Annotated in this window: 98 protein-coding genes, 1 tRNA gene and 2 pseudogenes (2 of these 101 running past the window's edge); 60 read left to right on the top strand and 41 right to left on the bottom strand. The window is 58.1% G+C overall.

The window, feature by feature from the left end:
- Window positions 1-168 carry the start of a DUF2946 family protein gene (locus tag QPJ95_RS03860; RefSeq protein WP_270919075.1) on the bottom strand. Its footprint begins 303 nt before the window's first position, so only the first 168 of its 471 coding nucleotides appear in the window; the start codon lies at window positions 166-168; the stop codon falls past the left edge of the window.
- A 593-nt stretch (window positions 169-761) separates the two neighbouring features.
- Between QPJ95_RS03860 and phnD the strand changes: the two genes are divergently transcribed.
- The 5 genes from phnD to gph all read left to right on the top strand — a co-directional run bounded on the left by phnD (window position 762) and on the right by gph (window position 4967).
- A complete protein-coding gene (gene phnD, locus QPJ95_RS03855; protein WP_270919076.1) occupies window positions 762-1733 on the top strand; it encodes a phosphate/phosphite/phosphonate ABC transporter substrate-binding protein in 972 nt (323 codons plus the stop codon).
- Window positions 1734-1806: 73 nt separating this feature from the next.
- Window positions 1807-2607, top strand: a complete 801-nt coding sequence (gene phnC, locus QPJ95_RS03850) for a phosphonate ABC transporter ATP-binding protein (protein ID WP_270919077.1) — start codon at window positions 1807-1809, stop codon at window positions 2605-2607.
- A complete protein-coding gene (gene phnE / locus QPJ95_RS03845) occupies window positions 2604-3416 on the top strand; it encodes a phosphonate ABC transporter, permease protein PhnE (RefSeq protein ID WP_270919078.1) in 813 nt (270 codons plus the stop codon). The genes phnC and phnE (QPJ95_RS03845) overlap by 4 nt, the downstream gene beginning before the upstream one ends.
- A complete protein-coding gene (gene phnE / locus QPJ95_RS03840; protein ID WP_270919079.1) occupies window positions 3416-4231 on the top strand; it encodes a phosphonate ABC transporter, permease protein PhnE in 816 nt (271 codons plus the stop codon). The genes phnE (QPJ95_RS03845) and phnE (QPJ95_RS03840) overlap by 1 nt, the downstream gene beginning before the upstream one ends.
- 82 nt (window positions 4232-4313) lie before the next feature.
- A complete protein-coding gene (gph, locus tag QPJ95_RS03835) occupies window positions 4314-4967 on the top strand; it encodes a phosphoglycolate phosphatase (protein WP_270919080.1) in 654 nt (217 codons plus the stop codon).
- A 58-nt stretch (window positions 4968-5025) separates the two neighbouring features.
- On the opposite strand, the gene QPJ95_RS03830 is transcribed toward gph, so the two are convergent.
- The 10 genes from QPJ95_RS03830 to QPJ95_RS03785 all read right to left on the bottom strand — a co-directional run bounded on the left by QPJ95_RS03830 (window position 5026) and on the right by QPJ95_RS03785 (window position 16875).
- Window positions 5026-5673, bottom strand: a complete 648-nt coding sequence (locus tag QPJ95_RS03830; protein ID WP_270919081.1) for a bifunctional 4-hydroxy-2-oxoglutarate aldolase/2-dehydro-3-deoxy-phosphogluconate aldolase — start codon at window positions 5671-5673, stop codon at window positions 5026-5028.
- A gap of 3 nt (window positions 5674-5676) precedes the next feature.
- Window positions 5677-7485, bottom strand: coding sequence for a phosphogluconate dehydratase (edd, locus tag QPJ95_RS03825; protein ID WP_270919082.1), 1809 nt, complete (start codon window positions 7483-7485; stop codon window positions 5677-5679).
- Between the two features lie 34 nt (window positions 7486-7519).
- Complete coding sequence (zwf, locus tag QPJ95_RS03820; RefSeq protein ID WP_270919083.1) at window positions 7520-8971, bottom strand: glucose-6-phosphate dehydrogenase; 1452 nt, start codon at window positions 8969-8971, stop codon at window positions 7520-7522.
- A 27-nt stretch (window positions 8972-8998) separates the two neighbouring features.
- Window positions 8999-10624: a glucose-6-phosphate isomerase gene (gene pgi / locus QPJ95_RS03815; RefSeq protein WP_270919084.1), complete on the bottom strand. Its 1626-nt coding sequence runs from the start codon at window positions 10622-10624 to the stop codon at window positions 8999-9001.
- Window positions 10625-10832: 208 nt separating this feature from the next.
- Window positions 10833-11828 (bottom strand): ABC transporter ATP-binding protein, encoded by a 996-nt coding sequence (locus tag QPJ95_RS03810; RefSeq protein ID WP_270919085.1) that lies wholly within the window; start codon window positions 11826-11828, stop codon window positions 10833-10835.
- A gap of 2 nt (window positions 11829-11830) precedes the next feature.
- The gene (locus tag QPJ95_RS03805) at window positions 11831-12859 is read right to left on the bottom strand and encodes a Gfo/Idh/MocA family protein (protein ID WP_270919086.1); all 1029 of its coding nucleotides are present in this window, start codon (window positions 12857-12859) and stop codon (window positions 11831-11833) included.
- Window positions 12856-13695, bottom strand: a complete 840-nt coding sequence (locus QPJ95_RS03800) for a carbohydrate ABC transporter permease (RefSeq protein ID WP_270919087.1) — start codon at window positions 13693-13695, stop codon at window positions 12856-12858. The genes QPJ95_RS03805 and QPJ95_RS03800 overlap by 4 nt, the downstream gene beginning before the upstream one ends.
- An 11-nt stretch (window positions 13696-13706) precedes the next feature.
- Window positions 13707-14621: a carbohydrate ABC transporter permease gene (locus QPJ95_RS03795; protein WP_270919088.1), complete on the bottom strand. Its 915-nt coding sequence runs from the start codon at window positions 14619-14621 to the stop codon at window positions 13707-13709.
- Window positions 14622-14687: 66 nt separating this feature from the next.
- A complete protein-coding gene (locus tag QPJ95_RS03790) occupies window positions 14688-15938 on the bottom strand; it encodes an ABC transporter substrate-binding protein (protein WP_270919089.1) in 1251 nt (416 codons plus the stop codon).
- 43 nt (window positions 15939-15981) lie between these two features.
- Window positions 15982-16875: an N-acetylmuramic acid 6-phosphate etherase gene (locus QPJ95_RS03785; protein WP_270919090.1), complete on the bottom strand. Its 894-nt coding sequence runs from the start codon at window positions 16873-16875 to the stop codon at window positions 15982-15984.
- A gap of 183 nt (window positions 16876-17058) precedes the next feature.
- Here QPJ95_RS03785 and QPJ95_RS03780 point away from each other — a divergent pair, with 183 nt between their 5' ends.
- From QPJ95_RS03780 to QPJ95_RS03750, 7 genes are all read left to right on the top strand, one after another.
- Window positions 17059-17949 carry a BadF/BadG/BcrA/BcrD ATPase family protein gene (locus tag QPJ95_RS03780; protein WP_270919091.1) on the top strand — a complete coding sequence of 297 codons (891 nt, stop codon included), beginning with the start codon at window positions 17059-17061 and terminating at the stop codon, window positions 17947-17949.
- Complete coding sequence (locus tag QPJ95_RS03775) at window positions 17946-18704, top strand: GntR family transcriptional regulator (protein WP_270919092.1); 759 nt, start codon at window positions 17946-17948, stop codon at window positions 18702-18704. Before QPJ95_RS03780 ends, QPJ95_RS03775 begins: the two co-directional genes overlap by 4 nt.
- Window positions 18705-18715: 11 nt before the next feature.
- Window positions 18716-19744, top strand: coding sequence for an SIS domain-containing protein (locus QPJ95_RS03770; RefSeq protein WP_270919093.1), 1029 nt, complete (start codon window positions 18716-18718; stop codon window positions 19742-19744).
- A complete protein-coding gene (gene nagA, locus QPJ95_RS03765) occupies window positions 19741-20892 on the top strand; it encodes an N-acetylglucosamine-6-phosphate deacetylase (protein ID WP_270919094.1) in 1152 nt (383 codons plus the stop codon). The genes QPJ95_RS03770 and nagA overlap by 4 nt, the downstream gene beginning before the upstream one ends.
- Before the next feature lie 293 nt (window positions 20893-21185).
- The gene (locus QPJ95_RS03760) at window positions 21186-21890 is read left to right on the top strand and encodes an ABC transporter permease (RefSeq protein ID WP_270919095.1); all 705 of its coding nucleotides are present in this window, start codon (window positions 21186-21188) and stop codon (window positions 21888-21890) included.
- The gene (locus QPJ95_RS03755; protein WP_270919096.1) at window positions 21890-22600 is read left to right on the top strand and encodes an ATP-binding cassette domain-containing protein; all 711 of its coding nucleotides are present in this window, start codon (window positions 21890-21892) and stop codon (window positions 22598-22600) included. The genes QPJ95_RS03760 and QPJ95_RS03755 overlap by 1 nt, the downstream gene beginning before the upstream one ends.
- Window positions 22597-23403, top strand: a complete 807-nt coding sequence (locus tag QPJ95_RS03750) for a substrate-binding domain-containing protein (RefSeq protein ID WP_270919097.1) — start codon at window positions 22597-22599, stop codon at window positions 23401-23403. The genes QPJ95_RS03755 and QPJ95_RS03750 overlap by 4 nt, the downstream gene beginning before the upstream one ends.
- Before the next feature lie 77 nt (window positions 23404-23480).
- On the opposite strand, the gene QPJ95_RS03745 is transcribed toward QPJ95_RS03750, so the two are convergent.
- The 4 genes from QPJ95_RS03745 to QPJ95_RS03730 form a co-directional block, all read right to left on the bottom strand.
- Window positions 23481-23960 carry a DUF6505 family protein gene (locus tag QPJ95_RS03745; protein WP_270919098.1) on the bottom strand — a complete coding sequence of 160 codons (480 nt, stop codon included), beginning with the start codon at window positions 23958-23960 and terminating at the stop codon, window positions 23481-23483.
- On the bottom strand, window positions 23960-24664 hold the full coding sequence (locus QPJ95_RS03740) for a biotin/lipoate--protein ligase family protein (protein WP_270919099.1): 705 nt from the start codon (window positions 24662-24664) through the stop codon (window positions 23960-23962). Before QPJ95_RS03740 ends, QPJ95_RS03745 begins: the two co-directional genes overlap by 1 nt.
- The gene (locus QPJ95_RS03735; protein ID WP_270919100.1) at window positions 24661-25728 is read right to left on the bottom strand and encodes an Mrp/NBP35 family ATP-binding protein; all 1068 of its coding nucleotides are present in this window, start codon (window positions 25726-25728) and stop codon (window positions 24661-24663) included. The genes QPJ95_RS03740 and QPJ95_RS03735 overlap by 4 nt, the downstream gene beginning before the upstream one ends.
- 198 nt (window positions 25729-25926) lie before the next feature.
- Entirely contained in the window at window positions 25927-27873 is a 1947-nt protein-coding gene (locus tag QPJ95_RS03730) for a 4Fe-4S binding protein (protein ID WP_270919101.1), read from the bottom strand.
- Between the two features lie 375 nt (window positions 27874-28248).
- Between QPJ95_RS03730 and QPJ95_RS03725 the strand changes: the two genes are divergently transcribed.
- From QPJ95_RS03725 to QPJ95_RS03685, 9 genes are all read left to right on the top strand, one after another.
- A complete protein-coding gene (locus tag QPJ95_RS03725) occupies window positions 28249-28788 on the top strand; it encodes a DUF3305 domain-containing protein (protein ID WP_270919145.1) in 540 nt (179 codons plus the stop codon).
- Entirely contained in the window at window positions 28785-29426 is a 642-nt protein-coding gene (locus tag QPJ95_RS03720; RefSeq protein WP_270919102.1) for a DUF3306 domain-containing protein, read from the top strand. Before QPJ95_RS03725 ends, QPJ95_RS03720 begins: the two co-directional genes overlap by 4 nt.
- Window positions 29427-29440: 14 nt before the next feature.
- Entirely contained in the window at window positions 29441-30049 is a 609-nt protein-coding gene (locus QPJ95_RS03715; RefSeq protein ID WP_270919103.1) for a TorD/DmsD family molecular chaperone, read from the top strand.
- A 52-nt stretch (window positions 30050-30101) separates the two neighbouring features.
- The gene (locus QPJ95_RS03710) at window positions 30102-30293 is read left to right on the top strand and encodes a twin-arginine translocation signal domain-containing protein (RefSeq protein ID WP_270919104.1); all 192 of its coding nucleotides are present in this window, start codon (window positions 30102-30104) and stop codon (window positions 30291-30293) included.
- Window positions 30294-30403: 110 nt separating this feature from the next.
- Window positions 30404-33298, top strand: coding sequence for a formate dehydrogenase subunit alpha (locus QPJ95_RS03705; RefSeq protein WP_270919105.1), 2895 nt, complete (start codon window positions 30404-30406; stop codon window positions 33296-33298).
- A gap of 12 nt (window positions 33299-33310) precedes the next feature.
- A complete protein-coding gene (gene fdh3B, locus QPJ95_RS03700; protein WP_270919106.1) occupies window positions 33311-33904 on the top strand; it encodes a formate dehydrogenase FDH3 subunit beta in 594 nt (197 codons plus the stop codon).
- Window positions 33905-34031: 127 nt separating this feature from the next.
- Window positions 34032-35207, top strand: a complete 1176-nt coding sequence (locus QPJ95_RS03695) for a formate dehydrogenase subunit gamma (RefSeq protein ID WP_270919146.1) — start codon at window positions 34032-34034, stop codon at window positions 35205-35207.
- 113 nt (window positions 35208-35320) lie between these two features.
- A complete protein-coding gene (locus tag QPJ95_RS03690) occupies window positions 35321-35455 on the top strand; it encodes a hypothetical protein (RefSeq protein WP_286018240.1) in 135 nt (44 codons plus the stop codon).
- The gene (locus QPJ95_RS03685) at window positions 35452-36804 is read left to right on the top strand and encodes a sigma-54-dependent transcriptional regulator (protein WP_270919107.1); all 1353 of its coding nucleotides are present in this window, start codon (window positions 35452-35454) and stop codon (window positions 36802-36804) included. Before QPJ95_RS03690 ends, QPJ95_RS03685 begins: the two co-directional genes overlap by 4 nt.
- Window positions 36805-36922: 118 nt before the next feature.
- Here QPJ95_RS03685 and QPJ95_RS03680 read toward each other — a convergent pair whose 3' ends face one another.
- The 9 genes from QPJ95_RS03680 to QPJ95_RS03640 all read right to left on the bottom strand — a co-directional run bounded on the left by QPJ95_RS03680 (window position 36923) and on the right by QPJ95_RS03640 (window position 48401).
- Window positions 36923-38830, bottom strand: coding sequence for a sensor histidine kinase (locus QPJ95_RS03680; RefSeq protein WP_270919108.1), 1908 nt, complete (start codon window positions 38828-38830; stop codon window positions 36923-36925).
- Between the two features lie 302 nt (window positions 38831-39132).
- Window positions 39133-40161: a type I glyceraldehyde-3-phosphate dehydrogenase gene (gap, locus tag QPJ95_RS03675; RefSeq protein ID WP_270919109.1), complete on the bottom strand. Its 1029-nt coding sequence runs from the start codon at window positions 40159-40161 to the stop codon at window positions 39133-39135.
- Window positions 40162-40373: 212 nt separating this feature from the next.
- Window positions 40374-41519: an iron-containing alcohol dehydrogenase gene (locus QPJ95_RS03670; RefSeq protein WP_270919110.1), complete on the bottom strand. Its 1146-nt coding sequence runs from the start codon at window positions 41517-41519 to the stop codon at window positions 40374-40376.
- Entirely contained in the window at window positions 41519-42901 is a 1383-nt protein-coding gene (locus QPJ95_RS03665; protein WP_270919111.1) for an aldehyde dehydrogenase family protein, read from the bottom strand. The genes QPJ95_RS03670 and QPJ95_RS03665 overlap by 1 nt, the downstream gene beginning before the upstream one ends.
- 115 nt (window positions 42902-43016) lie before the next feature.
- Window positions 43017-44378, bottom strand: a complete 1362-nt coding sequence (locus QPJ95_RS03660) for a glutamine synthetase family protein (RefSeq protein ID WP_270919112.1) — start codon at window positions 44376-44378, stop codon at window positions 43017-43019.
- A 60-nt stretch (window positions 44379-44438) separates the two neighbouring features.
- Window positions 44439-45473 carry a TRAP transporter substrate-binding protein gene (locus QPJ95_RS03655; RefSeq protein ID WP_270919113.1) on the bottom strand — a complete coding sequence of 345 codons (1035 nt, stop codon included), beginning with the start codon at window positions 45471-45473 and terminating at the stop codon, window positions 44439-44441.
- 51 nt (window positions 45474-45524) lie between these two features.
- The gene (locus QPJ95_RS03650) at window positions 45525-47027 is read right to left on the bottom strand and encodes a TRAP transporter large permease (RefSeq protein WP_270919114.1); all 1503 of its coding nucleotides are present in this window, start codon (window positions 47025-47027) and stop codon (window positions 45525-45527) included.
- Window positions 47027-47623, bottom strand: coding sequence for a TRAP transporter small permease subunit (locus QPJ95_RS03645; protein ID WP_270919115.1), 597 nt, complete (start codon window positions 47621-47623; stop codon window positions 47027-47029). Before QPJ95_RS03645 ends, QPJ95_RS03650 begins: the two co-directional genes overlap by 1 nt.
- The gene (locus tag QPJ95_RS03640; protein WP_270919116.1) at window positions 47616-48401 is read right to left on the bottom strand and encodes an N-formylglutamate amidohydrolase; all 786 of its coding nucleotides are present in this window, start codon (window positions 48399-48401) and stop codon (window positions 47616-47618) included. Before QPJ95_RS03640 ends, QPJ95_RS03645 begins: the two co-directional genes overlap by 8 nt.
- A 148-nt stretch (window positions 48402-48549) precedes the next feature.
- Between QPJ95_RS03640 and QPJ95_RS03635 the strand changes: the two genes are divergently transcribed.
- The 5 genes from QPJ95_RS03635 to QPJ95_RS03615 all read left to right on the top strand — a co-directional run bounded on the left by QPJ95_RS03635 (window position 48550) and on the right by QPJ95_RS03615 (window position 54700).
- The gene (locus tag QPJ95_RS03635) at window positions 48550-49422 is read left to right on the top strand and encodes a MurR/RpiR family transcriptional regulator (RefSeq protein WP_270919117.1); all 873 of its coding nucleotides are present in this window, start codon (window positions 48550-48552) and stop codon (window positions 49420-49422) included.
- A gap of 207 nt (window positions 49423-49629) precedes the next feature.
- Window positions 49630-51084, top strand: coding sequence for a xylulokinase (xylB, locus tag QPJ95_RS03630; RefSeq protein ID WP_270919147.1), 1455 nt, complete (start codon window positions 49630-49632; stop codon window positions 51082-51084).
- A complete protein-coding gene (gene xylA / locus QPJ95_RS03625) occupies window positions 51081-52391 on the top strand; it encodes a xylose isomerase (RefSeq protein WP_270919118.1) in 1311 nt (436 codons plus the stop codon). Before xylB ends, xylA begins: the two co-directional genes overlap by 4 nt.
- Before the next feature lie 8 nt (window positions 52392-52399).
- Window positions 52400-53401, top strand: coding sequence for an aldose epimerase family protein (locus QPJ95_RS03620; protein ID WP_270919119.1), 1002 nt, complete (start codon window positions 52400-52402; stop codon window positions 53399-53401).
- A 3-nt stretch (window positions 53402-53404) separates the two neighbouring features.
- The gene (locus tag QPJ95_RS03615) at window positions 53405-54700 is read left to right on the top strand and encodes a cytochrome-c peroxidase (protein WP_270919120.1); all 1296 of its coding nucleotides are present in this window, start codon (window positions 53405-53407) and stop codon (window positions 54698-54700) included.
- On the opposite strand, the gene QPJ95_RS03610 is transcribed toward QPJ95_RS03615, so the two are convergent.
- Both QPJ95_RS03610 and QPJ95_RS03605 read right to left on the bottom strand, forming a co-directional pair.
- Complete coding sequence (locus tag QPJ95_RS03610) at window positions 54694-56208, bottom strand: CRTAC1 family protein (RefSeq protein ID WP_390923135.1); 1515 nt, start codon at window positions 56206-56208, stop codon at window positions 54694-54696. The two genes, QPJ95_RS03615 and QPJ95_RS03610, sit on opposite strands and share 7 nt — an antisense overlap.
- Window positions 56198-57415, bottom strand: coding sequence for an ROK family protein (locus QPJ95_RS03605; protein WP_270919121.1), 1218 nt, complete (start codon window positions 57413-57415; stop codon window positions 56198-56200). Before QPJ95_RS03605 ends, QPJ95_RS03610 begins: the two co-directional genes overlap by 11 nt.
- A 168-nt stretch (window positions 57416-57583) precedes the next feature.
- Between QPJ95_RS03605 and xylF the strand changes: the two genes are divergently transcribed.
- The 3 genes from xylF to QPJ95_RS03590 all read left to right on the top strand — a co-directional run bounded on the left by xylF (window position 57584) and on the right by QPJ95_RS03590 (window position 60791).
- Window positions 57584-58612, top strand: coding sequence for a D-xylose ABC transporter substrate-binding protein (gene xylF / locus QPJ95_RS03600; protein ID WP_270919122.1), 1029 nt, complete (start codon window positions 57584-57586; stop codon window positions 58610-58612).
- A gap of 80 nt (window positions 58613-58692) precedes the next feature.
- Window positions 58693-59994 (top strand): sugar ABC transporter permease, encoded by a 1302-nt coding sequence (locus tag QPJ95_RS03595; RefSeq protein ID WP_270919123.1) that lies wholly within the window; start codon window positions 58693-58695, stop codon window positions 59992-59994.
- Window positions 59991-60791: an ATP-binding cassette domain-containing protein gene (locus QPJ95_RS03590; protein ID WP_270919124.1), complete on the top strand. Its 801-nt coding sequence runs from the start codon at window positions 59991-59993 to the stop codon at window positions 60789-60791. The genes QPJ95_RS03595 and QPJ95_RS03590 overlap by 4 nt, the downstream gene beginning before the upstream one ends.
- A gap of 51 nt (window positions 60792-60842) precedes the next feature.
- Here the strand turns inward: QPJ95_RS03590 and QPJ95_RS03585 are convergent, their stop codons facing one another.
- The gene (locus QPJ95_RS03585; RefSeq protein ID WP_270919125.1) at window positions 60843-61853 is read right to left on the bottom strand and encodes an aldo/keto reductase; all 1011 of its coding nucleotides are present in this window, start codon (window positions 61851-61853) and stop codon (window positions 60843-60845) included.
- Window positions 61850-62653, bottom strand: a complete 804-nt coding sequence (locus QPJ95_RS03580) for an IclR family transcriptional regulator (protein ID WP_270919126.1) — start codon at window positions 62651-62653, stop codon at window positions 61850-61852. The genes QPJ95_RS03585 and QPJ95_RS03580 overlap by 4 nt, the downstream gene beginning before the upstream one ends.
- A 149-nt stretch (window positions 62654-62802) precedes the next feature.
- On the opposite strand from QPJ95_RS03580, the gene QPJ95_RS03575 reads away from it, so the two are divergent.
- From QPJ95_RS03575 to QPJ95_RS03510, 14 genes are all read left to right on the top strand, one after another.
- Entirely contained in the window at window positions 62803-64125 is a 1323-nt protein-coding gene (locus QPJ95_RS03575) for an extracellular solute-binding protein (protein ID WP_270919127.1), read from the top strand.
- 73 nt (window positions 64126-64198) lie between these two features.
- Window positions 64199-65092 carry a carbohydrate ABC transporter permease gene (locus QPJ95_RS03570; RefSeq protein WP_270919128.1) on the top strand — a complete coding sequence of 298 codons (894 nt, stop codon included), beginning with the start codon at window positions 64199-64201 and terminating at the stop codon, window positions 65090-65092.
- A 5-nt stretch (window positions 65093-65097) separates the two neighbouring features.
- Window positions 65098-65961: a carbohydrate ABC transporter permease gene (locus QPJ95_RS03565; RefSeq protein WP_270919129.1), complete on the top strand. Its 864-nt coding sequence runs from the start codon at window positions 65098-65100 to the stop codon at window positions 65959-65961.
- Between the two features lie 4 nt (window positions 65962-65965).
- On the top strand, window positions 65966-67060 hold the full coding sequence (locus QPJ95_RS03560) for an ABC transporter ATP-binding protein (protein ID WP_270919130.1): 1095 nt from the start codon (window positions 65966-65968) through the stop codon (window positions 67058-67060).
- 3 nt (window positions 67061-67063) lie between these two features.
- The gene (locus tag QPJ95_RS03555; RefSeq protein ID WP_270919131.1) at window positions 67064-68176 is read left to right on the top strand and encodes a mandelate racemase/muconate lactonizing enzyme family protein; all 1113 of its coding nucleotides are present in this window, start codon (window positions 67064-67066) and stop codon (window positions 68174-68176) included.
- Window positions 68176-68505, top strand: a complete 330-nt coding sequence (locus tag QPJ95_RS03550) for an L-rhamnose mutarotase (RefSeq protein WP_270919132.1) — start codon at window positions 68176-68178, stop codon at window positions 68503-68505. Before QPJ95_RS03555 ends, QPJ95_RS03550 begins: the two co-directional genes overlap by 1 nt.
- Before the next feature lie 4 nt (window positions 68506-68509).
- Window positions 68510-69259, top strand: coding sequence for an SDR family oxidoreductase (locus QPJ95_RS03545; protein WP_270919133.1), 750 nt, complete (start codon window positions 68510-68512; stop codon window positions 69257-69259).
- A gap of 19 nt (window positions 69260-69278) precedes the next feature.
- Window positions 69279-70124: a fumarylacetoacetate hydrolase family protein gene (locus tag QPJ95_RS03540; protein WP_270919134.1), complete on the top strand. Its 846-nt coding sequence runs from the start codon at window positions 69279-69281 to the stop codon at window positions 70122-70124.
- On the top strand, window positions 70121-71410 hold the full coding sequence (locus QPJ95_RS03535) for an L-fuconate dehydratase (RefSeq protein WP_270919135.1): 1290 nt from the start codon (window positions 70121-70123) through the stop codon (window positions 71408-71410). The genes QPJ95_RS03540 and QPJ95_RS03535 overlap by 4 nt, the downstream gene beginning before the upstream one ends.
- 258 nt (window positions 71411-71668) lie before the next feature.
- A tRNA-Ser gene (locus tag QPJ95_RS03530) sits at window positions 71669-71756 on the top strand.
- A 365-nt stretch (window positions 71757-72121) separates the two neighbouring features.
- Window positions 72122-72397, top strand: a complete 276-nt coding sequence (locus QPJ95_RS03525) for a hypothetical protein (RefSeq protein ID WP_270919136.1) — start codon at window positions 72122-72124, stop codon at window positions 72395-72397.
- Between the two features lie 573 nt (window positions 72398-72970).
- Window positions 72971-74800, top strand: a complete 1830-nt coding sequence (locus QPJ95_RS03520) for a hypothetical protein (protein WP_270919137.1) — start codon at window positions 72971-72973, stop codon at window positions 74798-74800.
- 7 nt (window positions 74801-74807) lie between these two features.
- The gene (locus tag QPJ95_RS03515; RefSeq protein ID WP_270919138.1) at window positions 74808-76313 is read left to right on the top strand and encodes a hypothetical protein; all 1506 of its coding nucleotides are present in this window, start codon (window positions 74808-74810) and stop codon (window positions 76311-76313) included.
- Between the two features lie 11 nt (window positions 76314-76324).
- Window positions 76325-81955: a hypothetical protein gene (locus tag QPJ95_RS03510; RefSeq protein ID WP_270919139.1), complete on the top strand. Its 5631-nt coding sequence runs from the start codon at window positions 76325-76327 to the stop codon at window positions 81953-81955.
- 140 nt (window positions 81956-82095) lie between these two features.
- On the opposite strand, the gene QPJ95_RS03505 is transcribed toward QPJ95_RS03510, so the two are convergent.
- On the bottom strand, window positions 82096-83568 hold the full coding sequence (locus tag QPJ95_RS03505; protein ID WP_270919140.1) for a DNA cytosine methyltransferase: 1473 nt from the start codon (window positions 83566-83568) through the stop codon (window positions 82096-82098).
- 1224 nt (window positions 83569-84792) lie between these two features.
- Between QPJ95_RS03505 and QPJ95_RS03500 the strand changes: the two are divergent.
- Window positions 84793-85703 (top strand): annotated as a pseudogene (locus QPJ95_RS03500) (IS3 family transposase); the annotation flags it as partial.
- Window positions 85704-85758: 55 nt separating this feature from the next.
- Here the strand turns inward: QPJ95_RS03500 and QPJ95_RS03495 are convergent.
- Window positions 85759-86691: an IS5 family transposase gene (locus tag QPJ95_RS03495; RefSeq protein ID WP_286018156.1), complete on the bottom strand. Its 933-nt coding sequence runs from the start codon at window positions 86689-86691 to the stop codon at window positions 85759-85761.
- Between the two features lie 48 nt (window positions 86692-86739).
- On the opposite strand from QPJ95_RS03495, the gene QPJ95_RS03490 reads away from it, so the two are divergent.
- Window positions 86740-87258 (top strand): sugar transferase, encoded by a 519-nt coding sequence (locus tag QPJ95_RS03490; RefSeq protein WP_313851686.1) that lies wholly within the window; start codon window positions 86740-86742, stop codon window positions 87256-87258.
- A 93-nt stretch (window positions 87259-87351) separates the two neighbouring features.
- Here the strand turns inward: QPJ95_RS03490 and QPJ95_RS03485 are convergent, their stop codons facing one another.
- From QPJ95_RS03485 to QPJ95_RS03470, 5 genes are all read right to left on the bottom strand, one after another.
- Complete coding sequence (locus tag QPJ95_RS03485) at window positions 87352-87621, bottom strand: hypothetical protein (protein WP_270920609.1); 270 nt, start codon at window positions 87619-87621, stop codon at window positions 87352-87354.
- Window positions 87622-87718: 97 nt separating this feature from the next.
- A complete protein-coding gene (locus QPJ95_RS03480; protein WP_270920610.1) occupies window positions 87719-89431 on the bottom strand; it encodes a phage head spike fiber domain-containing protein in 1713 nt (570 codons plus the stop codon).
- Window positions 89431-89700 (bottom strand): spike base protein, RCAP_Rcc01079 family, encoded by a 270-nt coding sequence (locus QPJ95_RS03475; protein ID WP_270920611.1) that lies wholly within the window; start codon window positions 89698-89700, stop codon window positions 89431-89433. Before QPJ95_RS03475 ends, QPJ95_RS03480 begins: the two co-directional genes overlap by 1 nt.
- Window positions 89701-90382: 682 nt before the next feature.
- Complete coding sequence (locus QPJ95_RS24145) at window positions 90383-90493, bottom strand: hypothetical protein (protein ID WP_390923768.1); 111 nt, start codon at window positions 90491-90493, stop codon at window positions 90383-90385.
- A gap of 365 nt (window positions 90494-90858) precedes the next feature.
- Entirely contained in the window at window positions 90859-91749 is an 891-nt protein-coding gene (locus tag QPJ95_RS03470; protein WP_286018239.1) for a hydrogen peroxide-inducible genes activator, read from the bottom strand.
- 192 nt (window positions 91750-91941) lie between these two features.
- Between QPJ95_RS03470 and katG the strand changes: the two genes are divergently transcribed.
- Window positions 91942-94116, top strand: coding sequence for a catalase/peroxidase HPI (katG, locus tag QPJ95_RS03465; RefSeq protein ID WP_270920612.1), 2175 nt, complete (start codon window positions 91942-91944; stop codon window positions 94114-94116).
- 150 nt (window positions 94117-94266) lie between these two features.
- A pseudogene (locus tag QPJ95_RS24140) lies at window positions 94267-94365 on the top strand (IS6 family transposase); the annotation flags it as partial.
- Window positions 94366-94374: 9 nt separating this feature from the next.
- On the opposite strand, the gene QPJ95_RS03460 reads toward QPJ95_RS24140, so the two are convergent.
- The 3 genes from QPJ95_RS03460 to QPJ95_RS03450 form a co-directional block, all read right to left on the bottom strand.
- Entirely contained in the window at window positions 94375-95646 is a 1272-nt protein-coding gene (locus tag QPJ95_RS03460; RefSeq protein WP_270920613.1) for an O-antigen ligase family protein, read from the bottom strand.
- Window positions 95643-96935 carry a GumC domain-containing protein gene (locus QPJ95_RS03455; protein WP_270920614.1) on the bottom strand — a complete coding sequence of 431 codons (1293 nt, stop codon included), beginning with the start codon at window positions 96933-96935 and terminating at the stop codon, window positions 95643-95645. Before QPJ95_RS03455 ends, QPJ95_RS03460 begins: the two co-directional genes overlap by 4 nt.
- A gap of 312 nt (window positions 96936-97247) precedes the next feature.
- Entirely contained in the window at window positions 97248-97862 is a 615-nt protein-coding gene (locus QPJ95_RS03450; RefSeq protein ID WP_270920615.1) for a response regulator transcription factor, read from the bottom strand.
- A gap of 237 nt (window positions 97863-98099) precedes the next feature.
- On the opposite strand from QPJ95_RS03450, the gene QPJ95_RS03445 reads away from it, so the two are divergent.
- The 3 genes from QPJ95_RS03445 to QPJ95_RS03435 all read left to right on the top strand — a co-directional run bounded on the left by QPJ95_RS03445 (window position 98100) and on the right by QPJ95_RS03435 (window position 102762).
- Window positions 98100-99491: a sugar transferase gene (locus QPJ95_RS03445; protein WP_270920616.1), complete on the top strand. Its 1392-nt coding sequence runs from the start codon at window positions 98100-98102 to the stop codon at window positions 99489-99491.
- Between the two features lie 154 nt (window positions 99492-99645).
- Complete coding sequence (locus QPJ95_RS03440) at window positions 99646-100164, top strand: molybdopterin-dependent oxidoreductase (RefSeq protein WP_270920617.1); 519 nt, start codon at window positions 99646-99648, stop codon at window positions 100162-100164.
- 39 nt (window positions 100165-100203) lie between these two features.
- The gene (locus tag QPJ95_RS03435) at window positions 100204-102762 is read left to right on the top strand and encodes an ATP-binding protein (protein WP_286018238.1); all 2559 of its coding nucleotides are present in this window, start codon (window positions 100204-100206) and stop codon (window positions 102760-102762) included.
- A gap of 4 nt (window positions 102763-102766) precedes the next feature.
- Here the strand turns inward: QPJ95_RS03435 and QPJ95_RS03430 are convergent, their stop codons facing one another.
- Window positions 102767-103966 (bottom strand): polysaccharide biosynthesis/export family protein, encoded by a 1200-nt coding sequence (locus tag QPJ95_RS03430; protein WP_270920619.1) that lies wholly within the window; start codon window positions 103964-103966, stop codon window positions 102767-102769.
- 213 nt (window positions 103967-104179) lie between these two features.
- Between QPJ95_RS03430 and QPJ95_RS03425 the strand changes: the two genes are divergently transcribed.
- The 5 genes from QPJ95_RS03425 (at window position 104180) to QPJ95_RS03405 (ending at window position 108818) form a co-directional block, all read left to right on the top strand.
- Window positions 104180-105415 (top strand): oligosaccharide flippase family protein, encoded by a 1236-nt coding sequence (locus QPJ95_RS03425; protein ID WP_270920620.1) that lies wholly within the window; start codon window positions 104180-104182, stop codon window positions 105413-105415.
- Between the two features lie 3 nt (window positions 105416-105418).
- Complete coding sequence (locus QPJ95_RS03420) at window positions 105419-106336, top strand: glycosyltransferase family 2 protein (RefSeq protein ID WP_270920621.1); 918 nt, start codon at window positions 105419-105421, stop codon at window positions 106334-106336.
- Window positions 106337-106353: 17 nt separating this feature from the next.
- Complete coding sequence (locus QPJ95_RS03415) at window positions 106354-107325, top strand: glycosyltransferase family 2 protein (RefSeq protein WP_270920622.1); 972 nt, start codon at window positions 106354-106356, stop codon at window positions 107323-107325.
- A gap of 42 nt (window positions 107326-107367) precedes the next feature.
- Entirely contained in the window at window positions 107368-108357 is a 990-nt protein-coding gene (locus QPJ95_RS03410; RefSeq protein ID WP_270920623.1) for a glycosyltransferase family 4 protein, read from the top strand.
- Between the two features lie 239 nt (window positions 108358-108596).
- Window positions 108597-108818 (top strand): hypothetical protein, encoded by a 222-nt coding sequence (locus QPJ95_RS03405; protein WP_270920624.1) that lies wholly within the window; start codon window positions 108597-108599, stop codon window positions 108816-108818.
- A 91-nt stretch (window positions 108819-108909) separates the two neighbouring features.
- Here the strand turns inward: QPJ95_RS03405 and QPJ95_RS03400 are convergent, their stop codons facing one another.
- Complete coding sequence (locus QPJ95_RS03400) at window positions 108910-109833, bottom strand: nucleoside hydrolase (protein WP_270920625.1); 924 nt, start codon at window positions 109831-109833, stop codon at window positions 108910-108912.
- Between the two features lie 15 nt (window positions 109834-109848).
- Complete coding sequence (gene ychF, locus QPJ95_RS03395; protein WP_270920626.1) at window positions 109849-110946, bottom strand: redox-regulated ATPase YchF; 1098 nt, start codon at window positions 110944-110946, stop codon at window positions 109849-109851.
- A gap of 175 nt (window positions 110947-111121) precedes the next feature.
- Between ychF and trpA the strand changes: the two genes are divergently transcribed.
- The 5 genes from trpA to QPJ95_RS03370 form a co-directional block, all read left to right on the top strand.
- Entirely contained in the window at window positions 111122-111913 is a 792-nt protein-coding gene (gene trpA, locus QPJ95_RS03390; protein WP_270920627.1) for a tryptophan synthase subunit alpha, read from the top strand.
- Window positions 111914-112108: 195 nt separating this feature from the next.
- Window positions 112109-113275 carry an alpha-hydroxy acid oxidase gene (locus tag QPJ95_RS03385; RefSeq protein WP_270920628.1) on the top strand — a complete coding sequence of 389 codons (1167 nt, stop codon included), beginning with the start codon at window positions 112109-112111 and terminating at the stop codon, window positions 113273-113275.
- Between the two features lie 203 nt (window positions 113276-113478).
- Complete coding sequence (locus QPJ95_RS03380; protein ID WP_270920629.1) at window positions 113479-114108, top strand: 50S ribosomal protein L25/general stress protein Ctc; 630 nt, start codon at window positions 113479-113481, stop codon at window positions 114106-114108.
- A 121-nt stretch (window positions 114109-114229) separates the two neighbouring features.
- A complete protein-coding gene (gene pth, locus QPJ95_RS03375; RefSeq protein WP_270920630.1) occupies window positions 114230-114916 on the top strand; it encodes an aminoacyl-tRNA hydrolase in 687 nt (228 codons plus the stop codon).
- A gap of 73 nt (window positions 114917-114989) precedes the next feature.
- Window positions 114990-115343: the 5' end (the start) of a serine hydrolase domain-containing protein gene (locus QPJ95_RS03370; protein WP_270920631.1), read on the top strand. The gene runs 810 nt beyond the window's last position; only the first 354 of its 1164 coding nucleotides appear in the window; its start codon is at window positions 114990-114992; the stop codon falls past the right edge of the window.

Below are 115343 nucleotides of genomic sequence, written 5' to 3'. Positions count from 1 at the left end.
CCCGTCTTCGCCGCAGATCACCATCCACTCGCCCGAGTTTTCCGAGTGGGCGGTAATTGGGGCCAGCATTTGCAGCGCCAGCGCACAGATACCAATCAGCGCCCGCAGCCAGGTCAGGCCTGCGGAGCGTAGTGCCGTATCATGAAAGGAGCAGCCAAAGGGAGACATTGTGGAGCCAGGGTTGTTTGTTATCGCCGTCATAACGTTTGAATGACTGGGCGTTCTTTGATCTGGCTCAACTTTTGAAGATAACCGTGTCTCCTAAGGGTCTTGTGTCACCAAGTCCTGCAAGATGCGTGCGGTATTTTTGTCAGATAGCAGATCAATCCAAGACGTCAGGTTTCATTCAGTCAGCGCGCCGGCCTTTGTTATTTGTTTAACGTCTCCATTTGTGTGAAAAGGGCATGGTCGATTTTTCGATAATATCTTTCAGTTCGCTGTCGAAATAAAACATGCTCCACAACATAGAACTCTGTTGAGAATAACCGAATTTTTTTGCGATAGCAGCGAGGGTTCTGTTGGAAGGGCGCCGATGGGATGGCAGTCGCAACCGAGATCCAGGCGATCAGAGTTAAGGCCGCACAACCCGATCGCTACAAAAATACTTGCGAAACGGCGTCAAATGCAGAATCGGCCGCCCACAACTTTCCACAAATCCACACGGATGCTGCCGGGGCAGTGTCACGAAGGCGCGAAAAGTACTTGATGCACGGGTTTTTGCCGCTAGGATTTATCCAATTAAAAACAAAAGGGAGAAGGAAATGTTGGAATTTTCGAAAGTGGTGTCAACCGCTGCATTTATTGCAGGTCTGACCCTTGCTGGCGCGGCTGCTGCGGATTGTGAACGCGGGTCTCTGGATGATCGATTCTGCGACATCGATGGCGATCTGATCGCGGATATCCCAACCGATGCCAGTGAACTGGTTGACCCGGATACATTGATTTTCACCTACACCCCGGTCGAAGACCCTGCGGTCTATGTGTCGGTCTGGGCTGAGTTCATGGACCATCTGGCCGCAAAGACCGGCAAGAAGGTTCAGTTTTTCCCAGTGCAGTCCAATGCCGCCCAGATTGAGGCGATGCGCTCGGGGCGTTTGCACATTGCTGGCTTTAACACCGGTTCAAACCCGCTGGCAGTGAACTGTGCGGGCTTCCGTCCTTTCACCATCATGGCCTCGCTGGACGGTCATTTTGGCTATGAGATGGAAATCCTGACCTATCCGGGTTCGGGCATTGAAAAGGTCGAGGACATCAAAGGGGGGCAGCTGGCCTTTACCTCGCCGACCTCTAACTCGGGTTTCAAGGCCCCCAGCGCCATCCTCAAGGGTGATTATGACATGATCCCGGACCGGGATTTTGAGCCGGTATATTCGGGCAAGCACGACAACTCGATCATGGGCGTGGCCAATCAGGACTATATGGCGGCCTCAATCGCCAATTCGGTGTTGCACCGGATGATCAGCCGCGGCGAGTTGAAGGCGGAAGATGTGGTTTCGATCTACAAATCGCAGACATTCCCGACCACCGGCTTTGGCACCGCGCACAACCTGACACCCGAATTGCAGGCGGCGATTCAAGATGCCTTCTTTAGCTTCGAGTGGGACGGCACCGCGTTGCAGGAAGAGTTCGAGAAATCCAATGAGGGTCAGTTCCTGCATATGAACTATAAAGAGTTCTGGGATGTGATCCGCAAGATCGATACTGCCAATGGCGTCAGCTATTCTTGCAGCTAAAGTATTCGAAAACTGATATTGGCGCGTCCCGACCCATCGGGGCGCCCTCCTTTTTGCCTAGGGTGAGGCCCAGATGCTGCGTCTAGATAAACTAACTAAAATCTACAAAACCGGTGACAAGGCGTTGAATGCCGTCGATCTGGAAGTGCCCAAGGGCCAGGTGCTGGCACTGATTGGCCCATCCGGGGCCGGAAAATCGACCCTGATCCGCTGTATCAACCGATTGGTCGAACCGACCTCGGGCACGGTGCGGCTGGGCGATGTCGAACTCACCGGGCTGGGGCTTGGCGGATTGCGCAAGGAACGCCGCCGCATGGGGATGATCTTTCAGGAATACGCGCTGGTTGAACGGCTGACAGTGATGGAAAACGTACTGTCCGGCCGACTGGGCTATGTCGGGTTCTGGCGCAGTTTCCTGCGCAAATTTCCGCAAAGCGATGTGGACGAGGCCTTTCGTCTGCTGGACCGGGTTGGACTGGTCGACATGGCCGACAAGCGGGCTGATGAGCTGTCAGGCGGCCAGCGCCAGCGGGTTGGCATCTGCCGCGCGCTGATCCAAAATCCCTCGGTGCTGCTGGTGGATGAACCCACGGCCTCGCTGGATCCAAAAACCTCGCGCCAGATCATGCGGTTGATTGTCGAGCTTTGCGAGGAACGTGAATTGGCGGCCATTGTGAACATTCACGACGTGGCGCTGGCGCAGATGTTCGTGTCGCGGATTGTGGGGCTGAAGCTGGGCACCATGGTGTTTGATGGGTCGCCAACAGATCTGACCGAAGAAGTGCTGACGCGGATTTATGGCGACGAAGACTGGTCCGAGACCATTCAGAACGTCGACGAAGATGAAGATGAAGAAGTGGATGCCGCACAATGAGCGCAGCACTGGATGAGCGGCTGGGAAAGCCGTGGAAAAAACCACCCCTTATCAGCTCGCCTGCGCTGCGCTGGACGCTGCTCATCGGGACGGTGATCTATTTGATTCTGGCGATGAATTCGATCGAAGTGAACTGGTCGCGGGTCTATCGCGGGCTGGACCGGGGCTGGCAATTTGTCGTCGCCTTTGCCAACCCGGATTTCACCTCGCGGGCTGCTGAAATCAAGGATGGCATGATCGAAAGCGCGGTGATGGCGCTGACCTCCACCGTGGTTGGCATCGCCATTTCCATCCCCATTGGTCTGGGCGCGGCGCGCAATATCTCGATCCTGCCGGTCTATCTGGTCTGTCGCTCAATTGTCGCGGTGTCCCGCGCGCTGAACGAGATCGTGGTGGCGATCCTGCTGGTGGCAATCTTTGGCTTTGGACCGCTGGCGGGTTTCCTGACCCTTAGCTTTGCCACCATCGGTTTTCTGTCGAAACTGCTGGCCGAAGAAATTGAGGACATGGACAAGGTGCAGGCCGAGGCGGTGCGCGCCACCGGTGCCTCTTGGTTGCAGCGTTATATCTATGGCATCCACCCTCAGGTCGTGCCGCGGCTGATTGGATTGTCGATCTATCGGCTGGATATCAATTTCCGCGAAAGTGCTGTGCTGGGGATTGTCGGTGCCGGTGGTATCGGCGCCACCCTGAACACGGCGTTTGACCGCTACGAATTTGACACCGCAGCGGCAATCCTGCTGGTGATCATCGCCGTTGTCATGGTGCTCGAGTACCTGTCCGGCATTATCCGCGCGAGGGTTCAGTAATGGCTATTTCTACAATTGATGGCCAGAAGGTCTGGCAACGCCGTGATCGCAATACCCAGCTGAGAACCTGGGCGCTCTGGTTGGTCGGCACTGCCATTTTCATGTGGTGCTGGCAGCAGATATCGGCGGCCACCACCTGGCCGTTTTTCTGGGATGCGCCGCGCATTGCTGCCGATATCGGTGGCCGCGCCCTACCGCCGCGCTGGTCTTATATGGACAAGCTGTGGGCGCCGCTGTGGGATACCTTGAATATCGCTACTCTGGGCACGGTGATGGCGCTGATGATGGCGGTGCCGGTGGCGTTCATGGCGGCGCGCAACACCACCCCGTCGGCACTGTTTGTGCGTCCCATCGCGCTGCTGATCATTGTCTCTAGCCGGTCCATCAACTCGCTGATCTGGGCGCTGTTGCTGGTCAAGATCCTGGGCCCCGGGGTGTTCGCTGGATTGATTGCCATTTCGATCCGCTCGATCGGCTTTTGTGCAAAACTGCTGTACGAGGCGATAGAGGAGATCGACGAAGCCCAGGTTGAGGCGATCACCGCAACCGGCGCCAGTCGCTGGCAGGTGATGGCCTATGGCATCGTGCCGCAGATCATGCCCGCCTTTGCTGGCATTGCGGTGTTTCGCTGGGACATCAACCTGCGTGAATCCACGGTTCTGGGGCTGGTCGGGGCTGGCGGTATTGGCTTGCAGTTGCAGGGCTCTCTCAACACCCTGGCCTGGCCGCAGGTCAGTCTGATCCTGCTGGTGATCCTGCTGGCGGTGGTGGTCAGCGAATGGGTCTCGGCCAAGGTCCGTGGCGCGATTATCTGACGCATCACCTTTTTAGGCTTGCGGTTCCGGCCCCGGCATAATTGTCTGGGGCCGGACGTGAGATGATTGAGGAGGGTGCCTGATGGCGCGAATAGTATTTGACCTTGACGGAACGCTGATCGACAGCGCTCCAGATATTCATGGCATTGCCAACAAGGTGCTAGAGCAAGAGCGCTGCGAGGGTATCTCCCTTGCGCAGACACATGATTTTATCGGTAACGGTGCGGCGGTGTTTGTGAGCAAAATGCGCGCGGCGCGTGGCATTGGCGACAGTGAGCAGGCGCGTTTATACACCGACTTTGTAGCCCGCTATGACGATGCGGTTACGCTGACATTGCCCTATTCTGGGGTATTGGCGGCGCTGGACAAGCTGAAGGCCAGCGGTCACCGTTTGGGAATTTGCACTAATAAGCCGATCAGCCCCTGTCGCGCGGTACTGGCGCACCTAAAAATGGACCATTACTTTGATACCATGTGGGGCGGGGACAGCCTAGCGGTGCACAAACCGGACCCGGCGCCTTTACACGCCGCCTTTGCCGCGCTGGGCGACGGGCCGCAGTTATATGTCGGTGATAGCGATGTGGACGCCGAGACCGGTCAGCGGGCCGGGGTGCCGTTCTTGCTGTATACCGAGGGTTATCGAAAATTCCCGGTCGAACAGATGCCGCATACCGTAGCATTTAGCGACTTTGCCGAGCTGCCGAGGCTTGTTCACGAATTGCTTGTCGCAGCCTGAGCCGTAAAAACCCTTGAGCAGATAGATTGTCCGCTCAAGGGTTTTTTATGGGGTTTGATCAGCGCGTCAACTGGCTGGCGGCGCGGGCCAGTTCTTCGATCTTGCCCCATTCGCCATTGTTCATCAGATCGCGCGGCGCAACCCAGCTGCCACCGGCGCAGATCACGTTGGACAAGGACAGGTAGGTGGTGACATTGGACGGGCTGATGCCACCGGTTGGGCAGAACGAGATCTGCGGTAGTGGGGCGCCGATGGCCTTTAGCGCAGGAGCCCCGCCTGAGGCCTCGGCAGGGAAGAATTTCAGCATGTCATAGCCACGTTCCAGCAGGTGCATGGCCTCGCTTGCGGTGGCGACACCGGGCAGTATCGGCAAGCCGATATCTTCGCAGGCATCCAGCAGGGTGTCGGTGGCCCCGGGGGAGACACCGAATTTCGCACCGGCCTCAACTGCGGCGGCGACGTCTTCCGGGGTGATCAAGGTGCCAGCCCCAACAACGCCGCCCTCGACCTTTGCCATCTCGCGGATCACATCCAAGGCGGCAGGGGTGCGCAGGGTGACTTCTAATGCGGGCAGGCCACCGCGCACCAGGGCTTCGGCCAGGGGGCGGGCATGGGCAATGTCATGCACCACCAGCACCGGAATGATAGGCGCCATCTGGCAGATTTCGCGGTTGCGCGCACTGGCGGCTTGGGGGGAAATGGACATGCTTTAAACTCCAAATACACTGGCGCCAGTGTCGGCTGATCCGACGGCCTGGCGGAAAGGGGAAAACAGCTCGCGTCCCATGCCAAAGCCATTGGCTGACAGGTCGGCAGTGGCGGGTTCGCGGTCGGTGACCCCGGCGGTCATGATGTCGAGCGTTCCGGCTATTGCATCAACACGCAGGATATCACCGTCCTGAATATAGGCGATCGGGCCGCCGTCCAGCGCCTCGGGAACCACATGGATGGCGGCGGGGATTTTACCGCTGGCGCCAGACATGCGGCCATCGGTGACCAGCGCCACCTTATGCCCGCGACCCTGCAGGATCGACAGCATTGGCGTCAGGCTGTGCAGCTCGGGCATGCCATTGGCCTTGGGGCCTTGGAAGCGGATCACGATAATGACATCGCTGGTGAATTCACCTGCCTTGAAGGCGTCTTTGGCTTCATTCTGATCGTGGAAGACACGGACGGGGGCTTCGACGATACGGTGTTCCTCGGCGACGGCCGAGACCTTCATCACGCCAGTGCCCAGCGAACCCGTCAGGCGGCTTAGCCCGCCAGTTGGCTGGAAGGGATTAGAGGCTGGACGCACAATTTTTTCGTTCAGGCTTTTGTCGGTGCCTTTGCGCCAGGTCAGGCCCTCGTCGCTGAGGAAGGGTTCGGTGGTATAGTTGTGCAGCCCGTCACCGGCGACGGTTTTGGTGTCCGGGTGCAGCAGGCCAGCCGAGAGCATCTCACCAATCATATAGCCCAGACCACCCGCCGCGTGAAAATGGTTCACGTCCGCCAGACCATTTGGATATACGCGGGCCAGCAGCGGCACCACCTCGGAGAGGTCAGAAAAGTCCTGCCAGTCCAGAATAATGCCACCCGCACGGGCCATGGCGATCAGGTGGATCAGCAGATTGGTCGAGCCGCCAGTGGCCATCAGACCGGCAATGCCATTGGCAAAGGCCTTTTCGTCCAGAATATCGCAGACCGGAGTGTAGTCATTGCCCAGGGCGCTCAGGGACAGCGCCCGACAGCCGCCTTCTTTGGTCAGCGCATCGCGCAACGGGGTGTTTGGATTGATAAAGCTGGAGCCGGGCAGGTGCAGCCCCATGAACTCCATCAGCATCTGATTGGTGTTGGCGGTGCCGTAGAAGGTACAGGTGCCTGGCCCGTGATAGGCGGCCATTTCGGCCTTTAGCAGTTCTTCGCGGCTAACTTCGCCCAGGGCAAATTTCTGCCGGATCTTGGCCTTGTCGTCATTGGCCAAGCCGCTGGTCATCGGACCCGCAGGCAGGAACACGGCGGGCAGGTGGCCAAACACCTGGGCGCCGATCACCAGACCCGGTACGATCTTATCACAGACCCCGAGAAAAACCGCCGCGTCAAAGGTGTTGTGGCTGAGCGCAATCGCTGTGGCCATCGCAATGGCATCCCGCGAAAACAGGCTCAGCTCCATGCCGGCCTCCCCCTGAGTGACGCCATCACACATGGCAGGAACTCCGCCGGCAACCTGCGCGGTGCCGCCAACCTCGCGCACTGCATCGCGGACCAGCTGCGGGTAGGTTTCAAACGGTTGATGGGCTGACAGCATATCGTTGTAGGCGGTGACAATGCCAAGGTGACCCGCCGATGCCTCGGCCAGGGCGGCCTGATCTGGCCCCGCGGCGGCATAGGCATGTGCCTGTCCGCTACAGGTCAAATGGGCCCGCGCCGGGCCTTTGCGTTGCGCCGCGCGCATCCGCTCCAGATAGGCCTGTCGGCTGGGGGCGCTGCGGCTGATGATGCGTTTGGTTACCGAGGCCAGGGTGGTATTCAGGGTCATTTGGTGCCGCTTTTCTGTTGGGTGCCTTGGGTCGTCATTTGCCGATACTGCGCCAGCTGCGTGCGTCGCGATGAAGCAGCCGCAGAGAATCTTCGGGGCCTGAGCTGCCAATGTCATAAGGGTGCGGAGCATGGCGGCTGCCGTCCCAGCCTGCGATGATGGGATCGGCCCAGGCCCAGGCGGCCTCGACTTCGTCACCGCGCATGAACAGGGTCTGGTTGCCGCGGATCACATCCATGATCAGCCGTTCATAGGCATCCTGTGGACGTTCATCATGGGGCAGGCTGTCGGCAAAGGTCATGTCCAGCGCCGCCTGGGTCAGGCGCATGCCGCCGGGGCCGGGATCCTTGATGGTGGTATGCAGGGTAATGCCTTCGTCAGGCTGCAACCGGATCACCAGCACATTGCCCTTGGCCGGTTCGCTACCCTGAAAGATATTATGCGGAGGATCCCGGAAGAACACGGCGATTTCCGACGCGCGCTCGCGCAGGCATTTGCCGGTGCGCAGATAGAACGGGGTGCCCGCCCAACGCCAGTTGGCAACCTGCACTTTCATCGCAATAAAGCTTTCGGTCTCGCTGTCCGGATTTCCCGCATGATCACGGTAGCTGCCCTGACCATCATGGCCACGGTATTGGCCGCGGGCGATGTCCGAGTTCTCCACCGGCTCCAGCGCCTCGATCACCTTGACCTTTTCGTTGCGCACCGCGTCTGGAGTGAATTTTCCCGGAGGCTCCATTGCGGTCAGGCACAGTAACTGCATCAGGTGGTTCTGCACCATATCGCGCATCGCGCCCGAGCGGTCATAGTATTCGCCGCGCCCCTCAACCCCGATGGTTTCAGCGACGGTGATCTGCACATGATCAATGTGGGAGGAGTTCCACAGCGGCTCAAACAGCGAATTGGCAAAGCGCAGCGCCATCAGGTTCTGCACGGTTTCCTTGCCTAAGTAGTGGTCGATCCGGTAAATCTGGCTTTCCTCAAAATTGGCCCGCAGCGCCTTGTTCAACGCCTGAGCGCTGGCCAGATCGTGACCAAAGGGTTTTTCCACCACAATGCGGCTGTCATCGGTTGCAATGCCGGTGCTGCGCAGGCGGCTTGCAATGTCGCCAAAAAGCCCGGGCGCCACCGACAGATAGAAGGCACGCACCACATCAGGGCGCATGTGTCTGGCCAGTTCATCCCAGCCGCGATCACCTTTGGCATCAATGGCAACATAGTCCAGCAGCGTGACAAAGGCGGCGATGTCTTTGTCGTTGACCTCGTCCTGCTGGCCGAACTCGCGAACCGCCGATGCCACTTTTTCGCGAAAACTGTCCACGTCCATATCACTGCGCGAGGCGCCGATAATGCGCGAGTTGTCGCAGAGCTGGCCCAGTTGGAACCGATGGAACAGACTGGGCAGGATTTTGCGGCGGGCAAGATCGCCGGTCGCTCCAAAAAGCACCAGATCAAAGGATTGGACGGGTATGACTCGGGAAACCATTGTTATCTCTGCCGTATATAGCTGGGGTTAGGTTTGTGTGGCGGGGCGGGGCGTCAGTTTCGACAGCAATCCGCAGGTCGAGCCGTCTTTGCTGTCGGCGGGCGCACCTTCGACCATTGGCAGCAGCGCGACAGCGAGCTCTTTGCCCAGTTCGACGCCCCATTGATCAAATGGGTTAAGCCCCCAGATCATGCCTTCGGTGAACACGCGGTGCTCATACAGGGCGATGATCTGGCCCAGCACAAACGGGGTCAGTTTGGGGTAGGCGATGGTGACCGACGGGCGGTTGCCGGGAAAGCTGAGATGCGCCGCCATGCGCTGCTGTTCGGCGCCATCAAGGCCACGTTTGGCGGCGACGTCGCGGGCCTCGGCCAAGGATCGTCCCCGCATCAGTGCCTCGGATTGGGCCAGGCAGTTGGCCTTTAGCAGGTTGTGGTGATGCTGCAGTTCAGGTTCATGCGCTTCGGCGGCAATCAGGAACTCGGCCGGGACAACCGCGGTGCCCTGATGCAGCAGCTGGTAAAACGCATGCTGGCCATTGGTGCCGGGCTCGCCCCAGACCACCGGCCCCGAGGCGCGGGGCAGGGGGCTGCCGTCCTGTGCGACCCGCTTGCCGTTGCTCTCCATATCCAGCTGTTGCAGATAGGCGGGCAGGCGTTGCAGGTGCTGATCATAGGGCAGGATGGCCCGGCTGCCATAGCCACAGATGTTATTGTGCCAAATACCGACAAGCCCCAGCAGAACCGGTAAGTTCTGGTGCAGCGGGGCGTTTTGGAAATGGCTGTCCATGGCATCGGCGCCGCGCAGGAACGCTTGGAAATTCTCGGTGCCAATGGCCAGCAGGATGGGCAGGCCAACTGGCCCCCACAGGGAATAGCGCCCGCCAACCCAGTTCTCAAAGCCAAACACCCGTTCAGGGGCAATCCCCAGCGCGGCGGTCTTATCCTGCGCGGTTGACACCGCCGCCAGATGATCCGGTGCCTTGTCGCCCAAGGCTGCCTGCAACCAGACCAGCGCCGTTTCGGCATTGGTCATGGTCTCAATGGTAGTGAAGGTCTTGGAGGCAATGATCACCAGAGTCCGCTGTGGATCCAACCCGGCAAGGGTGTCGTGGATATGGGCGCCATCAATGTTAGAGACAAAATGGCAGCGCGGCCCATCGTGATAGGGCGCCAAAGCCAGCGTCGCCATCGCCGGACCAAGATCAGAACCGCCAATGCCGATGTTGATGACATCGGTGAAACGCCCGCCATCTACCGCCGCGAAGTCTCCGCTGCGAACGGCTTCGGCAAAATGCTGCATCTGCTGCCGGATGGCGCGGATTTCCGGCAACACATCGGCTCCGTCAACTTGAATTGGGGTGTCTGCCTGCGCCCGCAGCGCAGTGTGCAGCACCGCACGGCCCTCGGTGCTGTTGATCGCATCTCCGCGGAACATCGCGGCGATCTTGGCGTCCAGACCCTCGGCTTGGGCAAGGCGAACCAAAAGGTCCATCGCCATTGCATCCAAGCTGGTCTTGGAGAAATCGAGCAGCAACCCGTCCGTCTCAGCCGAATAGCTGTCAAAGCGGCTGGTGTCTTTGAATAGCGACAGTATCGGAGTATCCGCCGTTTGGCTGCGATGGGTTTCCAGTTGCTGCCAAATATCGCTCATAGTTTTACCCTTTATGCTGCTCGGCAGACCGCTTGAGGCCGATTAGGCCCATCAAGTTAGCGCTAACGCACCCGTTAGCGTCATGCTAATGGACCCATTGCTATCCAGAGTAAACAGTTTGATGCTGTTTCATTAAACAGAGGGTGGAAATGCAGGTTATTTGCGCAAAAAATGCCGTTTTGTGGTCAATCAGACCCCGGTTGCGGCATTATACACGCTGCCCCTCGGAATCAAAAGTCAGACACTTCGAATCATCGACGTCGATGGTAACCTGATCGCCGATTGCAATATCGTATTGCCCAAATTGCCGCGAGGTGAACGACAAGCCGTCGCCCAGATCGATCAGAATATTGGTGTCTCCGCCCAGTTTTTCCACGTGAGCCACGGTGCCCGGAAGGCGGCCATCTTTGGTGATCCTTGCATATTCGGGGCGAATGCCGATCTGGGTGCCGGTGGTGCCGCCCAACTGTTCGGCCGGAACAAAGTTCATCGAGGGCGAGCCGATGAACTCCGCGACAAAGCGGTTGGCTGGGTTGTTGTAGATCTCCATCGGCGAGCCGACCTGTTCCACCTTTCCGTCCCGCAGCACCACGATCTTGTCGGCCAATGTCATCGCCTCGACCTGATCATGGGTGACGTAGATCATGCAGGTGCCAAGCTGGCGGTGCAGCCGGGCGATCTCTAGCCGGGTGTTCATGCGCAGGGCGGCATCCAGGTTCGACAGGGGTTCGTCGAACAGGAACAGATCCGGCTCGCGCACCACCGCCCGGCCAATAGCGACCCGCTGACGCTGACCGCCCGACAGTTCCGAGGGGCGCCGGTCCAGGTAGTCGCCCATCGACAGCATCCGGCTGGCCTCAGCGACCCGCTCGGCAATCCTGTCTTTGGGCATACGCGCCTGTTTCAGCGCCAGCGCCATGTTGTCGCGAACCGTCAGATGCGGGTAGAGCGCATAAGACTGGAACACCATGGCGATGCCACGTTTGGCGGGGGGCACGTCGTTGACCAGGTTGCCACTGATCTCGACTTCGCCCGAACTGGCTTCCTCCAGCCCGGAAATCACCCGCAACAGGGTCGATTTCCCGCAGCCCGAGGGGCCAACAAAGACCACAAATTCGCCTTCCTCAACTGTCAGGTTGATGTCTTTCAGCACCTCGACCTGGCCAAAGGACTTGCAGACATTGCTAAGTTTGAGAGCGGTCATGATCAGGATCCAGTCAGGTCAACGGGGCGGCCGGAGCGAATGCTCTGGTCGGCAGCCAAACAGATTTGCAGCGACGACACCGCGTCGCTCATATGGCGGGTCAGATCGATGTCCTCGACAATGGCGCGCAGCACATAGGCCTGCTCGGCGTCGCAGAGCTGCTGGTGGCCCGGCTCATCCGGCAGCTCGATCAGCTGATCTCCCGCAGGCCGATGCACCAGCAGCGCCCCAACGGCGGTGTGACCGTCCACATCATCAGACCCGGCTTTGTCTTTTTCGGTGATAGACACCGAGCCATTGGGCGAGATCACGTCTTTTACAAAGAACGCGGTTTCCGACATCATCGGTCCCCAGCCGGCCTCGTACCAGGCCAGTGAGCCATCGTCGAACACCACCTGAAACTGGCCATAGTTATACATGTCCTCGGCGATCTCGTCCGACAGGCGCACCCCCATACCGTTGACCCGCAGCGGTTTGGCATCGGTGATCTGGCACATCACATCGACGTAATGCACGCCGCAATCGACGATCGGAGAGGTGGTCTGCATCAGCGCCTTGTGGGTCTCCCAGGTGGCGCCGCTGGATTGCTGGTTCAGGTTCATCCGAAACACAAAAGGCCCGCCCAGGCCACGCGCCTCTTCGATCAACCGCATCCACGACGGATGGTGGCGCAGGATATATCCAACCACCAGTTTGCGGTTCAGTTCAGTGGCCTTGGCGGTCACCCGCTGGGCATCGCTGAGCGTGGTGGCCAAAGGTTTTTCGACAAAAACATCCGCACCGGCCTGCATCGCCGCGATGGCGTAATCTGCGTGGCTGTCGGAATATGTGGCGATCACCACAAGGTCAGGTTTGACCTCGGCCAACGCGGTCTGGAAATCGCTGAACAGCGGATAGCCCTGTAGATCGGGGTGGCTGATCACGCCGGACCGATTGACCAGTCCGACAATCTGCGCCTCGGGGTGATGGTGGTGGGCCAGTGCATGGGAGAGCCCCATATTGCCAAGGCCAGCGATTAAAACACGGATCATTTCACAGCTCCTGATGTGATGCCCCGGATCAGCTGGCGTGAGAAGATCACATAGAGGATCATCACCGGCAGGATCGCCATCGACAGCGCCGACAGCACCGCGTTCCAGTCGGTGACAAACTGGCCAATGAACACCTGGCTGCCCAGGGTCAGGGTCTTGGTTTCCTCGGCCGGGGCCAGGATCAGCGGGAACCACAGATCATTCCAGATCGGGATCATGTTGAACACCGCCACTGTTGCCATCGCCGGGCGCACCAGCGGCAATACCAGCCTGAAAAAGATGGTGTACTCCGACAATCCGTCAATGCGGCCGGCGTTTTTCAGGTCATCCGAGACCTGGCGCATGAACTCGGACAGGATAAACACCGCCAGCGGCAGCCCCTGCGCGGTATAGACCAGGATCAGCGCCCACAGCGTGTTTACCAGCCCGCTGGCGACCATCATTTCAAGAATGGCGACGGTGCCGATGCGGATCGGGATCATGATCCCCAGCGCCAGATACAGCCCCAGCAGCAAATTGCCCTTGAACCGATACTCGGCCAGCGCAAAGGCGGCCATGGCGCCAAACAGCAGCACAAAGAACAGAGTGGCGACAGTGACGATCATCGAGTTCTGGAAGTAGAGGAAGAAATCCCCCTGCTTCATCACCGTCTGATAGCCGATCAGGGTAAAGGTATCGCCATCGGGCAGCGCCAATGGGTCGCGAAAAATAGCTTTGCGGGTCTTGAAGCTGTTGATCAGGATCACAAATACCGGGAACAGCGCAATGGCGGTATAGGTCAGCAGCGCGACATGCACGGCAATGCTGTTGAACGGGTTGGCGCGGGCGTTGGACATCCATGGCCTCCTTAAAACTGATAGCGGCGTAGCCGGGTCTGGATACCAAACAGGTAGATGCAGACGCCGATCAGGATGATGCCAAACATGCCGCTGGCGATGGCCGATCCCATATGCGGATCCCCCAGTTGCAGCTGGAAGCCAAAGAAGGTGCGATACATGAAGGTACCCAGAATATCGGTCGAGAAGGCCGGCCCTGCCAGCGCGCCCTGGGTGGTGTAGATCAGATCAAAGGCGTTGAAGTTGCCGACAAAGGTCAGGATCGAGATAATGCCGATCGACGGCAGGATCAGCGGCAGTTTGATCTTCCAGAAGGCCGAGAACCCGGTGATACCATCGACTTCGCCGGCCTCCAGCACCTCTTCGGGGATCGACAGCAGGGCGGCATAGATCAGCATCATCGGGATGCCGACAAATTGCCAGACCGAGATCAGCGCCAGGGTGGTCAGCGCGTATTCTTCTTTGCCCAGATAGGGCGCAAAAAGCCACTTCAGCCCCACTGCTTTCAGCATGTCCGGGGTGATGCCCCAGATCGGTGACAGGATCAGTTTCCAGGCAAAGCCGACGATCACAAAGGACAGGATGGTGGGCACAAAAATGGCGGTGCGATAGATCGCGGCAAAGCGCAGGCGCGGATGGCTGAGGATGGCGGCAAGGGCAATGCCAATCGGGTTCTGCACGATCATATGGACGAAGAAGAACCACATATTGTTGCCCAGGGCATTCCAGAACTGCCCCGACCAATGGGGATTGCCAAACAGGGTGCGGAAGTTATCCAGCCCGACAAAGTGGCGCACCTGATCGACCTCGGTGTACAGCGCTAGCCGCAATGTATTGAACAGCGGGAAGATCATGATGGCAGTATAGACCAGCACGGCAGGCGCCAAGAATACAACGATGTGCCATTTGATGCCTGTTTTCTTCATGCCAGCCTCTTCCTATTGAATGTTCCGGGCCAACAGAGGGCCCGGAACTTTGATACGTGAGTGGTGTTACTTCTGTGGCGCGTACCAGCTGGCCAGGCCGTCCTGCAGCTCCATGCCAAGATCGCTGGCTGATTTGCTGCCTTTGATAGCCGCCACGGATGCGCCCCAGGTCTCGTTTTCCAGATTCGGAGTGCCGCGTGACAGAACCTGATAGGTTGAGCGGATGGTGGATTCACATTCGCCGCGCCAGCTGACGAATTCCTGTGCCAGCGGATCTTCCATCGCCACATCGTGGTTGGACAGCGAGAAGAAGCCCGGCAGCGCGTTGGCGTAGATCGAGGCAAACTCGGATGTGCCCATCCAGTTGAGGAAGGTCTTGGCGGCCTCGGCATTGGGGGATGCAGCATTCATGCCCAGTGCAATGTCGGTGTGATCCGAGATGTAGCAGGTGTCACCGGCGTTCATCACTGGCGGCTTGAAGGCCCCCATGGCAAAATCGGCCTGGGCGTTAAAACCGGTGATCTCCCAGCTGCCGGCCGGATAGATCGCGGCGCGACCCAGGGTAAAGATGTTCTGGCTGTCAGGGTAGGTCTGTGCCTCATAGCCGTCGCCCAGATACTCACCCCATTTGGCCAGCGCCTCATAGGGGGCAACCCACTGCGGATCGGTCAGCTTTTGATCGCCAGCGATCAGCGCCAGACGGCCTTCTTCGCCCTTCCAGTAGTTGGGGCCAATGTTGTTATAACCCATAGTGGCGGCTTCCCACTGGTCATTGGTGCCCATCGCCATCGGGATATAGTTGCCGTCGGCCTTGATGGTCTCAAGTGCGGCAAAGAACTCGGCTTCGGTTTCCGGAACCTCAAGGCCCAACTCGGCAAAGGCATCTTTGTTGTAGATAAAGCCGTGGATCACCGAGGCCATCGGCATACAGAATGAGGCGGCGGCGTCGTCGGTCTGCCAGGCTGATTTGGCAACGTCCGAGAAGTTCGACATGCCGTCTAGGTCCGAGAGGTCGGCAAGGTGGCCGGCGTCATACAGCGCCAGTGAGGCATCAAAGGGGCGACAGGTGATCAGATCGCCGGCGCTGCCCGCATCCAGTTTTGAGTTCAGCACAGCGTTATATTCCGCCGGGGCCGAGGGGGTGAATTTGACTTTGATATCAGGGTTGGCGGCTTCAAAGGCAGGAATGATCTTGTCCTGCCAAAGGATCAGGTCGTCATTGCGCCAGCTCTCAATCGTTAGCGTGACTTCGGCAGCAGCAGCGCCACCCAAAATGGTCGAGCCCAGAAGTGCCAGGCTGAGTAGTTTCCGGTTCATGTCTTTCTCCCTTAATAATCGTTTTTTGGCTTTATGGCCATTTTTATAGGTGCCGCATGGCGGCACGCAGGTCTCCGTTGCTCTGCTCAATGAGTTTATTTGCGTGTTGAATGGATGTGGCTCCGGCTGCCAGCAGAACGGCGGCTTTGGCCGCACCATCTGCTTGCTGCAAACAGTCTCGCGCAGTGGCGTCAGAAACGCCGGTAATGCGGGTAACAATTCCAACTGCGCGCGCGCGCAGTTTTTCGTTGTCGGCCACCAGATTGACCATCATGCCATCGAACACATGGCCCAGGCGGATGCCGGTCAGGGTCGATATCATATTCAGGGCGACCTTTTGGGCCGTGGCTGCCCCCAGTCGGGTCGAGCCGGCAATCAACTCCGGCGGAGTGTCCAGGTGAATGGCGACATCGGCCAGCGCAAACAACGGCGCGTCGGCGTTGTTGGCGATGGATATAATGGCCGCGCCGCGATCGCGCGCTGCTTGCGCAAAGCGCAGAGGGTAGGCGGTGGAACCGCTGGCGGAAATGGCAATGACCACGTCCTGCGCCCGCACGGTCTCGGCGGCAACCCGTGCGGCGGCGGCATCATCTTCGGTGTATCCCGGCATGTCGCCATTCATCGGCACGCCGCCAGCCATATGGATCATGATGCGATCAGCCTTCAGGCCAAAGGTGCCGGGAATTTCAGCGCCATCGGCCAATCCCATCAGGGCGGATGAGCCGGCCGCGACATAGTGGATGCGGCCCCCCTTGCGAATGGATCTGACCAGCAGTTCGCTGGCAGAGGCGAGCGCGGGGAGGGCGCTGGTCATGGCGCCAAGTGCCGCCTGCTGGGCGCGCAGCAGCTGCGATAGAATTTCAGCGTCCGCACGCAGGTCCAGCCCGGCAGCGTCACCGTGCAGTGTCTCTGTTTGCGGCGATGCTGTCGCAGCCATGTGATTCTCCCTCCCAGGTTGGGTTTAGTAAATACCTATGCAATACCTTTTGTCCACCATTTATTCGGCGGCATCGGTTTCTGGCTTGGTTTGGGTGATATTTGGCTTGGTTTCGACGATAATCGGAAAATTGGCTTTGGTGCGGCTCTTTTATTTCGCTCAAAGGTATTGTATAGGTATTTTATGAGCGATTCACTGCATAGGCCCTATATTGCCATTGATGGCGGCGGCACCTCGTGCCGGTTTGCGCTGAATGCGCCGGGGGGAATGGTGACTGTCCGGCGCGGCAGTGCCAATGTTTTCTCCGCACCTGATGCGGCGATAGAGACGTTGACCTCCGGGCTTGCTGAGCTGGCCGCGCAGGCTGGTCTCAATATGGCACAACTGGCTGACATCCCGCTTTATGCGGGGCTGGCCGGGGTGACGGATGCGGGTTCGGCGCGATTGGTGGCTGACAAGTTACCCTGTCGCCATGTTCAGATCGAAGATGATCGCCGGGCTGCGGTGGTCGGTGCTTTGGGTCTGCGGTCCGGCTGTTTGATCGGGATTGGCACCGGCTCTTTCTTGGCGCGTCAATGCGGCGAGACCGTTGCCTTTGTCGGCGGCTATGGCGCTGTGCTGGGGGATCAGGCTTCGGCCGGTTGGCTGGGCAAAGAGCTGTTGCTCCGGGCGCTGCTGGTGCTGGACGGGGTGGAGGGTAGCAGCGATCTGGTTGAGGCTTGTCTGGGTGAATTCCAGCATGATGCGGCCCAGATCGTGCGGTTTACAGTTGCGGCCCAGCCCGCCGACTATGGCGTTTATGCGCCGCAGGTGGTGCGGGCGGCAAAGTCCGGTGATGCCGCCGGGCGTATCCTGATGGCCGCCGGGGCGGATTATATCTGCAAGGCGCTGGTGGCGCTGGGCCGTCAGCCGGGGGAGTGCCTGTGTGCGATCGGTGGCGTTGCTGCGCATTACGTTGATTTCCTGCCGCCGGAAATTTCATCCGGCATGATGGCCCCTCAGGGCGAGGCGCTGGATGGTGCGTTGGAATTGGCGCGTCGCTTTGCGATGCAGATCTGGCAGGAACAGATATGACCGCTGATGACCTCTTTAAACCCGGAGAGTGGCTGGATGACGTGACTGGCCCTCGTTATGTGCGGCTGCGCTCAAGGATCGAGGCGGCCATTCAGGATGGGTTATTACCCAAAGGCGCGCCCCTGCCGGCCGAGCGTGAGATCGCAAGCCTGACCGGTTTGTCGCGCGTCACGGTGCGTCGCGCGATGCAGGATCTGGTGGATCGCGGCATCGTTGTTCAGCGCCAGGGCTCTGGCAGTTTTGTCTCAGACGCGCCGCCAAAGGTTGAACAATCCCTGTCCCTGCTGACCTCCTTTACCGAGGACATGGTGCGGCGCGGCTTGAGTTCCTCCAGTGAGTGGTTGGGGCGTGGAATTCATATGCCATCGCCCGAAGAGGAAATGGTGCTGGCCCTGTCGCCGGGTGAATCGGTTGCCAGGGTGGAGCGACTACGCCGGGCTGATAACCGGCCTATGGCGATCGAGAGGGCCTCGTTGCCGGTGGATATCCTGCCCAATCCGCTGCAGGTGGAAACCTCTTTGTATAAGGTGCTGGAGGCCAGCGGCAACCGTCCGGTGCGCGCCCTGCAACGGATTTCGGCGATAAATCTGGGGGGCGAGGATGCCAAGTTGTTGGGGGTAGAACCCGGCGCGGCCGGCCTGCGCATCGCGCGCACCTCGTATCTGCCCAACCGCCGGGTGGTCGAGTTCACCCGCTCTATCTATCGCGGCGATGCTTATGATTTTGTGGCTGAGTTGCGGCTGGCCGACCAATAGGACCTGACAGTATGACCCAGAACACCAAAATGCGCCGCGAAATTGATGAAATCCCAGAGGCCGTAGACCGGCTGCTCACCCTGGGCGCAGCGGATATCGCTCGGGTTGCTGCTGTGGCCAGGGAGCTGGACCCGGCGTTTCTCACGACCGTTGCACGCGGATCCTCGGACCATGTATGCACCTATGTGAAATATGCGTCGGAACTGTTGCTGGGGGTGCCGGTTGCTTCGGTCGGGCCGTCGGTTGCCTCGGTCTATGACGCTCGCCTCAACCTGAACCGCGGCCTTAGTCTGGCGGTGTCGCAGTCGGGGCAGAGCCCGGATATTGTGGCCATGACGCGCAGCGCCGGGCGCGATGGTGCCCTGACTGTTGCACTGACCAATGATGCGACCTCGCCGCTGGCCAGGCTCAGCGCCCAGTCCATTGATATCCAGGCCGGACCCGAGCTGAGTGTTGCCGCCACCAAGACATTTGTGACCTCGGCGGTTGCCGGGCTGTGGTTGCTGGCCGAATGGAAACAAGACGCAGAACTGCTGGCGGCGATCCGGGCGCTGCCAGGGCAGTTGGCCTCTGCCGCAAGGATCAACTGGCCCGAGGTGCGGGACGCCATCGGCGGGCAGCAATCGCTGTTCACTTTGGGACGGGGACCTGTTGTTGCGGTGTCCAACGAAGCGGCGTTGAAGTTCAAGGAGACCTGCCAGTTGCACGCGGAAAGCTATTCTTCGGCTGAGGTGCTGCACGGGCCGGTGTCGATCGTTGGGCCAGGGTTTCCGGTGCTGGGGTTTGCTGCGGGGGACGGCGCCGAAAGCGCGCTTGCAGAGGTCGCCGATCAAATTGCCAGTAAGGGCGCGCGGGTTTTTGCCACCACCGCCAAGGTGCAGGGCGCCACCTGCATTGACCATATCCGCAGTGATCATGGGCTGACCGACCCGCTGCCGCTGATCGTTTCGTTTTACTCGATGGTCGAGGCCTTAGCCACATCGCGCGGGGTCGATCCCGATGCGCCACGGCATCTGAAGAAAGTGACGGAAACGGTATGAAGAAGCAGCTGACCGCACTGAAGGGAGCATCGATACTGGAGGGCGGGCAGTTCTGCCGGGATAAAGTGCTGCTACTGCGCGGGGCGCGGCTGGAGGGCATCGTCTCGGATCAGCAGGTGCCCCCCGAGGCCGTTGAAATTGATCTGGCTGGCGGCTATCTGGTGCCCGGATTTGTCGATCTTCAGGTCAATGGTGGCGGCGGGGTGATGCTGAACGATACCCAGGATTTGGCTACTCTGCGGACAATTGCGCAGGCCCATGCCGCAATCGGCGCCACCTCTATTCTGCCAACCCTGATCACCGATACTCCCGGACATGTGCAAGCTGCCATCAGGGCGGTCGAGGCGGCGCTGGCCGCCGACGTACCGGGGATTCTGGGCCTGCATCTGGAGGGGCCGCATTTGTCCAAGGCCCGTAAGGGCGCCCATGATGCAGCCTTGATCCGCCCGATGAGCGATACCGATTTGGAGCTGTTGTTGCAGGCCGCGTCGCGGCTGCCTGTCTTGAAGATTACCGTTGCCCCTGAAACCGTCACCAATGCCCAGATTGCGACCCTGAGCGGTGCCGGTGTTCTGGTGTCGCTGGGGCATACAGAGGCAGATTTTGACACCTGCGCGGCCGCGGCCAAGGCCGGCGCCCGCTGTGTCACTCATCTGTTCAACGCCCAAAGCCAGATCACTGGACGCGAGCCCGGTACCGTTGGTGCGGCGCTTGCCTTGGGTGGGTTATCTGCCGGTCTGATTGCCGATGGGATCCATGTGCATCCTGCCAGTATGTCTCTGGCGTTACAGGCAAAATGCGGACCGGGGCAGATTTTTCTGGTCAGCGATGCTATGGCCACTGCCGGGTCGGAGATCGAGAGTTTCAGCCTGAACGGGCGCCAGATACACCGCAGCGGCAACCGGCTGAGCCTTGCTGATGGCACTCTGGCCGGGGCCCATCTGGAGCTGGCAAGTGCTGTGGGCAATCTAGTTGAAATGTGCGGGCTCTCTTTGGAGCAGGCTCTGGCTATGGCCGGTGAGGTTCCCGCTGCGCTGATTGGAGCGGCACATCTGGGCTCTCTGGCCGCGGGGCGGCAGGCAGATGTGCTGCACTTGAACGCGGCACTGCAGATCCAAACGGTTTGGCAGCGCGGCTGCCCGGTCTGATTTGTGCGGCTCTGCCATCGTGGGGAGGGCAAGCAGGTGGTTTTAGCGCTACACTGACCGCCAGTGATTGCCATTCTTCGGGGAAATTGAGCAAAACTCAGAGACAGCCGTACCCGCCCGGTACAATGTGACCCGCCATCTCAGCAGGGGGTGTTTTTGAGGGCCAATCTGACCTTTTGGGCAGGGTTGGTCGTTTTTGCCTATTGCTAGGTCTGATGCTGTGATTTGGATCTGGCAACACCCGTGTTACACTGCCGAAAACCGTGACCCCTGCCAGGAGAAATCTATATTCGATGTCTGACTTGTGGGGAGGATTGACACAGGCCTTTTGGCTGCTGGCGACGATGGATGCTGATCTGGTCGAGATCAGCCTGCGGTCGCTACGGGTGACTTTGACGGCGCTGCTGGTGGCCTCTGTACTTGCGCTGCCGTTTGCGGCCTTTCTGGTGGTGCGCCGGTTTCGCCTGCGCCGCATGACCATTGCTGTGCTGAATGCGCTGATGGGATTGCCGCCGGTGGTGGTTGGGCTTGTGGTCTATGTGTTTCTGTCCCGGTCCGGGCCATTTGGGGTGTTTGGGCTGCTGTTCACGCCAACCGCAATGATTATTGCCCAAGTGATCATCATTGTGCCGCTGATTGCCTCGATCGCGCATCAATCCCTGCGGGAATTGTGGGGCGATTACCACGACCTGCTGATCTCTTTGAATACCACCCAGTTTCAGCGCATTCAGGCGTTGCTCTGGGATGGTCGACGGGCGCTGTTGACGGCGGCGCTGGCGGGGTTCGGTCGCGCCATTGGCGAGGTCGGGGCGATTATGATCGTTGGCGGCAATATCGACCATGCAACCCGTGTGCTGACGACGGCGATTGCCTTGGAGACCGGTAAGGGTGATTTTGCGCTGGCTCTGGCGCTGGGCTTTGTGCTGATTGCCCTGGCGGTCGCAGTGAATCTGATGATCCACCGGCTTAGCCACACCGAGAGCGAGGGGCGCTGGTGATGCAGATGTTCCCGCTGAAAGCAAAGCAGGCGGTGGTGCGGCGTCAGGGCAAGGTGCTGGCCGGGCCGATTGACCTGACCTTGCAAGGCCAGGGGGTGACCATTGTCATTGGTCCCAACGGGGCCGGGAAAACCTCGCTGCTGAAGATGCTGCATGGGATCGTCCGCTTGAACGGCGGCAGCCTGAACTGGGCCTGCCCGACGGTGGAGGCGCGCAAACACCAGGGGTTTGTGTTTCAGGCGCCAGTGATGATGCGGCGCTCGGTGCTAGAGAATATTGCCTATCCTCTGCGCCTGATTGGCGTTGCAAAAGCTGAGGCCCGACTGCGGGCGCAGGACTGGGCCGGGCAGGTCGGTCTGGGCCATGCGCTGAAACAGCAGGCCACAATACTGTCCGGCGGCGAGCGGCAAAAGCTGGCATTGGCGCGGGCCTTGATCCGCGATCCGCAGGTGCTGTTCCTGGACGAGCCCTGCGCCTCTCTGGATGGCCGCGCCACCCGTGAGATCGAAGAAATCCTGACCCGGGCTGCGGCCAATGGCACCCGGCTGATCATGTCGACCCATAACATGGGACAGGCACAGAGACTGGCCGATGAGGTCATATTTGTGCTGCATGGCAAAATACATGAATTTTCACCGGCAGAGGTGTTTTTTGCCAGACCCGCGACCCAACAGGGCCGGGCGTTTCTGAGGGGGGATATTGTCGAATGAAACGGACGTTGATGGGCGCGGTTGCGGCGCTCACATTGGCCACCGCATCGCTGGCTGAAGAGATGAAACTGGCGGTGACCACCTCGTTCCACAACTCGGGGCTGTCGGAGGTATTGCTGCCGGCCATTCAGGCCGATCTTGGCCTCGATGTGCAGCTGCTGGTGGTGGGCACTGGCCAGGCGCTAAGATTGGGCGAGGCCGGTGATGTGGACGCCATTCTGGTCCACTCAAAGGCTGCAGAAGAAAAATTTCTGGCAGGCGGCAACGGCACCCACCGACGTGAAATCATGTATAATGATTTTGTCTTTGTCGGCCCCGGCGGCGATGCTGCGGGCATTGGAACGGCTGGTGATGCCGCCGAAGCCCTGCAAAAGATATCAGCGGCTGAGGCGGTGTTTGTCAGCCGTGGCGACGACAGTGGCACCCATAAAAAGGAGCTGAGCCTTTGGGCCTCAGCGGCGCTGGATGTGGAGGAATTTGGCGCGTGGTATACCTCTGTTGGGGCGGGAATGGGAGCGGCGCTGAACACCGCCTCGGGGCTGAATGGCTATATCCTGGCAGATCGGGCCAGTTGGCTGAATTTTGGCAATAAAGCAGATCTGCAGCTGTTGTTTGCAGGCGATCCGGTTTTGTTCAACCAGTATAGCTATATCCCGGTGAACCCAGCCAAACATCCCCATGTGAAGAGCGCCCTGGCGGCGGCCTTGGAGATCTGGCTGGTGTCCGATCGCGCCAGGGTGCTTATTGATACCTATCAGATCAAGGGTGAGACACTGTTTGTGTTCAATGGCGCCCAGAAATAGGCCTTTGGATCTGGTGGAGCCGGGGAGCTGCCGGGGCGCTGCCCCGGACCCCGAGGTATTTCAGACAAGAAGAAGGTTCAGCCCGCGATGTCGCCGTGGATCGCGAACTGGTCCAGCCCGGCCTGCTGTGGCTCGATCACCCGAAACGCCTCTTTGACACCGGCAGCGGTGAGCTGGCGCGACACCGTGAGCAGTGTGTTCGGCGCATGGGTGGCGCAGAGGTCGCGCATTTGCAGCAGTTCCTCGGTGGCAAACGGGCGCGCGGCCTCAAGGTTGGGGGCGCCGTAGAAGTTTACAAAATGCTGCGCCAGCATATCGGTCAGCCGGTCGAATTCCTCCGGTTCAATCCGGGTGACCGCGACAAAGGTAACCCGGCCTGCGGTTTCCAAGCCAATCCAGCCATTGGCAAAGGCCTGGCGCGGCTTGCCGATCAGGTCGGACTCGCCCCAGTTGGAGAATTCAAAGCCACCCGAGATGCACCATTCGCCGGTGCGGGCCTGGCTGGCAAAGACACGTTGGTCGCTGTCGTCGAGATGGATGGCACGGGCGAGCTGCATCAGGGGGTCTCCAGCAGAGAGGTCAGGGGGATCAGGTGGGTGGTGTCGCCAGCCCGCAGCAGCATGCCGAAGTCTTCGTCGATACCAAGGAATGTTCCGGACAGGCCGACCTGCACAGTGTCTTCGCCGGTGCCCCAGGCAAGGCCGCGCCATGCGGCGTGCAGGGCCTGGCGGTCACCGTTTTCCCAGCGGGTGATCCAGTGCAGGCTGTGGCGGGCCCAGCTTTCCAGCAGCGCCGGGGCTTTGACCTCGGCGCAGCCTTCGCCGTAGAGCGCGGTGTTATCCGGTGTGTCGCCGCCGTCCTGGGAGCTGGGCCAGAGCGGCAATTGCAGGCCAATCACCAGCCAATCGGGGATGGTGTCGGCATCGGTGCTGCTGGCGGCGCAGCGCAGGGCGCCGCAGCGGGCGCCATTGATGCGCATTTGCCCCTGCCACTCCAGATGCACCGCCACTTCGGGCGGCGCCAGCGCCCCGAGTGCGTTCTGGAAGCCGACACCGCAGGTGGGCAACATCGCCATGGCCTGACGTAGGGGCACCTCGGGGGCAAAGACCAGCGCCGCAGCCAGGCTGTCGGCGGCCAGGTTGTAGGTCATCAAACCGCTGTCACAGCCCAGAATTGCCTTTTTGCAGGCGGTGTCGAACGGGTCTTCCTGACCCTTGACCGGATGGCCGGACAGCAAGGGAGGCAAGGTGACCTGGATCATGCGGCGCCCCGGTCAACCAATGTCCGGGCGATGGCGTGAAACACCTGTGCCTGAGGGCTGTCGGGTTTGGCGACCACAATCGGCGCGCCGCTGTCCGAGGCCAGCCGCACATCCAGGTGAAGCGGCACTTCGGCCAGCAGGGGAACGTTCAGTTTGGCGGCCTCAGCGGCGACGCCTCCATGGCCAAAAATATGCTCCTCATGGCCGCAGTTGGAGCAAATGTGAGTGGACATGTTTTCGATCATGCCAAGGATCGGCACGTGCAGCTGATTGAACATGTCGATGCCTTTGCGGGCGTCGATCAGGGCGATGTCCTGCGGCGTTGACACAATGATTGCACCGTCGACTTCGGCCTTTTGCGCCAGTGTCATCTGCACGTCACCGGTCCCCGGCGGCAGATCGACGATGAGCACGTCCAAAGCCCCCCACTGCACCTGCATCATCATCTGCTGCAGCGCCCCCATCAGCATCGGGCCGCGCCAGACCACGGCCTGACCCTCGTTGGTCATAAGGCCCATCGACATCATGGTGACGCCGTGGTTTCGCATTGGCAGAATGGTCTTGCCATCCGGGCTGGCCGGGCGCCCCGAGATACCCAGCATGCGAGGCTGGGACGGGCCGTAGACATCCGCATCCAGCAACCCGACGCGGCGGCCCTGAGCCGCCAGAGCACAGGCCAGGTTGGCCGAGACGGTGGATTTGCCAACGCCGCCCTTGCCCGAAGCCACCGCGATGATGCGATCGACGCCGGGGATTTTCTGCGGCCCCTGCGGCTGGGCTGGTTTGCCTGGTTTCAGGTCCGGCGGCGGCGCCTTGGCGGCATGCCCGGTCAGCAGCGCCGAGACCTTGTCGACCCCTGCAAGCGCCGACACCACTTTTTCGGCGCCGTCGCGTACCGGGCCGTAGGCCTCGGCCTGGGCGGGGTCAATTTCGAGGACAAAGCGCACCTCGGCGCCCTCTACGGTCAGAGCGCGCATGATGCCAGCGCCAACGATGTCTTCACCGCTGATCGGGTCAGAGATGGTTTTCAACGCGGCGAGGACGGTTTCACGGGTGAGAGACACGTTGGCCTTGCTCCTATGGGTAGGGGGGTGTTTGACGAACTGGCCTTGGTTTTTTTGCCATTTCGCATCACCCGTCTGATTTGATAATGTATGTCTGCCTGAGTTTTGTCCCGATTGCACGGCCAGATGACAGGCCAGATGACAGGCCAGTGCGGTGGGCAGTCCGGGCTGGAATGATTTGCGGACCCCCTGGCAGCATCAGTGATCGCGACGCTTGCTGAGATAGTCATCCGTGGTCCGTACCCGCGGTCGATCAGCGCCTCTGAAGGGCGCATTTTCCTGGTGGTGCTGAGCGTTGACACGGCATTTGTCGCACATCCGGATCATCCGGGCTGCCTCTGACCCTTGGAACATGGCGTGCTTGTCGGCCAGCATACCGACAATTTTGTCGACGGTTGATTTGACCCCGAACAAAGCGCCGCATTCGACGCAGGCGCAGGGTTCTTCCTCGTGCAATACCACCTGTGACAGGGCGCTGTCGGCCAGATTCAGGCGTGGTTCATAGGTGATCGCGTCCTCGGGGCAGATATTGGCGCAGAGGCCGCATTGCAGGCAGGCGTCCTCTTGAAAGCGCAATTGCGGCAGGTCTGGATTGTCCCCCAGAGCCCCTGACGGGCACAGCGATACGCAGGACAGGCACAGGGTGCAGGCGCTGGTATCGACCAGCACCGCACCGTAAGGGGCCTCTGCGGGCAGTGGCAGCACTGCGGTGCCGGGGGTCAAGGCCTTGGCGGCTTGCCGGGTGATTTGGCGGCGGTTGCCCAGTGGGCGCACCACGTCAGCAAGGGCGGTGGGAACCGCTGCGCCAAACAGTGTCTCGCTCAGCGCGTCCGGGTCGAAATGGTCCAGCAGCGCCGATTTTTCGCCACTGATCGCATTGGCCAGCGCCACTTCGCGCTCCAGTACATCCTGTTCAATGCCGGGTGCCAGCAGGATATCCACCCAGGCAAATCCGGCGGCAAGCGCGGCCAGAATTTCGGCATGGCCAAAACGGTTCAGGGCCTCAAGTTCCAGCGGTATGACATTGGCGGGCAAGCCGGTGCCATAGCGCGCCGCATAGCGGATCATCTCACCGCCATGGCCATTCACCACCAAGAGACGTGGCGCGATGCCACCCGCGCCAAGAAATGCGGTTGCCAGAGTTTGAATGCGGCGCATCAGGCTGTCGGTGGGGGGCGCGTCATAGGTTAGTGCGCCAGAGGGGCACAGGGTCGCGCAGGAGCCGCAGCCGGCACAGATCATCGGGTCGATGCTGACATGATCCCCACTGGCGCTGATGGCGCCGGTGGGGCAGATATCCAGACACTTGCGACAGCCTGTCTGGTCAGCGCGGGAGTGGGCACACAGGAGAGGCTGGTTGCGAACATATAGCGGCTTCTCAAATGTTCCGACTAGCTGTGCGGCTTGCAGCAGCGCATCGGCGACCGAAGGCGCATGCCGGGGGTCGCCGCGCAGATAGCCGATCCGTTTTTCCGGCGCCGGGAAAAGGGAGGCTTCGCCGCTCAGGTCCAGAATGATATCGCAGTTTGACTGGCCGCCATCTCGCGGCGTGCTCCAGCCCCACTGTCGGCCCCCAGGGGTCAACTGCTGAAAGGCGTCAATGGTCACATCGAATTGCCCCAACGCCCCCGAGGCGCGTTTCAGGCGACCCCGCACAGCCTCAAAGGCCCGCGTCATTGGTGGCCTGGCTGTCTCGTTGAGTAGCACGGTAACGGCCAATACATCCTGCAGCTTTTCCGCCGCCGCCAGCGCGATCTCAGCAGGCCCCAGGATCAGGCAGACCCCTTCCGAGATCACGTCGATACTTTTGGCGGCGGCGACAGGCAGACCGGCCTCGGCGGTCAATGCGGACATTTTGGGTAGTGTATCGCCGGTATCGGCGGTCCATCCGGCCCGGTCCCGCAGGTCCAGGCAAACAGGTGCAGGGGCGCCAATTTCAGCCGCTAGTTGCTCAAAAAGGCTTTGCTCCTGAGCACAGCAAATTATTGCCTCTCCATCTGCGATTGCCCCGGCCGCAGCCTCAATTTCACCGGTGCAAAGGGCGCTGTGCAGCTTTGGGCAAGGGATCCCAGTGGCCCGCGAAAGAGCCGTGGTGTCGATCTGTTGAGACCCTGAACAATCACATATAATCAGTTGCTTACCCATATTGTCCTCGCTTGTAAACAGGCTGGTGAAAGAGGCGGTTTCACCCCTGTCCGGGCCTCAAGCTAGCCACGATTCGCGGGTCTCGTAAACCTGTTTTACGGCGGCGACTGGGGCTAGAGAGCTCTGAAACATCGAGGGTGATTCGGGGTTTCGGGCAAATTTCAATTTGTTGAGCGATTTAGTCGAATTAGACAAAACGACCGGACCGTTACGTGATCGTTAGATGGACACCCCAATTTGTCCCGATCGAACAAATTCCTGCAAAACCCGCATTTCCAGCTTTGGAAACAGGAACCTATCGTTGCAACCTGACTGGGTAATTCAGATCAACGGGGCCATCGACGCGTGATCCACAACCCAGACAAATTCGATGTTATGCCGATGGGCGTCGTCCTGCGACGGGCGCCGGGGGTGACCCCATGGGCAAAATACGCGTGGAAAGCGATTGCTGTTCTGCCCGGTGCCGCCGAGGCGCGTTGGCTGTTGCTGCGCCACGAGGCCGGGGTCAGTGACTTTCACGCCGCAACCCTGCCGCTGGAACTGCACGGCGCCGATGCTGAGGCCTATCTGCATGGGCTCAGCACCAGTCCCCCCTGTGTCTATGTGGTGTTGCGCGACAGTGAGATGACGCCACATCCGCTAGAGGTGACGCTGGTCACCGCCTCGCCCTATGAAGCGCAGGATTATGCCGACAGCAGCGAAGAGATTGTCGAGAAAGTGCCAATGCCTGATGGGCTGATCGCCTGGGTGCGGGACTTTGCTCAGAAACACTATCACGCCGAGCGGTTCAAGAAACGGCGCCGTGACAAGACTGATATTGGCGCGACCGAGGACGGGATCGGCGACGCGCGGATTGTCCAGCTGGCGGATGTCTACCGCTCGCCCGCGCTGACCAAGAAAGAGCGGCTGCAATGAGCGGCGGTGATTTCTGGGCCCGCCGCAAGGCCGGTGTCGAGGCCGAGGTTGTCGCAGATGCCCGCGCCGAGGATGTGGCGTTGGCCGAGCAGCGCGCCGCTGAACTGGGTGATAAAAGCGACGCCGAGCTTTTGGCGGAGTTGCAGCTGCCCGACCCGGACAGCCTGGGTGAGGGCGATGATTTCACCGTGTTCCTGACCGAGACAATTCCGGCCCGCATCCGCACCCGCGCGCTGCGCCGACTGTGGCTGAGCAACCCGGTGCTGGCCAATGTCGATGGGCTGGTCGACTACGGCGAAGACTTTACCGACGCCGCTTGCGCGGTTGAGAACATTCAGACCGCCTATCAGGTTGGCAAAGGCATGACGGCTCATGTCGACGAGATGGCCCGCCAAGCTGCCGAAGAGGCCGAGGCGCAGGAGGCGCAGGAGGCTGACAAAGCGGCAGCCGAGGCCGTCGAGGACAGCGTTACAGAGCAGCCAGAACCAGCCGCCGAAGCTCTCACCGCCGAAGTGACCGCAGCACCTTCGCAACCCGAGGCCGCTGAAATACCCGCCTATATGGCGCCCCCGATCTCGGCCCCGCCCCCGCCCCGGCGGATGCGTTTCACCTTTGACGAGGGGGCGGCCAAGACATGACACAGGAGACGTCGATGACAGCCATGACCGCGCAGGTTCACGTGAGCGAGGAAGACCGCTTGCGGGCGGATCTCTATAATTTCCTGGGTCTGTTGCTGGCGGCGCCGCCGGATCAGATACTGCTGGAGCAAACCGCAGGGTTGTCAGGTGACAATGGCGAGCTGGGTATAGCGATCAATGCCTTAGCCAAACTGGCAAGCCTGTCCAAACCGGGCACGGTCGAGAGCGAGTTCAACAGGTTGTTCATCGGCTTGGGACGCGGTGAATTGCTGCCCTATGCCAGCTATTATCTGACCGGTTTCCTGAATGAAAAGCCGCTGGCGTCACTGCGTCGTGACATGGCGGCACGTGGCATGACCCGCGCCCAGAACGTCTATGAGCCCGAGGACAACATCGCCTCGCTGATGGAAATGATGGGCGCGCTAATTATCGGCCGCTTTGGCGACCCCGCCAGCCTGGGCGACCAGAAAACCTTCTTCAACAAACATATCGGCTCTTGGGCCGGTCACTTCTTTTCCGATCTGGAGGCGGCCAATAACTCGGTTCTCTATGCCGCCGTGGGGGCGGTTGGCCGGGTGTTCATGGCGATCGAGGCCGAAGGAAACAGGATGAGCGCAGAGTGATCTGCACAGCCGGACGGGGCCACCGTCCACAACCCGTGGGGAGGAAACTCACATGACCCGGAAGACCGAGGAGGCCAGCAGCCGCCGCGACTTTCTAAAACTGGCCGCAACAACGGCACCGCTGGCTGCGGTTGCTGTCGCAACGAGCGGGGGCGAGGCGCAGGCCGCAGAGCCCGACCTGTCATCGACCAAGATGCAGGATACGGCGCATACCCGCGCTTACCTTGACAGCCTGCGGTTCTAAACACCGCGCGCCACGATCCACTGCAGGCAACTGGTTGCGAGACGCCCGACCGCCTGCTGATTTTCAGTAACCCAGCTAGCCCGAATTAACGGGCCGCAAGGGAGGTTATAATGCTTAGGAAAAAGACCAACGGGGTTGCGAGACGCCCCCAGCGGACAAGTATCCTCTCCAAGGTCGCGGACACGTCCGTTGACCGTCGCGCGTTTCTGCGCAGTTCTGGTCTGGCCATTGGTGGGTTGACGGCGATCAGCGCCACCGGCGGATCGGTGACCCAGGCCAATGCGCAATCTGCTGCAGCCAATGCGGTTGAAACCGTGAAATCGATCTGCACCCATTGTTCGGTTGGCTGCACGGTGATTGCCGAAGTTCAAAACGGTGTCTGGATCGGGCAAGAGCCCGGCTGGGACAGCCCGTTCAACCTGGGCGCCCATTGCGCCAAAGGCGCTGCGGTGCGCGAACATGCGCACGGCGAACGCCGCCTGAAGTACCCGATGAAAAAAGAGGGTGGCGAGTGGAAGCGTATCAGCTGGGAGCAGGCGATCAACGAGATCGGCGACGGCATGATGCAGATCCGCAAAGAGAGCGGACCGGACAGTGTCTACTGGCTCGGCTCGGCCAAGCACAGTAATGAGCAGGCCTATCTGTTCCGCAAGTTCGCGGCCTATTGGGGCACCAATAACGTCGATCATCAGGCACGGATCTGTCACTCGACCACCGTTGCTGGCGTTGCCAATACATGGGGCTATGGCGCCATGACCAACAGCTATAACGACATCCATAACTCTAGGGCGATTTTCATCATTGGCGGCAATCCAGCCGAGGCACATCCGGTCTCGCTGCTGCATATCCTGAAGGCCAAAGAGGAGAACAACGCGCCACTGATCGTTTGTGATCCGCGGTTCACACGCACAGCGGCCCATGCCGACGAATATGTGCGTCTGCGTCCGGGCACCGATGTAGCGCTGGTCTGGGGTCTTCTCTACCATATCTTTGAGAATTCCTGGGAAGACAAAGAGTTCATCCGCACCCGTGTCTGGGGCATGGACCAGATCAGAGACGAAGTGCGCAAGTGGACCCCGGAAGAGGTCGAACGCGTCACCGGAGTTCCCGGCACCCAGCTGCGCCGGGTGGCCCGCACATTGGCCAACAACCGTCCCGGCACCGTGATCTGGTGTATGGGCGGCACCCAGCACACCACCGGCAACAACAACACCCGTGCCTATTGTATCCTGCAACTGGCGCTGGGCAACATGGGCACCAGCGGTGGCGGTACCAACATCTTCCGCGGCCACGACAACGTGCAGGGTGCCACCGATCTTGGCGTGTTGAGCCATACTTTGCCGGGTTACTACGGGTTGTCGAAAGGGGCCTGGGCGCATTGGGCCCGTGTTTGGGATGAAGATCCCGAATGGCTGGCCAATCAGTTCGACATGCTGAAGGGCGCAGATGGCAAGGACAAGTCGCTGCAGAACCTGACCGGCATTCCGGTCAGTCGCTGGATCGACGGGGTGCTGGAGGACAAGGACAACATCGACCAGCCCAACAAAGTGCGGGCGATGGTGCTTTGGGGCCACGCGCCAAACTCGCAGACCCGTGGGCCGGAAATGAAGACCGCGATGGAGAAGCTGGACATGCTGGTGGTGATCGACCCGTATCCCACCGTCTCGGCTGTTTTGCATGACCGGACCGATGGCTGTTATTTGCTGCCGGCCTGTACCCAGTTTGAGACCCGAGGCTCTGTGACCGCATCAAACCGCTCATTCCAGTGGCGTGACAAGGTTGTTGATCCGCTGTTTGAAAGCAAACCTGATCACGAGATCATGGGGATGTTTGCGAATAAATTTGGCTGGGCTGATCGCTTCTTCCGCAATATCGAAATGGAAGACGAAAACACGCCAAACGTCGAAAGCATCACCCGTGAGTTCAACAAGGGTCTGTGGACCATCGGCTATACTGGGCAAAGCCCAGAGCGGATGAAGCTGCATATGGCCAACCAGCACACCTTTGACCGCACCACATTGCGGGCGATTGGTGGGCCGGCCGATGGGGACTATTACGGTCTGCCCTGGCCCTGTTGGGGCACTCCCGAGATGGGCCATCCCGGCACGCCCAACCTCTATGACATGTCCAAGCCGGTCTCTGAGGGGGGTCTTACCTTCCGCGCCCGTTTTGGGGTGGAACGGGATGGCGACAACCTGCTGGCCGAGGGTGTCTATTCGGTGAACTCGGAAATCCAGGACGGCTATCCGGAATTCACCATGCAGATGCTGATGGATCTGGGTTGGGATGGCGATCTGACCGCCGAGGAACGGGCGTCGATTGACGCGGTTGCCGGTCCCAAAACCAACTGGAAAACCGACCTGTCGGGCGGTATTCAGCGGGTGGCAATCAAGCATGAGTGCGCGCCTTTTGGCAACGCCAAAGCCCGGGCGGTTGTATGGACCTTTCCCGATCCGGTGCCGGTTCACCGCGAACCGCTATACACCAACCGGCGCGATCTGGTCGAAGACTATCCAACATATGAGGACCGTAAGTTTTATCGGCTGCCAACCATGTATGCTTCGATCCAGAAGAAAGACGTATCCAAGGACTTCCCGCTCATTCTCACCTCTGGCCGGCTGGTCGAATATGAGGGCGGCGGTGAAGAGAGCCGCTCCAATCCCTGGCTGGCCGAGTTGCAGCAGGACATGTTTGTCGAGATCAACACCCGGGATGCCAATAATCTGGGGGTGCGCGACGGTGCGCAGGTCTGGCTGGAAAGCCCCGAGGGCGGCAAGGTCAAGGTGATGGCGATGGTGACGGAGCGGGTCGGCGAGGGCGTCGCCTTTATGCCGTTTCACTTTGGTGGGCATTTTCAAGGCAAGGATCTGCGGGACAAGTATCCCGACGGGGCTGCGCCTTACGTGTTGGGCGAAAGCTCAAACACCGCCCAGACCTATGGCTATGACAGCGTCACCCAAATGCAGGAGACAAAATGTACTCTCTGCAAAATCAGTGCAGCATAAGGAGAAAGAAAGATGGCAAGAGCGAAGTTCCTCTGCGACGCCGAACGCTGCATTGAATGCAACGCCTGTGTCACCGCCTGTAAGAACGAGCATGAAGTGCCCTGGGGCATCAACCGCCGCCGTGTTGTGACCATCAATGATGGCAAGCCAGGCGAGCGGTCGATCTCGGTCGCCTGTATGCATTGTTCCGACGCACCCTGTATGGCGGTCTGCCCGGTGGATTGTTTCTACCAGACCGAGGATGGCGTGGTCCTGCACTCTAAGGATCTGTGCATTGGCTGTGGCTACTGTTTCTACGCCTGCCCCTTTGGCGCGCCGCAGTATCCGCAGGCGGGCAATTTCGGCAGCCGTGGCAAAATGGACAAGTGCACCTTCTGCGCCGGTGGTCCGGAAGAGAACCATTCGGCCGCCGAGTTCGCCAAATACGGCCGCAACCGGATCGCCGAAGGCAAGCTGCCGATCTGCGCCGAGATGTGCTCGACCAAGGCCCTGTTGGCCGGCGACGGCGATACCGTCTCTGCGGTCTACCGCGAGCGCATCGTCGCCCGTGGCTTTGGGGCCGGTGCCTGGGGTTGGGGCACTGCCTATCGGCAAAAGGGCGAGTAGGCGAGGATAGTAACACCGGCGGCTGTGGCGGCCGCCGGTGGCACACTAACCGGAATTTTTAAAATTCCGTCCCGTTTTCTGTTTCAGAAAACGGATGCTTTTCAATCTACAGAATGTCGAGGACCAGATGCGCGTTCTTCTTTGGCTTATGGTTTGTCTGATCATGGGTTTGCCGGTTGCGGCACAAACCACACCTGAACGCATTGCCACTGGCGGTGCCCAAACTCTTGCGGATATCATGGCCCGCCAGAACGGCGAAGCTGTCGATGACAGTTTCCGGCGTGACAATACCGGCGACCCTGACCAAGCCGCCGCTTTGGATCAACAATTGGGCACTCGGGGAGGGGTTTCAGATCCTGAATTCTGGCGCGGCCTGCGCTATGGCTCGGCTGATGTGCGGGTCTCGGCTGGCGGTGAGGTCGCCACGGTTCTGGTGCAGGATGGCGGCCTGCGTTGGCTGGCGTTTCGGGCCGGGCCGCTGCGCCAATATGGCGGCTGGTTGCTGCTGGGCACAATGGCCCTATTGCTGGTGTTCTATCTGCTGCGCGGCACGATTGCCATTGAAGGGGAAAAGACCGGCCGCATGGTGATGCGTTTCAAGGCCTTTGAGCGTTTTGGCCACTGGTTGCTGGGCGGTGCGTTCATTCTGCTGGGGATCACCGGATTGACCAGCTTGTTTGGCCGGGTCTTGATCATACCCTATTTGGGCAAAGAGGTGAATTCAACGCTGCTGGAACTGGGGAAATGGCTGCACAACACTGTTGCCTGGGCCTTTATTGTCGGCTTGGTGATCATTTTTGTGATGTGGGTGGCGCATAACCTGCCTGATCGCACGGATCTGGTCTGGATCCGCCAGGCCGGAGGCATTGTCGGCAGCAAGCACCCGCCGGCCAAAAAATTCAACGCCGGTCAAAAGGTGATCTTCTGGTCGGTTATCCTGTTGGGCGCCTTGATCTCGCTCACCGGTGTGTCGCTGCTGTTCCCCTATGAATTACCTTTGTTTGCCAAGAGTTTTGCATTTGCCAACGATATTGGTCTGGCCGGGCTGTTGCGGCTTGGCGAGCTGTCGGAAACGATGGCACCGCAAGAAGAGATGCAGCTGGCGCAAATGTGGCACGCCATCCTGGCCTTTTTGCTGATGGCGATTGTCATTGCGCATATCTACATTGGCTCGGTTGGTATGGAGGGCGCCTATGACGCCATGGGCAGCGGCGAAGTGGATGAGGCCTGGGCGAAACAGCACCACAGTCTTTGGCTGGAAGAGATCCAGCAGGGGCAAAACGGGCCGCCGAAGCCAGAGTGATCTGCTGGGGCTGATTGGCTGTTCGTCTAACACCGCCAGATCTGTTACCGTCACCTCGCTGAGCGCCGGTGATCGAATTATTTATTATTGTCCCAAGTCGGAGAACCGTTACGATGAAATCCATGTTGACCGGGGTTGCGGCCATCCAGCTGACTGGCACGGCGGCCAACCAGCTGTTGCAGCAGGCAGGATTTACCTCAGCTGATATGCGATCAGGCCCAGTCGTTCGGCTGAATGAGACGACATGATGAAAAATTCTGCGGCGCGCGATGAATATGGAGAGAACCTGGCGGCGGCTTCGATCCTGGTGATCGACGATGAACCCGGAATGCGCAATTTTCTGACCAAGATCCTGATGCCGCGTTGCAAGCGGGTGGAGCAGGCGGCCTCGGCGATTGAGGCCAGTGCTATTCTGGATCAGGCCCATTTTGATTTGATTATCCTGGACAATATCATGCCGGGTAAAACCGGGTTGGAATGGGTGCAGGAACAGCGCCGTGTGGGGTTGTTTGCCGATACCATCCTGGTCACCGCCTATGCGGATCTGGAAACCGCTATTCAGGCGCTGCGTCTTGGCGTTGCCGATTTTGTGCTAAAACCATTTCGCGCCAACCAGATACTCAATTCGGTGGCGCGGGCGCTGGATCGAAAATACCTGCGGCGTGAAAATTATCTGTTAAAACACGAGCTCTCTGCCGAAGGAACCGCGGCGCGCGGTCGGTTGCTGGGTAAATCGGCGGCGATTTGCCAGGCCCGTGAAATGCTGACGCGGCTGGCGCCCTTGCCGACGCCGGTGCTGTTCACTGGCGCCAGCGGTACCGGCAAGGAAATTGCCGCCCGTACTTTGCATTCGCTGTCCGAGCGCGCCGCCATGCCGTTTGTTGCGGTGAATTGTGCGGCCATTGCGCCAGACCGGATAGCGCATGAGTTGTTTGGCTTGGTGGATGAGCAGGACCGGCGCAAAGACGGGCTGTTTTTGCATGCGGACGGCGGCACGTTGTTCCTGGATGAAGTCGCTCAGATGCCCGATCAAGTGCAGGCGGCGTTATTGCGGGTGCTGGAGGATCAACGGATCCGTCCAGTGGGGGCCGAAAGGGAAATTCCATTGAACTTGCGGTTTCTGTTTGCCACCAATGCCGACCTGCAACAGGCAGTGGCGGCGGGCCGGTTTCGGGCTGATTTATACCACCGGATCAATGTGGTGGAGATCGCTATGCCACCGCTGCGCGAGAGGGTTGAGGATATTGTCGAACTGGCCGCGCTGTTCATGGAGCAGTTTTCCACTCGCCTGGGCATGCCGGCGCTGGAGTTGAACGAAGAGACGCTGTTGAAATTCAGTCGCTATGACTGGCCCGGCAATGTGCGCGAGTTGCGCAACCTGATTGAACGCTCGGTGATACTGGGCGAAATTCCGGAAGAGTTTTCCGGCACTGGGGCGATCACTGGCACCGCAGCAATAGAAACCCTGGATTTGGTGACCCAACGCCATATCATGCATGTTCTGGATGCCTGTGAGGGGAATCGGGCCGAGGCGGCGCGTCGGCTTGGGGTGTCGCGTAAGACGGTGGATCGCAAATGTGCTTCCTGGGGGTTTTGATCCGCGCGAGGTCAGGTTGAGGGGCGCTGCCCCTCTTGCCCGTTCGGGCAATTCACCCTGGGATATTTTTGGCCAGATGAAGTCTGGATCATCAGGGTGGCTGTTCGGTTTTTGAGACTCAGGCGGCCTCGGTGGTGGCAGCCGCTGGCAACCAGATGCTGAATTCAGCGCCGGTCTGACTTCCATTGCGCACCGAGATCAAGCCGCCAGCCCGCTGGATAAGGGTTTGGCTGATTGAAAGTCCCAAACCGGTGCCCTCGCCGCGTTTGGTGGTGTAAAAGGGGTTGAACACGGCGGCGATGTCCTGGTCGGCGATACCGGGGCCGCTATCTGAGACAGTGAGCAGGACTCCGGGCTGGCCATCCCGGGGCTCGGGGGTCAGTCTCAGCCCCAGTTTGCCGGCGTTCTTCATGGCCTGGGCGGCATTCATCACCAGATTTATGACGACCTGCTGCAACTCGCCCGGATTGATGGTGACTGGCGGCGTGTGCTGGAAGTCACGGCAAATGGTCACGTTCTGTTTTGACAGGACGTGATCAACCAAAACCAGGCAATCCTCGACCAGGGGGGCAATGTCGACGCTTTCCTCAAACGTGCCAAATTCGGCTGGACGGGCAAATTGCAAAAGCTTGCCGACGATGGCATCGATCCGCAGCACCTGATTGTCGATCAGTTCCAATTCGGTTTCAATCTCGGTGATGTGATCGGCAAGGGTCATGCGGATCACGTCGACATTGCCTTGGATAACCGCCACCGGGTTGTTGATTTCATGCGCCACCCCGGCGGTAATTTCACCAATTGAAGCCAGTTTTTCGCTCATCGCCAGTTGCTTGAAGGTTTCTTCGAGCTTGCTGTTGGCAGTGCGCAATTCGGCGGTGCGGGTGTCGACACGGGCGTTCAACTCGCCGGCCCAATCCCGCAGGGCCTGATCGCGGTCCTGTATCTGGTCCAGCAGAGCATCCAGGTGCGCCGCCATCTGGCCGATTTCATCGTGGCTGCCGACGGTACCGTTGCGGGCCGCCAAGTCACCGCGCTCGACCCGCTTCATGGTCCGGGTCATCTGTTCCAGTGGCGAAAAGATACCCTTGGCCAGCCATAGAAACAGCGGCGCGGAAATCACCAGAACACCGATGAACACCGCCACAATGGTCCAATAGGCCGCCCGTTTGGCCGCTTGATAGGGGGCCTCGAGAAAACCGACATAGAGCATCCCAACATGGCGTCCGAAGCTGTCGGTCAGGGGCAGGTAGCCTGATATGTACCAGTCATTGACCACAAAGGCGCGGTCCAGCCAGGTTTTCCCCTGGGTCAATACCCGGTGGCGCACGGAGGCAGAAACACGGGTGCCAAGCGCGCGCACGTCTTCGAACAGGCGTACGTTGGTCGATATTCGGGTGTCGTCCAGAAACAGGGTGGCCGTTCCCTGCCGGTTTTCTCCGGCACTGTCGCTGAGGTAGACAAGCGCATTGATGGTATCGATGAAATCGAGGTTGCGGTTCAGCAGGATGCCGCCCACCAGCACGCCTTCCTGGCCCAGCACAGTGACCGGAGCGGCGGAATGCACGACCATGCCGCGATCTTCGGCGGCGCGGGATGTCGGCACTGCGGCCTCGGTTTCGATCAACCCAATGCGGGCCCGTTGCTGAAGTTCGGGGGACCGCGCCGCCAAGTCCCGGGCTGAGAAAATATCGATTTGTGAGTTTAGGGTGCCGGCCGCGGCGGCGGCAATCACCGGCCAGTTAGAGGTTGGGACTGACAGGTCCTCACGGGGGAGAAAATACAGAAAATCAAGTTGCAGTGCGATGCGGCGCTGGTTCAGAAAACGCTGCTTTTCACGGTTGGGGGCGCGCAGCACTTCGCCGAACAGGCGCGATTCCGCGACGCTGCGAATGTCGGTGCCGGTGCTTGTCAAAATGCGCCCGAGATATTGTTGTGCAATGCGCAGGTCACTGTCGACATTGGCAATCAGCATGTCGTCATAGTCGGCATTCCAACGGGTCATGGCCAGCACCAGCAGCAGCGGCATCAATACGCTGAGTGGCAATAGGGCAAGGAGCAGAAGGCGGAGCCGGACGGATCTCAAAATGGTTTCCCATGGTTCACGGGCCTGTGCCAATAGCACGCCCCATCTTGAGGATCACTGTGGCACTGCTGCTGGCGGCAGGCAAGGTCGTGGCGCTTGCGGCGCTGCCAGCGACCCCATTTAAGACAGCAAGCATTGGATTGGGCCAATCCCGAAACCCCCAAAACAAAACCACCCGCGAGCCAAGGCAAACGGGTGGTTTGAAGAGGAGGAGGCGCCAGAGCCTGGCTCTCGCGCTTTTGTGCCTAGCTGACCAGCGACAGCCGCTCGGCCCGCATCAGCTGGCCAATTTTACGACCGGTATCGACCATACGGTTGGAGAAGCCCCACTCGTTGTCGTACCAAGAGACAACCCGAACCAGGCCGCCTTCGGTGACTTTTGTCTGCGCTGCTGCAAAGCAGGAGGAATGTGGGTCATGGTTGAAGTCGATCGATACCATCGGATCTTCCTCATAGGACAGAATCCCCGCCAGATCACCGGCGGCTGCGGTGCGGATCGCCTGGTTGATGGCCTCGACTGTGGCGGGGCGCTCGGGAACAAAGCTGAGATCCACCAGCGATACATTGGGGGTCGGAACACGGATCGCAGAGCCTTCCAGGCGGCCCTTTAGATGTGGCAGAACTTCGGCGATGGCGGCCGCTGCGCCGGTGGAGGTCGGGATCATCGACACCGATGCGGCGCGGGCCCGGTACAGGTCCTTGTGGCTGGTGTCATGGGTTGGCTGATCGCCTGTAAAGGCGTGGATCGTCGTCATGTAGCCGGTTTTGATGCCAAACGCAGTGTCCAGAACCTTGGCCATCGGCGCCAGGCAATTAGTGGTGCAAGAGGCGTTGGACACGATGATGTCTTCAGCGGTCAGCTCGTGGTGGTTGACGCCATATACCACGGTGCGGTCGATGTCTTTGCCAGGCGCTGAAATCAACACCCGCTTGGAGCCATTCTTCAGGTGTTTTCCTGCCGATTCGCCGGTGGTGAACAATCCGGTGCATTCATAGGCAACGTCGACCTCTTGCCATGGCAGCTCTTCCGGGTTGCGAATGGCGGTCAGTTTAATGCTGTGACGGCCGACCGTCAGCTGGCCGCCGGACAGGGTGATCGGGGTCCGCAACCGGCCATGAACACTGTCGTATTTCAGCAGATGCACAAGGGTTTCCGGCGGCGACAGATCATTGATGGCCACCACTTCGATGTCGCTGGTGTCATTCTCGATCAGCGCGCGCAAAACACCACGGCCGATGCGGCCAAATCCATTGATCGCGATTTTAAGAGGCATAGGGTCAACTCCGCAGGGATTCAGATTTTGGCGCTGGTAGGTCGATATCGTCAGCGTTTGCCGTATCGTTATCGCTAACAGTGACGGAAATCAACCCCAATCGCGACACTCTGCGGGCTCAGTAATCGGCACAGTACAAAACGACCACCGCACAAAAAAGCCGCCCTTGCCAGTTGGCAAAAGGGCGGCTTTGGCTTCTGTTGGGTCGGCGTTTAAAGAGCGGCTTTGAACAGGGCCGTCAGGTTTTCTTCGGTCAGCTCAATCGGGTTGCCGCCGCAACTTGGATCAATGATCGCGCCCTTGACCAGCTCAGGAATGCTGGCCTCGGTGACCCCCAGTTCCGACAGTTTGCGCGGAATGCCCATGCTGTCGTTCAGCTCATCCACATAGGCGCAAAATCCATCAAAGCCGCCGTCGATGCCAAGATAGGCCGCCACCTTGCCAAAGCGGTCGGCGATGGCGCTGGCGTTGAATTTCAAAACCTCAGGCATACAGACCGCGTTGGTGGTGCCGTGGTGGGTGTTGAAATGCGCCCCAATCGGGTGGCTCATGGCGTGAATGGCGCCCAGCCCCTTTTGGAACCCGGTGGCGCCCATTGTGGCCGCTGACATCAGCTGCGCACGGGCCTGGATATCACTGCCATCGCTGTAGGCGCGTGGCAGGTAGTCCTTGACCAGGCGCATGCCTTCCAGCGCGATGCCCTGCGACATCGGGTGGTAATGCGGGCTAGAGAACGCCTCGACGCAATGGGCAAAGGCATCCAGACCGGTACCCGCCGTGATGAACTTGGGCATACCCACGGTCAGCTCAGGGTCACAGATCACCACTGCCGGCAGCACCTTGGGGTGAAATATGATCTTCTTGGCGTGGGTAACGCTGTCGGTGATGACGCTGGCGCGGCCAACTTCCGATCCGGTGCCGGCGGTGGTTGGCACCGCGATGATCGGTGCGATCACATCCGCATCAGCGCGGGTCCACCAGTCGCCAATATCCTCAAAATCCCATAGCGGACGGGTCTGGCCCGCCATAAAGGCCACCATCTTGCCCAGATCCAAGCCCGAGCCACCGCCAAAGGCGATCACACCGTCATAGCCACCCGCATTATAGGCGGCGACCCCGGCTTCCAGGTTCTTCTCATTTGGGTTCGGGTCTACGTCGCTGAACAGGCCCCGGCCCAGGCCCGCAGCCTCCATGATATCCAGCGTGGCGCTGGTGATCGGCAGCGCGGCCAGGCCCTTGTCGGTGACCAGCAGCGGCTTTGTGATGCCAGCCGAGGCACAGGCTTCGGGCAGTTCTTTGATCCGGCCAGCGCCGAACTTGATTGCGGTCGGGTAGGACCAGTTTCCAACAAGGCTCATCAGCTTGTTACCTTCTTCAGATGGTAGGATTTGGGGCGGGTCAGGTTATGATACCCGATTACCGAAAGGCCGCCACCGCGGCCAGTGTCTTTGCAGCCGGTCCAGCACAGGCCCGGATCCAGGTAGTCGGCGCGGTTCATGAACACGGTGCCGGTCTCGATCAAATCACCAACACGCTGGGCGCGCTCAACGTCTTTGGTCCACAGGGACGCGGTCAGGCCAAAATTACTGTCGTTCATCAGCGCAATGGCTTCTTCGTCGGAGGATACCTTCATTATGCCAACCACCGGGCCAAAGCTCTCGTCCTGCATCACCCGCATCTCGTGGGTCACATTGGTCAGGATCTGCGGTGTCAGATAGGCGCCCCCATCATCCGCCGCCATGGTCTCAATATGGGCCACCGCGCCTGCGGCAACAGCCTCCGAGATCTGCTCGCGCACCTCTTGCGCAAAGCGCACATTGGCCATCGGCCCAATGGTGGTGTCGCGATCCAGTGGGTTGCCTAAGGTGTAGCCATTGACGATGCCCACGGCTTTTTCCAGAAAGGCATCATAGTGGCTTTCATGCACATAAATGCGCTCGATGCCGCAACAGCACTGGCCCGAGTTGAACATGGCACCGTCAATCAGCGTCTCAACGGCGGCCTCCAGATCGGCGTCCTCCATCACATAGCCGGGATCTTTGCCGCCCAGTTCGGTGCCGACGCCGGTGAAGGTGCCTGCCGCTGCGCGCTCCATCGCCTTGCCGCCGCCAACAGAGCCGGTGAAGTTGACAAAGTTGAACGCCTTGCCGGCAATCAGCGCCGAGGTGGTGTCGTGATCCAGGAACACATTCTGGAACACATCTTCGGGCACGCCTGCCGCGTGGAACGCCGCCGCCATACGCTCACCCACCAGCAGGGTCTGGGTCGCGTGTTTTAGCACAACAGTGTTTCCGGCAATCAGGGCCGGCGCCACCGTGTTGATGGCGGTCATATAGGGATAGTTCCACGGCGCCACCACCAGTACAACGCCATGCGGAATATGCTTGATATAACGCTTGAATGTCGCGTCTTCGCTGACCTTGATATCCGCCAAGGCCTCCACAGCGATCTCCGCCATGTGGCTGGCACGTTCATTGAAGCCGCCAAACTCACCGCCAAACCGCACCGGGCGCCCCATCATATGGGCCAGTTCCGGCACAATCTCATCGTTCATCGCGCCAACCGCGGCGACGCCTGCCATCACCAGGCTGATACGCTCAGCCAATGGCCGCGCCGCCCAATCCGCCTGCGCCGCTCGGGCGCGGGCCGCCGCGTCAAACGCCGCCTCGTTTGAGAGCACATCGCGCTCCGCATATACCGACCCATCGATCGGCGAGATACATTTCAATGTCTGGCCCATGCCATCTACTCCAGGTTCACAAGGCGCCCAGGCCCCCTGCTTCTTCTTGTTTTAAATACCTCCGCCGGAGGCTCCTATCCGCGCCGCCAATACAAACGGCGCGGTTCTGGACGGCTCAGGCGCGTTCAAACCCGCGCGCCACCTCATAATCGGTGACGACGCGTTCGAATTCTTCGATTTCCCACTCGGCAGCGCGGGCGTAGTGCAGCACAACATCCTCCCCCAATGCGGCCTTCAGCATTTCCGAGCCCTGCAGTGCAACCCGTGCATCGCGCAGGTTCGACGGGATCATGCCGGTATCGCCCTGATAGACATCGCCGGTGCTCGGGGCCTGCAACTGCAGCTTCTCCTCGATACCAGCAATGCCGGCGGCCAGCTGTACAGCACAGGCCAGATAGGGGTTCAGGTCCGAGCCGCCAACGCGGCATTCCACCCGGATACCCTTGGTGCCCGCTCCACAGAGACGATAGCCGGCGGTGCGGTTGTCCACCGACCAGATGATCCGGGTCGGCGCAAAGGTGCCCTTCATGAAGCGTTTGTAGCTGTTGATATAGGGCGCCAGAAAATAGGTATAGTCGGGGGCGTATTTCAGCATCCCAGCCAGATAGTGCTTCATCAGCTGGGACATGCCCAACGCGTCACTCTCATCATAAAAGGCGGGTTTGCCATCCTGCCACAACGACTGGTGCACATGGCTCGACGAGCCGGATTTGTGCTGATCCCATTTTGGCATGAAGGTGACCGCGTGACCCTGCTGCCAGGCAATCTCCTTGGTGGCGTGTTTGGCGATGGTGTGAAAATCGGCGGTGTTCAGCGCCGCATCATATTTGATGTTCAGCTCTTCCTGACCCGCCGCGGCCTCACCCTTGGTGCATTCCACCGGAATTCCGGCGTTCCACAGGTGATTGCGCAGCGGCCGCATCACGTGCTCTTCGCGGGTGGTTTGCAGGATGTTGTAATCTTCGTTGTAGCCAGAGATCGGCGCCAGATCGCGGAACTGACCCTTACGGATCTCATCAAAGCTCTTCTCGAACAGGAAAAACTCCAGTTCGGTGGCCATGATCGCATCCAGTCCCAGTGCCTCCAGCCGCTTCAGCTGCTTTTTCAGCACCGCGCGGGGGGAATGGGGGATATCTTGGTGGGTGTTGTGGTCGAGCACATCGCAGAGCACCATCACCGTTCCTTCCAGCCACGGCATTGGCCGCAGGGTGGTCAGGTCGGGTTTCATCACATAGTCACCATATCCCGACTCCCAGCTGGTCGAGGCATAGCCATCCGGTGTGGCCATCTCCAGATCGGTGGCCAGAAGATAGTTACAGCAATGGGTCTCTTCCCAGGCGCCGTTCAAGAAATGTTGGGCATGAAAGCGTTTGCCCATCAGGCGGCCCTGCATGTCGACAAGACAGACCAGAACAGTATCCACGTCGCCGGACGCGACTTGGGCCTTCAGATCATCAAAACTAAGAACACCAGACATCGGCATTATTCCTGTTGTATCAAGGGAGCCCCGGCACTGATGCGCCGGGGCATTGTCATATTAGCCGTAACGGTAAGGACGGCCAGCCGCCTGCATGTCGGCATTGTACTTCTTGAAGATCTCGACAACCTTGGCCTTGGTGGGGCTTTCGTCGGCAATCTCATCCCAGAACTTGACCGCTGCGTCTTCGACGGTTTTCCACTCTTCGTCAGGAATGGTGGTCAGCTCCATCTTGGGGCCATTGACCCGCAGCGAGGCTTCGCCACCCCAGTACCACCACTGACGATAGTAATGCGACTGGTCACAGCAAGCGCGGAACAGGGTCTGCATGTCTTCTGGCAGCTCGTTCCAACGATCCATGTTGGTAAAGAACGACCCGGCCCATGCGCCCGAGATGTTGTTGGTCAGGAAGTAGTTGGTCACGTCAGCCCAACCAACAGTGTAGTCCTCGGTGATGCCCGACCATGCGATGCCGTCCAGCTCGCCTGTTTGAACCGCAACTTCGATATCTTCCCATGGCAGTGTCACTGGAACAACGCCGAACTGGCTCAGGAAACGTCCAGCAGTTGGGAAGGTAAAGACCCGCTTGCCCTTCAGGTCAGCTAGGCTGCGGATTGGGTCTTTGGTGGCAAAGTGGCAGGGATCCCAGGCCCCGGCCGAGATGTGCTTGACGCCCACCTTGGAGTATTCTTCGTCCCAGATCTCGTTCAACCCGTACTGGTTGAACAGCACCGGCACGTCGAGCGAGTAGCGCGAACCAAACGGGAAGTAGCCGCCAAACACGGTAACTTCGGTCGGCGAGGCCATCGAGTCATCGTCGGACTGAACAGCGTCGATTGTGCCGCGCTGCATGGCGCGGAACAGCTCGCCGGTTGGCACCAGCTGGTCGGCATAGAACAGTTCGATCTGCATGCGGTCGCCTGCGATCTTGTTGAACATGTCGATGGCAGGCTTGATCACGTGCTCACCAAGAGCAGCACCTGCATAGGTCTGCATCCGCCATTTGATGGTGGATTGCGCCAGCGCCGGTGTCGCCAATGGCGCGGCGATTGCGCCAGCACCAGCAGCGGCAATAAACTTACGTCTTGTGGTCATGTTGTCTCTCCTATTTGAAATTCCGGCCCCCTGACGGGGCTCTTCTTGTGATTATTTTCCGTAAACATAGTCGGGCAGCCACAGGGCGATCTGTGGGAAGATCATCACCAGTGATAAGGCCAGAACCATAATCAGGGCAAAGGGGATGATCGAAATATAGATGTCGCGCAGGCTGATTTCCGGCGGTGCCATGGCGCGCATCAGAAACAGGTTATAGCCAAACGGCGGCGTCATATAGGCGATCTGGGTGGTGATGGTGTAAAGGACGCCATACCAGATCAGGTCGAACCCAAGTTCGCCCACCAATGGCACATAGAGCGGCGCCACGATCACCAGCATGGCAGTGTCATCCAGGAAAGTCCCCATCAGCAGGAAACTCACCTGCATCAGGATCAGGATCATCCAAGGCGACAGGCCCAGCTGGCTGGTGAACAGGTCCTTGATCGCATTGACCGCGCCGAGCCCGTCAAAGATGGCGCCAAAGCCAAGTGCAGCCAGGATGATCCACATGAACATGCAGGAAATCCCCAGCGTCGAGCGCAGGGTCGTCTCAAACACGTCGCGGTTCATCCGGCCCTTGAGAACTGCGGCGATAAAGGCAGCCATGGCGCCAATTGCCGAGCTTTCCACCAGCGAGGTCCAGCCGTTGATGAAGGGCACCATCATCGCGGCAAAGATTGCCAGCGGCAACACGCCCGAGAACAGCAGCCGGTGCTTTTCCTTCATGAAGATGTCGCTAAAGACCCTCGGGTCATGGCGCAGGATAAACGCGGCAGCCGAGGCGGTAAGGGCAATTGTTGCCGAGGTCTTTGGTCCGGACAGCCCGGCCATCATCAGCAGCGGCAGCAGCACCAGAGTTCCCAGCACGATATAATTCAGCCGCAGGGGGTGTTCTGAGATCTGCTCGTATTCTGCCAGATCTTCGGGTGACATCGCCGGGCCAAGATCAGGCTGCAGGCGGGCGCGGACATAGATGTAGACGATGAACATCACCGCCATCATCAACCCCGGCAGCACCCCGGCCAGCCACAGCTGGCTCACCGGCTGGCGGGCGATCATCGCATAGAGCACCAGCACCACCGACGGCGGCACCAGAATGCCCAGTGACGAGCCCGCCTGCACCACGCCGGTGACCAGGATTTTGTCATAGCCACGGCGCAACAGCTCGGGCAGGGCGATGGTGGCGCCAATGGCCATACCCGCCACCGACAACCCGTTCATCGCCGAGACCAGCACCATCAAGCCAATGGTGCCGATGGCCAGGCCGCCTTTGACCGGGCCCATCCAGACGTGGAACATCTTGTATAGATCGTCGGCGATTTTGGATTCCGACAGCACATAGCCCATGAAGATGAACATCGGCAGCGTCAGCATCGGATACCATTTCATCAGCTTCATCGCCGCTGCAAAGGGAATGTCGGAACCACCAACACCCCAGAGCGCCATGCCCGCGGCAGCGCCAATAAAGCCGATGGCGCCAAACACCCGCTGGCCGGTCATCAGCATCAGCATCATGCCGCTGAACATCAAGATAGCAATCATTTCATAAGACATCAGAGGTCTACTCCGCGAAGACGTCCGATATCCCGGAACAGTTCTGCAAGGCTTTGTGCCAGCATCAGAATGACGCCAAAACACAACATGGATTTCACCGGCCACAGATAGGGTCGCCAGGCGGTTGGGCTGCGTTCCATATGGCCGATTTTCTCAGCGACACCCGACATTCCGTCGGTGAACAGCGTGAGGAACAGATCCCAGAAGAACGAGAACGGCTCGACCCCGAAATAGCCCAGTGAATAGGCGGTGGAGCCCACCGCGCCAAACAGCAGCACCCCGAGGTAGAAGATCAGGAAAAACACCGTGAAGGCATCAATCCAGGCTTTGGTTTTGGTCGACCAGCCGCCATAGAACAGGTCCATGCGCACGTTTGACCCCATCTGGATCGAATAGGGCCCGCCCAGGATATAATAGGCAACCATCACAAACTGCGCCATCTCAAGCGTCCAGATCGAGGGATAGAAAAAGGTCTTGGAAATGGAGGACCAAAGCAGCACCCCGATCAACACAAAGATCAGATACATGGCAAACCGACCAATGAAGCGGTTCATGGCATCCACACCCCGGATATATCCGGTTATTATTCTAGGCATTGTCGCCCCCTTGTTGCACCAATGCGGCGAGAGCGGGCCGGATCAGGGTCAAAAGTTCCTCGGCCATCGCGGTTTCTTGTTGCGGCGTGCGCAGCAGATCATTGCGAACCTCGATCATCACGTTGGCCAACCCGTGGGCGATACCGTGCAGCTTCAGCGAATGGGTGACACCATCCTGTGGACCGTAGGGCTGATTGCGCTCGACCCGCCGGTGCGGCAGCGACGGCGCATGGGCCAGCATGGCATCAGCCATCGCCGTGTCATCATCGTGCAGAATGCCGATTTCGACGGCGCGGGGCTGGCCGTAGTAGACGGGTGTGAAGCTGTGGATGGTGATCAGTACGGTGTCCAGGCCAGCATCCTGGCGGGCTTTGATCACCTCACTGACGGCGTCACAGAAGGGGCGATAGACCGCGTCAACCCGTTGGAGCCGCTGGTCATCGGTCAGATCGCGATTGCCGGGAATTTCGATCAGCTCTGATTTCACCGGCATCGCCGAGGCCACCTCGGGGGGGCGATTGCAGTCGTAGACCAGTCGCGACACCTGGCTTGCCACCATCGGTGCATTCAGCACCTGGCTGAGATGCAGCGCAATGGCCCGCGCGCCCGGGTCCCAGGCGGCGTGACTTTTCTGGTCGCCAGCCGCAAGTCCCAGGTCGCCAAACTGCGCCGGGAAATGATTGCTGGCGTGCTCGCAGAGAATCAGCGCAGGCCCGGATCCCTCCGGGTTGCTGACCTCTACGGCCTGTGTACGAGCGTTGGAATCGCTCCGTGACATTCACGTTCTCCCCATTTTGGAAAAATCTTTTCATGAGGATTGAGTTGTGTCAATATCTTTTCAGTCGGCAGAAGCACTTGGTGTATCGGTTTGATCAAGATACAGGGTAGGTGCTTAAATTGCGGGCAAATGGAAAAGGACCGAGAGCTTGAGTAAACCAGCGGCCACCGTTCGAGAGCTGATCCGTGAGCAGTATTCCTCGCTGACGCAATCAGAGCGTAAGTTCGCGAATTCATTGCTGGAAAACTATCCGTCGGCGGGGCTTGCCTCGATCACCATCGTCGCTGCCAATGCAGGGGTTTCGACGCCGACGGTGGCGCGGATGGTGCAAAAGCTGGGGTTCAAGGGCTATCCTCAGTTCCATCAGGCATTGTTGAAAGAGCTGCAGGCTCAGGTCTCGGGGCCAACCCAGAGGCGCGCCAATTGGGTTACCGAGGCCCCCGAAGGCCATCTTCTGAACAGATTTTCCCAAGCGGTGACCGAAAACCTGGAGCAGACCTTCTCCAATATCGATTCCGCGAGCTTTGACGCGGCGGTGAGGCAATTGGCCAACACCGACGGGCGGCTTTATGTGGTCGGCGGCCGGATCACCCGGGCATTGGCCGATTATGCCTTTACCCACTTTCAGGCGGTCCGGCAGCGGGTGACCACGATGACCTCCTCTGCCGCAACCTGGCCGCATTATGTGCTGGACATGGTCGAGGGCGACACTCTGCTGTTGTTCGACGTGCGGCGCTACGAGACCAACTTGCAACGTCTGGCTGAACTGGCGGCGGAACGTGGGGTGAAGGTTATTCTGATCACCGATCAGTGGGCCAGCCCAATTGCATCTGTGGCACAGTATAGTTTTAACTGCTGGGTCGAGATCCCTTCGGCCTGGGATTCCAATATCGCGACCATGATGCTGCTTGAAGCGATGATTGCGGCCACTCAGGAAGAAAGCTGGAGCGAAACCCGCGACCGCTATGAGCGTCTGGATGAGCTGTTCGACATGACCCGTCTGTTCCGAAAATTTTCCTGACGCCCCTTCAGGCCCTTTGACAGGCCTGCTTAAAATATCCTCAGTCCCAGACTGTCCCTTTGACGCGGTCAAAGGGATTATTGCGTTTTCCCAGTTAATACAGGCGGCTGACATGTGTTGACATTGACTGGTGTTTCGTTTTAATTTGACTTCCAAAATAAATGTATTTGGTTCCGGGGTGGAGTCAGGTGAAGGGAGTGAATGCGGATGTATATCGGGTTGGATCTGGGCACCTCCGGCTTACGGGCTTTGCTGGCTGACGAGGGGGGGGCGATTATTGCCACCGCTGACGCGGCTTATTCTGTATCGACCCCCCATCCTGGATGGAGCGAGCAAGATCCATCGGATTGGGTTACGGCCTGCAAAACAGTGATGGCGGCGCTGAAGGCAGCACACCCAGTTGAATTCAGCGCGTTGCGCGGCATCGGGTTAAGCGGCCATATGCATGGCGCCACATTGGTCGATGCCGGCGGCCAGGTGCTGCGGCCCTGTATTTTGTGGAATGACAGCCGCTCGGCGGCGCAGGCTGCTATGCTGGACCAGACTGCAAATGTGCGGAACCTGTCGGGAAATATCGTATTTCCCGGCTTTACCGCCCCCAAGCTGACATGGGTCGAGGAAAACGAACCGGAGATCTTTGCCAGGGTGGCAAAGGTGCTGCTGCCCAAGGATTACCTGCGCTATTGGCTGACCGGGGACTATGTTGGCGATATGTCCGACAGCGCCGGCACCTCATGGATGGACGTGGGCAAACGCGAGTGGTCACCAGAGCTGTTGGAGGCCGGTCATATGCGTCTGGACCAGATGCCCCGATTGGTCGAAGGCTCGGAAAGTTCGGGCACTGTGCGGGCGCAACTGCGGTCCGACTGGGGCTTGGCTGGGCCGGTCACCGTTGCGGGCGGTGGCGGCGATAATGCGGTTGCGGCCTGTGGCGTCGGCTGTTTTCGCGATGGCGATGGTTTTGTGTCCCTTGGCACCTCTGGTGTGCTGCTTGCCGCCAAGAACAGCTTTGCCCCAGCTCCGGAAACGGCCGTTCACACCTTCTGCCACGCGGTCCCCGACACCTGGTATCAGATGGGGGTTATCCTGGCGGCGACGGATTGCTTGAACTGGCTGTCGCGCATTCTGGGGCGCACCCCGGCAGAGTTGGCCGGGACGATGAAGGCCGAGATTTCCGGGCCATCGCGCACGATGTTCCTGCCCTACCTGTCGGGCGAACGCACGCCGCATAATGACAGCCAGATCCGGGGATCTTTTGTCGGGCTGGACATCGCCACCTCACCCGAAGACCTGACCCAGGCGGTGATGGAGGGCGTGTCGTTTGCTCTGCGCGATAACCTCGACGCGTTAAAGACGACGGGAACCAACCTGTCGCGCATTCTGGCGATTGGCGGCGGGGCAAAATCCCGGTTCTGGCTGGAGACTTTGGCCACCACATTGGATCTGCCGCTGGACCTGCCGGAGAAAGGCGACTTTGGCGCGGCCTTAGGCGCTGCGCGGTTGGCCATTGCCGCTGACACCAATGCTGACCTGTCTATGATTATGACCACGCCCAAAGTCGCGGAGACGGTTGAGCCGCGCAGCGATCTGGTCGACCGATATGCTGAAACTCATGCGCGGTATCGCGCGCTTTACCCCAATCTGAAGGCTGCTCTGACATGACCACTGGATTTTTCCGCGACATCACCGAAATCCCTTTTGAAGGGGCCGACAGCACCAACCCTCTGGCGTTTCGTCACTACAACCCGGATGAGATTGTCATGGGCAAGAGGATGGAAGACCATCTGCGCTTTGCCACCTGCTATTGGCACAGCTTCGGCTGGCCTGGCGGCGATCCGTTTGGTGGCCAGACTTTTGAGCGCCCCTGGTTCAGTAACACCATGGAGGCGGCAAAACTGAAGGCGGATGTTGCCTTTGAAATGTTCCAGCTACTGAAGACGCCCTACTATTGCTTCCACGATGCGGATATGCGGCCCGAGGGCGCTGACTTTGCCGAAAACACTCGTAACCTGAACGAGATGGTCGATTATTTTGCCGAGAAGCAGGCACAGACCGGAATGAAACTGCTCTGGGGCACGGCCAACCTGTTTTCAAATGCCCGCTACATGTCCGGCGCCTCGACCAACCCGGACCCGGATGTCTTTGCCTTTAGTGCCGCGACCATCAAAACCTGTATGGATGCCACCCATCGTCTGGGCGGCGAGAACTATGTTCTGTGGGGCGGTCGCGAAGGCTATGAGACGCTGCTGAACACCGATCTGGGTCAGGAAGACCAGCAAATGGGCCGGATGCTGAACCTTGTGGTCGAGTATAAGCACAAGATCGGTTTCAAAGGCGCCATTCTGGTTGAGCCGAAGCCACAAGAGCCAACCAAGCACCAGTATGACTATGATACCGCCACCGTTTACGGCTTCCTGAAACGTCATGGGCTGGAGAATGAGGTCAAGATGAACATCGAGCAGGGGCACGCGATCCTTGCCGGTCACTCGTTTGAGCACGAGATTGCCACTGCCTCGGCGCTGGGGATCTTTGGTTCGGTTGATATGAACCGCAATGACTACCAATCCGGCTGGGACACCGACCAGTTCCCCAATAACGTGCCCGAAGTGGCGCTGGCCTATTTTCACATCCTGAAGGCGGGCGGCTTCACCACCGGCGGCACCAATTTTGACGCCAAACTGCGCCGCCAGTCGCTGGATGCCGAAGATCTGCTGATGGCGCATGTGGGCGGCATGGATGTCTGTGCGCGCGGCTTGAAGGCCGCCGCTGCGATGATCGAGGATGGCACCATGGATCAGTTTGTCACCGATCGCTATGCTGGCTGGCAGACCCCCGAGGCGCAGATGATGTTGCAGGGCAAACAGTCTCTGGAACAGATCGCAGCCCAGGTTGAGGCAACAGGGCTGAACCCGGCGCCGCGTTCGGGACGGCAGGAATACCTGGAAAATGTCGTCAACCGCTTCGTGTGAGTGGTCTGGTGACCATTCAGGACTACGGACGATTTAGCGGCCACAGCCTGCGGGAGGTCACCATCAGCGATGGTGATGTCTCGCTGGCGGTCCTTAACTACGGGGCAACAACCCGGGATTGGCGGGTGCCTTTGAGCGGGCAGCGTGTTCCTGTGGTTCTGGGCTACCACGATCCGGCGCAGTATCTGAGCGGCACCAGCTATTTCGGGGCCATTGCCGGACGGGTGGCCAACCGGATTGGCGATGCGCGGTTCTCCATGCAGGGTCAGACCTATCATCTGGCTCCGAATGACGGGCGTAACCAATTGCACGGTGGTCCTGTCGGCCTGTCCAGGGTGTTCTGGGAAATTGAACCCAACGGGCCGTCTGCGCTGCGTCTGCGCTATGACTCTCCCGCCGGAGAGAACGGATTTCCCGGCCGTGCCAGGGTGACTGTGGATATCCAGTTGGATGGCTTCTGCGTCACCTATGACATGCGCGTCGAAGTCGATTGTGTAACCCCGATCAGCCTGGCGCAGCACAATTACTACAATCTCGGTGGCGGTGGAGCCATCTGGGACCACCACCTGCGCTGCACGGCGGACCGGGTGTTGGAAATGGATGATCAGGGCATCATGAGCGGTGACATCTCGCCGGTTGATGGCACCCGGTTTGATTTCCGAAAAATGCGGTCTTTTGCGCAGGCGGATGCAACGCGGCTTGGGATTGATCATAATCTGGTTTTTGAAGCTGGCCGCGATGTCAGTCAGCCGGTTTGCGAAGTGAGCGCTGCCAATGGACTGCGCCTGAAACTCTGGAGCGATCAACCCGGTGCGCAGCTTTATACCGCCGCGGCAATGGAGCCGCAGGACGGTGGGCTGGACGGGCAGGCCTATGGCGCGGCCAGTGGGTTTTGTTTTGAACCGCAGGGGTTTCCCAATGCGGTCAATATCGCGTCGTTCCCATCGGTTCTTATCTCACCGGATATGCCATATGCTCAGAAACTGCAGGTCGAGATCAAAGGGGACTAACCAATGAAATGGATGATTGTCGGCGCGCTACTGGCCACCGCAGCCGAGGCGCAGGATCTGGGGCCTCGGCCTGTGTTCCCAGAGATGGACCCTGCACGGGTGCAACTGGGCCAGTTGTTGTTCTTTGACCCAATCCTGTCCGGCAACCGGAACATCAGTTGCGGCACCTGCCATCATCCGCGACTTGGCACCTCTGATGGGATGTCGCTGTCCATTGGTGAGGGCGGATTGGGGTTGGGCCCGGATCGCCGGGTGGATCCAACGAACCCGCCCGAGCAACGCTTGCCCCGCAACGCTCCGGGGCTGTGGAATGTTGGCGCGACCGAGTTCACCTCGTTTTTTCATGATGGCCGGTTAGAGGCGGACCCGCAGAAACCAGACGGTATCCGCACGCCCTTAGGCTCTGAAATGGCAGCAGGATTTGACAGTGTTCTGGCAGCCCAAGCCATGTTCCCGGTTCTGGCAGGCGATGAAATGGCCGGGCAGTATTCGGAAAACGAGGTGTCACAGGCGGTGCGTCTGGGACATCTGAGCATCAAGGGTGGCGCATGGGACCGGATTGCCGCACGGGTCGAGGCGATACCGGAATACCGGCGCGCATTTGATGCCGTTCTGGGCGATCAGGTGCCTATCAAATTCACCGATATCGCCAATGTCATCGCTGATTTTACACTGGTTGAGTGGCGGGCCGATGACAGCCCGTTTGATCGCGCGATGATGGGCGGAGCGCCGTTGTCAGCGCAAGCCGCCCGCGGTCAGGATCTGTTTTATGGCGCGGCGGGCTGCTCAAGTTGTCATTCAGGTTGGTTGCAGACCGATCACAGTTTTCACGCGATTGCCATGCCTCAGATTGGCCCCGGCAAGGCGGCAGCATTTGAAACCCATGCGCGCGACACGGGGCGGATGCGGGTCACCGGAGAGCCCTCTGACCAGTACAAGTTCCTGACCCCGTCTTTGCGCAATGTGTCGCAAACCGGCCCTTATGGTCACAATGGCGCCTATGGCAGCCTGCGGGCTGTGGTGCGCCATCATCTGGATCCGGTTGCGGGGCTGTATGCCTATGATCCTGGTCAGGCGGTGTTGCATCAAATCGAGTCAGCCGATGATTGGCGCATTTTAGCAGACACCGAAGAACTGGCGCGCATAGCGGCCGCAAATGAACTGACGCCGATCGCGCTGGGCGATGATGATCTGTCCGATCTACTCGCCTTTTTGCACAGTCTGACGGACACAGGTGCAGCCAAGGGGCGGCTGGGGGTTCCGGCAAAGGTCCCCAGCGGCTTGCCCGTTGATCAGTGACTTAATGTGACAATCTGATTGGCCGTGACCTGCTGCCAGTCAGATGCGCTTTGGTCTGGTTGAATGATCCTGATCTCGGCCGCTGTCGCCTGGCCCAGGCCAAAATGGATCTGCCCGGCCTGACCGCTGGCATGGCCGCCACCGACGGTGATCTCGCGCGTTTGAACGCGGTCGCCGATGCGCAGCTCAACATGGGCGCCAACGGACCCAGTGTTGGGGGCAGGCGAGGCAAGTTGCACGATCAGCCAGTTGGCTTGTGCGGATGTGTTTTGGTACAGGCCCATCTGTGCGCGCCGGTTAACCACGGCCAGATCCAGCCGCCCGTCCATATTCAGATCCATCAGGGCGGCGCCACGGGAGCGCGCCAGGTTGGAAATTCCGGCTTCCAGGCCACTTTCGGTGAAACTGCCATCTGCGGATTGGATCAGCAGGTTGTTCGGGTCTTCCATCGCCGCACCCGGCATCTGTTCGACGTTGCCCTTGCTCACAAATATATCGTCCAGCCCGTCGTTGTTGACGTCGCCAAAACCCGCGTGCCAGCCGGTTGAGGGGCGCCCATCGCCGCCCGTATAGGGGCGATGCGCGGTTGTGCCCCGCGCGTAAGTGGCATCGCGATAAGACGGGCCACCTGTATCAGGGGCAAAGTACTGGAGTTTCTGATCTCCCATCGAGGTCAGATAGACATCAGAGTAGCCATCTCCGTTCAAATCGCGTGACGCAATGCCCATGCCCCAGAGCATAAAGGGCTGCCAGCCGTCATCCTGGGAAAACAGCCGCGGAGTGTCTTCCATTGCCCACATCTGTTCCTGGCCACCGCGCACATAGTAATGCCGGTCATTGCTGACCCGCAGATCGGCGCGACCGGTGCGGGACCAATCGGTGAACAGCATGGACAGGGCGCAAAAACCCGGCTCTAGGCGTGTGGCGGCGGGATAAGACTGACCCTGGGGGCGGTACAGCAGGGTGGCATCACATGTCCCAAATGGGCCGTCGGGATCTGTGCGGTCCACATAGGTGCCAAAAGCCAGTGTCGGCAGCGTATTTCCGGCCTCCCAGGTGGCGGAAAATGCGGTGGTCCAATGGTCGCCGCTGGTAAAGTCCAGATCAGCAAACGGCGCGAAGGCGCAGTCTCCCAGCCCCTGCATCAGCAGATCGGGACCATTGCGAAGGATCGCGAGATCCAGAATGGCATCGCCGTCGATATCCAGCGGATAGGCCCCGATCACCCCGCTCACCGCCAGCGCCTCTGGCGTGCGGGCATCAAATACCAGGTCTTCGCCCACGCCTGTCGTCACATTGCGCATAAGCTGCGCCGGGTTCTCGCCTCCCGCCACATAAAGTTCGGGGAACTGATCCCCATTGCAGTCAAATGCGGCGACGCCACCGCCGACAAAATGTTCCCATCCCCCAGCGTAGACATGATCGGGGAGAGGCCGCTGGATATAGGTCACATCGGCAAAGGCCGGGGGGGCAATCAGCGCCAAGGCCAGGGTCAGTTTAAGTGTCACTGGATGCAAGCTCCCGAATGGCCAATGTTGAGACTTCTTCTATGGCATAGGCGGCGGCGCCTTTTGCCCACATCAGGTCACCCCAATTGTGGACGCGAACCTTTGGCGGGGGGGCATCAATCTGCACCACCCAGCGGCGCATTTCTTCGATCACCTGATCTGAATAGAGATAATCAAAGGACAATCGCGCACCGGAAAGGATGATCAGTTCGGGGTCAAAGATATTGACCACATTGGCCAGACCCATGGCAAACATCCGCCCGGCCCGGTCAAAAATAGAGCAGGCCATCTGATCTCCGGACTTGGCGGCCTCGACCAATTGTCCCAAATCCCGGTGGCCGATCCCTCCATTGGTGATATTGGCCTCGCGCAATAACGCGTAGTCGCCGACATAGGCCTCCAGGCAGCCGCGTTGGCCACATTGGCAAAGGGCGCCCTCTAGCTGCACCTTGGTGTGGCCAAATTCAGCGCCACACCCGCGTGTGCCACGGTAGATCTGATTGTCGATAACAATGCCCATGCCGACGCCGTGCTCAATGGTGATGACCACGAAGTTGCTGACATTGCGGCCTTTGCCAAACAGATGCTCTGCCTTGGCCACCAGATTGGCATCGTTGTCGATGAAGATCGGGCAGGGCGCATATTGCGAGAGATGAGCGCCAAAATCGACATTGCGTTCTTCCAGCGAAGACGACCAGTAGACAAAGTTTCGCTTGGCATCCACCAGACCCGCCATCCCAACCCCGATGCCGGAAATGGAACCGACATCAAGCGCGCCTTTGGAGCAGGCCTGGCCCAGTGCGGCCATGATCTTTTGGCACAGCTCTTCGACTGGCATCCGCCCCTGTTGAAGCGGCATCTCATGATCGACAATGTCGTTGCCTTCAAAATCGAGAATCACCACGGAAATCACCCGATGAGACACCTTGATCCCGGCGATCATATGGGCGTCACCGCGGATTTTAAGCGCCACCCGAGGTCGGCCGCGTTTGGCCTCCTGCCGCGGGGTCTCTGGAATGATCTCTTCGATCAGCCCAACATCAATCAGCTCGGCGGTGATCGCCGTCACCGTGGCGGGACTGACCCGCGTGGCAGTTGAAATATCAATACGCGCAATACTGCCGGCCGCTCGAATGGTATCGATGACCTGCTGTTTTCCGCTTTCGCGTTGCTCGTCCGAATGCGAGAGACGGCCTGCTTTTCCCAAATCAATCACTCCCTGCGAGGTCGCTAAACCGTCACCGTGGTCTTAGGTGCGGTTGCCTCGTTTGAATAGGGTACATGATTTAATTTGAAATTCAAAAAAAATAATGTTAGACCTGTGCCACATGGAGGACTCGGTTTTACGAGTCCCCTGAGAACAGGGAGGAATACAATGAAATTCTTGAGTGGAATCTCGCTGGCTGCGGTTGTGGCCATGACCGGTTCGGCAGCTTTTGCCGCTGATTTGACCGTTGGCGTAAGCTGGTCGAACTTTCAGGAAGAGCGCTGGAAGACCGACGAAGCCGCAATTAAAGGTGCTTTGGAAGCCGGCGGAGCTGATTACATCTCTGCTGACGCGCAGTCGTCATCTTCCAAGCAGCTGTCAGACATCGAAAGCCTGATCGCCCAGGGTGTTGATGTGCTGATCGTGCTGGCCCAGGATACCCAGGCTATTGGCCCGGCCATTCAAGCCGCCGCAGACGAAGGTATTCCGGTTATCGCTTATGACCGTCTGATCGAAGACAGCCGCGCCTTTTACCTGACTTTCGACAACGTCGAAGTTGGCCGCATGCAGGCCCGCGCCGTGTTCGAGGCTCTGCCCGCTGGCAACTATGTCATGATCAAAGGCTCGCCGACGGATCCAAACGCAGACTTCCTGCGCGGTGGTCAGCAGGAAATCATTCAGGCTGCAGTTGACGCTGGCGACATCAAGATCGTTGCCGAAGCCTATACCGATGGTTGGTTGCCTGCGAACGCTCAGCGCAACATGGAGCAGATCCTGACCGCCAACGACAACAAAGTTGACGCTGTGATTGCCTCCAACGATGGCACCGCTGGTGGTGTTGTTGCGGCTCTGACCGCTCAGGGCATGGACGGCATTCCAGTCTCTGGCCAGGATGGTGATCACGCTGCGCTGAACCGCGTTGCTTTGGGCACCCAGACAGTATCCGTTTGGAAAGACGCCCGTAGTCTGGGCAAATCTGCGGGTGAAATTGCTGTAGCACTGGCCGGTGGCGCTGCTTTGGCAGACGTTGCAGGTTCGGCTGACTGGACGTCGCCCGCTGGCACCGCAATGACATCCCTGTTCCTGGCGCCAGTTCCGGTGACGGCTGACAACCTGAGTGTTGTTGTCGATGCAGGCTGGATCAGCAAAGACAAGCTGTGCCAGGGTGTGAGCAACGGCCCAGCACCTTGTAACTAAGATCTCGTTTTGAAAATTGGTGCGTCCCTGTTGAACTGGGGCGCACCCTTAACAACCACTGCTGTAACTGGAGTTCGGACATGACCGAAACCACGTCTCAGCCGATCCCATCCCAACCAAAACGTAACCTGTTCCAGCAACTGGATCTGGACGTACGGCTATTGGGCATGATCGGCGCTTTTGTAATCCTCTGCATCGGCTTCAACATTCTGACGGATGGTCGATTTCTGAGCCCGCGGAACCTGTTTAACCTGACGATCCAAACGGTCTCCGTCGCGATTATGGCGACCGGCATGGTGTTTGTCATCGTGATGCGCCACATCGACCTGTCTGTTGGCGGTGTGCTGGCGGTGACTTCGGCCGTTATGGCGCTGGTGCAAACAAAGTTGCTGCCAACCTATTTTGGTCTTGGATTTGACAATCCCCTGACCTGGATCATCGCCATCGCAATTGGTTTGTGCATCGGCACGTTGATCGGGGCCTTCCAGGGCTGGCTGATCGGCTATCAAAGTGTCCCGGCCTTTATCGTCACCCTTGGTGGTTTCCTGGTCTGGAGAAACTCCGGCTGGCTGTTCACTTCGGGTCAGACAATTGGCCCGCTGGATAAGAATTTCCTGGTCCTTGGGGGCGTGAACGGCACTATGGGAGAGGCTGCAAGTTGGGCCATTGGTATCGTCGCCGTTGCGGTGTCGCTCTGGGCGATGATTTCGTCCCGCCGCGGCCGTATCCAGCATGGCTTCCCCGCCAAACCCGCCTGGGCCGAAGGCGTTGTCATGGGCATTGTAACCTCTGCGATCCTGGGTTTTGTCTGGATCCTGAACTCCTACGATATTCCAACCCGCAAGCTGCAGCGCATGTTCGAGGCCAAAGGCGAGGTGATGCCCGAAGGTCTGCAGGTCGGATATGGTCTGCCAATCTCGGTTCTGATCCTGATCGTCACCGCTATCGTCATGACCATTGTGGCGCGCCGCACCCGTCTGGGACGTTACATATTCGCAACCGGCGGCAATCCGGATGCGGCTGAACTGTCGGGAATCAACACCCGTTTTCTCACCGTCAAAGTCTTTGCCATTATGGGTTTCCTTTGTGCGCTTTCAGCGGTTGTCGCGTCAGCCCGTCTGCAGAACCACACCAACGACATTGGCACGCTGGATGAGCTGCGGGTGATTGCTGCAGCAGTGATCGGCGGTACCGCTCTGGCTGGTGGCGCCGGGACAATCTACGGCGCGATCCTTGGGGCGCTGGTCATGCAAAGCCTGCAGTCCGGTATGGCAATGGTTGGTGTGGATGCACCTCTACAGAACATCGTGGTTGGAACGGTGCTGGTTCTGGCGGTTTGGCTAGATATTCAATACCGCAAGCGGATGGGAGCAAAACTATGACGGCTTCAGACAGCAAGAGCGCCAAACAGCGCCGTGCCGATGGCGATACGCCACTGGTCGAGCTGAAGGACATCTGCGTGTCCTTTGGCGGCATCCATGCGGTGGACCATGTCAGCGTTGATCTGCATCCGGGTGAAGTTGTCGGCCTGCTGGGTCACAATGGCGCCGGGAAATCGACCCTGATCAAGGTTCTGTCAGGGGCCTATCAGATGGACAGCGGCGAGATTCGTGTCAACGGCGACAAGGCGGTGATCACCAACCCTCGGGATGCGCGCACCTATAACGTTGAAACCATCTACCAGACGCTGGCGCTGGCCGATAATCTTGATGCGGCCTCGAACCTGTTTCTGGGGCGTGAATTGACCACTAAGGTTGGGCTGGTCGATGATGCCGGGATGGAGGCCGAATGTCGCAAGATCATGGGCGGCTTGAACCCGAACTTCCGCAAGTTCTCAGAGCCGGTCAGTGCCTTGTCTGGCGGGCAGCGCCAATCGGTCGCCATTGCGCGGGCGGTCTATTTCAACGCCAAGATCCTGATCATGGACGAACCGACCGCCGCGCTGGGGCCGCAAGAGACCCAGATGGTGGCCGAGCTGATCCAGAAGCTAAAGGCGCAGGGTATCGGCATCTTCCTGATCGACCACGATGTCCACGCGGTGATGGAGCTCTGCGACCGTGCCAGTGTGATGAAGAACGGTCAGCTGGTGGGCACCGTGAACATTGATGAGGTCACCGATGATGATCTTTTGTCGATGATCATTCTGGGCAAAAAGCCCGGTCAGGTCGCGGCGGAGTAAATGAGAGTGCCCCGGTTGCCGGGGCACTCTCTCTCTGCCCGCGCCGGATTATTATTTGATGAACGGAGCCATATCCGGGGTCGGCGCATCCGGGTGCAGCAGATCTTTGGTTTTCAGAGCCGTCCAGAACTCCTCTGGAATGATCTGGGCTGACCATTGCAAAGCATCAGAGAGCTCCTGGCGGCTGCGCAGTCCGGGGGTGACGGATACGACACTGTTGTGCCCCAGCGGAAACTGTAGCGCAGCTGCAGGCAGCGCAATGTTGAAGTCGCGGCAAACGGCGGCCAGCTGCGCCACCTTGCTGCGTACATGATCCGGGGCCGTGCCATAGTTCCAGGTGTCGCCGCCCACCAAAATGCCGGAGTTGAAGGGGCCACCGACCACAATGGACACGCCCTGCGCCTGACAGGCTGGCAGTAGATCAAGCAGGGGATCCTGCTCGAGCAGCGTGTAGCGGCCAGCCAGAAGAAACAGGTCCCAATCGCCAATGCCCAAGGCATCCTTGCAGACCTGTGCCTCGTTCACTCCAAGTCCAATCGCCTTTACCCGGCCCGAGCTGCGCAATTCATCCAATGCCCGATAGCCGCTTTGGGCCAGGGCGCTGAAATGCCGCCCGTTTTCCGCGCCGTGGGTCTCGGTGCCAATGTCATGCACATAGAGAATGTCGATCCGGTCCAGCCCAAGGCGCTGCAGCGAGTCCTCAAAGGAGCGCATCACCCCGTCATAGCTGTAGTCAAAGACCGGGTGAAAGGGCAGGGGGGCCGGCCATCCCATCGCCGCCGGATCAGGGGCTGCGCCAGGGGCAAGCAACCGGCCCACCTTGGTCGAGAGCACATAGTCCCGGCCGCGAAGAATGTCACCAACCCTGCGTTCTGAGCGGCCAAATCCATAAAAGGGCGCGGTGTCGACGTAAACTAGCCCGCTATCCATCGCCTGGCTCAGGGTTTTTGCCGCTTCGAGATCATCAACCGCGTCGAACAACCCGCCCAGAGGGGCGCCGCCAAATCCGAGTGTCGGGACAGTTAGCCCGGTTGTTCCAATGCTACGGGTGGTAAGGGTCATGGGGTCTCGCTTTTCATGAATTGCTCGTTGCCGCCGCCATAAAGCGCTGTCAGTTCTTTGGCCAAGTCACGGTACAGCTCGACGATTTCATCCAGAGACGGCACATCGAGGTCATCCAGCCGTTCCAGATAAGGGCAACTTAACACCGCCACCACATTGTTGGATGGGCCAAAAACCGGGAACGAAATATTGGTAACGCCAACGGTTGTGGCTGACGGCATTTTCTCGAAACCGCTGTCACGGATACGTTTGAGGTGGGCATCGAATTCAGCGCGGTCCAGTTCCGGTTCGCCAACTGCGCGCCGATGCATTGCGATCAGATCGTCGACGTCCTGTTCAGACCGAAACGCAGCAAGAACCCGCCCCGTTCCGGTATTCCAAAGCCCAACGACGGTCCCGGTTTTCAACGCCAACCCCCAGCTGCCGGGGGATTCTGCCGAAGCCACGACAACAATGTCTCCGTTGCTCTCCATGCCCATATGGCAGGATTGCCAGGCAAGCCGTGTCACCGCGCGCATCCGTGGCAGTGCGGCTTCGATGACGCGGCCGATGGGGGGATGGCGCTGACTGATCGAAAACATCTTGAGGCTGAGGGAGTAGTGATCCCCTGAGATCGACCGAAAAACATAGCCTCGCCGCACCAGGGTCGAAAGCATGCGGTAGATTTCACTTTGCGACCGGTCCAGCGCTTTGGCGACTTCGCCCTGTGTCAGACCTTCGCCGTGACTGGCGAGAAGTTCAATGATGTCCAAACCCTTTTCCAGAGCCGGTGCCCGGTATTTGTCGGATGTATCGCTCATAGGTGATCTGCCCAAGAAATTTAAGTGAAACGAGATTCACTAATCCCCACCTTAATGTCAAGGTTGATTTGCAAGTGAATAAATGTTTTATATACAAATATCGCCATGAAATTTGCAGGCGAGAAGACGTCACGCCAAGGGAGGGAATGATGACTAAATCGAACACTTTGAAGGTCTTACTCGCCAGTGCTGCAGTTTTTGCAGTCAGCGAATCGGCTCTGGCATCCGACTGGGGCAGCTTTGACGGCGTCACCGTCGAGGCCAAACTAATCGGTGGCCAGCAGTATGAGGGCCTGTATGGCCGCATCGCAGACTGGGAGGCTGCGACCGGTGCTAAGGTTGAAATCATTTCAAAGAAAAGCCACTTTGAGATTGATAAGGAAATCAAATCGGACATGGCTGCGGGCACCACATCCTGGTGTGTCGGCTCCAACCACTCGTCTTTTGCACCTCAGTACGAAGGGCTTTATGTCGATCTGAATGGTCTGGTTGCTGCCGAGACAATTGCGGAATTTGTTCCGGGCAATATCGGGGCGTCCACCGTGGACGGAAATCTGTTGATGCTGCCGCGGGCGCAGTTCGATGTATCGGTTCTCTACTACCTGAAATCCAACTACGAAGATGCCGACAAGGCAGCCGCGTTCAAAACAGAATACGGCTATGATCTGGCGGTTCCTGATACCTGGGAGCAGGTCAAGGATCAGGCGATTTTCTTCTCTGATCCACCAAATTTCTACGGCACCCAGTATGCGGGCAAAGACGAAGCCATCGTAGGTCGTTTTTATGAAATGGTCGTCGCCGAAGGCGGCAACTATTTGGACGCCGACAAAAAGCCGATCTTCAACTCGGAGGCAGGTCAGCGCGCCTTGCAGTGGTTTGTCGATCTCTATGAGGCCAAGGCAGTGCCCGCCGGCACCACCAGCTATGTCTGGGATGATCTGGGTCAGGGCTTTGCCTCGGGCACTGTTGCACTGAACCTGGATTGGCCAGGATGGGCCGGCTTCTTCAATGATCCGGAATCCTCCAAGGCGGCGGGCAATGTTGGCGTTGCGGTGCAGCCGATGGGCTCGGTTACGCGCACTGGCTGGTCTGGCCATCACGGTTTCTCGGTCACCAATGACTGTGCAAACAAGGAGGCTGCGGTGTCCCTGGTCACCTTCCTGACCAGCGAAGAAAGCCAGTTGGCTGAATCTGCTGGTGGTTCGCTGCCGACACGCAGCGCCGTCTGGAAGGCAAATGTTGCGGCGGCTCAGGCAGGTGATGATCCGTTCCGCGCTGAATCCCTGGCGGCCTTTGCCAAAGGTGCTGAATTTGCCTTTGCGGTGCCGGCGATCCCGGAATGGGGAGAGACCACCAATATCGTCTACCCCGAACTGCAGGCCGCCATTCTTGGCGACAAGACTGTAAAAGAAGCATTGGACGATGCCGCTGAGGCGGTGGATGAGCTGATGCGCGAGTCCGGTTACTACTAAGACCACCACTCCGGTCTGGGGGCGGGCTTGGTCTGCCCCCAATTCCACAATCAACTATTCTTACAGGTGCACTATGACCCGCCGCCGCTTGCCCGAGTGGTTTCTGCTGCTGTTGCCTGCAATCATCGTGATTGCCGCAGTTGTGTTGATCCCACTGATCTTCTCGCTCTATTCGAGTTTCACGCCTTACAAGCTGACGCGGCCTTCGACGCTGTGGAAGTGGGTCGGAACCTATAACTACGAAAAAATCCTGACGGACGCCAAATTCTGGGCCGCCTTTGGGCGCACAGTTCTGTTCCTGACCATTGCGCTGAACCTTGAAATGCTACTGGGTCTTGGCATCGCGTTGATGGTGAACAAGGTGACATGGGGCCAGCGCACACTGCGCACAATCGTGATGTTCCCGATGATGTTCTCGCCCATTCTGGTCGGTTTTCAGTTCAAGTTCATCTTTAACGACAACATCGGTCTGGTGAACAACGCCCTGCAATCCATGGGGTTCAATGTGGCGCTGCCCTGGCTGGTGGACGGCAAACTGGCGCTGTTCTCGATCGCCTTTGCCGAGATCTGGATGAGCACATCGGTGTTCGCCATCCTGATCCTCGCTGGCTTGTTCGCCATTCCACGGGATCCGCTAGAGGCGGCCAAGGTGGATGGATGCACCCCGTTTCAGTCATTCCGCCATATCACCCTGCCGTTCCTGATGCCGTTTATCTACATCGCCATGACCATCCGGTCGCTGGATGTGGCACGGGCCTATGACATTGTGCAGATCATGACCGGCGGTGGCCCGGCCCGGCGGACCGAGCTGCTGTGGACCCTGATGAGCCGCACCGGTTACGTCGATGCCCGCATGGGGCTGGCCAATGCGATGGGATATGTCTCGATCATCCTGTCGGTGGTGTTCACCATCTATTTCTTCCGTAAACTCACCGCCGCGCGGGCTCAAATTGGCATGGAGGGGTAAGTCAGATGGATCGCAACCAATCCTACCGCAATCACAAGCGCCTCATGAAGGCGCTGCATTTTTCGGGCCTGTTCATCACCATGGCCATCATCTGCATTCCGGGCCTGTGGATCGTGCTGAACTCGTTCCGCCCCACGGTCGAGATCATGGCCAAGCCGCCGGTCTGGATCCCAACCTTCACCCTCGACCACTACCGCGCCATGTTTGGCGGCGCAGGCGAGGGCGGGGTGCCGGTGTTCAGCTATTTCCGCAACTCGATGATTGTGTCCGTGGTCTCAACCGCGATTGCCATTCTGATCGGTATGTCCGGCGGCTATGCCTTTGCCCGCTACAGGTTCAAAGGCAAAACTGGCTATTTTGTCGGGTTGATGCTGTTTCGCGCGGTGCCCGGCGTGGCGCTGTCATTGCCGCTGTTCATCGTGTTTGCCCGTGTTGGCATCATCGACACTCATCTCGGCCTGATCCTGGCCTATGTGGCGATGAACGTGCCATTCACGGTCTGGCTGACCGATGGCTTTTTCCGCCAGATCCCCAAGGAGTTGCACGAGGCGGCTGAAATCGATGGCTGCACCCGCTGGCAGGCCTTTTGGCAGGTCGAGTTCCCGGTCGCCAAATCAGGCGTTGCCTCGGCCGCGATATTTGCTTTCCTGACCTCGTGGAACGAATTTGCACTGGCCTCGCAGTTGACCCGTTCAGTTGGCTCCAAGACGATGCCGGTTGGCCTGCTTGATTTCACCGCAGAATTCACCATCAATTGGGGCGGCATGTGTGCGCTGGCGGTTCTGATGATCGTTCCAGCCCTGATCCTCACCTTCCTCGTCCAGAAACACCTGATTGCCGGCCTCACGTTCGGCGGCGTCAAAGGATAACACCATGACCGAAGTAACCCTTTCCAATGTTGTCAAATTCTACGGCAAACATCAGGCCTTGCATGGCATCAATCTGGATATTTCCGATGGCGAGTTTGTGGTGCTGGTCGGCCCTTCGGGCTGTGGGAAATCCACCACCCTGCGGATGATTGCCGGGCTTGAAGATATCTCGGGTGGTGAGATTGCCATCGGCGGTCGGGTGGTCAATGACCTGCCGCCGCGCGACCGAAACATCTCGATGGTGTTTCAGAACTACGCTTTGTACCCGCATATGACAGTGCGCGAAAACCTCGGGTTTTCGTTGAAGATTGCCAAAAAGGATGAGGCCGCGATCACCAAGGCTGTGGATGAGGCTGCGGGCATCCTGGGGCTGGCTGAGCTGATGGACCGCAAGCCGGCCGCGCTCTCGGGCGGCCAGCGTCAGCGGGTTGCCATGGGCCGCGCGATTGTGCGTCGTCCGGATGTTTTCCTGTTTGATGAACCGCTGTCCAATCTGGATGCCAAACTGCGCACCCAGATGCGGGTCGAGATCAAGAAGCTGCATCAAAAAGTAGGCAATACGATCATCTATGTGACCCATGATCAGGTTGAAGCAATGACACTGGCGGACCGTATTGTGTTGATGCAAGACGGTTATATCGTGCAGGTCGGAACCCCGCTTGAGCTGTTCAACACGCCGGTCAACACCTTTGTTGCGACCTTTATCGGATCGCCGCCAATGAACCTGATTGACGGGGTGGTGTCGGACAGCAACACCATCCAGCTTGCCGGTGGGTTAAGCGTGCCGGTGCCCGCCAGCGCACGCGGGCAGGTCCACAGCGGGCAGCAGGTGAAATTCGGCTTTCGCGCCGATAACCTGATGCCCTATGGACATGCGGTCGAGGAAGACGGCGACCGTGCAGACCTGGATCTGACAGTAACCCTGACCGAACCGCTGGGCACCGAGACGATCCTGTTCACCGATATTGCAGGCACCGAGGTGCAGGGGAAAATGTTGAACCCACGGCCAGTGCGTCCGGGTGAAGTGCTGAAATTCCGTCTGATGCTGGACAAATGCCACGTTTTTGATGCCACCAGCACAGTTGCGATCCGGGGGTAAGTCATGGCGCATGTTACTCGAATAGAATTGCAGATGATCGACCTTATCCCAAAGGTAAAGCGGGTCGATGCCATTCAGTCTTTTGTCTCGCAAGAGACCCCCATGGTGACTGTTTATGACAGTGATGGGGCTAGCGGCACCGGCTATTCCTATACCATCGGCACCGGTGGCCCGTCGGTCATGGCGCTGTTGGAGCACACATTGGCGCCGGCGCTGATTGGCAAAGACCCGGACCGGATCGAGGGCATCTGGCGTGAGCTGCTGTTCCTGACCCATGCCACCTCGGTTGGGGCGATCACCTCGCTGGCGCTGGCGGCGATTGATACCGCGCTTTGGGATTTGAAGTGCAAGAAAGCAGGCCTGCCACTGTGGAAGGCCGCAGGCGGCAGCCGTGACCGCATTCCGCTGTATAGCACCGAGGGCGGCTGGCTGCATCTGGAGCCGCAGGCGCTGGTTGATGACGCGCTGGCAATGCAGGCAAAGGGGTTCAAAGGCTCAAAGATCAAGATTGGCAGCGAACATATCAGCCAGGATGCGGCGCGCCTGTCCGCAGTGCGCTCGGCGGTTGGGGACAGCTATGAAATCATGACCGACGGCAATCAGGGGTTCACCCTGTCCGAGGCCATTCGGCGCGCCCGTCTGCTTGAAGAGTATAATATCGGCTGGTTTGAGGAACCTCTGCCTGCGGATGATGTGGCCGGGCATATTGAACTGGCCCGCCGGACCTCGGTGCCGATTGCGGTTGGCGAAAGCATGTATTCGATCAGCCAGTTCAAAGACTATTTGCAGATGGGCGCGGCCAGTATTGTGCAGGTGGATGTGGCCCGTATTGGCGGCATCACCCCCTGGCTGAAGGTGGCGCATCTGGCCGAGGCCTTCAACGTCATGGTTTGCCCGCACTTCCTGATGGAATTGCACCTGCCGCTGGTCTGTGCTGTACCCAATGCCAAATGGCTGGAATACATCCCGCAATTGGACAGCGTCACAACCGCACCGATGCTGGTGGAAGGTGGCTTGGCCATCCCATCACAGGCGCCGGGGCTGGGCATTGAGTGGGATTGGCAGGCGATCACTGCCATGTCGTTGATCTCAAAAACCATAACCGGAGGGTCCTGATGCAGCGCATGGGAATGGTGATCGGGATCAAGCCCGACAGGATCGACGACTACAAACGTCTGCACGCCGCAGTCTGGCCGGATGTTCTGGCGCAGATTGCAGGCAGCAACATCCGCAACTATAGTATTTTCCTGCGTGAGCCGGAAAACCTGCTGTTCGGCTATTGGGAATATCACGGCACCGATTTGGACGCCGATCTGGCGAAAATGGCCGAAGACCCCAAAACCCGCGAATGGTGGACACAGACTGACCCTTGCCAGTCGCCCTTAGCCAGTCGCGCCAGCGGCGAGCAATGGGCGATGATGGAACATGTTTTTTACACGGATTGATACTATGACCCAAAACACAGGCCGGTTGGCCGGCAAAACAACATTCATCACAGCGGCGGGGCAGGGCATTGGCCGCTCAACAGCTGAACTCTACGCGTCCCAGGGCGCAACAGTTTATGCCAGCGACATCAACGAGGCGTCTTTGGCTGAGCTGGATGGGATTGATGGCATATCTGCGATCAAACTGGACGTGACCGACGCCGCAGCTGTTGCGGCTTGCGTGGGTGATATTGGCCCGCTGGACGTGCTGTTCAACTGCGCAGGTTATGTCGCCAACGGCTCGATCCTGGACACCGATGACAAGGACTGGGACTTCAGCTTTGATCTCAATGTCACTGCCATGTACCGGATGATCAAGCTGACGCTGCCTGCGATGCTGGCAAATGGCGGCGGCTCGATCATCAACATGTCCTCGGTGGCCTCCTCCATCAAAGGGGTGCCAAACCGCTTTGCCTATTGTGCCTCCAAGGCGGCGGTCATCGGCATGACCAAATCCATCGCCGCCGATTATGTGACCCAGGGTATTCGCTGTAATGCGATCTGCCCCGGCACCGTGGACAGCCCGTCCATGCACGGTCGCCTGCGCGCCACCGGCAACTACGATCAGGCCCTGGCCGCTTTTATCAGCCGTCAGCCGATGGGCCGCATTGGCTCCGCTGATGAAATCGCCGCGCTGGCGCTCTACCTCGCCAGCGATGACAGCGCCTTTACTACCGGCCAAACCCACGCCATCGACGGCGGCTGGTCCATTTGACGTCCAAGGAGATAACACCATGAAACTATTGCGTTTTGGCCCCGAGGGCGCTGAGAAACCCGGTCTTTTGGATGCCGCTGGCAAGATCCGTGACCTGTCTGCCCTGATCCCGGATGTGGCCGGCGCGGCGCTGAGCGATGCCGCACTGGACAAAATCCGCGCGATTGATCCCTCAACCCTGCCGCTGGTTGAGGGCAACCCGCGCCTTGGCGCCTGTGTCGGTCAGGTGGGCAAATTCATTTGCATCGGCTTGAACTATGCCGACCATGCTGCCGAAGCTGGTATGGCGCTGCCAGAGGAGCCGATTATCTTCTTCAAGGCGACCTCGGCCATCTGCGGCCCGAATGACGCCGTCGAAATCCCGCGCACCTCGGTCAAGACCGACTGGGAGGTCGAGCTGGGAGTGGTGATTGGCAAGCCCGCGAAATACGTCTCGGTCGAAGATGCGCTGGACCATGTGGCTGGCTATTGCGTGGTCAATGACCTGTCCGAGCGTGACTTTCAGCTGCACCGGTCCGGCCAGTGGGTCAAAGGCAAGTCCTGCGACACCTTTGGTCCCATCGGTCCGTGGCTGGTCACCCGCGACGAGGTGGCAGACCCGCAGGTGCTGGACATGTATCTAGAGGTCAACGGTCACCGCTATCAGGACGGCTCTACCCGGACGATGCATTTTGACGTTGCCACGGTGATCTCGCACCTGTCGCAGTTCATGAGCCTGCAGCCCGGCGATGTGATCTCCACCGGGACACCTCCGGGCGTGGGCATGGGGCAGACGCCAGAAACCTATCTGAAACCCGGCGACAAGATCGAGCTGGGGATCGCTGGGCTGGGTGTGCAAAAGCAGAGCGTGGTCGCCAGCGAATGACCCGTATCACCGGGCTAACGACCCACGACCTGCGCTTTCCGACATCCGATGCACTGGATGGCTCGGACGCGATGAACCCGGATCCGGACTATTCCGCCGCCTATGTCGTGCTGGAAACGGATGGCGACCATCAGGGCCACGGGCTGACCTTTACCATTGGCCGCGGCACCGAGATCTGTGTTGCCGCGATCAATGCCATGCGGCACCTTCTGATCGGGCTGGATCTGGATTGGGTGCGCGAGGATATGGGGCGGTTCTGGCGTCATATCACTGGCGACAGTCAATTGCGCTGGATCGGCCCCGACAAGGGCGCCATCCACCTGGCCACCGGCGCGGTGGTCAATGCCATGTGGGATTTGCTGGCCAAAGAGGCGGGCAAGCCGGTCTGGCTGCTGGTGGGCGAGATGTCGCCCGAGGAGATCATTCAGTTGATCGATTTCCGCTACATGAGTGATGTGTTGACCAAAGATGAGGCGCTCGAGATCCTGCGGGCGGCCGCGCCGGGCAAAGCCGAACGGATCGCCACGCTCAAGGCCGAAGGCTATCCCTGCTATACCACCTCGGCGGGTTGGCTGGGCTATTCCGACGACAAATTGCGTCGGTTATGCCGCGAGGCACGCGAGGCCGGGTTCACCCATACCAAGTTCAAAGTGGGTCGCAATCTTGACGACGACATTCGCCGCCTGACCATCGCCCGCGAAGAACTGGGCGAGGACATGAATATCATGATCGACGCCAATCAGGTCTGGGAAGTGGATCAGGCCATTGAATGGGTCAATGCCCTGTCCTTTGCGCGGCCGCTGTTCATCGAGGAGCCAACCAGCCCGGATGATGTCATGGGCCACCGCAAGATCCGCGAAGGGGTTGCACCGATCAAGGTTGCCACCGGCGAGATGTGCCAGAACCGCATCCTGTTCAAACAGTTCATCGCCAACGGGGCGATAGATTTTGTGCAGATCGACAGCTGTCGCCTTGGCGGCTTGAACGAGGTGCTGGCGGTGCAACTGATGGCCGCCAAGTTTGGCCTGCCGGTCTGGCCGCATGCCGGTGGCGTTGGTCTGTGCGAATATGTGCAGCATCTGTCGATGATCGACTATGTGGCCATCACCGGCGAAAAGGACAGCAAGCGGATCGAGTTTGTCGATCATCTGCACGAACATTTTGTTGATCCCTGCATTGTCGAAAACGGCGCCTACCTGGCGCCAGACATGCCTGGATTTTCGATTCAGATGAAGCCGCAAACACTGTGCGATTTCCGCTTTGATCCGTCGCTTGCCGCAAAGTGACACGCAACTGGCCTGACCCGGCCACTCCAAATAGGCGGGCCCACCTTCAACAGAGGCTGGGCCCCCACCAGCAGCCAGTCCGGTAGCCTGTCGACCAGCCAGTCCAGCAGGTGACCGGCTGGCAGGCTGTCCAGATAGTGCTCGAAATCCTCACAATCATGCGTTTTTTCAATGACTTCCGCGGGAGGTTTAAAAAAAATGCAAAGACATCGAAATTGCCCTTGTAGTACTGTCACTTGCGCGGATATACCGATCAACGGAGACGTGGCCGAGTGGTCGAAGGCGCTCCCCTGCTAAGGGAGTAACGTGCAAGCGTTCGAGGGTTCGAATCCCTTCGTCTCCGCCACCTTAACTCGTAAGGCGGTGTTTTTGTTGAAGAGTTTCCAGACACTCTTGGTGAGGCCCACATTTAGGCCCACAATGAAAGATCGCTGCCATTGATGGGGGCATAATTTGCCCATCTATGCGAAGTTGAAAAACCCTCTCATAGCCGCCGAGTTATCAGCTCCCGATCACGTGTCAGCAAAAAAGAATTCTTTTTCACCCAGTGAGGGGCAAGGGGAAAATTGGATAGCGTGGCGGGTGGATTACATGATTGGTCGCACATTTTTTCAAAAAATTTCAAAGTAGAATTTCGGTGCCCGACGCACCTCCCTTCAAACCCTACGCCCCTACGTTCCAGCCATGGTTCTTGGATCGGGCGGCGGAGCAATGGAGGAGCTCAAGCTCCTGCGAAATGAACTTAAAGAACTACAAAATCAGCTTGGAAGCCTTAAACAAAGAGTTGAATTATCGGCGAGTGCAAAACCTCAACAAGCAAACGAAGTCCAGATGTCTCCTATCCCTGAGGAAATACCAAAAACTGACGAATCCGCTCAGATACAGTTACCAGCGACTTCGAACAGGGAAATATTGCCTGAATTTGGAGGAGAGAGTGGCCCCACGGAAGAAAAAGCGTTTCAGTTAGACAATAGCTCGACACATTAAAAGCAAGCGGCAGTTTAGGCCTCTTTGAGGCGAGTCTGGAGTTCGGAGATATATAGCGGGAACTCTCAAAATGTGGTAGAAAACCGGCGACGGGCCGATTTGATTTTTGAGCATAAGTCCCCGATTGGCTGATGGTCTGGGCGTGCGATACTCCATTCTGGCTGCCCGACCGGTCGCAAGTTCGGTTGTCGGTCCCCTAAGCTTCAACTCATTATTTTAATGCACTAATGACAGTGCAGCCGGGGGTTGAATGTTTTTGTTCTGCTGTTAGCTTTGTACGCGTAGGGATTCTGTTACGTGCAAGCTTTGTGAGCGAATACTTCGCTGCAAAACCGGGGTCTTGCCAATTGTGGCCAGTACATGGCCTCGGAAAGTAGTGAGGTTGTACAGGTGACGACAAGTTATCCGACATGGATCCTTGAACGTTCGTTCGGTGGAGCAGAAGTTGCAGCCACGCCAGTGCAGCGCCAAACAGAACAGCATTGGCCGGAAGGGCCAGTTTCACAGTTTGCTTCGAGAGCATGTGACGACCTCGTGTCTAACTGTCTGGGACACGTAGAAGATCGTTCATGCATGGTTTTTCTTGTGGGGGGAGCGGGAAATGGAAAATCGTACCTTGCTGCACGTGTAGTCCGCGATTCCGAAGCGAGAAAACGAGGCGCTGTCACTCGTTTTGCACAGCGCACGTATATGTACAGCACCCCGGCGGGTAGCTCGCTCAGGGTGGTAAATGACGCCACTATCCCAGCCGATGGAGAGTCCAGAATTGCTCTTTTCGATGACATTCGAACTGTCATCAAGACCGAGGAAAACTTGCTCGTTTGCGCAAACCGGGGTGTCTTGGTGGGTGAGCTCCGCGAACTGGCAGCGCTCGAGCTGGACGCGACTGGGAATGTAGCACACGGGTTGATCTCGTTGCTCTTTGAGTTGAATTTCGACAGTGAGAAGCTGTTCGAAGGCTGGAGATTGGAACCAGATGACATTGTTTCAAGTGATTACAAATCGTTCCGAATGCGCGCACCGACCGGTCGAGAAATCGATGTCCACATCGTTTTCATGGACCATGTTTCACTTCTAGAGCCATTGCCCAAATCAAGTTCGCCTGACTGTGACCAGGAACAGCCTCCCGTTGCGTCGATCCTCCAAGACAATGGCTCCTACAAACCCAGGAATGCAGCTTTCGAACTTCCATTGAAAGAAGTCGCGGAGAAGTTTCTTGAGGACAGTGGGTCAAACTGGCCCGGTGGCGACTTGGATCCGATACGAGCAAATGCGGAAATGCTTTCGAGAGAGGAAGTCGTCGATAGTTGGTGTCGATGCGTCCGTGGCGCCGAGATCGTTGGCGGGTTCAATTTCTCTTACCGAGACCTTTGGGGACTTGCTTCGCTCGCGCTCATTGGACCGTCGCCTGATGGTGGAACTGCCCAGTTAGCTGAGTTGCTGAGAAGGCACAGCGAAGATGTAGAGCAGGCAAGGAACAAGAAAGAGAAGTGCAAAGCCCTTGTTGAGCTCGCCAATTATCGTTGCCATGTCAACCTATTCGGTGGCCTCAAAGCGGCATTGCCGCTTGGGGTGGCGTCTCAGCCATTGGTTTATGTACAAAATGACGCGATGTCAGCCATGGCGTCTGCGGATCCTCTACAGGATGTTTCGCGCGCTGCATCCTGTGATCTCGCGGGCGTAATGGTACAGGTAATTGACGGCCATTCATCTGCGGACGAATTCACCAAGGTTCATCCAAGGCTGCTTGCGGCCTGGAGCCCTCTTGATGATGCTCTAGATAGCGCGGTCAGCAAGCTGGTTGATCCGATGAATAGTGATCACGTCGAAATCGACCGGATAGGTTTGCTCTCCTGGTATTCGCAGTATCTTCTTCGATTTTATGGCTTGGCCCTCGGAAAACCGGCATTTTTGGGAGTGCTGGGTGAATATCAACGTTGCTTGAAGCGAGGCCTTCGCAACGAGAATTTGGCAAAGAACATTAGTGATGCACTTTTAAGGGTTTTCTTACCACCGTCTGGCGAAGATGCCCGTGGTACAGCACGTCTGCCGGTCATGAAGCCTAGGGTAACGACTCCTGCGTCTGGCGATGCACATATAGCGATCGAGGTCGATCCTTTGGATTTCAAGATCGGACTGTCCGTAGTGGGTGGGCGAATGTTACTAAAAATTCACCGTCGTGACAGCGGCGATGCTGCAGAAACGACCCTTGATTTCCATTTGATGAGGGAAGCGCTGTCACGCGTAGATGGAGCTGGTTTTACCGACTCCTTGCGTCACGTTGAGCCCCGTCTGGAGCGCCTGCGAGCCCGGGTGCTTTCTCTGGAGTCCAAGGCCAACCCACGGCTTGGCGGAAACACCATTTTCGTATGCACCGATGGCCATGTCATCCGACCACGATGAGGAATTGATGAGCGAAAATCAGGAACACAATGTGGGTGGACCATTTCTACGGTTGAACCGGCCGCAATTTGCGAACATGCCCGAACTGCTCGTCTCGTCGATCGTTTGGGGACTAGTCGAGCGTAGCGAAAATCATGCGCCACTCGCGGTGGATTCCGAGGATGAAATTCACGATGCGGTTGCGTTTGATCGCTACGATAGTTCACACTCGAATAGTCTGGATATTGGGTACACTCGTGCAAAGCGCGGCTCGGCGCGCTGGACTAAGTTGGTGGAAAGCCTGCAAGAAGATCTGGACGTGTCTCGAGCAGAAGCCGCGACCGCGGCCGAGATACTCCTTGATGAAATTCGAGCACTTCGTCCTGCCAAGTCCAAAACTTACGCGGCGATCCCGATAAATTTAGGAACTGCCCTCATGCAGGATCGTCGTGGCTTGCTGCGTGCTCCCGGTCCCGCTAATTACGCGTCAATTCTGGAGAGAATGTATGTCTTAGGCGGGGGCAATGATTCAGCTGCGAAGAAACTCGTCCTAGCTCTTGGAAGCTCAGAGGGTGGGAACGCTACTTGGCTTGAAACCGCGCTGCAGGCTGGTGCTCCTCTTTATCTGCAGAAGGCGGAGGACATCGTTCGTTCAACGGTAAAAGGCCCAGTGAATCCCCAAGTGGGTGAACAACCGCTGTGGCTGAAGGGCGTAGACACACCTTTTTCTTGGTTTGTGGCTGCATGGGACGCGCTTTGCGAGGATGGTTGGATCGAGCGCATGCCACGACGACGTTGGGTCGACTGGACATCATGTGTCCTAAGGAATGCCTTGGGCATCGGATTTCTATTCGAAATGAATCTCTTACGAACTCTGGTACTTGGTGTCGTGTCGAGTGATCGTCCGGATGAAGTATCCAGAGCTGCTCTCTCGAAGAACCGTGCTTTGCTGCGGTGGAACGATGAGGCGCGGGTCTCCGAGCGTAGCGTAAGGGAACAAATCCTGACCACGGTGCAGCAAGGCACGGCTGCATTGATCCTCCTGCGCCAATGGGTCGAAGAAGGTTGCAGTGACCCGGCAGAATTCGACCATGACCCTGACGGCCTCACATCCTGGGTCAAGGCAGCGCGAGACTGGTCGAAAGCGAAAGGTCCGTTGCAGATCGAGACCGCCATTTCTCAGGCGTTCGAGGCAGCAAGGGACTCACGGTCTGCGAACAATGTGGATGAAACCATAATGTATGCGCTTCGCGAGCGGTCCGACGCTCCGGGAGCAACGGATCTTTATGGCCTTCTAAAGCGACGAGGGAGATATTACTTCGTTGATCCAGGTCAGGAATGGCTGGTTGTCATGAGCAGTTTGAGCGCGGTGAGGGGACAGGGGATTACACGTGTTGCAGATGTGGATCGGGCACTTCGTTCTCTCTGTCTCAGGCCAGGGTATCTCTCGATCGTAAGGCGACTCGAGGCATCCGGTCTCGCGCGCGGCAGCCACGATGCAGACGAGGCAATCGAAGTACAGGTTGCATTTTGAGAATTGAAAAAATGACTCCAGAAAAAGAGATACTCGCCCTTGCCATTGGAAGATCTGTGGCCCAGATTCCCGGACTCTCGCGATTAAGTTTGCCAGCCGGAATGGACACGGCGAAACTCCAAGTTATCGCCGAGGAGGCAGGTGGTAGACGAGGGGACCTGGATTTCGCCCACGTGGTCAGATCAGAGCCCGGTCCGGACGAGATTTCCCCGGAGACCGCGATCGGAATGCGGAGCCGAGACGATGGAAGCGAATCCGCCGCACTTCTGGTGCACCATCAAGGCGAATTCAAGCAGCTTAAATCACTCGAGGCATTCAGGGTGTTGAACCCTGATAGCTTACCATCGGGGGTTGGCGGAGTGGTGAACTCCATGCTCACGATTGGAGGGTTGCTCGCGGAGGTGCCAGAAATTCTTCAGGAGGCAGGTGCGAAGGTTCTAAGTGGTGAACGAATCACCGTTGTGCTGGAAGGTATATGCGCATTCCTTGCGTCAGCTTACGAGCAGAGCGGAAACGATGAATTGAACTGGTCCGATGCTTGGTGGGTCCATGTCGATAAGGGATTGTCGTATCTGCCCGCAGTAATCCGCGAGCTGCACGCATCGGTTGGCAGTTCCTACGATGTCCTAGCTTGCTACACGGCCTTCGGTCTTCCAATCCCGGACAATCTGGTTAAGGGCGCATACGCCGACCGACACGATGGACGGAAATATGCAACAGTAATCAAGAACCGCTGGAGCGCAGTGGAGGACATCGAGCTTGCCATCTTCGAAATTCGAGACGAGGAGAGGCGCTCGCAAAGGCTCGGTGAAGATGAGCAGCACGGCCTGTCGCAACTTCATTGGCAAAACATCGAGGTTACTAGGTCGGCCCTCGGGCACCGGATGCTCGCGGTTTGTTTCCTTGGCGCACCAAGTATAGACAGTTTGCAAGCTTGGTCGACGACTCAGGAGACGTCTTTTTTTGCGCCAGCGAAAGAAACGGAAGAAAAACTCAACCTATTCCGAGTGACAGGTGGGGTCGTGAGCTGCTTGCCCATCGTGCCTGATTTAGCTTTACCGGTCCACGTGGCGTCCATAGAGGGGGTCGAGGTTGAAACGGGAGGGAATGTCAGCTTGGGCAGGTTTGCCTTACCCCTCGGAACCGCCGAAACTGACGGGCTCGCTATCGAAGTTAACAGCATGTCCTCTGCGCTTAAGGCGATTGAGCAGAACATCATCGTTATTGACCGCGAAGCGTTCCTGACATTTGATCTCACGATAAAACTATCCAAGGGCAATTGGCAGCAAAAACCTTACCAATTGACGGTAAACCCGTTGAGCAACGAGGCAAAGGACTTGCTTCGGGGAGCGCAGGTCGTCGAGCTACTCCTGCCATGCCCAGGAACAGGTTCAGCGTTGGTGCTCGAGAAAAAAAGATCGAGGGGATTATCTTACAAGATATGTGTCCATTCCCCCCGAAAATACTCCGTTGTGGATGGACAAGTTCAGATTGCGCCAATTGATAAGGACTCGCTGCCTGTCTTCAAGCTCGCGAAGTCGACGACTGAGGTACGGTTTCTCCTAATAAACTCGGGCGGCCACGTTGGCCTCGATGTGAACGGCAGGACAACCGCGCTAGTAACTGAAAATCTGGAGAATGAAGAAATTGAACTCGCCATCAGCGAGGACATGCCTGCAGCGGCAAATACCGTTCTGGAGATGATCGACCTACGTGCGGCGATACTCATCCCCGAACAAAAGCTCACGCACATTTCGCCGTTCACAGCATGCGCGTGGGGTGACCCAGTTACTGACGAAATTGATGGCAATCTAGAGAGTGAAGTTCGGCGTGATCCGAGGGCCTCGATAGAGACGTGGCTTGGGGCAAGCTGCGTGGCCGGTGCAATAGGCGAGGATTTCCGAAGATCACTCGGGATTTCGGCCGTGAAGATGGGTGATGCACATTCCTTCCGCGAGCCCAGCTTCGACCCAAACCTCGGCTATTTTGTATGGGGTAACAATGCTAGCTCTATTGCATTTGAAGGCGACCAAAGTGGGCAGGACGCTGTGGACGATTTTTGGCAGGCCTTTGATGAGCTCAAGCTCGGGAGGTTTGCTAACCTAGATGGTGGGCTCGGTGCATGGCCAAGCCGCCTAGATCTTCGAACGTTGGATGTTTCCAGTCTTCAAAGATACTTGGGTGCCTATCAAGCGTTGCTCGAGTACAGTACACCGCATGAGCCCAGTGGCCTGGTTGCCTTTCCATTTTCCGTGATGTTGACCGATGCTGTGGGGCGCTTGGAGGGTATACTACTTTCCCCGCTTCACCCGTTGCGCATGGGATGGTCCTGGTCCGTGCAGAACGCCGCGGGCGAAGCGCTCAGAAGTCGTCGATCGGAAGAGGTAATTGACCTAATGCGATTTTGCGATGGGCTGGGTTTTCCGCAGCTTGCACCCTCGCCCTGGGACACTGATTACCTTCTGGCTATGCCACTTGATACAGGCAAGGATGGTCTTTTCTCGGGTTGGTCATTCATAGGGTCACCAGCTGTGACCAAGTATGGAACTGCTCGCCTTGGGACTATTCTTGGCCAACGGTTTCCAGTTGGCGCCGCATCAGGTTTGGATGGCGGAGGAATAGCCGCCGCCCTTCGAGATTTTCTACGGGTGCATCCGTTGTCGACACAGGTTAATGTGGGAATACATGCAACATCAGAAGTTCAGCGCTCAAGGGAGCTCGACTTCGCACTTATCGATGCATCTGCTGCTGAGGTTTTCCGGGCTTCAGAAAGGCTCCCAGGTGGGGTTCGGGTTTTTGATAGTCCGTTTCGCAAGGGGCCGATTCCTGAACCCGAGTATGTATTTTCCGCTTTCGAGAAAGCAGCGAACGCTGGTGGAAAGAAAGTAACTGCTAACAATGTCCAAGTTCATTTTCAGTGGAAAGTCGAGGAAGACTCTCAAATTGATCTGAAGTTCCTTGAAACGCCTCTGGTTGAACCGAGTGTCGCGGCGGGAAAGTCTTCCGAAATTGGCGGATCGGCACCTGACCTCCCCGTGAACCGGTATGTAACTTGGACGAGAGCAGCGGCCGGAGCCCAGAGATCAGCGTATTGCCCGATATTGCCTGACAATGGGTTCAAGGGCCTTCCCGGGTATGCGCGCTGCCTAAATCTCGTGGAGTCTCCACGAGGTGACGGTATGCATCCAGAGATCGCGTGCCGCTTGCTGGGAGGAGAATTGTTGCGATCGCCCGCGAAATGGACTGTTGCAGGAAACGCCCACATGGACCCGGCTACCCTTTCGAAAGAAATATCGAACCTAGGTTCAAATCTCGTGCTTTGGGAATGGCGCCCCGCATTTCTGGCGCGGTCAAAAACAGATGCAGGTTCGAATGTTGCGACTGCCCGGCCATACACAACTATTTCCAGAATGGAACCACTCTTCAAAGACCAACTCGAGAGTGACTGCGTCGAGTCGTTTGGGCAAATCGACACCTCCGGTGGCGACTTGGTCTTGCGCGAGCTTGGTTCGCGCGGCATCGGGCTTTCTTCTCTCCTTTCAATAGGTCACACTCAAACGACTGGAGCGATCGGTTTCTTCCTTTCGTTTTCAGCCTTGAGATCTTGGGAAAACGATGGACCGGAAGGTGAAATTCGTTGTCTTCTTCCCATGGATGCGGTCAATCCGCTGCTCGAGGCAATCGCAGGTGAGACATCACCGCAACGCGATCGTCGCCGCGCGGACATTCTTGCGCTGCGTGCGATCCCAATAGGTGAAGGTGCGTTCCAGGTGGTAATGCACCCTGTTGAGGTCAAAATGCGCCGTGGAGAAGGTACTTTCCCCGGTTCTCACGATAATGAAGTTCGAGAGGCACTTGGTCAGCTTGAAAGTTCAAACGGGTTACTCGATCAGCTGTGCGCGCGTGTAAATGGCCAGAGCGATGTCCTGCTCCTTAACGCCGTGACTTCGCTTGTTGAAGCCGCATTAGCATTGAGGGCAGACGGCGACGTAGTCGCCTCTAACCGGATATTGGCGAACGAACGGAATTTTCTGCAGGCCATTTCTTGCGGGCACGCTCGTTTCCAGGCGTCGAGTGGCACGCTCTTTTGGTTTCAATCAGGGGGGAGCACGCAAAACGGTCAACCTATTGAAACAAGGGGGACGTCGATTGACGCGCCATGGCAGGTATTGGTTAATCCACTTCAGCTGGGGCGAGCGATTGTCTCGGATACACCCACTGATATTCAGATCAAGTTTATCGAGGCGATTTCCCGCGACGTTGTTGAGTTTATTGGAGATCAGGAGAACGTCGGGCCTGTTCAAGATGATATCCCTGTGATCACTCGTGACGATGATCGCGGTGCGGGCACGGTTCCGATGCCAGCTCACGGAGCTGACGGCAGCCCGAATGAGCAACGTGTGCAATCCGACGATCTGTCCGGTATCGAATTGGAAGACACGCCCTCAGTCGGAAATGCAGGAAAACAACGGAACGAAGAATCTTCCCGCGATGGCCGGTTCACCGGTTTGAATATCGAAGTTGGCCGGTGGCGAAAAGGACTGCAGGGCGAAAAGCTCATTTTCGATCCCAGCGATACACGTGTTAACCAGTTAAACATGGGTGTCGTCGGAGATCTGGGTACAGGTAAAACGCAATTTTTGCAGTCGTTAGTCTACCAGCTGTCGCAATCTGCGACAGGCAACGGTGGTGTTGCACCTAAAACTTTCATTTTTGACTACAAACAGGACTATGTTGAGGATTCGTTTGTCCAGAATATCAATGGAAAGCTCCTTTCACCCGGTGAGGAGCCAATCCCACTGAACTTCTTTTCGATACCGTCAGGTTCCAACAAAAAAGCCCATATTCGCAGGGCAATGTTTTTTGCGGACGTGGTGAGCAAGGTCAATCGCATTGGACCTGTGCAGAGGAACAAGCTCGAGCAGTCCGTTATCGAAGCGTACAATCGCTTCCGTGGTAGGGGCTTCCCATTAATCGAGGACGTTCTTGAAATTTACGGTGAAGCAGTTCCAAACGGAGACAGCGTTACGGCGGCGCTTAGGTCCCTGGTAAATCTTGAAATATTTGAATCGAACCGGGAGAAAATTTCGAGCTTTGAGGAGCTCTTTGACCGGTCGGTCGTGTTGGATCTCAAGGGCATTAACGCAGGAAGTCAGATACAGGACGTTCTGGTCACACTCTTTCTGGATCTCATCTACAACGAGTATATGCCTTCTCGAAAGCGGCCGGATTTCCAAGTTGACGGGAACGGAATTCAGCGGCGATTCATTGATTCCTTCGTGCTGGTCGACGAGGCCCATCATATCATGGTGCACGGTTTCGAAGTCCTTCAGAAACTGCTACTGGAAGGGCGTCAATTCGGCATGGGAGTTATTCTATCTTCGCAGTATCTCTCGCATTTCAAGTTGGGCGGAGTGAACTGGGCGCAACCCTTGCGTACCTGGTGTATCCACAAGGTGCCGGATATCACTTTCCAGGACCTCTCGAGACTAGGGTTCGGTGATGGTGCGGCGGAAATGGCGGCGCATGTTCCCGAGCTCGAGAATCTCCACTCGCTGTTCAAATGCGATCCAGATCACGCCAAGGGGATTTTCATACGAGACAAAACGTACTTCAGTTTCTTTGAGCACGACGAAGACTAGTCTAGCCATATGGCAAACATCCAGCAGACTGCGTTTGAAGTGCTGGGTGTTTGCATGGCGAAACTGGCTCGTTGGTCGGCAAGGGAACACTTCTACTTCTTGCTCCGGTAATTGGTTTCGCAAAAAGGGGCGGATCGAACTCAAGCGACCGCAATACTCTCTTCCGTAGTTTCCACTTCGCGAGTGGCGGTGCGCAATACGGCGTGCAGTCTGTCTCCGAGTGCTTTCGCTAGTCTAGGCGGTACAGCGTTCCCTACCTGAGTGTATTGGGGAACTTCCAAACGCCGCCTATGAGCCCCGGTCGTTTCCTTCGAGCGAAACTTGAAGGCATCAGGGAACGATTGGAACCGAGCCAGTTCGCGCACGGTTGGAATACGCGGTTCGGACGGATGCACGTAATCATCGGGGAGACTCACGACCGTCGGTGAGGGATCGCGCCACTTCAGGGCACGCTGGCTATGCTTCTTGGTGGCAAGCTTGTTCAATAGCCGCATCATAGCGCGTTGATCCTTTGCCAGAATAGTGCCGTCTCTATTCGAGACAGGGTACTCGACCCCCGAGATAGCCTCGAGCATCATCTTGCGACGCGCGTATGCGGAAATGTCTGCTTTTTTTGGGATCGAGAGCACGCCCGAGTGAATACTTGCCCGAGAAAAAAATTGGTACAGCCTGAACCGTTCTTTGACATGCTCGGAATGTCGGCGCCTGACGTGACTTGTCGGTTCGTTGTTATCGAGGCCTCCGTCGAAAGCTGCTTTTAGGAATCTGGTGTCGGAGCGCATTTCTCTGGCGTATTCGGACACTGGCCCTTCTTCGTTGTAGCTGTGATCGAGCAGGTCCGAGATAGCATCTCTCACCGTGAGATGCTGGGGTTCCCCAACCAGGTCGAAGTGTGTTCTCTTCGGTGCTAGGAAGGGCCGTTTGCCGAGCACGGTTACGTCCGGGGAATCCAGTGCGGAGTTCCAAGTATTGCCGTATGGGTCTACAAATTTTTCGGCGACGAGGTCGTTCCTCACTGCAACAAGGAATACCCGTTGCCGATTCTGCGGCGCACCGAAATGCATGGCGTTCAGGAGCATCGGCTGAACTGCGTAACCAGACCCTGTCTCTGAGAGCGCGATTCTCAGCTCATCGAAGGGCGACACTGCTCCATGCTTTCGGAAAGCGTGCCGCATCCCGGAGACGTTTTCAATGATGACCGCTTTTGGACGGATTTTCTCGACGAAGGTGAGAAACTGCCACGGCAGCTGGTTGCGAACGTCGTTAGGGTTCCGGCGCCCGGCGAGGGAAAACCCCTGACAGGGCGGTCCTCCCGCCACGAGGTCAATCTCGGACTCTCGTAGCCACGAGAGGATCTCATCGGACGCAAGCACGTCGGCCAACTCGCGGATGACGAGTCCAGACTTGGCCTGAGTTTCGGCGGAAAGTTCCTCGTGGTGGAGGCGCCATTCCTCTGGGTCGTGGATGGGCTGGATGAAATTGTGGTAGTAAGTCTCGCCGGCCATCGGCGACTTCTCGACAGCGAGTTTCACCTCGAATCCGGCTTGTTTGAGGCCGAGTGAAAGCCCTCCGCACCCAGAAAACAAGTCAACACAAGTATAGGGCGAATTCATCTTCATATCTTGGCCAATAATTCCTACTCAAACGCCTGACTTTTCAAAGCGCAGAGCGTTGCTTGTAGTCGACTATGAGACGACAGCCAAGGCAAATGAAATTCTCCAACCATTCACAGAATGTGGTGTGTACCATGGTTGACCAACACATATGTCCCCTCGGATTGACGTTTTGCATCGTCCAACCGAGCAGGATGTCTAACCGCAATTTAGCCAGAAACGGTTTCTCGCGGTATGATGATGCGGGGTTGAAACTTTGCTTTGAACCTATATGTCACCAGACCGGCTGACGAGGGGCGGAAATCTCAGATAATCACCGTTCTGAAGAAGCTGTTGACTTGGTTCGTGGTACATGCACACCTTCCCTTGATGACGGCATAACGCTGACGAGAATGAGCATTTGCATCGAGGTTTGCTTCCGCGCACCTGTGCGCAGACTGTGGCAAAGGTCTACAGTTCGTTCTTCAAAAGGTATCAAGACTGGTTGACTTTCGCCGACGCACTGATCGATTAGCTTCAGGAAGCGCTGAAGCCGATTGGGCTGCAGTCTTGCTTCAATCCACCGCCCGGCACGATCATGTGGATAAGCGGATGATGGGTCAGTGTGCAACGACAGATCTACCCTCCCAATCGATGGCGAGGGGCGACCGATCTTGTTCACGTACCGGGCGCGCGGGGCAGGGTCCCAAGATATCAGGTATTGAAGAAGCCAGCCATTGGCATCGCGGTTGGACACAAGCTCAAATCCCAGACTGACCAGCTCACTGCGTAATTGCTCCCCGATCCAATAAGGTCGCAGGTATTGCCCAGCAGTGCCGCGTGCCATCCCGGTCCACAATTTCGAGTAACCGGTCCCATACTTCGCCATCGTAGTTTCGGGGCAACGCTAAAACGTGCAGTTAAGTCTGAAACCAGAACCCCAGCGGCCATCAGCGGCCATCAGCGGCCATCCGGCAGGCGGTCTGTGGGTTAGACTGATACCCTTCAGCGAGGTCGTGCCGGTATCTGGGGCGGCCAGTGAGAGCCTGCTGCGTTCGATTGGGTGCGGTCCAAAACCCATGTTGCCGCTTTCAATTTGCCCTGTGACTGTTGCTGTTCGATTAAGGCAAGAGTTTTGCAGAGCAAGCCTTCTATTTTGCGGTTGTAGCGTCGGTCTCGGATTGGACCTGTCACGGTATTGTTCCGCCCCTTTGAGAGCATATTCTGCCCCAAAGGAGATACACCATGGCACCACGACCATCCGAAGAATTCAAACGCGACGCAGTGCGGATCGCACTGACCAGCGGGCTGACCCGCCGACAGGCGTCCTCCGATCTTGGGGTTGGTATGTCCACCCTGTGCAAGTGGATCAGAACCTATCGTGACGCGGACGTTGTTTCGAAAGAGGATCAGGAACTGGCCAATGAGAACGAGCGCCTTCGCCGGGAAAACCGCCTTCTACGTGAGGAGAGGGAGCTGCTAAAAAAAGCAACAATCTTCTTTGCGGACCAAAGCAAATGAGGTTTTCATTTGTTGAAAAGCACCGCAATAGCATTCCCACAGAGCGACTTTGCCGGATTGTGGATGTCACCCCACGTGGCTACCGAGCCTGGCGCAAACGCCCTGCCTGCCAGCGTCAACGTGGGGATATGGTTCTGTTGGCCCACATCCGGGAGCAGCACCGCCTGAGTTTGCAGAGCTACGGCCGACCGAGAATGGTCGAAGAACTGAAAGAGCTTGGTCTGGATATTGGTCACCGCCGTGTCGGCCGATTGATGCGCCAGAACGGCATATCTGTTGTCAGAACCCGTAAGTACAAGGCCACAACGGACAGCAATCACAAGTTCAACATCACGCCAAACCTGCTGAACCGGAACTTCTCAGCAGATCGACCCAATCAAAAATGGGTTGTTGATATCAGCTACATCTGGACCCGCGAGGGCTGGCTCTATCTGGCCGTGGTTCTGGACCTGTACTCCAGGCGCGTGGTCGGTTGGGCTGTCAGCAACCGGATGAAGCGCGATCTGGCCATACGGGCGCTGAACATGGCCATAACCCTGCGCAGGCCGCCCAAAGGATGCATCCATCATTCTGATAGGGGCAGCCAATATTGCTCGCAGGATTACCAGAAAATCCTGCGCCGGTATGGCTTCAAGGGGCTCTGTTGCACAACTCAGCCTGAGGTCGGACTTCCCCTTACGCCAGGCGGACTTATCCTACGGCCTCTGTCTGGGGTATGCCAAGAGCTGTGAAGCCATTGAGGATCGCGGCGCGGATTTGGATCTCAGCAACCTGGCGCTCGAAGTCTCTTGCGGAGAGGCGCTGACCTAAAAGTTTCATACAATGCATCTTCGTTTCGACGCGGCTACGGCGGTGGTATCCGGCCAGTTGCCTCCACAACGCGCGACCCAAATACTTTGAGCACCGGACCGCTTCGTTTCGTGCTTGTGCCCCAGGCGTGTCGGACTTCCATAACTTGGCATTCTTGCGCGGTGGGATCACAGCATGGGCATTGCGAGCAGCAATTGCGTCGTGGCATTTGCGCGTATCATATGCCCCGTCTGCTGTGACGCTGCCGATCTCCTGACCTGGCGGGATCTGATCGAGGAGTTCGGGTAGAATGGGTGCGTCACCGACGCCGTTGCTGGTCACTTCGATTGCACGTATTTCCATGGTATTGTCGTCAATCCCAATGTGGATCTTGCGCCAGATACGGCGCTTCGTGCCACCATGTTTGCGCGCATTCCACTCACCTTCTCCCTCGGCTTTGATGCCGGTGCTGTCCACAAGAAGGTGCAGCGGCCCTGCTGAACCCCGGTAAGGAATGGTAACTGACAGGGCTTTTTGCCGCCTGCTAAGCGTACTGAAATCCGGCACCTCCCAGTCGAGATCAATCAGCTTCAGCAAGCTTTCAACAAACCCAGTTGCCTGCCTCAAGGGCAGCCCGAACAGCACTTTCAGCGTTAAACAAGCTTGGATCGCAGCGTCGCTATAGGCTTGCTGCCGCCCCGGCTTGCCTGAAGGCTTGGCCTCCCAATCCATTCCAGCGTCAAACCAGATCGATAGCGAACCGCGTCGCTTCAAGGAAAGGTTATAGTGCGACCAGTTCTTGGTCTTGTATCTCGTCGGTGCCCAGCTGCTCATGGCAACCAGCTACCATGCTGGATTCACAACATGAATCCCTAAACTGAGTTGTGCAACAAAGCCACGCTGGATGGAAAAAACCCCTTTTATATCCAGGACCGGGTCGGTAAAAATGGTCGCCACTATAAGATGTGGAAACTCCGCAGCATGGTGATCAATGCAGATTCCCTTCTTGAAACCTATCTCGCAGAGAACAGCGCGGCGTTGGAAGAATGGAACACCTATCAAAAGCTCGCCCAAGACCCCCGGACAACCCCGGTTGGGCGCTTCATTCGCAAGACATCTCTGGATGAGCTGCCGCAGCTTTGGAATGTGCTTCTCGGCGAGATGAGCCTTGTTGGGCCGCGTCCGATGATACCAAGTCAAAAAACTCTGTATCCGGGGCAGGATTACTACGATCTACATCCTGGAATTACCGGCATGTGGCAGGTTTCGCTGCGAAATAAGTCAACGTTTTCGGATCGAGCTGAATTCGACACCAAATATAATCGCACCCTCTCGCTTCGGACTGACTTGGGGATTCTTTTGAAAACAGTTCAGGTTGTGCTGAAGGGAACAGGATGTTGAGGCTATCTGTCACATCCCGGATCGTAGTGCGGCTGTAGTCTGAACAGGCCAAGCTTGAATTTGTGCCCGTCGTTCATGGCTTGCAAGGGCATTTCACCGCTCAATGCTGATTACTGCCAGTCCAACTAACCCCCATCGAAACAGCGCGCTAGGCAATCCCCCCTGGCGGGTTGCCACCCCGGACAGGTCCACTAGCGACACTCTGGAGACGGCCACGCCGGGCACCTTGTCGTTGACTATGCCGGGGGCGCCCAGTCCCATCCAATGTAGAAACAGCTGCTCGACGATAAACCAGCCAGTCTCGGAGAATTTGGCCGCCAGCGCCCCACCGATCCGCAGGTTGCAGTTGATTTCCGCATCCATCACTGCGGGCGTGCAGGGCGAAATCCCAAAACAGGATCTCCGGTTTCAGGCTCAAAGGTCACATCCGCATAGACCTCAACGCCGTTGATTTCATAGGTCATCGTGTCAGCTCCTGCACTAGATCATCGCCGGAAGCACCAAGGATTAGGCCGAATTTAGCCACCGTGATGATGCCGAGGGGTGCGATCTCAATAGGCTGGCCCACCAGATCAGGTAGTGCTGTGGGCGTCAGGTCGGTGGCTAAAACCGTTCCACCATGTGCTCCGCCGATAGACGTGTTTGTGTGATAGGATGCGATATTGAACGGAACGTTGTTGCCGGGGGTGAAGGCGGTTGTGGATGATAGGGATTGTTCTGTTATGCCGCCCGCTGATTGTGTAAACGCCATCTGGCCGGTGAAGGTGTTGCGTGTATCAAGGTCAACCACAATGCGTTCTGCTGCCGACAACTGATACTTGTACGGGGTGTTTACAAACGCATCTTCATCCGCATAGGTCATCAGCCCTTCCATGAAGATGGTCAGGTCTTGGATGACCCCCTCACCCGCCTCGATGCGCGTCGGCATGGTGACTTCGCGGATGGTGGTAGATCCTAACTCTACGAAGTTGCCCACTATAGTAGTCGAATTGATGGCGCCGACATACATTGTCGTCTGGGTTGCCGTGAAAAATCCATCGAAGTGCTCCCCGTCAGAAAGGATTTGCTCCAGCCTCACAGTGGCACCAGATAGCTCCTCAGTTTCAGAAACCCTAAGTCTGCACGTGCCGGTCGGACCTTGGTAAAGAGTGGAGCCAAGAAGGTAAGTTTGGCCTACAGTGAGTCCGGTCAGTTCTTGTGTAAATCGGGCACTACTGCTGCTGGCAGTCAGTGTTCCCCTAATGCGGCCAGACACGTTGGAGAGAGTTGTATTCGCACCCGCGATCCATCCGATGGTCCCATTTGACCCGTCACCATTAACCACCAACTCAGGCGCACGGTTATGCTTCACCAGCAGCTTGGCGAGGGTCAGGGCTGAGAGTTCAAGGACATCCTTGGCGCGCGACAGCGGGGTTCCAGACGTGAGGATGCGAGAGGATGCAACGCTGCCCGGTTCGACCTGCCAAGCGGCAATCTCGGCAGTGCCAGAGGCATCGGGCAGACTGTCACTGCGCAGCGGGTAGAACCACAGGCTTGTGCAGCCTGCCGGGGCTGTGACGGTCGTGGTGATCAGAACTGTTCCATCACCAAATTCCTCACGACCTGTCATGTCTATGTCCGCAGGGTCATGACCAGGCACCCAACCATTAGCCGTGTCGTCATAGACCCCAGCACGCGGCTTTGTGATTGTTCCAAGGTTAAGCAGGTAGGAAAACGTGTAGGTCTCGCCGGGTGTCACTGCGACCGACCAATACCAAATCGCTGCCTGCACACCATTGGAATTAAACTCAGCAAAATCGACGCCGTTCTTGATCGACGAACTGAGGGTTACGGTTGCACCACCACTCACGTTTCCGCCATGTGGATTGGTCCCAGTGTTGTCATTTAGCACGTTACTACCAGCAGGCTCCAACAGCAGCCCAACTGGCATCCACTGCCCCTTTGCCGAGTCCCATTTGTGATGGCCGCTGCGCGGCTCATTGGGACCGGCCGTCACCAAATGACCCAGCGCGTTGATATAGGACCGGTTCCCCGCCGCGACAAAATCAAACAGATCAAGGAGGCCAGGCCCCACGCCGCCGCGATAGCGATCCTTGGTGAAATCCGCGATGATCTGGGCCACCGGGCGGATGCGCTGGCCGCCCATGGTAATGCCGAGGCCGACGCCGATCATCAATAAAGCCCCACGATGCCAGTTGCATCTGTGCCGGTCACCAGAACGCGGGCGACCCGCACCGGGTAAATCACCCCCGGTGACAGCTCCGGCAGGGTCACTGTGCCGCCCCCCTTGAACACCACAGTGACGTCGCCACCGACAGCCACCATTAGGCCACGGGTAACTTTGGTCAGGTCGGTGCCATCGTCAGGCGTGATGTCGAACCCGTCGATTATCGGACTGGTCAGGCTGGCGGCGTAGACTTCGAAATTATCTTCTGCAGGCATGGTTTTCTCCAGCTGTAGTGGTGTAGGAAAAGGGGCGGTCAGGCCGATCAGCGCGGCCCGGTGGGGTTCAGAATTTCGGCAATCGCTTCGATGTGCCCATTGGCGTAATCACGGCCTCTCACCTCTGCCAGCCAAGTCTCTGAAAGCTGGCCTTCATTTTGGGGTAATGTCCCTGTACAGCCTATACATTTCATCAACAGACCGCCCGGCACACTGTGGGGAACCGCAACGGATTGATTTTCACCGGGACCGGTACAACCACTCAGCCGTAGCGCGCAGCAAAGGAAACAAGGGCGCATCGCGGCCCTCCATTTCCTGCAAGCACGACAAATTTTTCGACGTGGTATTTTTTGTAGTATGATTTCCTATGGCACTATTTTGACGAAGCAATTTCAATTGGGTAACGTAAAAGAAGCGGACTTCATTTCCGCTATTCCATCTTAAATTATGACGTTATTTCAGGTGGTTAAGGCGCTTCATGTGCTTTTCGTCCTGCATTGCATCCGCCATATTGTAATTGAGTACGGCACCAATCTAGCGATATCCAACCTCCCCAAGAAATCTTAGGGCCTCCTCTGCGCTCAGCAGATGAGTGTGCTTTCGAATGAAAGCCATGTTCGCTTGGTCCTCGCACCACCCAATCTCAAACCGCTTGCCTTGGTGGCGGGCCGACTCCGAACCCTTATGCTCGAACATGCGCCGGTGCCTTCCCATTTCCATTTGCACCTGAGATGTTGAACCACATATGCGCTCTGATACGGTCCGCCAAAACGCCCTCACCGTTTTTGTACATGACCCCGAGGTTAGCCTGGGCTTCGGCGAGGCCTTGGTCGGCGAGTGGCAATAGTTCTTTTAGGGCAGTTTAATAGTCACCACCTTGATAGGCTTCAAAGCCTTTATCCAAATTCTGACCAATAGCGCCGTTGCTTGCAAAGCTCACAATGACGGCCAGAGGTGGTCCTACTTTTTCGACCAGTTTGCAGCCTTGTTAAGATGGATCGGGGTTTCATTTCAGGCTGCTGATCTGGCTGGACAAGGAGATGACCTGGCATACGCCGCATGAGGACCGGCCAAGTGGGCCTGAAGTCTTCTGAGATGCCGCCAGCCAAGCGCCCGCTGAGCTTTTTGAGTGTTGACACCCGGACCTGTGCGCAGCTCTTAGGTGCGGTTGGCCTTGCGCACAACCGCCGCGATATGTGTGAGCTGAGCCGACAATGGGTTGGTCTTTCGCCAAACCATGCCGATTGTCCTTGAGGGGCGGGGAGGGGGCAAGCGGACAACAGAGACAGAGGCGGAGCCTGTGTCGATCGGAACGGCCATTTCCGGGATCAGAGTCACCCCAATCCCCGCGCCAACCATCTGGACCAGCGTCGACAAGGAACTTCCTTCAATCAAGTCACGGGGCATGGTCGAAGATATCTTGCAAAATGAGAGTGCCTGATCGCGAAAGCAATGGCCCTCTTCCAGCAAAAGCAACCTCATTTCACGCAGCATTATTGAGTTTGGCACCGGCTTTTTGGCATCTTCAATAGGGCGAACGAGGACAAATTCCTCGTCAAAGAGAGCCTCCTCGTGCAGGGAGGGCTCCGAAACCGGCAACGCCACGATTGCAGTGTCAAGACGCCCCCCCAAGAGCTCTTCGATAAGCTTCTGCGTTACCGCTTCGCGTGGTCGCAGGTCCAATCCCGGATTGAGCTTGGTAAGATCCTTGATGAAGCTTGACAAGAAATACGGTGCGACGGTTGGGATGATCCCAAATCGAAGCCGACCAAGCAGCGGGTTGTGGGACGCCCGCGCCAGGTCGCCAAGCTCGTCCATAGACCGAAGAATATCGCGTGCACGGATCACAAATGCCTCGCCGAGGCTGGTCAGCCGTATCGGTTTGCCGCCGCGCTCAATCAGCGATGCACCTAGCATGTCCTCCAGATCCCGCATCTGCACAGAAAGCGCCGGTTGTGAAATTGCACAGTCCTCGGCGGCGCGGCCAAAATGGCCGTGTCGGGCAAGGGCCTCAAAATACTTCAGTTGTTTGATGGAAATATCAATCATATGTTTTAGTTATCATTCCCATTAGAAAATGCAAATTTATCTGATGGGTGGGTTGGTGTAAGACTTAGCGCATAGGGACCTGTCACTGGCAAAACCCATTCTGATTTTGGCAAGGATCCAGGCCAAAATGGACGGCGAGCAGGCGACCATATCCCTTTATTGCAGCGCGTAGAGCCACGATTGGAGATCAACATGGGTGGAAATGAATTGAAGGGCGCCGGCAAATGCCCGGTCATGCACGGTGGCAACACCGCCAGCGGACAGTCGGTCATGGATTGGTGGCCAAACGCGCTCAACCTCGACATCCTGCATCAGCATGACAGCAAGACCAACCCGCTGGGTGCGGATTTTGATTATCGCGATGAGCTGACGAAACTCGATATCGAGGCGCTGAAGACAGACGTGCATGCGCTGATGACCGACAGCCAGGACTGGTGGCCTGCTGACTGGGGTCACTATGGCGGCTTGATGATCCGCATGGCCTGGCACTCGGCTGGATCCTACCGGCTGGCAGATGGCCGTGGTGGTGGTGGCGCCGGGAACATACGTTTTGCACCGCTGAACTCCTGGCCAGACAACGTCAGCCTGGATAAGGCACGCCGCCTGCTGTGGCCGGTCAAAAAGAAATACGGCAACAAGATCAGCTGGGCTGACCTGATCATCCTCGCCGGCACGATTGCCTATGAGTCCATGGGCCTAAAGACCTTTGGCTTTGCCTTTGGCCGCGAGGACATCTGGCATCCTGAGATCGACACCTACTGGGGGGCTGAGAAAGAGTGGCTTGCGGATAGCGATGGCCGCTATGAGGATCTTGAGAACCCGGCAACAATGGAAAACCCATTGGCCGCAGTGCAGATGGGCCTGATCTACGTCAACCCCGAAGGCGTGAACGGAACACCGGACCCACTGAGAACAGCCCTGCATGTGCGCGAAACCTTTGCCCGGATGGCGATGAACGACGAGGAAACCGTCGCGCTGACTGCAGGCGGTCACACCGTTGGTAAGGCCCACGGCAATGGCGATGCAAGCGTTCTTGGCGCCGCACCTGAGGCCGCAGATGTTGAGCAGCAAGGCTTTGGCTGGAGCAACCCCAACGGCAAGGGCGTCGGGCGCGAAACCGTTAGCAGCGGTATCGAAGGCGCTTGGACAACGCATCCCACCAAATGGGACAACGGCTATTTCTATCTGCTCTTCACTTATGATTGGGAGCTGAAGAAAAGCCCGGCCGGTGCCCAGCAGTGGGAGCCGATCAACATCAAGGAAGAAGACAAGCCTGTCGATGTGGAAGACCCGTCCATCCGCTACAATCCGATCATGACCGATGCTGACATGGCCATGAAGATGGACCCGATCTATCGCGAGATCAGCGAGAGGTTCATGGCTGACCCGGCTTACTTCTCGGACACTTTCGCCCGCGCCTGGTTCAAGCTGACCCACCGCGATATGGGCCCCAAAGCCCGCTACATCGGCCCTGATGCCCCGCGTGAAGATCTGATCTGGCAGGATCCTGTCCCCGTCGGCAGCACCGGTTATGATGTCGATGCTGTCAAGGCACGCATCGCGGCAAGCGGCCTGACCCTGAGCGAGACGGTCTCGACAGCCTGGGACAGTGCCCGAACCTATCGTGGCTCTGACATGCGGGGCGGTGCCAACGGCGCGCGCATTCGCCTGGCCCCGCAGAAAGGCTGGGACGGTAATGAGCCAACACGTTTGGCAAAGGTTCTAAGCGTGCTGGAGGGCATTGCCGACGCGACCGGCGCCAGCCTTGCTGACGTGATTGTTCTGGCGGGCAACTGCGGTATCGAGCAGGCTGCCAAGGCGGCGGGCTTTGAGGTGACAGTTCCATTTGCAGCGGGCCGTGGTGACGCCAGTGACGAGACAACGGATGCCGAGACGTTCGATGTGCTCGAACCGCGTGCCGATGGCTATCGCAACTGGTTGAAGAAAGACTACGCTGTCAGCCCCGAAGAGCTGATGCTGGACCGCAGCCAGCTGATGGGCCTGACCGCCAGCGAAATGACGGTTCTGGTTGGCGGCATGCGTGTCATGGGAACCAATCATGGCGGCACAATGCACGGCGTGTTCACGGATCAGATCGGCGCATTGACGACCGACTTCTTCGTGAATTTGACGGACATGGGCAATTCCTGGCACCCCGTTGATGGCGGCACCTATGAGATCCGTGATCGCAGATCGGGCACTGTGAAATGGACCGCGACGCGCATGGATCTGGTGTTCGGCTCCAACTCGATCCTGCGGTCTTATGCCGAGGTCTATGCCCAAGACGATAATACTGAAAAGTTTGTGACCGACTTTGTGGCCGCATGGGTGAAAGTCATGAACGCAGATCGGTTCGATCTGGTGTAAATGCAACCGACCTCTCCGCGCTGCCAATCATGGTGGCGCGGTGATGACCAAGCAGAGAACCAAGCCCCGGCACGCCTATTTGGCCATTTTCGAGCAAGCATAGGAGGCTACAAATGCTGCGGTAGTTCTTTCTGAATAGCCCCAAGCTTCTTAGACATCTTGCAGGTGAAATACCTCAACAATATCATCGAGCAGGACCATCGCTTCATCAAGAAGATCAGCTGGCTCCTTGGTGGCGAAAGGTGTTTTGAACATCCCTCAATTTGGCGGCGAGGTCAGTTCTTTGGCGTGTATTCCCATCAGCAAGAGGCAGGGCCAAAGCAGATAGACCTCAATTTCAATGTTCTCGCCAAAGGACAGCAACAAGAATACCAGCATGATGCCAAGCGGGAGCCTGCCTCGGTCGGATCGCACTGTGTCGGAGGCGGCCAGCCAGAACTGCCAGATAAAGGGCAGCAACAGGGCGAGAAAACCCGCGACACCTTTGACGAACAGCAGGCCGTACCAGGTGTGATGGCTGCCGATTGGCATATACTCCACGATGTGAGAGCCAGGGGCGACCCGTCCGTGGCCAAACCAAAAGGCCTCCCCCTGCCAGCGCTCGGTTGCAATACGTTGCAAAGTGGCGCGCACGCGGGTGCTGTCAGAGCGGGCGGATTTGAAGGCATGGATGCTGGATTGGGCCGAGGTGATCAGACCATCGGCGATCATTGACGCTACAACCAGGCATCCAGCCAGCCCTTGCCAGGCCCAGGATTTCGCGGAGAGGCGCAGCAGACGTGGGATCGCGGGGCATACGACCACCCCGACCAGACCCATACGGGATTTTGAGGCCAGGATCAGAATGACTCCGGCCAGCAGCCCGATGGTTTTCCAGCGCCGATTGCCGTCTTCCAGCGCAAACAGCACCATGATCACCCCGAGGAGCGCCGCGAAGGGCGACCACGGCGCGTAGAACTGCCAGCGAGGGGCGCCGCTGCTGGGGTCAAAGGTAAATAGGAAAACGGTGAAATACTCGGGACCAGGCCCGCCGACCGCCTTGAGGGGCGACACAAAGATACGTTCGGGGAGGCCAATATAGGGCGCTGCCAGCATCAGCGGCGCCAGGATGAGGATCCACAGCCCGACAACACATTGCCCCCGCACCAAAATAGCGCGTCGGATTGGCAAAACGGCGCCAGCCAGAGGAAAAAGCGCCATCAGAGCCCAGCCTTTGGCCCAGCCGATGGTGGATCTGATGATCGGTTTTGTCCCGAAGTCAAAATTAAGGAGCCCGATCCAGAGAATGATCAGCATGGCCAACATGCCAATCATCCAAGCCCAGACAACCGGCGGGATAGCCGTGGTTGCGCGCAGATCTTTCCTTGCTGCGGGGCCAATATAGGCCACCAGAATGGCCAGGGCTCCAAGCATCCATCCCAGCACAGGACCAACGATATACAGCGCGCCGATGGCGTAGAAGGGCCAGGTCCAGACCAGCGCCTTGTAGGCGATCTTTTCGGCCGGGTTTTGTGGGCTGATATCACTCATGCGCGGCGCTGTTCGCGGCGGGCGATCAGCCAGTTGATCATGCCAAAACGGGCCCAGCCCAGAGTGAGTGATATGATAACGCAGAGCGTTGCAGCAACGCCCGCAGCAATGGTGAGCAGCCGTCTGGGGGAGGAGGGTTTAAGCGGCAGCGAGGGGAGCTCGAGCACCTGAACCAGGGGATAAGACGCGTAGACATCAACCTTGGAGGACTGGCCGCGTGCAATGGCCGAAGTGAACACCGCCTCGGACACCCGAAAGTCGCGCTGCAGGTCTTCGAGCTGGGCGGCCATCGGCGCCATATTCTCCAGTTTGCGACGTTCGTCCTGGCATCGCTTGTTCAGGGTTTCGTATTCGGCGCTGGCCCCTTGCCGGGCGGCCTCGCTGCGCATCAGATCGGCCAACATATCTGTACGGTTGCCCTTTTGCGACATCTCCAGGTTTGCGATTTCGGCGTGGCTGAGCCCGGTGCGCATCACTGCAATTGAGACCAGTGAGTCATGTGCTCGTTTGTACTGGGCCAGCGCCTCCACCACGCGCGGGTGTTGGGTGCCATATTGCGAGCGCATTTCCGCCAGCAGCGCCGCCTTGGTCGAGGCATCTTTGGAAAATGTGAGATAGCTGTTGTCGGAATAGAGGTTCAGAACCCTGGCGGCGGTCTTTGTGGGCAGGCCCAGCGTCGCCTCCAATGCAGTGACATAGGCGGTTTTTTCAATCAATCGGGCCTGTGCGTTTTTGGTCAGCACAAGCAGGGCATCATTGTCGCGCACTTGGGCCGAAAACTGATCCTTGGACAGAAACCCTGTTTCCTGCTGCAAACGGTCGATGTCGGCCCGGGTGGCGGCGACGGATATCCGGTAGTCCTCGATGGCCGAAACTGCGCTTTGCTCACGCATGCTGAGCTCATCATTTCTCAGTAGGGTCAATTCGCTTTGAAAGGCATGAAGTATGGCCGCAGCCCGCAATTGTGCTTCTGTGGCGCTATGGCCTGTCATTTGCACCCGGATCAACCCGGTTTGATCAACCAGATCGATTGAGGGCATCGGCAGATCTACCACGGCCAGGCCCAAATTCTGTGCCGCTGCCAGCCGGATTCTATTAGACGTAATAAGCCGTTTATATGTCTGCGTCGGGCTGACGGAGTCGGAGGCAAAGGCTGAGGATGCATAGGAGGACGCCTGACCAATGCTTTCCAGGTTGACCGATGCCGAGGCTCCGGATCCCGGCAAAATCAGCGCCATGTGAGAGGTGTATTTCGGCGGTGTTGTCGTCAGGTAGGTGAAAATCGGCATCCAAATGCCAGCACACCAAATGAGGAAAACCGTTGAATACCTGCTGCAGCGCCAAAAGAAATTGCGCGGCTTGCGCGGTAGAAATTGCGCGTTTGGGTAGCCGTTGTTGACCGGTTTGGCAGGTTCAAGCGGCGCCCTAGTCGCGACATTTTTTTCGGATTTTTTCTGAATGCAGCCAGAAACACCATAACCTCATCTCTCTGAATACTCTTTCAGATGGAGGATACGGGGCGGAGCAAGAAGATCATTGACCCCTTCGGCATGAGCCGCGTCGCAGGCGGGTGCGTCCCTACCCGAAGGGATAGCTGCGGATCAGAAGAGGCCGAGATCCCGGGCAACCAGCGCCGCCTGGGTCCGGTTCGAAACGTCCAGCTTACGATAGAGCGTTTTGACATGCAGCTTGATCGTCGGCTCGGACAGCTCCATGTCACGGGCGATTTCCTTGTTGGATTTCCCCTCGGACAATCCATGCAGCACCTGGCGTTCGCGGTTGGTCAGTTTGTCCAGGATCGGGTGGCTGATCTCTTCTACTTCTGCCGTCATGAAATCAAGCGGCGCATATTGTTCGCCCATCGCCATGAATTTGATCGCATTGACCAAGGATTTTGCTGGCAGGGTTTTGGGGATAAATCCAATTGCGCCCATCTCGAGCGCCTGTTCGGCAATCTGGCGATTGGCCTCACCCGACATCAATGCAACACGATGAACGCCATTGATTTCATTTGCTTTTGCAATGCCCTCCAGTCCGTTCATGCCCGGCATATTGTAGTCCAGGAGAACAAGATCATAGGTCCATTCCCCCCTCAACAGGGCGCATGCCTCAGGGAAATCTGCTGCGGTGTGCAATTCTATGCCATCCTCGCTCTGCATAAAGGCGCTCAGGGCATCCCGCAGGAGTTCATGATCATCGGCAATTAAAATTCGCACCACTAAACCTCCTCAAATAGACAGGACACTGCCAGTCTAGGGGCAAATGGCGAGCACCGTGAGAGACTTTAGGCCAGATTTATATCCAAATGGATAATTTCCCCATGCTGATGGGGGATTGGACCGCCGATCATGCCGATTGGGCACTTTCGTTTCGGCTTCGATACCGATGCCCAGAACCGGCAATCCCATTGATCATGCAGGTTAATAGTGAACCCAGCGACAAGGAGTCACGTTATGCAACATCGGTCCAGCGGCTTTGACAATTTTTTTGCGCAGGGGGCCACACCTGTATATCCAAAACTGGACCTGTGCTCGGTGATGAATGTTGATCTGGTCGACGCGTCTCCTCAGGCGGCGATCAATAGTCTTTTGCAGCCGGGACGGCGCACGGTGTTTTTCCTCAATGCCCATTGTGCAAACATAAGGGCAGTCCAATCGGACTATGCCACAGCCTTGGCGCGCGCGGATCTGCTGCTGCCCGATGGCATTGGTATTGAGCTGGCGGCACGGATGCAGGGCGACAGGCTGACGGTCAATCTGAACGGCACCGATCTTTTGCCACCGCTGCTGAAAGCCGCCGCTCGGCAGGGCAAAAGCCTTTTCCTGTTTGGCGGCAGTCCGGGCACCGCAGAAAAAGCCGCTCGCCAGCTTGGGTCAATGATCCCGGGGCTGCGCATTGCCGGAACCCTTGATGGCTATGGCGGCGCGACGGATGCTGAGGCCGCCATCAACACAATCAATGGGTCAGGTGCCGACATTCTGTTGGTCGCCATGGGGGTGCCATTGCAAGAGCTCTGGCTGGACCGATTTGGCCACAGACTGCTTCCAGAGCTGAAGATGGCGGTTGGCGGGTTGTTCGATTTCTGGGCCGGCAATGTCAAACGCGCACCGCTGTGGCTGCGCAAGGTGAAAAGCGAATGGATCTGGCGTCTGGCGATGGAGCCAAAACGGCTGGCACAGCGCTATATCCTGGGCAATTTCACCTTTATGTGGCGCGCTGCGCGACATGCAATGCGCAACAGTTCCAGATATGCCATTCACAAGAGACTGCTGGATGTCGGGCTCAGCGCGGGCGCATTGATCGTGCTGGCTCCGCTGCTCGTGCTGATCTGCGCCGCCATTCGCATCGATAGCCCCGGTGCTCCGATTTTCAGCCAAAAACGGGTGGGCCGCAATGGGGAACACTTCACTCTGTACAAGTTCCGCTCGATGTATCTGGATGCCGAGGAACGTCGCAAAGAGCTGCTTGCGATGTCTGATCGCCAGGGCGTTTGTTTCAAGGCGCGCAATGATCCGAGGGTGACCAGGATTGGGCGAATTCTGCGGCGGTTCTCGCTGGATGAGCTGCCTCAGATTGTCAATATCCTGTCTGGCAAGATGTCGATTGTCGGACCTCGCCCGGCGCTCCCCGAGGAGGTCGAAGCCTATTCTCAGCGGGCGCTTCGCCGCCTCAGTGTCAAACCGGGGCTGACCGGCATCTGGCAAGTCTCTGGCCGGGCGGATGTCGACTTTGATCGCATGGTGGATATGGACATCGCCTATGCCCGCTCCCGCTCAATCCTGTTGGACCTGGCGCTGATCTCTGTGACCTTTCAGGCGGTGTTCAAAGGCCACGGAGCCTACTGAAACCTTACGGGTCGCAGGATTGCCCTGCGACCAATCCCTGTTCCAATCAACGATCCAGGACTCCTATCCATTCGGATAGGTCCTAATACATGAGAGAGGCAGAAAACCCCCTGGGTCATGTGTGAAACTGATCGTGAAAACACAAAGGTGCACCATGACAATCACCATGACAATCAACGGTATTTTTTCCTTCTCCCGAGCCTTGTTTCTGGCTGCTATTGTCGCAACTCAGGGTGCCGCGGGCACGGCAGATGATAGCTCGACACCCGTGCTTGAAGTCACCGGCGATCAGGTCTCGGATCAATCCTTCTCGCTCAGCGTTCAGGATCTTCGCAACATTGCGGTTCAAAACATTGTCACATCGACAATCTGGACCCAGGGTGTGCACGAGTTTTCCGGGGTGCCACTGTACAGTCTGCTGCAACATCTCGAGGTAACAGGAACCACTATTCAGGCGATTGCCCTCAACGATTATGCGGTGGCGATCCCGATCAGCGATGCGCGGCCCGGAGGGCCCATTGTTGCCTTTGCCATTGACGGGCAGCCCATCCCCAGACGCGAGAAGGGTCCGCTGTGGATTATCTATCCCTTTGATCAGTCGCCAGAATACCGCACAGAAACCATCTATTCACGCAGTATATGGCAACTTAATCGACTAAATATTGTTGAGTGATATGGTGGTGTAAATGCCGCCAATAGAAAGGGTCGCGAAGTGTCCGGTCGCCCCAGATTATTTCTGTTTCTCAAGAATTGGCTATTTCTGCCTCTGGTCGCTCTGTGCCTGCCACTGTTGGTCCTGTTCGGACAAGAGGTTTTCAGGGATCTGAAACTATTGCGATCGGCCGATACCGATACCGTCCAATGGACGCTGTCTCAGGTCGAGATTGAGTATCTCGACTTTTTACTGACCCTTGAACGGGCCCGCTCAAGCGGGACGCCTGATCTTTCGGCTGTCCGCAAGGACTTTGATATCCTGTACAGCCGGGTTGGAATACTATACAAGGGCAGGCTGTTTGCGCCAACGCGCGAGATCGACAAGTTTCTGATTTCCGTTACGGAGGTGAGGGATTTCCTGGATCGCTCAACCACCGTTATAGATGGCCCTGATGCCATTCTGCAGGCCGCCATTCCTGACTTGCTGACCCAGGCAAATGCGCTGCGACCGCAGATCCGAAGCCTGTTTATTCAGGGCCTGGGGCATTTCGCCCGTCAATCCGATGAGCAACGGTCACGGGTTTTTGCAACATTGACAGAACTTGCGATTATCTCGGTGACCATCCTGGTCGCCCTGGGCGCCTTGTCTTTCTATTCCATGTTCGCCAACGCCCAAACACAGGAGCGGGGCCGGGCGCTGGCGCGGACCAATGCCCATATGCAGACCATTTTATCAACAACTCGGGAAGCTATCATTGTTGCCGATGCCAAGGGCAAAGTGGTGGATCTGAACACCGCTTCCGAAACCACCTTTGGCTACACCCTAGAGGCGGTGAAGGGCCAGAGCATCGGTGATCTGATTGTCCCACCTGAACTGAGGGATGTCCATCGGGCCGGGCTGGCCCGGTTGTTGCGGCCTGGCAAAAACCGACTGGCCGGGACCGAGCGGGTGCGGCGCGAAGCGATCCGTGCCGACGGGGAGCGCATCCCAATTGAACTGGCCTTGCAGCCAGCCAAGGGGGAAGACGACGATCTGATCATTGTCTTCGCCCGCGATATTTCACATCAGCTGGACGCCGAAACCCAGTTGCGCAAGGCCCGCGATCAGGCGCTGGCCGGAGAGAAAGCCAAAGCGAATTTTCTGGCGGTGATGAGCCATGAAATTCGCACGCCTCTGAATGGGCTGTTGGGCAATCTGACTTTGGTCAGCAAAACCCGGTTGGACGCGGACCAGAGGGTCTTCATCCAAAACATGGAAATATCGGGGCGACAGTTGATGCATCACGTCAACTCGATCCTGGATATTGCAAAATTCGAATCCGGTAAAACGGCGGTGGCGCATTCCATCTTTCATCTGGGCCAATTCCTGCAAGAAATTGTCGACAGCCAAAGCGGCCACGCGGGGCATAATCAAACCACCATCGAATGGGAGTGGCTGGGGCCGGGGCTGGCCTGGGTCAAGGCAGACCGGACCATTTTGGAACAGGTCCTGCTCAACCTTGTGGGGAATGCGATCAAGTTCACCCATGCCGGCCGGATCAGAATCGAGGTAGAGCGGCTTACTCCGAACGATGGCGACTGCACCGTTGAATTGCGGATCATCGACAGCGGCATCGGCATTTCGCAAGCGGATCAGGCCCGGATATTTGAGGATTTTGAAACCTGTGATTCAACCTTCACGCGCGACAGCAGCGGCACCGGGCTGGGGCTGGGCATTGCCAGACGCATGGTGCAGCGTCTTGGTGGCAAGATCGGTGTTGAAAGCACGCCCGGCGAAGGCAGTGTCTTTTGGCTCCGCCTGCCTTTCCTTTCGGTCGTGGAACCGCCGGACACATACAAGGAAGAAAAGGTCAAAGCCGCAGAGCGATCGCTTTCAATCCTGGTTGCGGAGGACGTCGAGACCAATGCGTTTGTGGCCCGCAAGCTGCTGGAGCGGGATGGCCACAAAGTGACCATAACCGCAGACGGATTGTCCACCGTCGCCAGAGCGAGGGTGGAGCTGTTTGATGTCATTCTGATGGATATCAGCATGCCCGGAATGGATGGTCTTCAGGCGACTCAGGAAATTCGAAAAGCTCCGGCGCCGTTCTGTGATGTTCCAATTCTGGCCTTTTCTGCCAACGTGCTGCCGCAGCAAACCGATCATTTCCGCGCCAGTGGCATGGATGGATTTATTGGCAAGCCGCTGCAATTGCCGGAACTGCGCCGGGCGCTGCAGGCGGTGCTTGATAAATCGCTGCCGGTCAACGCCGGCAAGGCAGAGAGCCCGCTGGATGACAGTCCGCCAATGGCACAGGATATTTTGGATCAGCCAGAATATGACAGCTTCCTGGGCCGCTTCCTTGCCGAAGGCGATGCTTTGTTGGACGAACTGGCAACCGATCCTCTGGTGACGATGGGGTTTGACTCAATCGCATCGAAATGCCACCGGATACGCAGCACCGCCAGCCTGTTTGGCGCCGCCGATTTTGCTGCCAAGCTAGGAAAGCTTGAGATCGCTGCCAGAAATTCAGATGCGGCGGCCAGCGTGATGGAAATCGCCAAACTCTCCGAAGTCTGGACCTCAATCCGGGCGACACTTGACCCAAACCGCATAGCGGCATCTGTCGCCGAATAGCGTCTTACTCGCTCAGCAACAGGCCCACCGCGATCAGGCCCAACACGCGGGCAACCTCGGCGACATTGGTCAATGTGCTGTCATAGCAGGCAAGCGCATCCCCCGGCAGAATGAAGGGGTCGTAGTCATCCCGGTCGGCACGGCGCAGCATATCCTCAATATCGCGTTCGATGGCGATTGAGACGTCTGTGACGGGATTGCGCGACAGCAAAAGCCCCGACCGATGGGCACTGGTGGCGCGCGGGCCGCCGACGCAGTTCAGATCCACAATGGCCTGCAAATACCGCGATCCATAAGGCATTTCGCGAACATCTCGGCCAACAGCCGAGGTTGCGTTGCTGGAGGCTGGTTGGGTCAGATTCGACATAAAGACACTCACCCCCGGAGGGCTGATCGGGCTGGGGCGCATCAGGTCATCCTGGAAACACTGCCGCGAGGGGACAAAGATCTGATCGCCGGTCAGCAACATGACATCGACCATGTTGTGGCCCTCAAAGACACCGCGCAGATCCAGTTTGTAGAGCCTGCCGTTGCGGCGCAGCTCTATTGCAGACAGATCGGCATCCGGGCGCACGCCACCGGTCGCACGCAGCGCCGCAGACAGATTGCGGGCTTCTGTCGAGGCGCCCAGAGCCTCTTGCCGGCCGGTATCAAGCTGATCACCTGCCACACCGCCCAATTCGACCTGATGTGGCTCGAACACAGCACCGGACACCCCGACCAGCGCCGAGGCAACATCCTTGATCCGCACCGAAACAGAGGGGGAGCTGTCGTACATTTCCTCCTCGATAAGCGTATTTTTCAAGTCGCGTTCAACATCGGTGGTGCTGCGACCCTGCGCCCGAATGGGCGGCAGAAACGGCATTTTCAGAGTGCCATCGCGGGAGATCACATAAGTGCCGCTGAGATCTTCGTCGCTGCCAATCCGGACCTCGATCAGATCATTGCGCGACAGCTTTTCGCCCAGCAGGCTATTGGCGACCCCACTGATTTTAGTGCCATAGGCTCCGCCCCGATAGGGAAGGCAGGTTTCCGAGTTGAGCCTGGCCGATTTGAGAAAACCAGCATCTGCACGGCTGACCTCGATGTCTCGATACTGGGCCTGATAGCCATAGTCACCGGATTGGGTTTCCATGTTGTCAGGGTGGCCCGTTGCGGCACAGCTGGCAAGCAGCACAAAAGAAAGCGTGCTGAGACGTCTCATCCACTGGTCAACCAAAACATGCCCTACCTTGTTATTTTTTCGCTCAGTCAAACCATAGACCAGCCCCAAGTCTAGTTCGCCTTATGCAGGTGGATCGTTTTCCTATCCCAATGGGTCAAATGCGCACCAGAATTGATCTGGCCGCTCCGAATGCGGGGCCGCCACCGATGAGCGACAAGGGCTAGGTTGGAGGAAACAACATATGAGTTTCACATGTTCCGCTCCCTTTTCTCCACGCCTTCATTTCTAACAAACCTGATGGCATTTGGCGCGTCGGAAATCTCTGGCAAGGCGACCCGCCTTTTGGTTGTTGTGGCTATTTCGCGGAGCTTGAGCGCTGAAAATGTCGGCTATGCCGCCGCCGCGCTGGCTGTAGGTGAAGTACTGAAGTCTTTGACCGAAAACGGCATTGGGCAACGTATCATCGCCGCTCACCAAGAGGATCTTGAGGCGGTGTGCCACGCGGCCCATCGGCTGTTCTGGGGCTATTGTGTTGGGCTGACACTGGTTCAGGCGACTTTGGGGCTGGGGCTATATTTCGCCGGCCAGACCACCGTCGGGGCCCTGATCGGGCTGATGGCCATCGAATATCTGTTTATGCCTGCAGGTCTGGTGCAGGTGGCGCTGGCGATGCGTGAGAACCGCCTGAAGCGGGTTGCGATGATTTCTGCGGCTCAGGTTTCCGGGGCAAATCTGATCACTGTTGCGCTGGCGTTCATCTGGGCCTCCCCCTTGGTGTTGATCCTGCCGCGGGTGCTGACCGCACCGGTCTGGCTGCTGGCGGTGCGTCACTTGCGTCCCTGGCAGCGCAAAAGCGAGACGCCACAGGCTGCGCTGCGGCCCTTCCTGACCTATGGGGTGCCGGTGACCGGGATCGAGCTGGTCAAAGCGCTGCGGCTGCATGCGGACAAGATTGTGGTTGGCGCATTGTTGGGGCCCAAGGCGCTGGGGATCTACTTTCTGGCCTTCAACGCCGGGCTGAGCCTGGCCACATCCTTTTGCGCCGCCTTGGGTATCGTGCTGTTTCCACATCTTTGCCAAGAGGCGGACCAGCACGCAGCCCTGCGGCGCACCGTGACGCTGTCTCTGGCCTGCATCCTGCCATTTGTGCTGCTGCAATCCCTGTTTGCACCGGTCTATGTGCCGCTGCTGCTGGGCGCCAAATGGGCCCATATCGCACCGACCGTTTCGGTGCTGTGTTTTGCCGCCCTGCCACTGACAATCTGGACCTCAGTTGCGGCCAGCCTGCGGGTCAGTGGGCGCCCCAGGATCGAGTTCACCGTGACCCTGATGCTGGCAACCGCCCTGGTTATCTCGGCAATCCTGACCGCCCCATACGGATTGACCACCATGGCGACGGCCTATGTGACCACCACCACCATCATACTGCTCGCAGCGGCTCTGCCGCATCTGATGAAACCCTCGCTACAGGAACTGAGAAAGGTCTGAGCCATGCCCGAATTTACAATCATCATGCCGTGTTTCAACGCCGCAAAAACACTGAATGAATCCATTGGATCGCTGTTGTCTCAAACGATCAGGGACTGGGAGCTGATCTGTATTGATGATGGATCAACGGATGAAACAGCCAAGCTGCTAAAGGGCTGGGAAGCGGCGGACCCACGTATCAAAATGCTGCGCAATGACGGCAAGGGCCCCAGCTCTGCCCGCAATATGGGGGCGCATTACGCTGCCGGAGACATTCTCTGTTTCTGTGATGCCGATGATCTTTGGGTGCCAAAGAAACTGGAATATCTGCACCGGGAGTTCAAGGTCAAGCGGGTAGATGGCATCTTTGGCCGGGTTGCCTTTTTCCGCAAGCGCGGCAAGGCAGATGCTCATTCCCGGATGCCCAATGCCCGCCTCTCGGTGCCACTGCTGATGGGGGAAAACCCGGTGTGCACCACCTCGAATATATCCATACGCCGCAAGACCTTTTTGCTAAGCGGCGGGTTTGACGTCGATATGGTCCACAATGAGGATCTTGAATGGCTGATCCGCCTTGTGGGCAGCGGCGCAACCCTCAACGGTGTTGCCGATCTGCACGTGTGGTACCGCACCAGCCCGCAAGGATTGTCGTCTGACCTGACCGCCATGTCCCAATCGCGTCAGAAAGTCCTGGCAACGGCCCGCAGCTTTGGGTTCCAGCCCGACCGGCGCGCCGAGGCCATCTATATGCGCTACTTGGCGCGCCGGGCGCTCAGGTTGGGCCACTACGGGTCGTCAGCCATGTACCTGACGTTTTCGGGCCTGCGGCAAAGCCCACGCGCATTTTTGTTTCCGCTGCGCAGTGGGTTGCCAACCGCGATCTGCGCGATCTGTGCGCCCCTCTTGCCCAAATCACTGTGCCGTTCGCTGTTCTCCCGTTGAAATCAAAGGTGAATCCGATGCCCAAAGCAAGTATCATTGTCCCCGCCTTCAATGCCACTGAAACCCTGTCCGAGACGTTGAAATCGATGCAAAATCAAAGCTATCAGGACTTTGAGGTTGTGGTGGTGAATGATGGGTCCACCGACCGCACGGCTGACGTCATCCAGCCGTTTTTAAAAGATCCCCGGTTTCATGTGGTTGAGCAGCCAAACCGGGGGTTGGCGGGGGCCCGAAATACCGGGATTGCCAATGCGGTGGGCGCCTATATTGGCTTTTGTGACGCGGATGATCTTTGGCTGCCAGACAAACTGGCCCGTCATGTCCGGCATCTTGATCGGTCACCGGACGTGGGGCTCAGCTACGCGGGGTCGATACTGATTGATGAGGAAAGCCAGCCGCTGGGCCTGAAACAGACCCCTCGGCTGCATGCGATCACTGCCGCCGAGGTGTTCAAGAGAAACCCGGTGGGCAATGGTTCGGTGGCGGTGTTTCGCCGCGCGGCGCTGATGGACATTGCCTATAGGCCGCAACAGCATCACCCGCGGCAATGGTTCTTTGACGAAACATTTCGCCAGTCCGAAGATATCGAATGCTGGCTGCGCCTGGCGCTGACCACCGACTGGGAAATCGAAGGCATTGCGGGCCATCTGACCAAATACCGGATTGCCGGCCAAGGTCTGTCAGCCAACACCAACAAGCAGTTTGCGTCCTGGGCACGCATGGTTGACAAGTTGCGGCCGTTGAACCCCAGCTTCTTTGCCAGCCATGAGCCCGCCGCGCGGGCCTACCAGCTGCGCTATCTCGCCCGTCGCGCGATCAGCGCCGGGGATGGGGGCAAGGCGAGCAAATATGCGCATGAATTCCTCCGGGCGTCGCTAAGGCCGCTTTTTGAGGAGCCGTTGAAAACACTGACCACGCTGGCCGCCGCCGAATTTCTGGCCCGCACCGGATATGACCCGATGCGGCTTGCAGAGGCTCTGCGGCACTGAGATGAGACCATGCTCCAACGGCAACAACATAGGGAGGCTCTCATGAGCAATGCTTCAATCTTGCACCTCACGGATGACACCACACCGGGCGGTGTCATGCGGGTGATCGACACTATTTTGGGTTCAAAATACCTGGCTAAAACCGCCAAGCATCGGATGGCCGTGGTGGAAAACAACAGGTTGACCCTGCCCGAAGGCGGCGTCGATGTCATTGTCTCTCATCTGGCGTTGAACTGGCGGAATTTCGCAGCGCGTACGCGGTTTCGGGCGATGCACCCCAATATTCCGATGATCCATGTGGAGCACAGCTACACCCAAGGTTTTGTGGCGCAGAAGGTTCTGAACAAGACCCGGTTTTTTGCGATGCTGCGCAGTGCATTCTGCCTATACGACCGGGTTATTGCGGTCAGCAATGCGCAAAAGGACTGGCTGATCCGGCGCGATCTGATCGACGAGGACCGGTTGTCGGTCATTCGATCCTCGGTTGAACTGACCGGGTTTGAAGCGCTGCCCAGCCCCCCCAAACAAGTGCGGGTCTTTGGGCTGGTCGGACGCCTGCACGAGCAGAAAGGGTTTGATATTGCCATTCAGGCCTTTCGCGAGTGTAGCGGGTCGGACCTGCGGCTAAAAGTCTACGGCGATGGTCCGTTGCGGGCTGAGCTCGAGCAACTGGCCTATTGCGATCCCAGGATCACTTTTTATGGCCATTGCGATGATCCACTGGAACCAATGCGGTCGATCGATGCGCTGCTGATGCCGTCGCGATGGGAGGCCTATGGGCTGGTGGCGCGCGAAGCCATGTCTGCTGGGCGCAAAGTGATTGTTGCAACCACCGATGGCTTGCAGGATCACATCAGATCCGGTGCGATAGAGGTGCATGACCATAGTATTTCTGCCTGGGCCCAGGCCATCACAAATGCGGTCCAGACGCTGGACAAACCCTGCGACGTTGAGCCTGACAAAAAGCCAGATTATGCCCAGACAGCAAGCTGTTTCGAATATGATTGGGAAAAATGTTTGCAGAACATTTAGCCCTGACGCATTGCCCTCTTGTCGCGACAGAGCTTGTTTGTTGGTGGCGGTCTCATTGAATTTCTGCGGCGACGGAGGTGGGAAAATCACTGTTCGGCAACTGCCTTTTTTCCGACAATATTAAGCGATCGTTATTGTGGTTCGGCGATACTATCCCAGAAGCATAGGGCGTGGTTCCTAGACCTCAGCCACCCACGGCAAGCGGCTAGCTTGTTGGCACGCAAAGGATGAAGATAGACATGGCGGACAGTGAATTCAAAAGACCCTTCGGATTTGAAGGCGTGCAGACCGACCCGGAAGAAAGCTATCGTGCCGGTTATCAGCATGGCACCCGTGAGATGCTGCGCTTTCTGGAAACCAGCAATACCCCGGGGCTGGAGCGGGTAAAGGCTTGGATCAACAGCGATCTGGCCACTTGGCGCCATGATACTCAGGCTGAACCGAACCCTCCGAAATTATAACGCATCGTCTGTCCAGAACTGTTCACCAGTGCCAGAGCCAAGCGCCAAAACCCGACAAGTCGGCATGGCGCATGGCCGCTTGGCTGGGGGCTCACGGCAACAAGGACAATCTCTTGAAGAACAGGGATTTCACGGCATCCGACTGCACGTGGATGCAAACATCGACCGGGCTGCGCTGGCTGTCTGAAGCGGCCAATGTCGCGCCCACGGTTTCGCCCTCGCAGGAGACCGTTAGTGGCACTGGCTGGGTCTCAAACAGCTCGGGGTGGGTGCAGGCGATCACCGCCGCCGGATCATGCAGGGAGCAGCCGTCAAATTTGCCGATGGTCTCGTAGAACTTCAGGTAGAACACCGACATTTCTTGCAGCATGCCCCCCAGTTCGGGGGCCTGCGCCGCGATGGCGGTGAAATCGGTCGGCGTACATAAGATGCGGTGGGTCACATCCAGGCCCACCATCACCACCTTGGCGCCCGATGCAAACACCACATCGGCAGCGTGGGGGTCATGGTAGATATTGGCTTCGGCATGCGGGGTGATATTGCCACCCTCGTTCAGCGAACCGCCCATGATCACGATGCGGGCGACATTCTGGGCAAACTCCGGGTCGCGCTGGATTGCGATAGCTATATTTGTAAGGGGGCCGATCGGGCAAAGCACCAGCTCTCCCTTATGCTCGCGGGCCATGCGGCACAGGAAATCAGCGGCGTCTTCATCGATGGCGCGGCCCTTGGGCTGGGCTGGCGGAATATCACCGAAACCCTCGACGCCGTGAACCTGGGCTGATGGGGCAAAGGGCGGCAGCACCAGCGGTGCATCAGCACCATGGGCCACAGGCAGATCTAGCCCGGCGGCTTCGAGCAGCCGCAGGGCGTTGCGGGTGGCAATGTCGGTTGTGACATTGCCAAACACCGTGGTCAGCCCCAGCAGATCAATATCAGACGCTGCTGCGGCGTAGAATATCGCCATGGCGTCGTCGATCCCCGGATCGGTGTCGATGATCATTTTGACGGCCATGGCGGGTCTCCGAGATCAGTTGTTAAACAGGAAATGCATGACGTCGCCGTCCTGCACTATATATGTCTTACCCTCGGCGCGCATCTTGCCGGCCTCTTTGGCACCCTGTTCGCCATTGCTGGCGATGAAATCATCATAGGCGATGGTTTCGGCGCGGATGAAGCCCTTTTCAAAGTCACCGTGGATGACGCCGGCCGCCTGTGGGGCGCTGGTGCCATTGCGGATGGTCCAGGCGCGGGCCTCTTTGGGGCCAACGGTGAAATAGGTCTCCAGATGCAACAGCTCATATCCGGCGCGGATCAACCGGTCCAGACCGGCCTCGGCCAGGCCCATTTCGCCGAGGAACATCTCTGCCTCTTCCGGGTCCAGCTGCGAGATTTCTTCCTCGATCTGGGCCGAGATGATGACGTGGCTGTTGCCCTCGGCGGCGGCCATTTCGGCGACCTTGGCGGACAAGGCGTTGCCCTCGACAGATTCGTCCTCGCCGACGTTGCAGACGTAAAGTACCGGTTTGCTGGTCAGCAGTTGCAGCAGTTTCCAGGCCTTGAGATCGTCGTCGTCCACTTTGACCAGCCGTGCAGGCTTGCCGTCTTCCAGCAGGGCCTGAGCGGCGGCCAGCAGGCGTTCCTGCTGTTGCGCCTCTTTGTCGTTGCCCTTCAGCTTGCGCACCAGATTTGCGCGGCGCTTTTCGACGCTTTCCAGATCGGCCAGCATCAGTTCGGTCTCGATGGTGGCGGCATCGGCCACTGGATCCACGTGGCCCTCGACATGGGTCACATCGCCGTCTTCAAAACAGCGCAGCACATGGGCAATCGAATCCGTCTCGCGGATGTTGGCGAGAAACTTGTTGCCGAGGCCTTCGCCTTGCGAGGCGCCTTTGACCAGGCCGGCAATATCGACAAAGGTCATCCGGGTGGGGATGATCTGTTTTGAGCCGGCAATCGCCGCCAGCTTATCCAGCCGCGCGTCGGGCACACCGACCTCGCCCACATTGGGCTCGATGGTGCAGAAAGGAAAGTTGGCCGCCTGCGCCGCAGCGGTTTTGGTCAATGCGTTGAACAATGTGGACTTGCCGACGTTCGGCATCCCCACAATTCCCATTTTAAAGCCCATAACGGCCTCCTGATAAAGTGTTGCGCTGCTCATAGCCGCCCGCAGGCAAAATGGCCATAGTCTGACGTGTTTCCGCCAAACCAGAGCGGCCTAAGGGGGCTCGACTGCGCGGGCGGGATTGATTTTCCTCTCAGATTTGGGCACATCCAACGGGTACAAAGGAAAAGGCCCGACCATGACCCGCATTGATGCCAAATTTGCCGAACTCTCGGCTGCCGGAAAAAAAGCCTTTGTGGCCTATGTGATGGCCGGGGATCCTGATTTCGACACCTCGTTGGAGATCGTCAAAGGTCTGCCCGACGCTGGCGTCGATATTATCGAACTGGGAGTGCCGTTTACCGACCCTATGGCGGACGGTCCAACAATTCAGCTGGCTGGTCAACGGGCACTGGACGGCGGCATGACGCTGCAAAAGACGCTGGATCTGGCGACAGAGTTCCGTAAGACCGACAACACCACCCCGATTGTGATGATGGGCTATTATAATCCGATCTATTCGCGCGGCGTCGACAAATTCCTGGTCGATGCCAAGGCGGCTGGCGTTGATGGGCTGATCATTGTGGATCTCCCCCCCGAAGAAGACGCCGAACTGTGCATCCCGGCGCAGCAGGCGGGGCTGAACTTTATCCGTCTGGCCACCCCCACCACCGATGATGCGCGGCTGCCGCGGGTGCTGCAAAATACTTCGGGCTTTGTCTATTACGTCTCGATCACCGGCATCACCGGTGCCGCCGAGGCCGAGGCTGGCGATGTCGGCCCCGAGGTCGCCCGCATCAAGGCGGCCACCGATCTGCCGGTCATTGTTGGCTTTGGCATCAACACACCCGATCGCGCGCAGACCATCGCGTCCATCTCGGACGGCGCCGTTGTTGGCAGCGCCATCGTCAGCCAGATCGGCGCGGGCAAGCCGGTGGCCGAGGTACTGGCCTTTGTGAAAACGCTATCAGACGGCGCCCACCGCGCCTAGGTCGACACCTAATACTAAACCCGCGCCCGCCGATGGCGGACGCGTGCCATTCACCAAGACCTGCCGGGAACATGGGCGAAACTTAGGGCACGGCAGTGTGAACCCTAGGTATGACGTCTCGTTTTGTTGCGCCATTGCGCTTGCCTTGATGAATTGGTAAATAATTTTTACCAAGTTGAAACGGAGGCCTGCCAAGTGCCAGTCATTACCAATGTCGACGACCTCAAACGCATTTATCAGCGCCGGGTTCCTCGGATGTTTTATGATTATTGCGAAAGCGGCAGCTGGACCGAGCAGACCTTTCGCGAGAACACCAGTGATTTTGACCAGATCCGCCTGCGTCAGCGGGTGGCGTTGGACATGACCGGGCGCTCGACCGCGGGTCAGATGATTGGTCAGGATGTTGCGATGCCGGTGGCGCTGGCCCCTGTGGGCCTGACCGGCATGCAGCACGCCGATGGAGAGATCAAGGCGGCTAGGGCGGCGGAGAGCTTCGGGGTGCCGTTCACCCTGTCCACCATGTCGATCTGTTCGATCGAGGATGTGGCCGAGAACACCAGCAAGCCGTTCTGGATGCAGGTCTACACCCTGAAAGACGATGACTTCATGCAGCGGCTGTTTGATCGCGCTAAGGACGCCAAGTGTTCGGCGGCGGTGATCACGGTGGATCTGCAATTGCTGGGTCAACGTCACAAGGATCTGAAGAACGGCTTGTCGGCACCACCAAAGCTGACGGTGAAATCCATCGCCGACATGATGACCAAGGTGCAGTGGGGTCTGGGCATGCTGGGCACCAAACGGCGGTTCTTTGGCAATATCGTTGGTCATGCCAAGGGGGTGAAGGATCCGTCGTCGCTGGGCACCTGGACCGCCGAGGCCTTTGATCAGGCGCTGGACTGGGACCGGATTCGCCAGTTCCGCAAAATGTGGGACGGACCGCTGATCATCAAGGGTATCCTGGATGCCGAAGACGCCAAGCAGGCGCTGAACGTCGGCGCTGATGCCATCATCGTTTCCAACCACGGTGGCCGCCAGCTGGACGGAGCGCTGAGCGCCATCAAATCGCTGCCTGCGATTATGGATGCGGTTGGTGACAAGATCGAGGTGCACCTCGACAGCGGCATCCGCTCGGGTCAGGACGTGCTCAAGGCGCTGTCGATGGGGGCCAAGGGCACCTATATCGGCCGCGCCTATATCTATGGGCTGGGAGCCATGGGCGAGGCGGGGGTGACCAAATCGCTGGAGCTTATCCAGAAAGAGTTGGAAACCACCATGGGCCTGTGTGGGGTCACGTCGGTTGATACCCTCAGCCGCGATAACCTACTTGTTCCGCAAGGGTTTGAAGGCAACTGGCAAGACTAAGACGCTTGCCTTGGGGCGGGGCTCGACCTTTTTGGGGAAGGCGCCGCCGCAGTTATCGGGCTGCGCTGTCTCCGTTGGGGTCGCGGCAAATGCGGCAGTCCTCCCAAGGCCTCTTTCCATCCTTCCGGCTTTCCTCTATATGCGCCTCTTCACGCGGGGATACAGCCTTGGAGGATTCCCGCCCTAACATTTGGAGTATTATCATGGCTGGAGAGATTCCTGATCTCGTAGCTCTGGAACGGACGGGGACAGGCAAGGGCGCCGCTCGTCAGACACGCCGCGACGGCATGGTCCCAGGTATCGTTTACGGTGGCGACACCGATCCACTGGCAATCAAGATCCCCTTCAAAGTTCTTTTGAAGAAGCTGAAAGCTGGCCGGTTCAAGTCGACCCTGTTCAACCTCAAGGTTGAAGGCCACGACGATGTTCGGGTGATCTGCCGCCACGTGCAGCGTGATGTGGTCAAAGATCTGCCGACTCACCTGGACCTGATGCGCCTGCGTCGCACTTCGGAAATCGCCCTGTTCATTCCGGTCGAATTCATCAACGAAGAAGAAGCCCCCGGCCTGAAGCGTGGCGGTGTTCTGACCGTTGTGCGTCCTGAGGTCGAGCTGGTTGTGACTGCGGGTGACATCCCTGAGAAGCTGGTTGTGGACCTGACTGGCATGGACGTTGGTGAAACCATCACCATCTCCTCGATCACCCTGCCTGCCGGCGTCCGCGCCACCATCGACCGTGAGTTCGTTATTGCCAACATCTCGGCCCCATCCGGGCTGCGTTCGGCAGACAATGAGGACGAAGCCGAGGGCGAAGAAGCCCCAGCCGAAGCCTAAGATTTTTGCCATTGGCAAATTTGAAACGGGGTCCTTCGGGGCCCCGTTTTTTTGATGTTTGGCAAATGCCGCATTTCAGGGCAAAACACTTAGTATCGTTATTCGCAAGGAACACCCCGGCATGAAACTTTTCGTCGGCCTCGGCAATCCGGGCGGCAAATATGCCCGCAACCGCCACAATATCGGCTTTATGGCTCTGGATCAGATTGCCTCGGATCACGGGTTTTCACCGTGGAAAAGTAAATTTCAGGCGCAGCTCTGCGAGGGCATGCTAGGCGGTGCCAAAGTGCTGCTGCTGAAACCGCAGACCTTCATGAATCTGTCTGGCCAATCGGTCGGCGAGGCGATGCGGTTTTATAAGCTGACCGTCGATGATGTGATGGTGCTGCATGACGAGCTGGATCTGGCGCCGGGCAAATGCCGGGTCAAGCAGGGCGGCGGCCATGCCGGGCACAATGGGCTGCGCTCGATCCATTCGCATATCGGGGCGGACTATGGCCGGGTGCGTCTGGGCATTGGCCATCCGGGACACAAAGACGCGGTGGCGGGATATGTGCTGCGGGATTTCCCCAAGGCGGACGAGGTCTGGCTGGATGATCTGATGCGTGGCATCTCGGATGGCGCTGCGTCGCTGGCGGCCGGCGATGGCGGCCGGTTCATGAATGCAGTGGCCCTGCGCATTGCACCGCCGCGCAGTTCGACCAGCAAACCAAAGGTACAGGCGCCGCAGGCGGCCAAGCCGGAAGGTGTTGCAGACCAGCCCGATCAACAATCACCGCTACAAAAACTGCTCGGAAAATTCAAATAACGCAGCTTCCGTAGCGTCCGGGTTGCCCTAATGGCCTTCACAGGCTTGGCTGGGCAAAACGGGAGGTAGGCAAATGCGTAGGGCGTTCAAGATCATTGTTCGATTAGTGCTGGTACTGGCTGTTGTCAGCGTGGCGCTTGGCCTGTGGAAGCGCGAAGAGATCTTTCGCTTGCTGGCGGTAAACTCGCTGTTCTCAGAAGAGAAAATCGTTGGCAACTTCTCCAATATGGAGGGTGCCTTTGTGACCACTCCGCTGGCGCGCGGCGCCGGTGCGATCAGCCCGCTGCCGCAAGGCGATGACATGACCCTGCCTGCGGGCGCAGATCAATGGATCAACGACCGGGCGGTGACCTCGCTGCTGGTGCTGCACAATGGCCAGATTCGTCACGAAAGCTATTATCTTGGCACCAGTTCCAGCGACCGGCGG

Origin of the sequence: Parasedimentitalea psychrophila (genome assembly GCF_030285785.1) — a bacterium.
Taxonomy (GTDB): Bacteria; Pseudomonadota; Alphaproteobacteria; order Rhodobacterales; family Rhodobacteraceae; genus Parasedimentitalea; species Parasedimentitalea psychrophila.
This window is presented reverse-complemented; position numbering and strand designations above follow the sequence as displayed.

Bases quoted from the DNA above. Each gene is read 5' to 3' on its own strand.
- phnD (WP_270919076.1), top strand. From the start codon at position 762: ATGTTGGAATTTTCGAAAGTGGTGTCAACCGCTGCATTTATTGCAGGT.
- phnC (WP_270919077.1), top strand. From the start codon at position 1,807: ATGCTGCGTCTAGATAAACTAACTAAAATCTACAAAACCGGTGACAAG.
- phnE (WP_270919078.1), top strand. From the start codon at position 2,604: ATGAGCGCAGCACTGGATGAGCGGCTGGGAAAGCCGTGGAAAAAACCA.
- phnE (WP_270919079.1), top strand. From the start codon at position 3,416: ATGGCTATTTCTACAATTGATGGCCAGAAGGTCTGGCAACGCCGTGAT.
- gph (WP_270919080.1), top strand. From the start codon at position 4,314: ATGGCGCGAATAGTATTTGACCTTGACGGAACGCTGATCGACAGCGCT.
- QPJ95_RS03830 (WP_270919081.1), bottom strand. From the start codon at position 5,673: ATGTCCATTTCCCCCCAAGCCGCCAGTGCGCGCAACCGCGAAATCTGC.
- edd (WP_270919082.1), bottom strand. From the start codon at position 7,485: ATGACCCTGAATACCACCCTGGCCTCGGTAACCAAACGCATCATCAGC.
- zwf (WP_270919083.1), bottom strand. From the start codon at position 8,971: ATGGTTTCCCGAGTCATACCCGTCCAATCCTTTGATCTGGTGCTTTTT.
- pgi (WP_270919084.1), bottom strand. From the start codon at position 10,624: ATGAGCGATATTTGGCAGCAACTGGAAACCCATCGCAGCCAAACGGCG.
- QPJ95_RS03810 (WP_270919085.1), bottom strand. From the start codon at position 11,828: ATGACCGCTCTCAAACTTAGCAATGTCTGCAAGTCCTTTGGCCAGGTC.
- QPJ95_RS03805 (WP_270919086.1), bottom strand. From the start codon at position 12,859: ATGATCCGTGTTTTAATCGCTGGCCTTGGCAATATGGGGCTCTCCCAT.
- QPJ95_RS03800 (WP_270919087.1), bottom strand. From the start codon at position 13,695: ATGTCCAACGCCCGCGCCAACCCGTTCAACAGCATTGCCGTGCATGTC.
- QPJ95_RS03795 (WP_270919088.1), bottom strand. From the start codon at position 14,621: ATGAAGAAAACAGGCATCAAATGGCACATCGTTGTATTCTTGGCGCCT.
- QPJ95_RS03790 (WP_270919089.1), bottom strand. From the start codon at position 15,938: ATGAACCGGAAACTACTCAGCCTGGCACTTCTGGGCTCGACCATTTTG.
- QPJ95_RS03785 (WP_270919090.1), bottom strand. From the start codon at position 16,875: ATGGCTGCGACAGCATCGCCGCAAACAGAGACACTGCACGGTGACGCT.
- QPJ95_RS03780 (WP_270919091.1), top strand. From the start codon at position 17,059: ATGAGCGATTCACTGCATAGGCCCTATATTGCCATTGATGGCGGCGGC.
- QPJ95_RS03775 (WP_270919092.1), top strand. From the start codon at position 17,946: ATGACCGCTGATGACCTCTTTAAACCCGGAGAGTGGCTGGATGACGTG.
- QPJ95_RS03770 (WP_270919093.1), top strand. From the start codon at position 18,716: ATGACCCAGAACACCAAAATGCGCCGCGAAATTGATGAAATCCCAGAG.
- nagA (WP_270919094.1), top strand. From the start codon at position 19,741: ATGAAGAAGCAGCTGACCGCACTGAAGGGAGCATCGATACTGGAGGGC.
- QPJ95_RS03760 (WP_270919095.1), top strand. From the start codon at position 21,186: ATGTCTGACTTGTGGGGAGGATTGACACAGGCCTTTTGGCTGCTGGCG.
- QPJ95_RS03755 (WP_270919096.1), top strand. From the start codon at position 21,890: ATGCAGATGTTCCCGCTGAAAGCAAAGCAGGCGGTGGTGCGGCGTCAG.
- QPJ95_RS03750 (WP_270919097.1), top strand. From the start codon at position 22,597: ATGAAACGGACGTTGATGGGCGCGGTTGCGGCGCTCACATTGGCCACC.
- QPJ95_RS03745 (WP_270919098.1), bottom strand. From the start codon at position 23,960: ATGCAGCTCGCCCGTGCCATCCATCTCGACGACAGCGACCAACGTGTC.
- QPJ95_RS03740 (WP_270919099.1), bottom strand. From the start codon at position 24,664: ATGATCCAGGTCACCTTGCCTCCCTTGCTGTCCGGCCATCCGGTCAAG.
- QPJ95_RS03730 (WP_270919101.1), bottom strand. From the start codon at position 27,873: ATGGGTAAGCAACTGATTATATGTGATTGTTCAGGGTCTCAACAGATC.
- QPJ95_RS03725 (WP_270919145.1), top strand. From the start codon at position 28,249: ATGCCGATGGGCGTCGTCCTGCGACGGGCGCCGGGGGTGACCCCATGG.
- QPJ95_RS03720 (WP_270919102.1), top strand. From the start codon at position 28,785: ATGAGCGGCGGTGATTTCTGGGCCCGCCGCAAGGCCGGTGTCGAGGCC.
- QPJ95_RS03715 (WP_270919103.1), top strand. From the start codon at position 29,441: ATGACAGCCATGACCGCGCAGGTTCACGTGAGCGAGGAAGACCGCTTG.
- QPJ95_RS03710 (WP_270919104.1), top strand. From the start codon at position 30,102: ATGACCCGGAAGACCGAGGAGGCCAGCAGCCGCCGCGACTTTCTAAAA.
- QPJ95_RS03705 (WP_270919105.1), top strand. From the start codon at position 30,404: ATGCTTAGGAAAAAGACCAACGGGGTTGCGAGACGCCCCCAGCGGACA.
- fdh3B (WP_270919106.1), top strand. From the start codon at position 33,311: ATGGCAAGAGCGAAGTTCCTCTGCGACGCCGAACGCTGCATTGAATGC.
- QPJ95_RS03695 (WP_270919146.1), top strand. From the start codon at position 34,032: ATGCGCGTTCTTCTTTGGCTTATGGTTTGTCTGATCATGGGTTTGCCG.
- QPJ95_RS03690 (WP_286018240.1), top strand. From the start codon at position 35,321: ATGAAATCCATGTTGACCGGGGTTGCGGCCATCCAGCTGACTGGCACG.
- QPJ95_RS03685 (WP_270919107.1), top strand. From the start codon at position 35,452: ATGATGAAAAATTCTGCGGCGCGCGATGAATATGGAGAGAACCTGGCG.
- QPJ95_RS03680 (WP_270919108.1), bottom strand. From the start codon at position 38,830: ATGCCGCTGCTGCTGGTGCTGGCCATGACCCGTTGGAATGCCGACTAT.
- gap (WP_270919109.1), bottom strand. From the start codon at position 40,161: ATGCCTCTTAAAATCGCGATCAATGGATTTGGCCGCATCGGCCGTGGT.
- QPJ95_RS03670 (WP_270919110.1), bottom strand. From the start codon at position 41,519: ATGAGCCTTGTTGGAAACTGGTCCTACCCGACCGCAATCAAGTTCGGC.
- QPJ95_RS03665 (WP_270919111.1), bottom strand. From the start codon at position 42,901: ATGGGCCAGACATTGAAATGTATCTCGCCGATCGATGGGTCGGTATAT.
- QPJ95_RS03660 (WP_270919112.1), bottom strand. From the start codon at position 44,378: ATGTCTGGTGTTCTTAGTTTTGATGATCTGAAGGCCCAAGTCGCGTCC.
- QPJ95_RS03655 (WP_270919113.1), bottom strand. From the start codon at position 45,473: ATGACCACAAGACGTAAGTTTATTGCCGCTGCTGGTGCTGGCGCAATC.
- QPJ95_RS03650 (WP_270919114.1), bottom strand. From the start codon at position 47,027: ATGTCTTATGAAATGATTGCTATCTTGATGTTCAGCGGCATGATGCTG.
- QPJ95_RS03645 (WP_270919115.1), bottom strand. From the start codon at position 47,623: ATGCCTAGAATAATAACCGGATATATCCGGGGTGTGGATGCCATGAAC.
- QPJ95_RS03640 (WP_270919116.1), bottom strand. From the start codon at position 48,401: ATGTCACGGAGCGATTCCAACGCTCGTACACAGGCCGTAGAGGTCAGC.
- xylB (WP_270919147.1), top strand. From the start codon at position 49,630: ATGTATATCGGGTTGGATCTGGGCACCTCCGGCTTACGGGCTTTGCTG.
- xylA (WP_270919118.1), top strand. From the start codon at position 51,081: ATGACCACTGGATTTTTCCGCGACATCACCGAAATCCCTTTTGAAGGG.
- QPJ95_RS03615 (WP_270919120.1), top strand. From the start codon at position 53,405: ATGAAATGGATGATTGTCGGCGCGCTACTGGCCACCGCAGCCGAGGCG.
- xylF (WP_270919122.1), top strand. From the start codon at position 57,584: ATGAAATTCTTGAGTGGAATCTCGCTGGCTGCGGTTGTGGCCATGACC.
- QPJ95_RS03595 (WP_270919123.1), top strand. From the start codon at position 58,693: ATGACCGAAACCACGTCTCAGCCGATCCCATCCCAACCAAAACGTAAC.
- QPJ95_RS03590 (WP_270919124.1), top strand. From the start codon at position 59,991: ATGACGGCTTCAGACAGCAAGAGCGCCAAACAGCGCCGTGCCGATGGC.
- QPJ95_RS03585 (WP_270919125.1), bottom strand. From the start codon at position 61,853: ATGACCCTTACCACCCGTAGCATTGGAACAACCGGGCTAACTGTCCCG.
- QPJ95_RS03580 (WP_270919126.1), bottom strand. From the start codon at position 62,653: ATGAGCGATACATCCGACAAATACCGGGCACCGGCTCTGGAAAAGGGT.
- QPJ95_RS03575 (WP_270919127.1), top strand. From the start codon at position 62,803: ATGACTAAATCGAACACTTTGAAGGTCTTACTCGCCAGTGCTGCAGTT.
- QPJ95_RS03570 (WP_270919128.1), top strand. From the start codon at position 64,199: ATGACCCGCCGCCGCTTGCCCGAGTGGTTTCTGCTGCTGTTGCCTGCA.
- QPJ95_RS03565 (WP_270919129.1), top strand. From the start codon at position 65,098: ATGGATCGCAACCAATCCTACCGCAATCACAAGCGCCTCATGAAGGCG.
- QPJ95_RS03560 (WP_270919130.1), top strand. From the start codon at position 65,966: ATGACCGAAGTAACCCTTTCCAATGTTGTCAAATTCTACGGCAAACAT.
- QPJ95_RS03555 (WP_270919131.1), top strand. From the start codon at position 67,064: ATGGCGCATGTTACTCGAATAGAATTGCAGATGATCGACCTTATCCCA.
- QPJ95_RS03550 (WP_270919132.1), top strand. From the start codon at position 68,176: ATGCAGCGCATGGGAATGGTGATCGGGATCAAGCCCGACAGGATCGAC.
- QPJ95_RS03545 (WP_270919133.1), top strand. From the start codon at position 68,510: ATGACCCAAAACACAGGCCGGTTGGCCGGCAAAACAACATTCATCACA.
- QPJ95_RS03540 (WP_270919134.1), top strand. From the start codon at position 69,279: ATGAAACTATTGCGTTTTGGCCCCGAGGGCGCTGAGAAACCCGGTCTT.
- QPJ95_RS03535 (WP_270919135.1), top strand. From the start codon at position 70,121: ATGACCCGTATCACCGGGCTAACGACCCACGACCTGCGCTTTCCGACA.
- QPJ95_RS03525 (WP_270919136.1), top strand. From the start codon at position 72,122: ATGGAGGAGCTCAAGCTCCTGCGAAATGAACTTAAAGAACTACAAAAT.
- QPJ95_RS03520 (WP_270919137.1), top strand. From the start codon at position 72,971: ATGGTTTTTCTTGTGGGGGGAGCGGGAAATGGAAAATCGTACCTTGCT.
- QPJ95_RS03515 (WP_270919138.1), top strand. From the start codon at position 74,808: ATGAGCGAAAATCAGGAACACAATGTGGGTGGACCATTTCTACGGTTG.
- QPJ95_RS03510 (WP_270919139.1), top strand. From the start codon at position 76,325: ATGACTCCAGAAAAAGAGATACTCGCCCTTGCCATTGGAAGATCTGTG.
- QPJ95_RS03505 (WP_270919140.1), bottom strand. From the start codon at position 83,568: ATGAATTCGCCCTATACTTGTGTTGACTTGTTTTCTGGGTGCGGAGGG.
- QPJ95_RS03495 (WP_286018156.1), bottom strand. From the start codon at position 86,691: ATGAGCAGCTGGGCACCGACGAGATACAAGACCAAGAACTGGTCGCAC.
- QPJ95_RS03485 (WP_270920609.1), bottom strand. From the start codon at position 87,621: ATGGATGCGGAAATCAACTGCAACCTGCGGATCGGTGGGGCGCTGGCG.
- QPJ95_RS03480 (WP_270920610.1), bottom strand. From the start codon at position 89,431: ATGATCGGCGTCGGCCTCGGCATTACCATGGGCGGCCAGCGCATCCGC.
- QPJ95_RS03475 (WP_270920611.1), bottom strand. From the start codon at position 89,700: ATGCCTGCAGAAGATAATTTCGAAGTCTACGCCGCCAGCCTGACCAGT.
- QPJ95_RS24145 (WP_390923768.1), bottom strand. From the start codon at position 90,493: ATGTACAAAAACGGTGAGGGCGTTTTGGCGGACCGTATCAGAGCGCAT.
- QPJ95_RS03470 (WP_286018239.1), bottom strand. From the start codon at position 91,749: ATGATTGATATTTCCATCAAACAACTGAAGTATTTTGAGGCCCTTGCC.
- katG (WP_270920612.1), top strand. From the start codon at position 91,942: ATGGGTGGAAATGAATTGAAGGGCGCCGGCAAATGCCCGGTCATGCAC.
- QPJ95_RS03460 (WP_270920613.1), bottom strand. From the start codon at position 95,646: ATGAGTGATATCAGCCCACAAAACCCGGCCGAAAAGATCGCCTACAAG.
- QPJ95_RS03455 (WP_270920614.1), bottom strand. From the start codon at position 96,935: ATGCCGATTTTCACCTACCTGACGACAACACCGCCGAAATACACCTCT.
- QPJ95_RS03445 (WP_270920616.1), top strand. From the start codon at position 98,100: ATGCAACATCGGTCCAGCGGCTTTGACAATTTTTTTGCGCAGGGGGCC.
- QPJ95_RS03440 (WP_270920617.1), top strand. From the start codon at position 99,646: ATGACAATCACCATGACAATCAACGGTATTTTTTCCTTCTCCCGAGCC.
- QPJ95_RS03430 (WP_270920619.1), bottom strand. From the start codon at position 103,966: ATGAGACGTCTCAGCACGCTTTCTTTTGTGCTGCTTGCCAGCTGTGCC.
- QPJ95_RS03425 (WP_270920620.1), top strand. From the start codon at position 104,180: ATGTTCCGCTCCCTTTTCTCCACGCCTTCATTTCTAACAAACCTGATG.
- QPJ95_RS03420 (WP_270920621.1), top strand. From the start codon at position 105,419: ATGCCCGAATTTACAATCATCATGCCGTGTTTCAACGCCGCAAAAACA.
- QPJ95_RS03415 (WP_270920622.1), top strand. From the start codon at position 106,354: ATGCCCAAAGCAAGTATCATTGTCCCCGCCTTCAATGCCACTGAAACC.
- QPJ95_RS03410 (WP_270920623.1), top strand. From the start codon at position 107,368: ATGAGCAATGCTTCAATCTTGCACCTCACGGATGACACCACACCGGGC.
- QPJ95_RS03405 (WP_270920624.1), top strand. From the start codon at position 108,597: ATGGCGGACAGTGAATTCAAAAGACCCTTCGGATTTGAAGGCGTGCAG.
- QPJ95_RS03400 (WP_270920625.1), bottom strand. From the start codon at position 109,833: ATGGCCGTCAAAATGATCATCGACACCGATCCGGGGATCGACGACGCC.
- ychF (WP_270920626.1), bottom strand. From the start codon at position 110,946: ATGGGCTTTAAAATGGGAATTGTGGGGATGCCGAACGTCGGCAAGTCC.
- trpA (WP_270920627.1), top strand. From the start codon at position 111,122: ATGACCCGCATTGATGCCAAATTTGCCGAACTCTCGGCTGCCGGAAAA.
- QPJ95_RS03380 (WP_270920629.1), top strand. From the start codon at position 113,479: ATGGCTGGAGAGATTCCTGATCTCGTAGCTCTGGAACGGACGGGGACA.
- pth (WP_270920630.1), top strand. From the start codon at position 114,230: ATGAAACTTTTCGTCGGCCTCGGCAATCCGGGCGGCAAATATGCCCGC.